The organism is Cytobacillus kochii, from assembly GCF_044790165.1.
Taxonomy (GTDB): domain Bacteria; phylum Bacillota; class Bacilli; order Bacillales; family Cytobacillaceae; genus Cytobacillus; species Cytobacillus kochii.
This window is the reverse complement of the sequence record NZ_CP085254.1, coordinates 57,672-171,751: the sequence shown is the minus strand read 5'-3', so window position 1 is coordinate 171,751 and position 114,080 is coordinate 57,672. Positions and strand designations below refer to the sequence as shown.

Sequence of the window (114,080 nt, the reverse complement as noted above, 5' to 3'; positions counted from 1 at the left end):
TTTTGGCTCAAATGGTTCAATATGGTTTCTTTGGCTTTTTTGACCTGATTTCTAGATATACACAAATGATAAGATATCTCTCGGAATGACATGCCATCTAGGATACAATCATAAATGACTTTATCGCGTTCATCTTCCAATAATTCGGCAGCAAACTCAATAACATATACTTTCTCTCTAAGTCGCTCTAGCCTGTTATATAAACGTTCTTCACGTAAATCCATGTTATTTAACTCCGCTTGGCTTTTTCCAGAGCTTCCTTTTGGCAAAGTTGCCTCTATCCCATATTGAGCAACACCCCAACTTTTCATAGGTGTAGAATATCCAAATAGTACTTTTTCAAGGCGCTCCACTTCTTTTTTCATCCAATGATAATCTTTTAACAACGATTCGATTCTTTTAATGCTGGCAGCTTCTTTCATACAGGAACCCCCTATGTTAAAATATAATTGGGTGCCGGGGATTCCTGGTCATGTCTCTGCATTGCAGGGACTTTTAATTTGCAAAAGGGAGAAGTTTTTTTCTTCCTTCTTTAGCTGCTAGCGAAGCATCTTCTACAGTTCTGTGATAACCGAAATAATAAACCTTCCCTCTATATTTGACAGTAGCTCTCCATTTTTTCTTATCTTTATCCCAAGTGACGCCTCTAGCACCAGATGTGTTATTTTTTTGAACCCTTGTATTTTGGTTGTTTTCGGACAAGGTTACTATTCTCAAATTATTTCTTTTATTGTTTAAAGTGTTCCTGTCTACGTGGTCCACAAATCTATCTGTTGGTGCGTCCATAATATATCTATGCATGCCGATCAAAGCAGGTTTCCCCTCTTTGTTTTTTGTGTTGCCCATCACATAATAGGATTCTGTCTTTTTGTTGTAATTTACAAACCAACTACCTGGGAAACTATCTACTTTTTCCAGATCAGAAGTATCAATAAATGTGTTGAACACATCACCGTTTCTACGTTTTATGAAGATGACGGTAGTCTCGCCAAGTGTCTCATATCTATTCTTCATTTAATCAACCCCTCTATATGAGCTATTTTCTTCTTTTGTTAAATTATTTATTTTTCATGCATACTTTTATTAATTATGGATAAATTATTATTGGGTAAGGAATTAAAAATCTTCCGCAGTGCCTACTTAGGTATATTTTCTTACCCACTTCCATAATATGGTCACACGATTAGAGAGAGCTTGGATGGGCTCTTTCTTTTCATAGTAAACTATCTCTATCTTTTGTTTACTTGAAACCTTTTTATAAGTAAATCGTAACTATTTATTAAGAGGTGATAAAAAATGAATCCATTAGACAAAAAATGTACTCAATGTGGAGGAACATCATTTGCCCAAGGAAGTGACTACATAAATATCCGACCATTAGATAAAAAGTTTACAATTGGTTCTGAAAAAATTTATACTTTCTGCTTAGATTGTGGAGAAGTGCTATCTATTAAAATTTCGAATCCAAACAAATTAAATTTTCAGCGCCTTTAATGGTGCTTTTTTATTCAACTCCTCCTACCTTTTGTTTCTTAATCATCATCTTCAACTAGAATTTTTGCTGCTTCCCATTCTGCGCCACATGATGAACAAACCCTATCGCCTTCCACTGTAGTTGGAAAAAATCCACCATCACAATATCGACATTCCCAATGCATCCTCTTTCCCTCCTAATCAACTAATTATCCTTCGTATAAATTCTTCTTATTTAGAAAAGATAAATTTAGAAGGAGGTGTAACTTTATGTTAAAAAATGATTCTGTATTAGGACTTGGTGTATTAGCTGTCCTTCTAACAACAATATATACTGCAATATTAGCTTCCCAATTAACGGCTACAAAAAACAAAGTTGATTACCTGTACTATAAAGGCAAATTAAGTAATACAGAATAAACACTAATTAGTTGTTCTAAAAGCCTTCTTTATACAAAAGTAGGCTTTCTATATTGTCCTACTCCTTTCAATTGCTAAACTGATCTACCTTTTGTTTACAAAAAAACCATTTGATATTAGGATTGTTATTGTTAAATATTTCTTGGTGGTGTTACATATGGAATTTTTTAAACTTTTATCATTCTCAATGCTAGGTGCACTAACTGGATCATTACTTTATTACATTTTTTCTGGTAATAACTTTGACTGGAAATCTTTAGTTGCCATTCTTATAGGTGTATTAGTAGGTAATTTTCTCGCCTATAAAACTAAAAAGAAAGACAATAATTAATTAACGTTTCTATCATTTTGTTTCGTAATCTTCTCAGAATTTTCATTAAGTGTTGGGGTGAGTCATAGACTTAATCTTTGTTAATCTCATTAAACCTAGGCGAAAATCTAACCAATCATCATGAGGATTATGGTTATTAAAGTAGTCTGTAACATCTATTTCGTAATTTTCACCCTTAATTGTTATAACTGCATACAACTTTCCCTCATTGTGAAATAACTTGAATTCCTCATCCAAAACTATCATCCTTCCCTACTGCACACTTTTATCGACTGCGAAACTCCCTGCTTATCGTGTTTCTTTTCTGTGTCCACACGCTTCTTTGTAACTCCAGTAACCCGGACACTCCTCAGTGTTAGGTTTCATTTTAATTTCAGCTAAACTTTCTGAAACGCATTGCAGCGCTGCTTCACTGGCATAATATTTATCTTTAAAATTTGGATTCCAAAGATTCCAATAACATTCTTTGCAATTACAGGTTAAGTCTTGACCTTCTTGAATATCTTCCATCTTTGCAAATAGTTCATCAAACTCAGATAGTGGTTTAATCATCATTTGCATCCTTCCTAATCAACTTATTTATCAAGCTATGCATTAAATATTGTGTTTTTCGCAAGTATCAATTTCCCAATATTCGTATGGACTGTATCCATAATTATCTGTCTTCCATGCTTCCAAAACACTGTCACAGTCAGCGTTGTTTGGTCTGTTCACGTCATCTTTAACGGTTACGACAATAGGGTCTTCACCTTCAATTAACACAAAAAATGTTCTATCCATAATAACTCTCCTTCTTTCGTTTTTTAGGTCAAATATGAAAGACCTTGCTTATTTTATTTCTCCTGTACCTTTGCATATTGGGCATTTAACTGTTTCTCCTTTGGAAATTGAAACAATTATAGAACCTTGCCCTAAGCATTCTTCACAATAGGTTTTCATCTTTCTTCCTCCTTAATAAACGTTTTTACTCTTTTGTTTCATGCTTATTGATAATTTCTTACTGATTTACAAATGATAATAAAATCAATAACCATAAAGGGTGTATATTTTGAAGAAACTTTCTTGTCTTTATATTTCAGCGTTGCTGATATTTTCATTAGTACAAGTTGAAGCAAAAGCTGAGACAAATACCGAAATCATTCCGCAAGATCAACCACCATCTATCATGGAGTTAGCATTCTTAAGAAGTCTTGGAGAAACCATCATCAAGGCTATGGATGAAAAGGGTGATCAACAACTCTATACCTCTGCGCGAATTGAAAGGATATCTAGGAACATCGAGAATGACTCATTCGATATTGAATTAAGAGTGGTTGGTTATGAAGGACCAATAAACCCTCCCTATAAACTAATACGGATTACCCTTCGAATACCTGGAGAAAGCAACTCTAACTACGAAATAAAGGCATATTCAAGCAAATTCATTTCAGTCAAAGAATTTTATAAACTAAGCAAAAATACAGGCTATTAGTGATTAAACTAACTAAACTTAATAATTCTTGTGTATCAGATTTCTTGAATCTTTTTACAACTCTTTACGTAAATAAAGTAAATACATTAATAATTGAGGTGCTTCTATGTCTAATCAAGAATGTAAATCCTGTGGCGGAACTGACTTTACCAAAGGAAAGCTAGATGGATATGCAAAGTTAAAAGCCACAAACAGTATCTTTGGAATTAAATCGTCTAATTTGGTTTTTACTTTTTGTAAAAAATGTGGTGAAGTTTTATCAACTAAGGTTGAGTCTCCACACCTTTTCACAGATTGAGCAAATAAAGCTCAATCTTTTTTTATGAAACATAATACAAAATCAGTAATCTAACCCTCTCACCTCATAAGCGCCGGCACTGGGGAAAATAACCCCATGCCGTTTACTATATGGATTTTCATTTCTAATCTGCTGCTTCGATACGCCTTCCTCGTAGATGACAACAACCTGGAGCTTTTCTCGATCAAGGCTAACTGCATTCGTTTCTACGATTCTTCTAGCCATTAACTTACCTCCACGAATCCCCTATCTCGGTCATATTTTAGTAATTTAATAGAATCCATGTATTGACGCTCGAAGAGTTTTCTTTTTATTGAAAATTCTTTGGTGATTGTTCCTTTTATATCAATGATCTCGATTGTTCCGTCTAATTTTTCTACTTCAAAATCCGCAACATATTCAATCTTTCTGTAGGTCTTTCCGTTCTTCTTAAAGCCCTCTTGGAGAAGGTATCTCGGTTGCATCTTAAACCCTTTAATCTGTTTAGCTTGCAGCAACCATTTTAATTGGCCGTAATACATTGCTTCTGCTTTACTATCAAACTTATGTCCATCGACAACTTGCTTATGGTTGCCGTACTTGTTGTATTTTCTTGCTCCCATCAATAACCCTCGCTTTGTCTCTCGTGGTTAATGACATCTTTCACATAGAATGCTTCTTCGATTTGTTCAAAGGAGAAGCCAATCATTTCACCAAGACCGATATATTCAGAGAGTAGTTCGATAAAGGTAATTGAACTCTTCGTCTTATCCAACTTAGATACGAGAGCGAAGATGTATCTGAACTGGGTTGCTATCGGCCGCTTCTTATCTGCTCCGGACAACAAGTAAATCATGTCAAAATCCTCAAAGAATATTTCGTGACCGATATCCAGAATGAAATGAAGTCCGTCAGCATATTCGATTAACGCGTCTTGTAGGTTGTTCTCTTTGTGTGCCCAAAACTTGAATGCTTCCGGAAGTTCATTAGCACATTCCCCTAGCTCCACTTGAAGAGCCAGAATAAGTTCTCCAAAACGGTCATTACCTTTATAATCAATTCTGTTTCTAAATGCCTTTTGCGCCTCGTACATTGCGATTAAATCTAACATTAACCTTCCACCCTTCTTAATTTAGCCATCCAAACTGACGAATAATTATGTCCAGCAAATACATGACGATTGTAGCTATCACGATCAAATGTCTTACCTTGTTTTGAGAACTCAGTTAGAGGAAAAATGATTTCGCATCCTCTTTTCACATGGTCCTGAATTGCCTTTTCAGCTTCATATTTCCTTGCACGTCGAATGATTATATCTTGCATAGGTTTCCTCCTATTAATCTCATTAAGAGCTTCTAAGGCTAATTCTGTGTGTCGTGATATGTAATATAGCTGCCCTAGAGTCGCTTTTCTAAAATCCAAGGGTAAGTCCCCCATTTCTTTTGAAGACCATATCCTCTTTTGCTAAATGGATGAGAGCTAATAACACTTCGTCTGGATCTCTATTAAAACTACTAGCAATCAACCTAACGTCTTTTCCAACTTTCCACTGACGAGCGACTTCTTCTAGCTCCAACTCATCCCATAAAAAATCCAAATCCTCTAAAACAATGATTCTTTTTTGTCTTTGTTTTGTTGCGTTTTTAAGAACCATTACTCTCACCTGCTTCAAAATACTTCTCACCGATTGCCTTGCGAATCCGCTCCAAGGTTTTCGGTCCTATACCTGGCGTTTTTTCTAACTCAAGAAATTTTTCGCGGAAAAATGATGTTGTCTTAGCAATACCTTTCAGTTCTCCCATATCCTCACCTAACGCAAAGCCCTCAGTTCTGCCTTGTTCATAAGCTTTCTGAATAACGGGGTTACGTTTCTTCATGACGACATGTACTTCTCTGCATAGCATTTTCTACATGGTCCATCGATAAAGTATCCGTTAGGTTTCTTACACTCTGGACAAACCTTAGCCATGGTATGCCATTGATATCCGCACTTTGTATCATCACATTCCATTAACACTAATTTTCCTGCCGGAGCTAGTAGGTATCCTTGTGTGCTACATTGCGGACATTTTAAAACTGGTTTAATATTTTGAATGGTCATTTCATATTCCTCCTTAGAACCAAGCATTAATGCTGGTCTCTGAATCTATTTCTCTGAATGAAGCAAGTACATATTCATATTTCAAATCCTCATAATCTAGTTCATCTAATGGAAGCCCTTCTTGACTGACTGTGACGTTTAATGCTCTAAGCTTTCCAAGAATAAAATCACGTTTTAACTTCTTTTGCATTACAGCAGCTTTATAAAGGTTTCCCATTCCTTCAACTCCCCGAATTTTTTCGTAACTCCATTAAGCGCTCAAATTCGCTCATCTGTTCACCGTCATTGACTGGTGGTTGATCACTAGGCTGTGGTTTAGTTTGTTGCTCATTCTCTTCAAACCAATCTGGCAGCATTTCTGTACGTATAACGCCTTTGCCTTTACGAGCGAAAGGTTTCACTTTAGAGTTATTAAATTTCTCTCGCTCATAAGCTCGTACTCTATCGATATCCATTAGGTTGTTGCTATGCCATTCTTTAAGGAGAAACTCCACAAAGTTAAAGTAACGTTTGTTTTTGTTGTCAGCTAATTTAATAGCTGCATTTACTATTTCTTGATTACCTTTAAAATCATCAACCCACTGATAAAGAGAGTTCATCTGAATTGGTGATAATCTGCAAAGAAGATACTCGAACAATTGGACCGGATTTTCTGGCGCTGTAGTAGTGGTAGTTTTTTCTTTAACATTATTATCTTTATTAACATTCTTATTATTGTTCTCACTGCGTTCCATCCCTGTTCCAAGTGCGTTCTCACTGCGTTCCAAGTTACTGTTTTTATAATGCTCAAATCCTTGGTATTGCTCGTAATTAATTACTGTAAATAGTGTTCCAAGTTCGGTCTCTTCGATTTTCAATCGATTTTCTTTAACTAACGAATCAACCTTCCTTTTTATGACTGACAGAGAGTATTGTTTAACACTTCTATTTTCTACATACTCAAGATCATCCCTGAGATTTCGATACGACCTTAAGAATTGACCTCTCTTCAGATGCATTCCAGCAACCGTTGTTCCTTCTTTAGAAAAAACTGCATTTCCGTATATATAGAAGAAGATTCTAAATTTAGGTATATCGTTCCAAATAGGGTTTTCAAAAATCTCTCTGCTTGTCTGGAATGCACCTTTCATTTATTTTCCTCCTATTACCTATTAATCTCACAAACCGCAAATCGCTTAGTGATTCGTTTTACGGTATAATCCGGGTACTTTCGCATATAATTTAGTACAAGCATTTTCAACTGTTCTTTGTCCTGTGCCTGCTCGAAAATCCAAGCAGGCAGGACTACATTTGTTTGGTTATTCATCGATGATTATGTCATCCTTTTGATCATCGTTTCCTTCATCAATTGTGTAATCAGTAATGTCGATTACATCGCTCATATCCTCTGAAAATTCATTCTTAATAGTAGAATCTGCCTCAACAGACTTTTGTAATTCGATTGATTTAGGAGCGTATTTAAGGACTTCCTTTAATACTGTCTTTTTAGCCATAGCTTCATAGTTTGTTTTCCATGGACTGGTCCAACCTTTTTGTACTGCTTGACTGAACTTTTGGGCATGTCTATCGATGCGTTCCCTCGTCCAATAGACAAAGTCATATCCTCCGTTTTGAAGATGATAAACTGCGTAATATCCAATCGGATCTCCTTCTGGTATAGTTGCCGGTTTGTGGATTAAATCTTTTGTTAAGCCATACTGGAACTCAAATTCATCGTTTGAATATACTTCATGAGCATATATAGCTTTATACTGTCCGCTTCTTACAGCTAGATCGATTAAACCTTTATAACCAAGTTGAAATTGAACCTGTTTACCGTAAGGGATAAGGTATGCTTGCCCTAACCCTGTATTTGGCTCGACTCCTAATTGCGCCGACTGCATGATTGCGGCCAAGAAGGAAGTTTGATCACAATCAAGTAATTTTGGTGTTGTTCTCACTGCTGTTAAGGCAATTCGAGCAATCCTATCTGCATTCATGTGTTTTGGTAAAGCTCTTTGAATTTCTGGACCCATTCTTTTTAAAAGTGCGTTTAAGGTATTTTCAGGAGATACCTGTTTTTGTACGCTCGTATTAGATTTTTTAGCTAATTGATTTTTAACATCTGCATTCGTAGCCACTTGTAACCCTCCTTATTTAATAGAAAATCTTCTAGAGATAGATTGCTTAGTGAACTTGTTATAAAGCTCAGGGTATTCTTTGGAGAAACGCTTGCTATCAAAACGATTAGAAGTGACAGTTTTCCAAGTAATCAACTTATCCCTTGCAACAGCTTTCTCATGCTCCCCCATTACCGACTTAATCTTGTTCTCGTATTCTTTTTTCTGTGTTTCTAGTTGTTTAATTTCAATATTTACTTGCTCTAATGCATCTACAAATGTGTTGGTATCAGGTGATAAAGATATCTCGCTTTCTGGTACTGACTCAGGATATAAATCTTTGAGTAGATCCACTGATGCATCTGAACCATCAAATTCTGGTGGTATCTCTTTTAATACATGGTCATTCCAAAAAGTTGATTCTATATCAATCAAGTATTCAATTAATTCCTCGTCTCTCTCGACTTTCTTATAGATAAACTTATTTCCACCAATAAGGACTGCTATATACCAATTTTTATATCCTGTGACAGCCATATAATGTTGGCACTGTAACAAGTAAGATGCAGGAATCTCTTCATCCTTCCATTGATCTCTCAAATATTCGGAAGCAGTCTTACATTCAAGACCAGTCTTTTCTCCAACGACTAAGCGATCTACATTCGCTAACATAAACGGATGTTTTGGATGTTTTAGAATCGCATTGCGCTTCCTTACTTTCAAGCCAGTTCTTTTAGAAAACTCTTGAGCGACTATTTCCTCAAGCATGTTACCCCAATATGCAGCTTCGCTTGTTGTATCTTCTTCAGGCGACTGCCCCAGCTTATCTAAGTAAACTCCAACTGGAGACTTCCACTTATTTAATCCAGCAATAGAAGCAGCATCAGAGCCACCTATTCCATTTCTACGGGCTTGAAGCCATTTCTCATGTGACATATCAGTAGTCAGCGTTAACACTTGAGCTTGCATTTGATATCCTCCCTTTACCGTTATCAAAGCTTTGTGCTAAAATAACTTTAAATATTGTTGATTTATCGGCTCCTGTTGCTGCAGGAGTCTTTTTTTATGCACTTTTAAACTCAAAGCCAAGCACCTCGCATAAATACCGTTGAAGATTACCCTCCAAGATAATCTCGCCGTCATATTCAACTATTTCATCACCTTCGAGAATTTCCTCTCCAAAGTAGTCAATCCCGGCATGTTCTGGCTGTGCAATCAAATTCGGATAGCCTGTCCTTCGTAACTGCGTAACCTCAGGATGCTCCATCAATCAACCCTCCTTTAGATTTGTGAATTTGACACACCAGTCAATTTTCACGCCATCCTCTTGGAGTCTCTTAATCAATGCTTCAAGCGTGATTTTCTTACTCAAATGGCTCACTCCTTTCTGTTCGATTTTAAAGATCATGGCGCTTTATTCGCACCGTGCAGAGCCAAAGTAAGGGGATGGGGTGTGATTGGTAGATAATACTTTGACCCTGCACGGTGGGAACAAAAGTTCTTGTTCCCTCACCGTATGAATGGTATAATTAAGTTGGTTATTTCATATGAGTCGTTGAGTAGTGAGCCTGGCCGTTCACTGCTCTTTTTTGTTTTTACTATTTAAATCTCCAAACATAACTCCTAAGAAAAATGAGATAAACGTAAACATGATTGTAAGAATCACCATATCCATCTACTAAAACCTCCTACTAACATCGTTAATATTTGTGTTAACGAAGCGATATCTACACCGCATAACATAGCTGCTAATGCTTCAGGTGCATTCGTCACTTGCCCCCATCTAACTGCATCAGATAATTTCAATTCCATTTTGTTGTTTTCTACTTTTGATATTGTTGTTCTTGGCATTAGCATTTTTTCAGCCATTTCCTCTTGCGAATAGCCTTTGATAACCCTCAATTTCTTAAGAAAAGAACCATAATGCATCTTCTATCCTCCTTCTGTTCCAAGTTAGAACAATTTGTTCGGTTTTCTAGTTGTCATGTTCCGATTTATGTACTGCTAGATTTCTAGTTTTCGAATAAAATATATTTATGAAGAACACATCCGGTTTTCGCCTGGCAGCTTCACCGGATGGTTTCTGATTCAAGAAACTTTTCGAGGCGGTATGTAGCGATGAATGGTTGGCCCCATTCATCGTTTACTACCACTAACTAACTTAAGCTGTTTATCTACTTGGATATCCATTACTGGATAAATCTTTTTTGCTTTTAGAATGTTGTAGATAAAGAGCCTTCCTTTTTGTGTCCATTGCGTATTCATGACTACTTTTGTCGTTCCATCACTTCTCAGCACATCAGTGGTTTTGGATTTCGTATATCCTTCTGACTTGTACTTGGTGTATAAAATCCACTGGCCATTGATCTTGTACTGGATACCTGATTCATGAAGAATCTTATTGAACTTCTGAGCTGACATTCCGTAATCAGCAGCAATTTGAGTGATCGTGACGGAATCTGTAGACGAAAGAATTTGATCTAAGTAAGTAATTTTGGGTTCGTACTCCGCTACACGTTGACCTAACATAAGATTCTCTGCATGTAGTTGCTCTCTCTCCTCTTCTTTTTCGATGAGCATAAGGAGTGCTTCTTTATATGTTGATGGGAGTTTGAAAGGTTGTTTAAGTTGCTGTTCCATCTTTTCAAATTGAATTACGTAGGTTGCTGTGAACAATACTCCTTTTTCACCAGTCATTTTATTGGCTACCATGTCGCAACCTTTTCGTGTAAGTAAATAGCAATCATAGGTTTTGTTGTTTCCGTTAGTTTTGTATGTGCTTGGGATGAAGAAATGCTGAGAATCCAATTCTGGATTTTCATCTAGGATTCTTTTGTAGACCTGGATATCTCTCATAAGGTGTGCGTGACTCTTACCAGTCATATCAGCGACTTCACGACTATCGACTAATAACTGACCGTTTTGATTGATAATTTGCAAATTGTTCATTTACATGGCCTCCTTGGAATAATAGTTTGTGTTTTGTTTAACCCAATTAGAATTTTCCTCTATCCATTTATAGACTTGGTCTCTTGGAAACCTAGCTTTTATTTGAGTAGATCGTGGAAACTCAGGGTTAGCAGTCATTTTTAAAACTGTAGGATATTTAATTTGAAACATTTCTTGTAAATCACTTAATGTCAAAAGCTCAGGTCTTGAAAATTGCTTTCTTCCGTCAGCTACACCCTGCTCGTATGCTTTGCGAAAAAAGGTTTCTAAATGTAAGTTGAGTAGTTTATCTTCGATTTCCCGAAGAGTGTGCGACATGATATCCCTCCCATCTTTTCAATTAATGTTTCTAAATTGCTTGTTTCGAATTATTTGCCATTTTGGTAATTTTAACATCAAAAAAAAGATTATCTACATTTTCATTGAATATGCTTGCTACTTTCGCCAAAGTTTCAGCCGGGAATTTACCTCTTCCAGTTTCTAAATAATAATAACCATTGACACTTTCATATCCTAATAGTTTGGCCATTTCACTTAAAGAAAGATTTGCTTTTTTCCTTAATGATTTAATCTTTTCTAAATCGACTTTTTTAATTACCTTTTCCACCATATGTCACCTCCGTATTTGCCAATTTGGTAACTTTAATTGTATTTTATATTACCATTTTGGAAATGTCAATTATATTTTTACCTTTTTGGCAAAATTATTTTTTACCATTTTGGTAAATGGTAGAATAATGCTATAAAACAATAGAAGGAAGAAGACGATGAATATATTAGGTAGTCGTATAAAATATTTAAGAAATAAAAATAACTATTCACAAAAAAGAGTAGCTGATGCATTAGGAATTTCTAATGTGCAACTTTCTAGATATGAATCAGGGGATAGAAAACCAGATCCTGAAATGATAAAATCTTTTGCTGAGTTTTTTGACGTAACCACAGATTTTCTCCTTGGTCATGAAACAGAAAGTAACGAGCTAGAATATTACAAGAATAAAATCGTTAAAGAATTTCCTGATGTCGACTTGATGTTTAAGGATATGGAATCATTAACAGTTGAAGATATGAAAGAAGTGTATGAATATATAAAATTTAAACTAAGTCAAAAAGATAATGTTTAAAAAGGGGTATTATATTGAAAAAAACGATATTCATTTTGTTATTATCTATATTACTAACAGGTTGTTCGTCAAATGAATCAACAAATAATATATCCGATTCAGATGAAGAAAATACACATACAGAGAAACATACTGAAATACTTGAATCTGGAGTAATGTATTATATGACACTAATCATTTCGAAGTATTCATCGGTTGACACTTTAGCAACCACTAAAGAGGAAGAGCAGAAAATATTAAACGAAGCATTAACTGATGTTAATATAGCAGTGAATGAAATGCAACATGAATACGACTCTGAAATACCTGCAATTAAAGAATTAAATGAATTAGCCGATGCAGTAATATATGCAATCAATGATCTATTAGAAGGTAATTACAATACTAAACTAGAGAATAGCGAAAAAGTAGGCAATTATATTGGGGAAATCTCGCGTAATTACCTTGATGGAGAGTTACCATCTGTCATAAAATCTATGACTGGTCTTGAAAATGCTAATTAAAAATTAAAGGTGTACATATATTTGTGCACCCTATATTTTGCCTAAAAAGAGAACATACATTCCTATAATGGAGGTCATTATTTGTATTCACACCTTGAAGATTTCATTTATGAACTATACACATCTATTGGAGTGGAGAAACCAGAAGATTTAGATATGAATAAAATTGCAAAAAATATAGGGATTAAACTTGTTTATAAAATGAGACCTTTTAGATTAAATAATGAAATAGTTTTAGTTAGAGGAACAAAACAAGAAGAGTGGATGTTATTCGGACATGAGGTAACACATTATATAAGGCATTGTGGAAATCAATTGAATATGCACCCCTTATTTAGAGATTTGCAAGAATTTCAAGCAAATCACTTCGCTTATCACTTTTGCGTACCAACCTTTATGCTAGAGGAAATAAAGAATGTAACGGCTAATGAAATTATGAATAAATTTAATGTGGACTTTGATTTCGCTTTAAGGAGATTAGAAATGTTTCAAAATAAATTATATTTCCAGAGTGGTTACTATATTAAAAAAAGAAATAAAGTAGCTGTAGCAACAAAATAAAGATATGGAAAGGGTGATTATTATGGCCTCCTACCAAAAATATAAAACTAAGCAAGGCGATAAGTGGATGTTCAAATTAATTATTGGAATTGATCCAGGGACCGGAAAAAAAGTAATGACTACACGCAGAGGATTCAAGACAAAAAAAGAAGCCCAAGCAGCTTACATGAAACTTAAGCAGGAAATTGATTCTGGCCTTCTCTCTAAGCAAGCTCTATTGTTTGAAGATATATTTAAGGAATGGTGGGATATTCACTCAAAAACAATAAAGCCGAGCACGAAATACAGCAAATTATCTAAGTTTGATAAGCATATACTACCAAGATTCGGAAAGCTAAAAATAAAAGAAATTACAAAAGGATATTGTCAAAAAGTAATAAATGAAATAGCTGATGAAATAAATTCTGTAAATGATATCAGGATTCAGGCAAATTTAGTTTTTAAATATGCTGTTAAAATGGACTATATTCTAAAAAACCCAATGGAGTATGTAACAATCCCTAAGAAAGAAGAAACGTTTTTAGCTGCTAAAGAAGAAAGGAATTACTGGACAAAAAATGAGGTCAAGGAATTCTTAAAATTAGCAAAAAAGCATATGTCTATGCAATACTTTATGATGTTCTATTTGCTAATATATACGGGCATGAGGAAAGGTGAGCTGGTCGCTCTGACATGGGATGATATAGACCTTAAAGAACAAACAATAAATATTAATAAAACTATGTTCTTTGAAAAAGGGAAAGAAATTGTACAAACAGCTAAAAAGTACGCATCAAACAGAGCGATTGACATAGATAGCCATACAACAAAGCTATTAACAAGTTGGAAGGTTAAGCAGAAAGAATTGTTGCTTGCGGACGGAATCAACAAGAAGCCTTCACATATTCTCTTAAGAGGCGATTTACGACCTATAAGGTTAGCGTATCCGAATGAACTATTAAATAACTTCATAACGATCTATGACCTACATAGTATTACTATTCATGGATTGAGACACACACATGCCTCAATGTTATTTGAAGCTGGCGCAAGCATTAAAGAAGTACAAGCTAGGTTGGGCCATAAAGACATTCAAACAACAATGAATGTATATACTCATGTCTCAAAAACAATGTCTCAAAAAACCGCTGAAAACTTCCTTAAATTTATGGAATTAGAATAAATTAGGTCAAAATTAGGTCAAAAGCTATTTTTCTCATCAAAAAAGACCCTTGAACAAAACTGTTCGAGGGTCTTGAAACGTTGGTATATTAACGTTTTGAGAACTGAGGTGCACGACGAGCGCCTTTAAGACCGTATTTTTTACGTTCTTTCATACGAGCGTCACGTGTTAATAGTCCAGCGCGTTTTAGTGTTGGACGGTATTCTGGATCAGCTAGAAGTAACGCACGAGCGATACCGTGGCGGATTGCGCCAGCTTGACCAGTGTATCCACCACCTTTAACATTTACAAGAATGTCGTAGCTTCCTACTGTTTCAGTAGCTACTAGTGGTTGTTTAACAACTTCACGTAAAGCTGCAAACGGGATATATTCATTGATTTCACGACCATTGATAACGATTTTACCGTCGCCAGGGACTAAACGTACGCGAGCTACTGAGCTCTTACGGCGACCAGTACCAGTATATTGAACCTGTGCCAAGTTAATAACCTCCCCTAATTAATTATCCACGAAGTTCGTAAACTTCTGGTTGTTGTGCTTGGTGCGCATGTTCGCTACCAGCGTAAACATGTAATTTTTTAAACATTTGACGACCAAGAGAGTTCTTTGGAAGCATGCCTTTAATAGCAAGCTCTAACATGCTCTCAGGGTAGTTTGTACGCATTTCATTAGCAGTTCTAGTTTTTAAACCACCAGGGTGCATGCTGTGGCGGTAGTAAATTTTATCAGTAAGCTTCTTACCAGTTAATTCGATCTTAGAAGCGTTCAAGATAATTACATGATCACCAGTATCCACATGTGGTGTATAAGTTGGTTTATGTTTACCACGTAGAATTGATGCTACTTCACTAGCAAGACGTCCAAGAGTTTTGCCTTCAGCATCAACTACGTACCATTTACGTTCGATATTGTTTGCATTCGCCATAAACGTTGTACGCATCGGTTTTCCCTCCTAAATTAAATCCATTATAATCATTTTGGTTTCATATATTCTTACACAATAAGATTCCGGGGCTTATCGTGGTTTTAATAATAATACCATATGCTATAATATAACTTTACCAGCTGATTGTCAAGTCGATGTTACACCTGGATTAGTTGTTTTAAGAATTTTTTCTCGCAAATCCAGCAAATGACGCTCTTTACTTATCATTAGCAATATTTTCATCGTAATAGACTTGCCATAAGTACAGGCCATGACCAGGTGCCGTTTTCCCAGCAAAGATACGGTTTTTCTTCGCTAAAATCTTCTCTATTTCATGTGGCTCTCGCTCGCCCTTACCAACCTCAAGTAAGGTCCCCATTAAGATGCGAATCATATTATAAAGAAACCCGTTACCAACAAAACGGAACAGTAGCTCATCATCATGTTCCTCAATATAAACCCCATAGATGTTCCGCACGCGATCTTCCACTTCAGATCTTGCTGAACAAAAGCTTGTAAAGTCATGTTCTCCTAATAAATACTGGATGGCTTCGCGCATACGTTCCACATCTATTGGAAAGGAATACTGATAAGCATAATGCCGCAAAAAAGGGTTGCTTTTCTTCGTGCGTATTAATCGGTAGCGATACTCCTTACCTATGGCATGATATCGCGCATGGAAGTCCTCTGCTACATAGGCCGCTTCCTCTACTACAACATCATTCGGCAGAATAGAATTCAATGCAGCTGGCCAACGCTCCTCAGGCAACTGCAAAGGACTATCGAAGTGAATTACTTGACCCACCGCATGAACACCAGCGTCCGTGCGGCCAGAAGCAACAACTTTCACTTCACTGCCCTTATGCAGCTTCGTAAGTGCTGTTTCTAGCTCCCTTTGGACAGTCCGTTTATTCGGTTGTACTTGATAGCCCGCAAAGCCTGTGCCATCGTAAGCGATAATACATTTGATTCTCATGATTTGCCCTCTTTATGTTCTAAATATAATTAACAATATCGTTAAAGCCAAAAGCAATAACAACATCAATGTATCAATTACGCTCCACACAAGCTTACGATACCTTGTCCGTCCATCGCCTCCACGATAACCACGTGCCTCCATTGCTGTGGCAAGCTCCTCTGCTCGTTTAAATGAACTCACAAACAGCGGAATCAGTAGTGGAATAATCGCCATCACACGGTCTTTTACAGGGCCTGAGGAGAACTCCACGCCTCTTGCTGATTGTGCCTTCATAATTTTATCTGTTTCCTCCATGAGCGTCGGAATAAACCTTAAGGCGATAGACATCATTAGGGCGAGCTCATGCACCGGAAACTTCAACTTCTTAAGTGGGCCTAACAAACTCTCTAAACCGTCTGTAATCGCAATAGGGGCTGTTGTTAACGTTAGGATCGATGTGATTAAGATTAATAGGAAAAAGCGTAAAGAGATAAAAATCCCTTGTCTCAGGCCTTCTTCGTAAACTTTAAACCATCCTAATTCAAAAATAATCGGTCCTTCTCTTGTTAAAAAGATATGCATCAAGAACGTAAAAATAATCAAAATGAAGACGAGTTTTAAGCCACCAAATACAAAGCGCATCGGCACTTTCGACATCGCTAGCATTAATAAGGTATAGACAACAAGGGCACCATACGTAATCGCATTATTAGCGATGAAAACAACACATACGAATAAAAGAACGATAATGAGTTTGGAGCGCGGGTCCATTCGGTGAATCACTGAATCAGCTGGAACATAGCGTCCAAAAATCATTTTTTCCATCATTAGGCTTCACCTCTCTTTAAAAAGCGAGGCATTTCTTGACTGATTTCCTCTATTGTTAAGCATGTTTTAGCAAACTTATAGCCGAATGTTTTCTCTAGCTTTTGCTGGAACTTCACAACCTCTGGTACGTCTAAGCCCATTTTTATCAATTGCTCTGGGTCAGAGAAAATATCGAGTGGTGTACCCACTTTATAGACTTCACCTTTATGCATAATAGCAATCTTATCTGCATAGCGTGAGGCATCCTCCATACTATGCGTTACAAGAATCGTAGATAAATTCCGCTCTTTATGAAGCTGATAAAACATATCCATAATTTCTTTGCGCCCACGAGGATCTAGGCCAGCTGTTGGTTCATCAAGCACAATGACATCAGGATGCATCGCTAATACACCAGCAATGGCTACTCGGCGCATTTGTCCACCAGAAAGGTCGAACGGTGATTTTTGTAAAATCGACTCATCTAAGCCCACTTGTTTAATTGCTTCATGTGCTCGCCTTTTTGCTTCTCCTTCATTCACACCGAAATTCATCGGACCAAAACAAATATCTTTCTCTACAGTTTCCTCAAATAGTTGATGCTCAGGAAATTGAAACACAATCGCTACTTTTTGGCGTATCGCTTTTAAGCCTTTCTGTTTCTTTTCAGAAGTAATCGTTCTCTCACCAATAACAACTTCGCCCGCTGTAGGTTTCAGTAATGCATTTAAATGTTGTAGGACGGTCGATTTCCCAGAACCAGTATGTCCTATTAAAGCGAGAAATGTGCCTGATGGAATATCTATAGACACATCTTGAATCGCTAATCTTTCAAACGGCGTATTGACCTGATAGCGATATTCTACATTTTTAAGTGAGATGTCCATAATTCTTCCACCAATTCTTCTTCAGATAAATGATGCTTAGATACTGGGATATTTAAGCCTTTTAACATTTTGCTCATTTTCACAGGGAATGGAATATCGAGTCCTAACGATATCAACTCTTCATCTAATTGAAAAATATCTTCCGGACTACCTTCCCGATAATGCTGTCCTTTATTCATCACAATCATGCGATCAGCCTTTGCTGCTTCTTCTAAATCATGCGTGATGGAAATAACAGTCATTTCTTGCGATGCTTTTAACTGTCTAATCGTCTCTAACACCTCTTCACGACCACGCGGGTCTAACATAGAGGTCGCTTCGTCCAAGACAATGATATTCGGCCTAAGCGCTAGAACCCCTGCAATGGCCACACGCTGCTTTTGGCCACCTGATAAATGGTGCGGCTCTTGATCAAGAAACTGTTCCATTTTCACACTCTCCAGCGCGTTATGGACACGCTTAATCATTTCCTCTCTCTCGATGCCGTGATTTTCTAAACCAAAAGCCACATCATCCTGTACAGTCGTACCAACAAACTGGTTATCGGGATTTTGAAAAACCATCCCAATTTTATCTCGTATGTCCCAAACCGTTTCTTCTGATAGCAGCAAACCATCTACCGTAATACTGCCTTCCTTTGGGAAATTTAAGCCATTTAAAAGCTTAGCCATCGTTGACTTGCCTGATCCATTATGACCAACAATCGCCAACCATTCCCCTTCATATATATCAAACGTCACATCTTTCAACGCATAATCCGCATTCTCATCATATTTAAAAGAAAGATTCCTTATCTGCACGAGGGAATTCTTCATACTCATCTACTCCTCTCAACTCTACTAAAAACAAACCTAAAAATCTAACGTCTAAATTTTATTAGAAAACTGGGCGATTGGCAAGCCTTTAAGGCGACGACAGGGGACCTAGTTGCTCTTATACTTCGTTCTTTCTTTTGACAGGCATCATAGAGCTATTTTTCTTCTCTGCTTGTCAAAAGGTAATCACTCTGAAGTGATTGAAACCTGAGCAATTGGCAAGCCCGTTAAGACGATGACAAAGTCTTAGTTGCTCTTATACTTCACTCTTTCTTCTGACTCACTTCATCGCTATTCTTCAATGCTATCAATAGGTCACGACTCTGAAGTGATAGAAAACCAATTCTTAATCGTACTAATATCACTGGCTTGCATTCAGAATGGTTCATGCGTTTAATGATTCTTTATGCACAAGTCTTGCTTCTTTACTAGTTTTAGCGCAATTCCAATGTTTACACGTAATTCCTTGATTTTCTTTGCCACCTTTTGCGCGTTTCCACCCTTTACGCGCAATTCCTTGGTTTTCTTTACTACCTTTTGCGTGATTCCATCATTTACGCGCAATTCTTTTGTTTTCTTTACTACCTTTTGCGCGTTTCCACCTTTTGCGCGCAGTTCTTTGTCTTTCTTTACTACTTTTTGCGTGATTCCACCCTTTACGCGCAATTCCTTAGCTTTCTTTCCTACTTTTTGCGCGCTTTCACCCTTTACCCGCAATTCTTTAGTTTTCTTTACTACCTTTTGCGCGTTTCCACCTTTTACGCGCAATTCTTTGTCTTTTTTTCCTACTTTTTGCGTGATTCCACCCTTTACACGCAATACTTTGCCTTTCTTTCCTACCTTTTACGCGCTTTCAACCTTTGCATGCAGTTCTTCACTATACCCCATATCTTTTACGCGTTTTCACGTATAAAAGTAATTCTTCTTTTTTCCCTTACCTGTATGACGCACCGACCATACATACCCACGTACTCTGCCACTAATTATGCTATTGAATAAGGAGTTACAAAAATTCTATTAACTAAAACTTAGGGGCAAAACAAACAATTCTCTTTATATAATAAAAAAGCCGCCACTATTGATGGCGAGCTACTATGTATATGGAGTTCTATCCTATCTGCAACTATCTCCATAACAAAGGCTCGATAATAATTGCCTTGGCAATGGTTGTTTTTAAAAAAGCCTGCATCCTCATCCTAGTAATACAGGCATTCCTGTATGGACGAGTAAAGAAAATGGATGAAGATGCAAAGAGCTAGACGTAACACCTCAATATTACGGATGTCCATCGTAACACTCAAAATGGTTTTGCTCATTGGCTTTAGGGGTATCCCTATTTAAAGAAAGAGGGCATTGAATAAGTTCCAATGAAACCATTCAGGCGCCCTCAATCTGCACATGAATCCCAAAGGTTAGGTTATCCTAATCTAAGAAGATACGTTTATTATACTAATTCGATGATTACCATTGGTGCTGCGTCGCCACGACGAGGACCGATTTTCATAATACGAGTGTAACCACCTTGACGCTCTTCATAACGAGGAGCAATATCACTGAACAATTTTTGAACAGCATCTTGGTTTTTCTCAGCATCAGCTACTTCATGACGAACATATGCAGCTGCTTGGCGACGAGCGTGAAGATCTCCACGTTTACCAAGAGTGATCAATTTTTCAACTACTGAACGAAGTTCTTTAGCACGAGCTTCAGTTGTTTCAATACGCTCATTGATGATTAAATCTGTTGATAAGTCACGTAGCATCGCTTTACGTTGAGCGCTAGTGCGTCCTAACTTTCTGTATCCCATGAAAGTTTCCCTCCTTTGTTGAAGTCATTAAAGGCTAGATTTCAAAAGACAATCAGTCGTCTTTACGCAAACCTAATCCAAGCTCTTCTAGTTTATGTTTTACTTCCTCTAGAGACTTCCTACCTAAGTTACGTACTTTCATCATATCTTCTTCAGTTTTATTAGCTAACTCCTGAACAGTGTTAATGCCTGCACGTTTTAAGCAGTTGTATGAACGAACAGATAAATCTAGTTCTTCAATTGTCATTTCAAGGACTTTTTCTTTTTGGTCTTCTTCTTTTTCAACCATAATTTCAGCATTTTGAGCTTCATCAGTTAAACCAACAAAGATATTCAAATGCTCAGTTAAGATCTTCGCTCCAAGTGCAACTGCATCTTGAGGGCCAGTACTTCCGTCAGTCCAAACATCAAAAGTCAATTTATCAAAATTACTCAATTGACCAACACGAGTATTCTCAACTTGATATTGTACGCGTGAAACTGGCGTATAAATAGAATCAATAGGAATTACACCGATTGGTTGATCTTCTTTTTTGTTTTGAACAGCTGGTGTATAACCACGACCACGTTTAGCAGTTAGACGCATATGCAAATGACCATTTGAACCAAGAGTAGCAATATGAAGATCCGGATTAAGAATCTCTACATCACTATCATGTGTTACATCTGCAGCAGTAACTACACCTTCGCTTTGAACGTCAATTTCTAATGTTTTTTCTTCATCAGAATAGATTTTCAATGCGAGCTTTTTAATGTTTAAAATGATAGATGTTACATCTTCTACGACGCCTTCAATTGTTGAGAACTCATGAAGTACCCCATCAATTTGGATCGAAGTGACAGCGGCACCTGGGAGTGAGGATAATAGGATACGACGTAAGGAGTTACCCAAAGTTGTTCCATATCCACGCTCAAGTGGTTCTACGACGAACTTACCATACTTAGCATCATCGCTGATCTCAACCGTTTCGATTTTTGGTTTTTCTATTTCGATCATCAAAATACACCCTCCTTCAAAACGTCGAAACCCCGGTTTATTAACCGAAATTCCCCCATGTATACGTTCCCGTTTTGTGCACAACAACTGGAATAATAAATACTGTATAATTCATTTACTTTGTATCATATCCCATTATAGACAGGGATTCAAAAGTTTATACAGATTAATTATACACGGCGGCGTTTTGGTGGACGACATCCGTTATGTGGTACTGGAGTAACGTCTCTGATAGCAGTAACTTCTAGACCAGCAGCTTGTAATGCACGAATAGCAGCTTCACGACCTGCACCAGGTCCTTTAACTGTTACTTCTAAAGTTTTCATACCATGTTCCATAGATGCTTTCGCAGCTGTTTCAGCAGCCATTTGCGCAGCGAAAGGAGTCGATTTACGAGAACCTCTGAATCCTAGCGCACCAGCACTTGACCAAGAAAGAGCATTACCATGAGAATCAGTGATAGTTACGATTGTATTATTGAATGTTGAACGAATATGTGCAATTCCGCTTTCAATATTCTTTTTGACACGACGTTTACGTGTATTAGTTTTACGAGCCATTTTAAGAACCCTCCTTTACCGATTATTTCTTTTTGTTCGCTACAGTCTTACGAGGACCTTTACGTGTACGAGCATTGTTTTTAGTATTTTGTCCGCGAACAGGTAAGCCACGACGGTGACGAAGACCGCGGTAGGATCCGATTTCCATTAGACGTTTGATGTTAAGTGATACTTCACGACGAAGGTCACCTTCAACTTTTAATGAATCGATTTGCTCACGAATTTTGTTTAATTCATCTTCAGTAAGATCGCGTACACGAGTATTCTCGTTTACACCAGCTTCTGCTAGAACTTTTTGAGCAGTTGTTTTACCAATACCATAGATATAAGTTAATGAGATTACTACACGTTTTTCACGTGGTACATCTACACCTGCAATACGTGCCACTATATGCGCACCTCCTTCAATTTAGCCTTGTTTTTGTTTATGTTTAGGGTTTTCACAGATAACCATTACTTTACCTTTTCTGCGGATGACTTTGCACTTTTCGCAGATCGGTTTAACTGATGGTCTTACTTTCATTATCCTAACCTCCTTAGTAGTACGGAGTGCAATGATTATTTAAAACGATAAGTGATTCTTCCGCGAGTTAAGTCATAAGGAGAAAGCTCAACTGTTACTTTATCCCCTGGTAAAATACGAATGAAGTGCATGCGAATTTTACCGGAAACATGAGCTAAAACTGTATGACCGTTTTCTAATTCTACCTTAAACATTGCATTTGGCAAAGTGTCTATGACTGTGCCTTCTACTTCAATTACATCATCTTTCGCCACTAAACAAGTCTCCCTTCCATAAAATCATATACGAAATACATCAAATGCTTTCCCAAGCATGTAGATATTCTTTGCTAAAAGGTTCGCAGAATAACACATTCGGACATTCCGATACATAATCTCATAGGTCGCGTAATCAATGCAAGCTTTATGAGCTAATAATCATCTTACTCAAAACAAATGATTTTAAACATATACACAACAACCTTCTGATTATAACATAAAAAGAGTTTGACGTCTCCTTATAGTAAAAAGAAAAATGAGTTAGAAACGGAGTATTTTAGAAAAGCCTACTGTTATTTTACAGTAAGTATTTCATAACCAGTTTCAGTAATGGCTATTGTATGTTCGAAATGGGCACAACGCTTACCATCGACTGTTACGACTGTCCATTGATCGGATAGCGTTGATACATATCTACTACCGATATTTACCATCGGTTCGATAGCTAATACCATACCTGGTTTTAATAGAGGCCCTTTATTCGGGGGACCAAAATGTGGAATCTGTGGTTCCTCATGTAAGTCTTGCCCTACCCCATGTCCGACATATTCTCGTACAATGGAAAAGCCTTTGCTTTCCGCATATGTTTGGATTGCATGAGAGATGTTCGATAAGCGTACACCTGGCTTTGCTTGTTTTAAGCCTTCATATAATGACTGCTCAGTAACTTCAAGCAATGCTTTTGATTGTTCATCAATTGCCCCTACTGCGTAGGTCCAGGCAGAATCACCGTGATAACCGTTATATTTTGCACCTATATCAATACTGATGATATCACCATCGTTTAAGCTGTTATCATCAGGAATCCCGTGAACTAGCTTTTCGTTCACAGATGTACATATACTACCTGGAAAACCGTTATAACCTTTAAAAGATGGGACGGCCCCACATTTGAGAATAAAAGCCTCAGCAAGACGATCTAATTCTCTTGTCGTTATTCCCGGAGTGATATGCTTTTGTAATTCCTCATGTGTTAAAGCGACAATTCTACCAGCTTCTCGCATAATATCGATTTCACGTTGAGTTTTGCTTATGATCATTATTGTAAGCCTCTTAAAAGACTATCTAGATCAGTAAATACTTTACCAATTTCTTGTTGACCGTTAATGTTACGTAAATAGCCTTTATTTTCATAGAAATCAAGCAAAGGTTTTGTTTGCTTAATGTTTACGTCAAGTCTATTTTTAACAGTTGCTTCATTATCATCTTCACGTTGATATAATTCTCCACCACAGCGGTCACATTCGCCCTCTTTAGTTGGAGGATTAAATACAAGATGATATGTTGCCCCACAAGATTTACATATTCTGCGGCCAGTTAGCCTTTCCATCAAAATCTCTTGATCTACATCAATGTTAATAACGTAATCAATTTTTCTTGATAGATCAGAAAGAATATTTTCTAAAGCATCCGCTTGAGCAACGGTTCTAGGGAAACCATCTAAAAGAAAACCTTTTTCGCAATCGGGTTTACCAAGACGTTCTCTAACAATACCAATTGTTACTTCGTCTGGCACAAGTTCACCTTTATCCATAAAAGACTTTGCTTCTAAACCTAGAGCAGTTTCTTCTTTGATCGCTGCACGGAACATGTCTCCAGTAGAGATATGCGGAATACCGTACTTTTCAACAATTCTTTCTGCTTGTGTACCTTTACCGGCACCAGGGAGCCCCATTAATACAAGATTCAAGTGAATTCCCCCCTATTCTATTAGGTTTGAGGGAACAATCGTCCCCTTAAACCTTTCTATTTGATAAAACCTTTATAATGACGTTTAACTAGCTGAGACTCTAACTGTTTGTAAGTATCAAGAGCAACACCAATCACGATTAGTAAGCTCGTTCCACCGATTTGAGCAGTTTCTGGTAGCCCTGCAACATTAATGAAGAACATTGGAATGATTGCAATCGCTGTTAAGAAAAGAGCACCAACAAAAGTTAAACGATATAAGACTTTAGTTAAATATTCCTGCGTGTTTTTACCAGGACGGATGCCCGGTACATAACCACCTTGATTCTTCAAGTTCTCAGAGACTTTCTCTGGGTTTACTTGAATGAATGCATAGAAATATGTGAAAGCAATTATTAATGCAGCATAGATGACCATACCGATTGGCTCAGTATAATCAAATATCTTCTGGATCCAACTCGTTACACTATTCGATTCAAAAAAGCCTGCAATCGTTCGTGGTGTAATGATAAATGAAATCGCAAAGATAACAGGGATAACACCTGCAGCATTTACTTTTAAAGGTAAATGAGTGTTTTGAACACCTACTGGCGTCTTACCTGCTGATGCACGTTTTGCATATTGTACTGGAATTTTTCTTAATGCCTGTTGGATAAAGATTGTTCCAACTACAATAGCAATAACCGCAAGCACGATAAGTACAAGGGTTACGATACGTAGGAATAATTGATCTCCAGCACCTTCAATTTGCTGCGCATAAATTTGGTTAGCGATGGAAGGAATACCGGCAACGATTCCAGCGAAGATAATAATAGAAATACCATTACCAACACCTTTTTCCGTAATTTGCTCCCCTAACCACATTAAAAAAGCAGTTCCTGCAGTTAATACTGTAGCAATTAATAAATAAGAGCCAATACCCGTATTTTCAATTAACATGCCACCAGCAAGATTATTAAACCCGTAAGACATACCAAGAGCTTGGATAAAACCAAGCACGATAGTAAAGTATCGTGTAAACTGAGCTAGTTTACGACGACCCGCCTCACCTTGCTTAGCCCATTCCGTAAATTTCGGCACAACGTCCATTTGTAGTAACTGAACAATGATTGATGCTGTAATATACGGCATGATTCCCATCGCAAGAATTGAGAAGTTTAATAACGCACCGCCACCAAATACATTCAAGACACCAAATACACTCATTTGATCCTGTGATTGTAAAATTTGTGCATTCACCCCTGGAACGGGGATAAATGTGCCGATGCGAAATACAATTAACATTAATAGGGTGAAAATAATCTTTCTTCTTATGTCACCCACGCGCATAAAATTGGAGATTGTCTGAAGCATTAGATCACCTCGGCTTTACCGCCGGCAGCTTCGATTGCTTCTTTAGCCGCAGCAGAGAATTTATGAGCTTTAACTGTAAGCTTTTTCTCTACGTTGCCTTTAGCAAGAACTTTAATTCCTGCTTTTTCGTTACTTACAACACCCGTTTCAATAAGAAGCTCTGGAGTAACTTCCGCTCCATCTTCAAAACGATTAAGTGCGTCAAGATTAACTACCGCATATTCTTTACGGTTAATGTTAGTGAATCCGCGTTTTGGTAAGCGTCTGAATAAAGGTGTTTGACCACCTTCGAATCCAGGACGTACGCCGCCGCCAGAACGAGCATTTTGACCTTTATGTCCCTTACCAGCAGTTTTACCGTTACCTGAACCAATACCGCGACCTTTGCGTTTACGTTCTTGACGTGAACCTTCTGCAGGTTTTAATTCATGAAGTTTCATGTTGGCACCTCCTTATTTTGTAGAAGATCGAAAATTATTTTTCAGTTACCGTTACAAGATGAGCAACTTTTTTAATCATACCACGGATGGCAGGATTGTCTTGGTGCTCAACTGTTTGGTGCATTTTGCGTAATCCAAGAGCTGTGACTGTTTGGCGTTGGTCCTCAGGGCGACCAATCACACTGCGAGTGAGGGTAACTTCTAGTTTATTCGCCATTTGATTTCCCTCCTTATCCTAACAGTTCTTCTACTGATAAACCACGTAACTTAGCTACGTCTTCAGCACGTTTTAATTGTTGTAAACCATCTAGTGTTGCGCGAACCATGTTAATTGGTGTGTTTGTACCCAATGATTTAGAAAGGATATCGCCTACACCCGCTAACTCTAGTACCGCACGAACTGGTCCACCAGCGATAACTCCTGTACCTTCATATGCAGGTTTTAGAAGAATTTCGCCAGCTCCGAAGTGACCGATTACTTCGTGAGGAATTGTAGTTCCAACCATAGGAACTTCAATTAAGTTTTTCTTCGCATCTTCAATTGCTTTGCGAATAGCTTCTGGTACCTCTTGAGCTTTACCTGTACCAAAGCCAACGTTACCGTTTTTATCTCCAACTACTACAAGAGCAGAGAATCTGAAACGACGTCCACCTTTAACAACCTTAGCTACACGGTTTACCGTAACTACGCGCTCTTCAAGTTCAAGTTTGTTTGGATCAATACGACGCATTCTATATGTCCCTCCTTTGTCTATTAAAATTCTAACCCGTTTTCGCGAGCAGCATCTGCTAACGCTTTAACACGACCATGATATAAGTATCCTCCACGGTCAAATACGATTGATTTCAATCCTTTTGCTTCCGCACGTTTAGCGATTAATTCGCCGACTTTAACAGCCGCATCAACGTTGCCTGTAGCTTCAATACTAGCTTCTTTGTCTTGTGTAGACGCGCTAGCAAGAGTTACTCCGTTCACATCGTCAATTAATTGTGCATAAATGTGTTTATTTGAGCGATACACATTTAGACGAGGACGAGCCGCAGTGCCAGAAAGTTTAGATCTTACGCGAGCGTGTCTTTTCTTACGCACTGCATTTTTATCAGCCTTCGTAATCATTTCGGTCACTCCTTTCGTTTAGCTATGCAGCATTACTTACCTGTTTTACCTTCTTTACGACGAACATATTCTCCTTCATACCTAATACCTTTTCCTTTGTAAGGTTCTGGAGGACGAACGTCACGAATGTTAGCCGCTAAAGCGCCTACACGTTCTTTACTTGCACCTTTTACTACTACTTTCGTATTAGCTGGTACTTCGATTTCGATACCTTCTTCAGGTTCGATTTCAACTGGGTGAGAGTATCCAACGTTCAATACAAGCTTTTTACCTTGTTTTTGGGCACGGTAACCGACACCGATAAGTTCTAAGCCTTTTTCGAAGCCTTTAGATACACCTTCAACCATGTTAGCGATCAATGCACGAGTTGTACCATGAAGCGCACGGTGCTCTTTTTGATCAGAAGGACGCACGATGTTGATTACGTTCTCTTCGATGTTAATTGCGATATCTTTATTAAAAGTGTGAGAAAGCTCACCTTTAGGACCCTTTACGATAACGTGATGATTTTCATCAAGCGTTACTGTTACTCCACTAGGGATTTCAATTGGTTTTTTACCTATACGGGACATTTATTGCACCTCCATTCTTTCTGAAACTATATTACCAAACGTACGCTAGTACTTCTCCGCCTACTTGTTTCGCGCGAGCTTCTTTGTCTGTAAGAACGCCTTGAGAAGTAGAAACGAGTGCGATACCAAGACCGTTAAGAACGCGTGGTACCTCATCAGCTTTAGCATAAACACGAAGACCAGGTTTACTGATACGTTTTAAGCCTGTGATTACACGTTCATTCTTTGCACCGTATTTTAAGAAAATGCGGATAATGCCTTGCTTGTTATCTTCGATAAACTCTACATCACGTACGAAGCCTTCACGCTTAAGGATTTCAGCAACTTCTTTTTTAATATTAGAAGCAGGAACTTCTAATTTTTCGTGACGAACCATGTTCGCATTACGGATGCGAGTTAGCAAATCTGCAATTGGATCTGTCATGACCATTGTTTTTACCTCCTTCCCTAACTTTGGGTTTACCAGCTAGCTTTTTTAACGCCAGGAATTTGTCCTTTATATGCTAATTCACGGAAACAAATACGGCAAAGCTTAAATTTACGGTATACAGAATGTGGACGTCCACAACGTTCGCAACGTGTATATTCTTGTACCTTGTATTTAGGCGTGCGTTTTTGTTTCGCAATCATTGACTTTTTAGCCACGTTTTCGCCTCCCTCTAATTAACGATTACTTTTGGAATGGCATTCCAAATTGTGTTAAAAGTTCACGAGCTTCTTCATCAGTATTGGCAGTTGTTACGATAACGATATCCATACCACGAACTTTGCTTACTTTATCGTAATCGATCTCAGGGAAGATCAATTGCTCTTTAACACCAAGTGTGTAGTTTCCGCGTCCATCGAAAGACTTTTTAGAAATACCACGGAAGTCACGTACACGTGGAAGAGAAACAGATACTAATTTATCGAAGAATTCGTACATGCGTTCTCCACGTAAAGTAACTTTCGCTCCGATTGGCATACCTTCACGTAAACGGAAGCCAGCGATTGATTTTTTCGCGCGAGTGATAACAGGTTTTTGACCTGCAATTTGTGTTAATTCCTCAACAGCATTATCTAATGCTTTAGAGTTTTGCACAGCATCACCCACACCCATGTTGATAACGATTTTTTCAAGTTTTGGTACTTGCATTACTGATTTATAGTTAAACTTGCTCACAAGAGCAGGAGTAATTTCTTTTACATGTTTTTCTTTTAGGCGGTTCATCGATTGTACCTCCCTTCTTCATTGATCTATTTATCTAAAGATTCACCTGATTTTTTTGCTACACGCACTTTTTTCCCATCAACCGTTTGATAGCCTACGCGAGTTGGTTCACCAGATTTTGGGTCAACCGGCATAACGTTTGATACATGAATAGGTGCTTCTTGGCTAAGGATTCCACCTTGAGGATTCAAGTTAGATGGTTTAGCGTGTTTCTTTACGATATTAACACCTTCTACAAGAACGCGTTCTTGTTTTGGGTAAGCAGCAAGAATAACGCCTGATTTGCCTTTATCCTTACCAGAGATGACCATTACTTTATCACCTTTTTTTACATGCATCTGTGTGCACCTCCTTAAAGGCATTTTGTTTAATTTTTATAGTACTTCTGGAGCTAATGATACGATTTTCATGAAGTTGTTCTCGCGTAGTTCACGAGCAACTGGTCCAAAGATACGTGTACCACGAGGACCTTTATCGTCACGAATAATTACACATGCGTTTTCATCAAAACGGATGTATGTGCCATCTTTACGACGAACGCCGCTCTTTGTACGAACGACAACAGCTTTAACAACATCACCTTTTTTAACAACGCCACCTGGTGTTGCTTGTTTCACTGTGCAAACAATTACATCACCGATGTTAGCAGTTTTACGGCCTGAACCACCTAAAACTTTAATTGTAAGTACTTCACGAGCACCAGAGTTATCAGCAACTTTTAAACGTGATTCTTGTTGAATCATCTGTGTAACCTCCCTTCGGGATCAAACATATTTCCGAACAATTAGATAATAACTGCTTTCTCAACAACTTCAACTAGACGGAAGCGTTTAGTCGCAGATAATGGGCGAGTTTCCATGATACGAACGATATCGCCGATTTTTGCTTCGTTTTGCTCATCATGAGCTTTAAACTTTTTAGAGTACTTTACGCGTTTGCCGTATAATGGATGCTTTTTGTATGTTTCGACTAAAACAGTAACAGTTTTATCCATTTTGTCTGAAACAACGCGTCCAGAGTATACTTTGCGTTGGTTACGTTCACTCATTGTGCGAACCTCCTCTCAATATCACTTGCTAAAACCAATTTCTCTTTCACGGATAACAGTTTTCATACGAGCAATTGCTTTACGCACTTCACGGATGCGAGCTGTGTTTTCCAGTTGTCCAGTCGCCAATTGAAAGCGTAGATTAAAAAGCTCTTCTTTTAATGATTTAACTTTTTGTTCTATTTCGGCAGTGGTAAGGTCACGAATTTCATTAGCTTTCATTTGATTCACCACCAATTTCTTCTCGTTTTACAAACTTACATTTAACTGGAAGTTTGTGTGCTGCAAGACGTAGAGCTTCACGAGCGATCTCTTCAGATACACCTGCAATTTCGAACATTACTTTACCAGGCTTAACAACTGCAACCCATCCTTCAGGAGCACCCTTACCAGAACCCATTCGGACTTCAAGAGGCTTAGCAGTGTATGGCTTATGCGGGAATATTTTAATCCAAACTTTACCGCCACGTTTCATGTAACGAGTCATTGCAATACGGGCAGATTCGATTTGACGGTTAGTGATCCAAGAAGCATCTTGAGCTTGTAGACCATATTCACCGAATGTTACTTCAGTACCACCTTTTGCTTGACCGCGCATTTTTCCACGGTGTACACGACGATATTTTACGCGTTTTGGCAATAGCATATTATTTGCCTCCTTCCCCATTATTCTTCTTTGTAGGAAGCACCTCTCCACGATAGATCCATACTTTTACGCCTAACTTACCGTAAGTCGTATCTGCTTCTGCTGTAGCATAATCAATGTCAGCACGAAGAGTATGAAGTGGTACAGTTCCTTCGCTATAAGATTCAGAACGAGCGATATCAGCACCGCCAAGACGTCCAGATACCATTGTTTTGATACCTTTAGCTCCTGCGCGCATAGCACGTTGAATAGTTTGTTTTTGAGCACGACGGAATGATACACGGTTTTCCAATTGACGAGCAATGTTTTCCGCTACTAATTTCGCGTCGATGTCAGCTTTTTTGATTTCAAGAATATTGATGTGAACACGTTTGCCAGTAAGTGCGTTAAGTGCTTTACGCAACGCCTCTACCTCAGTACCACCTTTACCGATAACCATTCCTGGTTTTGCAGTATGGACTGTGATATTTAAGCGATTAGCTGCACGTTCGATTTCTACTTTAGAAACAGATGCATCGCTTAAGCGTTTTGTGATGTACTCACGAACTTTCAGGTCTTCGTGTAAAAGATCAGCGTAGTCTTTACCTGCGTACCATTTTGACTCCCAATCACGGATGACACCGATACGCAAACCGACTGGATTTACTTTTTGACCCACAGATTATCCCTCCTTCTTTTCTGATACAACGATTGTGATGTGACTTGTGCGTTTGTTAATTGCGCTAGCACGACCTTGTGCGCGTGGACGGAAACGTTTTAAAGTTGGTCCTTCGTCAACAAATGCTTGCTCAACTACTAAATTATTAACATCCATTTCGTAGTTGTGCTCTGCGTTAGCTAGTGCAGATTTTAATACTTTTTCTACGATTGGAGAAGCAGCTTTTGGAGTTAAATTTAAAATCGCTACCGCTTCACCTACTTGCTTACCTCGAATTAAATCTACGACTAAACGAGCTTTACGAGGAGCAATACGAACTGTTCTTGCAACAGCTTTAGCTTGCATTATAATGCCCTCCTCTCATTAACGTCTTGTTTTCTTATCATCATTACCATGGCCTTTGTATGCACGTGTTGGAGCAAATTCTCCAAGCTTGTGGCCTACCATATCTTCAGTAACATAAACAGGCACATGTTTGCGACCATCATACACTGCGATAGTGTGTCCGATGAATTGTGGGAAGATCGTAGAACGGCGAGACCAAGTCTTCACTACTTGCTTGCCATCAGTTTCATTTAACTTTTCGATCTTTGTCATTAAATGTTCGTCAACAAAAGGTCCTTTTTTTAAGCTGCGACCCATGATTGAACCTCCCTTCGTGATTGTTCTACGGCCCGTCTTTGGAACCGTAGTTCAATCCCGTTATTTTTTACGACGACGTACGATAAATTTATCAGATTGATTGTTTTTCTTACGTGTTTTGTATCCAAGAGTTGGTTTACCCCAAGGAGACATAGGTGATTTACGACCGATAGGAGCTTTACCTTCACCACCACCGTGTGGGTGATCGTTAGGGTTCATAACAGATCCACGTACAGTTGGGCGTTTACCTAACCAACGAGAACGACCGGCTTTACCGATGTTAATCAATTCGTGTTGTTCGTTACCAACTTGACCTACAGTAGCGCGGCAAGTAGCAAGAATCATACGAACTTCACCAGAGTTTAAGCGTACTAATACGTATTTACCTTCTTTACCAAGTACTTGTGCACTTGTTCCAGCAGAACGTACTAACTGTCCACCTTTACCAGGTTTAAGTTCGATGTTGTGGATTACAGTACCCACAGGAATGTTTGTAAGTGGTAATGCATTACCTACTTTGATATCTGCTTCAGGACCAGACATTACTTCTGCGCCTACTTTAAGAGTCTTAGGAGCTAGGATGTAACGCTTTTCTCCATCTACATAATTAATTAGTGCAATGTTAGCTGAGCGGTTTGGATCATACTCGACTGTAGCAACGCGACCTGGTATTCCATCTTTGTCACGTTTAAAGTCGATGATACGATATTGACGTTTATGACCGCCGCCTTGATGACGAACTGTCAACTTACCTTGGTTGTTACGGCCACCTTTGCGCTTTACTGGAGCAAGCAAAGATTTTTCTGGTTTGTCTGTAGTGATTTCTGCGAAATCAGATACCGTCATGCCGCGACGACCATTAGAGGTAGGTTTGTATTTTTTAATCGCCATTTCATTTCCCTCCTCTTCTTGTTAGAAATTAAGCTTCAAAGATTTCGATTTCTTTGCTGTCAGCAGTTAGTTTAACAATCGCTTTACGGCGTTTGTTTGTATAACCACCGAATTTACCCATGCGCTTGAATTTACCTTTGTAGTTCATGATGTTCACTTTTTCAACTTTTACATCAAAGATTTCTTGAACAGCATCTTTAACTTGAGTTTTATTAGCTCTTACATCAACTTCAAAAGTATATTTTTTGTCAGCCATGATGTCAGTAGAACGTTCAGTGATAACGGGGCGCTTAATGATATCGCGTGCATCCATTATGCAAGCACCTCCTCTACTTTTTCGACCGCTTGCTTCGTCATGATCAATTTATCATGATTTAAAACGTCTAATACGCTGATTCCGTTAGCAGTAACAACTGTTACTCCAGGGATGTTACGAGCAGATAATGCTACGTTTTCATCGATGTCTGCAGTTACGATTAATGCTTTAGAATCTACAGAAAGACCTTTAAGTACACCTTTAAAGTCTTTTGTTTTTGGAGCTTCGAAAGATAGAGTTTCTAATACTAGAATGTTCTCTTCCGCAACTTTAGTAGATAACGCTGATTTGATAGCTAAGCGACGAACTTTTTTAGGTAATTTGTAGCTATAGCTGCGTGGTACAGGACCAAATACAGTACCGCCTCCGCGCCATTGTGGTGAACGAATTGAACCTTGACGAGCACGACCTGTGCCTTTTTGACGCCATGGTTTACGTCCTCCGCCAGCTACTTCAGAACGAATTTTAGTTTTATGAGTTCCTTGACGTAGAGAAGCTCTTTGCATAATAACAGCTTCAAACATCACGTGGTTGTTTGGCTCGATACCAAAGATTGAGTCGTTCAGCTCAATATCGCCAACTTGTGAACCACTTTGGTTTAATAATGCAACTTTAGGCATTCTTACTTCCTCCTTTCCGGGTTATTACTTTGCTTTAACCGCACTTACTAGTTTTAGAAGCGCTTTTTTAGAGCCAGGTACATTACCTTTTACTAATAGAAGATTGCGTTCTGCATCTACTTTTACGATTTCAAGGTTTTGTACTGTGATTTGTTCTCCGCCCATGCGACCAGGTAATAATTTACCTTTGAATACGCGGTTTGGAGCAACAGGACCCATTGAACCTGGGCGACGGTGGTAACGTGAACCGTGTGCCATTGGTCCGCGAGATTGTCCGTGGCGTTTAATTGCACCTTGGAAACCTTTACCTTTTGAAATTCCTGTTACATCAATTTTTTCACCTTCAGCGAAAATATCAACTTTGACTTCCTGACCAACTTCATACTCAGCTAAGTCAGCTCCGCGTAATTCGCGAACGAAGCGCTTAGGAGTAGTATCAGCTTTAGCAGCGTGTCCTTTTTCCGGTTTGTTTGAAAGCTTTTCGCGTTTATCTTCAAAACCGATTTGGATTGCTTCGTATCCATCAGTATCAACTGATTTCTTTTGAAGAACAACGTTTGGAGTAGCTTCAACCACTGTTACCGGGATAAGATCACCGTTTTCAGCAAATACTTGAGTCATACCAATCTTTCTTCCTAAGATTCCTTTGGTCATTTCAGTCACACCTCCTAGATTGTTTTAATGTATTAATTAAAGTTTAATTTCGATATCAACACCAGATGGTAAGTCTAAACGCATTAATGAATCGACTGTTTGTGGTGTTGGATTAATGATGTCGATTAAACGTTTGTGTGTACGCATTTCGAATTGCTCACGAGAATCTTTATATTTATGCACCGCACGAAGAATTGTGTAAACTGACTTTTCAGTTGGCAATGGGATTGGACCAGATACAGCCGCACCAGAGCGTTTTGCAGTTTCAACGATTTTTTCAGCAGATTGATCAAGAATTCTGTGATCATAAGCTTTTAAACGAATACGAATTTTTTGTTTTGCCATTATTTTCCCTCCTTTTCGCCTATTTTCATATAGACATTCTCCGTGAAAATTTCCCACACACTCGCCATGGCAAAGCGGCCGGGTGTGTCAGCAACCTTTCACTTCATCGCAGTCAAAGACCAACATTGTCTATTATACAGAAAAGACATAACAAATGCAACTATTGATTGCGTTTCTCTCTGTTCTGCACACTTTTAACATTATAACTGCTGTGAATAGTGTTTTCAAGTATATCTTCCTCTTTACATCATTTTCTAAAAAAACGCTTATACAATTATTTATTTTTAAATTTTCTAACTTTTTATTTGACAAACATAGGCTCATTCATGTAAATTTTACTCAATAAAATATTTTTTATTTCTTATCATGAGAGGTTGAGGGATAGGCCCGATGACACCTCAGCAACCATCAATAGTGAACGCTATTGAAAAGGTGCTAATTCCTACAAGCTATACGCTTGAAAGATGAGAAGATGACTATGATGATAATAGGCCTTCTTCTTGAGGGCCTTTTTTATTTTCTCTTTGGCTTCTCATCCATTGAATTCAACAAAATAATGAATTGAAGGAGTGAGACCTTTGAACTTCCTTGAAAAAATGAAGAACCAAGTATTAATTGCTGACGGTGCGATAGGAACACTTCTTTATTCTTATGGTACAGATACATGTTTTGAAGAATTGAACCTCTCAGCACCGGAACAAATTCAGCACATTCATCAAGCTTATCTCGGGGCAGGTGCGGATTTAATTCAAACAAACTCCTATGCTGCGAATTATTTAAAATTGAAACGGTATGGCCTAGAGGATTCAGTCAAAGAGATTAATAGTGCGGCTGTAAAACTGGCACGATCTAGTATTCAACATCATCAGGCATATGTGCTCGGCACAATTGGAGGTGTACGAGGATTAAATCCCCTCTCTATTCCTCTAGATGAAATTAAACGTAACTTTCGTGAACAGCTATACTGCTTATTGTTAGAAGGCGTAGATGGGCTCCTTCTTGAAACATATTATGATTTAGAAGAACTAGAAACGGTTCTCTCTATTGCCCGAAAAGAAACGGATATACCTATTATTGCACAAGTGTCTTTACAAGAAGTCGCTATTTTACAAAATGGGACGTTAATTAATGACGCCTTAAAAAGATTAGAAGCTAAAAGGGCAGATGTTGTCGGGGTAAACTGCCGTTTAGGTCCACATCATATGTTAGAGACACTCTCCTCCGTTGAATTACCTCAGCACGCGTTTTTATCTGCATATCCTAACGCGAGTCTACCTGCCTATATCGATGGTACGATTCAATATAAGGAAGGCGAAGACTATTTTAGAAAATCAGCGAAGTCCTTCCTTAAGCAAGGTGTTCGGCTGCTTGGTGGTTGCTGCGGAACGACACCGGGCCATATTAAAGCATTTGCAGACGAAGTTAGGCATGCTGTACCTATTCTTGAAAAACAAGTAACAAATAAAAGGAAACCTAAAATAGAGAGAATTACAATCGAACGCACCAATACGCCGTTAGAGACACTTGTACAAGAAAAACGCACCATCATCGTCGAACTAGACCCACCTAAGAAGCTATCAACTGCTAAATTTTTTGAAGGTGCCAGAGCCTTAAAAGATGCTGGTGTTGATGCAATTACACTCGCAGATAACTCTCTTGCCACACCACGAATCGCAAATGAAGCCCTAGCACATATCATCCACAAGGATACAAACGTTCGACCACTTGTCCACCTCTCCTGTAGAGATCGAAACTTAATCGGCATACAATCACATCTCATGGGTCTTCATACATTAGGGTTGCATGATATTTTAGCCATAACTGGGGATCCGGCAAGAGTTGGCAATTTCCCAGGCGCTTCATCTGTATTTGATTTATCTTCCTTTGAATTAATAGAAATGATTAAACAATTTAATGAAGGAATTTCCCCTTCAGGTTCTGAACTTGGTGAAAATGCCGTCTTTTCTGTCGGGGCAGCATTTAATCCTCATGTCAAATCATTAGATAAAGCTGTTGCCCGACTTGAAAGGAAAATAAAAGCAGGCGCTGATTATTTCGTGTCACAGCCAGTGTTTTCAATAACACAACTATTAGAGATTCATGAGGCAACAAAGCATCTTTCCTCACCTATTTTCATCGGAATGATGCCACTGATTAGCAGCAAAAATGCAGAGTATCTTCATAACGAAGTGCCTGGCATCAAGATTACTCAAACGACCCGCGACAGAATGGCAAAAGCCGTTAACCCTATTCTTGCTGAGAAAGAAGGCTTATTAATTACAAAAGAGTTGATCGATGCAGCCTTAGAACTCTTTCAAGGCATCTACCTTGTTACCCCTTTCCTTAGATATCAACTCACAACCGAACTGACCAATCATATTAGAAGAAAAGATCAACAGAAGAAGGAGCATCATTATGTCAAAAGTAGCCATCACTAAACAAATGAAAGAAAAGATTTTAATCATGGATGGGGCAATGGGCACCATGCTACAAGAAGCCCACCTAACAGCAGATGACTTTGGTGGTGAGGATCTAGAAGGTTGTAATGAATACCTCACACTTACGCGACCTGAATTGATCCAATCCATTCATGAAGCTTATCTTTCGGCAGGGGCAGATATAATTGAAACAAATACATTCGGAGCGACGCGTATCGTTTTAGAAGAATATAATATTGGGCATTTAAGTGAATTGTTAAACCGCAGAGCGGCTGAAATTGCTATAAAAGCAGCGCATAAATACGACAAGCCTAATCATCCGCGATATGTAGCAGGATCTATGGGACCAACTACTAAGACATTAAGCGTCACCGGTGGAACAACTTTTAAACAATTAGTCCTGGATTATCGTACACAAGCCATAGGACTCATTGACGGTGGTGTAGATTTATTATTAATAGAAACAAGCCAAGATCTCCTTAATGTAAAAGCTGCTTTCCTAGGGATTAAAGAAGCCTTTCATCATACAAAGAAAGAACTCCCTATTATGATATCAGGGACAATAGAGCCGATGGGCACCACTTTGGCAGGGCAAAACATCGAAGCATTTTACATTTCAATAGAGCACATGAAACCAATAGCTGTTGGGCTCAACTGCGCAACTGGACCGGAATTTATGCAAGAGCATATTCGCTCTCTAGCACAACTCTCTTCAACTGGTGTTAGCTGTTATCCTAATGCAGGCTTACCAGATGAAGACGGCTGTTATCACGAAACAGCAGAATCTCTATCTACAAAGCTTTTGGATTTTGCCACACAGGGCTGGGTGAATATCGTCGGTGGTTGTTGCGGTACCACACCAGCGCATATCACAGCAATCAGTCAAGCATTAGCCCATGTACCGTCCCGTCCCATTACTAAAAAGAGACAGCATAAACTATCAGGTATTGAACCCCTTACCTATGATGAATCTATTAGACCGATCATGGTTGGTGAGCGGACAAATGTCATTGGCTCAAAAAAATTCAAACGGTTGATTAATGAAGGAAAGTATGAGGAAGCATCGGAAATTGCTAGAGCCCAAGTTAAAAAAGGAGCAAGCGTCATTGATATATGTCTTGCTGATCCTGATCGTAATGAAATAGAAGATATGGACCATTTTTTAGCTGAAGTAACGAAAAAAATCAAAGTTCCCCTAGTCATTGATTCAACTGATGATGAAGTAATCGCCAAAGCTCTTACCTACTCTCAAGGCAAAGCTATAATCAATTCGATTAACTTAGAAGATGGTGAGGACCGATTCGCCTTTGCTGCAAAGCTTATCCATCAGTACGGAGCAGCCATTGTTGTCGGTACCATTGATGAGGAAGGCATGGCCATCACAGCTGAAAACAAGCTAGCTATAGCTAAACGGGCCTATCACATCCTCGTTGAGCAGTATCAAGTACCTCCAGAGGATATTATCTTCGACCCCCTGGTTTTTCCTGTCGGCACTGGTGATGAACAATATATTGGTTCTGCTAAAGAAACTGTACTTGGTATTAAACTTATTAAAGAAGCTCTACCGGAGGCGAAAACGATTTTAGGCATTAGTAATGTGTCCTTTGGTCTTCCGAGTGTGGGGAGAGAAATTTTAAATTCCGTCTTCCTCTTTCATTGCACGAAAGCCGGGCTAGACTACGCAATCGTCAATACAGAAAAGCTAGAGCGTTTCCCAAGCATCCCTAAAAATGAAGTCGAATTAGCAGAGAAGCTTCTCTTTCAAACCAGCGATAGCATTTTAGCTGATTTTACTGACTTTTATCGTGATAAGAAGAAGGAAAAAAGGATAGAAACCCATTTACTATCATTAGAAGAACGTTTATCAAGCTATATAATAGAAGGAACAAAAGAAGGCCTTCTCCCAGATTTAGAAAGAGCATTAGCGAAATACCCAAATCCATTAGATATTATCAACGGACCATTAATGAATGGTATGGCAGAAGTAGGTAGATTGTTTAATGATAATCAATTAATTGTTGCAGAAGTCTTACAAAGTGCAGAAGTAATGAAAGCATCAGTCGCCTTTTTAGAACCTTATATGGAAAATGATAAACAAACATCTACAAGTAAGGGGAAAGTTTTACTCGCAACCGTCAAAGGTGATGTCCATGATATCGGCAAGAATCTTGTGGATATTATTCTCTCTAACAATGGGTTTGAAACCATTGATCTTGGAATTAAAGTCTCTTCTGCTGATCTTATCGCAGCGATTAGAGAGGAAAAACCCAACATCATTGGACTCTCTGGCTTACTCGTAAAGTCAGCACAACAAATGGCATTAACAGCAAAGGACTTACAGGATGCCCATATACAAACCCCCATTATGGTGGGGGGAGCTGCCTTATCTCGCAAATTTACGAATAATAAAATCGCCCCTAACTACCAAGGACTCGTCTTATATGCAAAAGATGCAATGACCGGTCTGAGTTTAGCAAATGAAATCCGAGAACCAAGTCGCTATAGTGAATTATTTCAAGCACAAATCTCGAGAGCAGCAAAAACTAACAAAGAAGAAACCCAATTGATAAAAAAATATTCCGAACCATCCGTTGGCGTGAAAACCGTTCAAGAAGCTCCTATTTTTCAACCGCAAGATTTAAAGAGACATTTAATTACAAATCTCTCTTTTCACCATATTGAACCATATATTAACCGTAAAATGCTGCTATATCATCTTGGGGTTAAAAATCAAAAAAGGGAGCTCACTAATGAAAAACTGGATAAGGTGAATAACCTATTAGACTCACTGATCCATGAAATAATTAAAAATAACTGGATACAACCAAAGGCTACTTACCAATTCTTCAAAGCAAAGGCCAATGGAAATGATGTCATAATAATGAATAAAGACGAACTTCCTATTGAAGAGTTTGCATTCCCTAGACAAGAAAAAGGAAAAAACCTTTGTCTTGCTGATTATCTAAGAGAAAAGCAAACAGACTACGTATGTTTTTTTGCTGTAACAGCTGGAAAGGGAATACGAAAGGCAGCTACACAATTAAAAGAGGAAGGCAGATTTCTAGAAAGTCACGCATTGCAAGCAATTGCGTTAGAAACAGCTGAAGGTCTGGCTGAGTATATTCATAGACAGATTAGGGATAAATGGGGATTTCCAGATCACCCAACAATGACGATGGATGAGCGTTTTGCGGCTAAATATCAAGGACAACGATTTTCGTTCGGTTACCCAGCCTGTCCAAATTTAGAAGATCAAGCAAAGTTATTTCGTCTTATACAACCAGAGGATATTGATATCGAATTAACAGAAGGTTATATGATGGAACCTGAAGCTTCTGTTACGGCTATGGTGTTTTCACATCCCGAAGCAAGATACTTTAATGTACACTCTTCTTCATGATTGATGTAAAAAAGCATAAAGAAAAAGCAGCCGGCGTCCCGACTGCTTTTTCTATGAAAGGCGTCCCCTTCAAATATCGTAAATCAAAATTTATTACTCAACGATTGTAGCAACTACGCCAGCGCCTACAGTACGTCCACCCTCACGGATAGAGAATTTAGTACCTTCTTCGATAGCGATTGGAGAGATAAGTTCAACGTTCATTTCGATGTTATCTCCAGGCATAACCATTTCTACACCTTCAGGAAGGTTACAAATACCAGTTACATCAGTTGTACGGAAGTAGAACTGAGGACGGTAGTTTGTGAAGAATGGAGTGTGACGTCCACCTTCTTCTTTAGATAAAACGTAAACTTCAGCTTTGAATTTTACGTGTGGAGTAATTGAAGCTGGTTTAGCTAATACTTGACCACGTTGGATATCTTCACGTGCAACACCACGAAGAAGAGCACCAATGTTATCTCCTGCTTCAGCATAATCAAGAAGCTTACGGAACATTTCAACACCTGTTACAGTAGTTGATTTTGGTTCTTCAGCAAGACCGATGATTTCAATAGTATCACCGACTTTAACTTGTCCACGCTCAACACGACCTGTAGCAACAGTACCACGACCAGTGATTGAGAATACATCCTCAACTGGCATCATGAATGGTTTTTCAGTGTCACGAGTTGGAGTTGGGATATACTCATCAACTGCAGCCATTAATTCAATGATTTTTTCTTCCCACGCAGCATCTCCTTCAAGAGCTTTAAGCGCAGAACCTTTGATTACAGGAATATCGTCACCAGGGAATTCATATTCAGAAAGAAGGTCACGAACTTCCATTTCTACTAATTCAAGTAATTCTTCGTCGTCTACCATGTCACATTTGTTCATGAATACAACAAGGTAAGGTACACCTACTTGACGAGAAAGAAGGATGTGCTCACGAGTTTGTGGCATTGGGCCATCAGCAGCAGATACTACTAGGATACCGCCGTCCATTTGTGCAGCACCAGTGATCATGTTTTTAACATAGTCAGCGTGACCTGGGCAGTCAACGTGTGCATAGTGACGGTTTTCAGTTTCGTACTCAACGTGTGCAGTAGAGATTGTGATACCACGCTCTCTTTCTTCTGGAGCAGCATCGATTTGGTCATATCCACGAGCTTCACCGCCGCCTGCTTTCGCAAGTACAGTTGTGATTGCTGCTGTTAATGTAGTTTTACCATGGTCAACGTGTCCGATAGTTCCGATGTTAACATGGGGTTTTGAACGGTCAAATTTTTCTTTAGCCATTAGGAAAATCCTCCTTTAAATTTAAATAAATTAAGTATTTGATTGACATTGGTCGGTGGCTACCTTCCAATGTCAGGTTACTTACAATGATAGTTATACTTGATTAAAAAGGTAAAATCAATTATTCACCTTTATTTTTTTTGATGATTTCTTCAGAAATTGATTTTGGAACTTCTTCATAATGATCAAAGTGCATTGAGAATGTACCGCGACCTTGCGTATTAGAACGCAATGAAGTAGCATAACCAAACATTTCAGAAAGTGGAACCATAGCACGAACTACTTGTGCGTTACCGCGTGCTTCCATACCTTCAACACGTCCACGACGAGAAGTAACATCACCCATGATGTCTCCCATATACTCTTCCGGAATAACTACTTCAACTTTCATTACCGGTTCAAGGATAACTGGGTTACATTTTGATGCAGCGTTTTTCAGTGCCATAGAAGCGGCAATTTTAAACGCCATTTCAGATGAGTCAACATCATGGTATGATCCATCAAATAATCTAGCTTTAATATCAACCATTGGATAGCCGGCTAATACACCACGCTCCATAGCATCTTCAAGACCAGATTGTACTGCAGGGATATATTCACGTGGAACAACACCACCAACGATGCCGTTTACGAATTCAAATCCTGCACCTTCTTCATTTGGAGAGAACTCAATCCAAACGTGACCAAATTGACCACGACCACCGGATTGACGCGCGAATTTACCTTCGATGTTTGCAGATGCACGGAAAGTTTCACGATAAGCAACTTGTGGTGCACCAACATTTGCTTCTACTTTAAATTCACGTTTCATACGGTCTACAAGGATATCAAGGTGAAGCTCACCCATACCAGCGATGATTACTTGACCAGTTTCTTGGTCAGTATGCGCACGGAATGTTGGATCTTCTTCTTGAAGTTTTTGAAGTGCTGTAGTCATCTTATCTTGGTCTGCTTTAGACTTCGGTTCGATAGAAAGAGAGATAACTGGCTCTGGGAACTCCATAGATTCAAGAATTACAAGACTCTTTTCATCACATAGTGTATCTCCAGTAGAAGTATCTTTCAAACCAACAGCAGCAGCAATATCTCCTGCATAAACTGTAGAGATCTCTTCACGAGAGTTTGCATGCATTTGTAGGATACGACCTACACGTTCACGTTTATCTTTCGTAGAGTTCTTAACATAAGAACCTGAATCTAACGTACCAGAGTAAACGCGGAAGAAAGTTAATTTACCAACATAAGGGTCAGTCATAACTTTAAATGCTAATGCAGAGAAAGGCTCTTCATCACTTGATGGACGAGTAACTTCTTCTTCTGTCTCTGGATTGATACCTTTAATGGCATGTACATCCAATGGAGATGGAAGATAGTCGATTACTGCATCAAGCATTTTTTGAACACCTTTGTTTTTGAATGCAGATCCACAAATAACTGGATAGAATTCAACGTTTACTGTACCTTGACGGATTGCAGCTTTAATCTCTTCATTAGAGATTTCTTCTCCACCAAGATATTTCTCCATTAATTCTTCATCAAGTTCTGCAAGAGCTTCGATTAATTTTTCACGATACTCTTGAGCTTGATCCATGTATTCTTCAGGAATTTCACGTGTTTCGATGTCAGTACCAAGATCGTTACCGTAGAAAGTAGCTTTCATTTCGATAAGGTCAATGATACCTTTGAATTCGTCTTCAGCACCAATTGGTAATTGGATAGCTGCTGCATTTGCTTGCAGACGATCATGAAGTGTACCTAAAGAGTACAAGAAGTCTGCACCAATTTTATCCATTTTGTTTACGAATACCACACGTGGTACGCCGTAAGTTGTCGCTTGACGCCATACAGTCTCAGTCTGTGGTTCAACACCAGATTGAGCATCTAGTACAGCAACTGCTCCATCAAGTACACGCAATGAACGTTCAACTTCAACTGTGAAGTCTACGTGTCCTGGCGTGTCAATGATATTAACACGGTGGCCTTTCCATTGAGCTGTAGTAGCGGCAGAAGTGATTGTAATACCACGTTCTTGCTCTTGCTCCATCCAGTCCATTTGTGAAGCACCTTCATGTGTTTCACCAATTTTATGGATACGACCAGTGTAATAAAGAACACGCTCAGTTGTTGTTGTTTTACCAGCATCAATATGAGCCATGATACCAATATTACGCGTATTATCTAAGGAGAACTCTCTTGCCATTGTGTCTTTCTCCTTCCTAGTATGGGAATTGTTTTTATAATATAAAAATGAATCTTACCAGCGATAGTGAGCAAATGCTTTGTTTGCTTCAGCCATTTTATGAGTGTCTTCACGTTTCTTCACTGATGCACCAGTGTTGTTAGCTGCATCAAGAATTTCGTTTGCAAGACGCTCTTCCATTGTTTTCTCACCGCGAAGGCGAGCGTAGTTTACTAACCAACGAAGACCAAGAGTTGTACGGCGATCAGGGCGCACCTCAACTGGTACTTGGTAGTTAGCTCCACCTACACGGCGTGCTCTTACTTCAAGTACAGGCATGATGTTTTTAAGCGCTTGATCGAATACTTCCATTGGCTCTTTGCCAGTACGCTCACTAATGATATCAAATGAATTATATAGAATTGCTTGAGATTTACCTCTCTTACCATCTACCATCATTTTATTGATTAGACGGCTAACAAGCTTTGAGTTGTAAATCGGATCAGGCAATACGTCTCTTTTTGCTACAGGACCTTTACGTGGCATGTAATTTTTCCTCCTTTCAAGAAAGGGTTATTTTTATTTGTGAATTATTTCTTAGCTGCTTTAGGACGTTTAGCACCGTATTTAGAACGACCTTGCATACGGTTGTTAACACCAGCAGTATCAAGTGCACCACGAACGATATGGTAACGTACACCCGGTAAGTCTTTTACACGACCGCCACGGATAAGTACCACACTGTGCTCTTGTAGGTTATGACCAATACCAGGAATATAAGCATTTACTTCGATTCCGTTAGTTAAACGTACACGTGCATATTTACGCAACGCTGAGTTTGGTTTTTTTGGAGTCATTGTACCAACACGAGTACATACACCGCGTTTTTGTGGTGAAGATATGTTCGTTTGTACTTTTTTGAAGCTGTTATAACCTTTGTTCAACGCAGGAGAAGTTGATTTCTCTTCCTTTGTTTTACGAGGCTTGCGTACTAATTGATTAATAGTAGGCATGTATTTTTCCTCCCTTCATCTTTTCATGTAAGCCCACACATCCAGGTGGTTCATTTAAAGGCAAAAACAAAGTCCTTGCAGATTTCTATCTACAAAAACAGTTTTTAAATAGTTAATGCAACAGCTGCAGCACCTACATCTATCCCACATGCTTTACCAAGCTTTTTCATCGAATCAACATATGTGATTGGAACGTTATGATCTTTAGCAGCTTCTTCTATCATAGATTTGACTTGAAAATTTGTATCGCTAGCGATGACTACTTCAGATACAATTCCAGATTTAAGAGCTTTCACTGTTTGTTTAGTTCCTACTATAATTTCTTTCGCCTGCAATACTTTTTCATAAGACATAAATTCATCCTCCAAAGTATCCAGTAATAGGAGCACCTTTGCTATATTACCACCATTTGAAAATGATGTCAACAATCATTCATATTTTTTTAATATAGAAGGTCGGTGCCATTCTTAAAAAGAACGACACCCTTACTTCTATCATTATTCTACCGTGATTGTTTCTTCAACTGTCTCTTTTGTATAAGGCTCTGCTTGACGATAACGTTGCATACCTGTACCAGCTGGAACAAGTTTACCAATGATAACATTTTCTTTCAAGCCGAGTAACTCATCACGTTTTCCTTTAATCGCTGCATCTGTAAGAACTCTAGTTGTTTCTTGGAATGAGGCAGCGGATAAGAAGGAATCAGTTTCAAGAGATGCTTTTGTAATACCAAGTAATACCGGACGTCCAGTAGCTGGCATTTTACCTTCCATCAGTGCTTTTCTATTCGCATCAGTAAATTGATGGATATCAAGCAATGTGCCTGGAAGTACATCTGTCTCAGCTGCATCGATAACACGTACTTTACGAAGCATTTGACGTACCATTACTTCGACGTGTTTATCACCGATTTCAACCCCTTGCATACGATAAACTTTTTGTACTTCACGTAGCAAGTATTCTTGAACTGCTGTAACATCTCTCACTTTAATTAACTCTTTCGGATCGATAGAACCTTCTGTTAGCTCTTGACCGCGTTCCACTTCATCATTAATTGCTACTTTTAACCGCGCAGTATAAGGTGCAGTATAAGTGCGTGATTCAACTTCACCTTGAATAACGATTTCATGTTGACGATCGCGACCTTCATTAATGCCAACCACTATACCTTTGATTTCTGAAATAACCGCTTGACCTTTAGGGTTACGTGCTTCAAAAATCTCTTGGATACGTGGAAGACCTTGTGTAATATCGTCTCCTGCAACCCCACCTGTATGGAATGTACGCATCGTTAACTGTGTACCTGGTTCACCAATTGATTGTGCGGCAATAATACCAACTGCTTCACCGACTTCAACTTCTTGACCAGTAGCCAAGTTACGTCCGTAACATTTTTTACATACACCATGGCGAGTATTACATGTGAACGCAGAGCGAATCCATGCTTCTTCAACGCCTGCAGCGATGATTTCTGCAGATAAATCTTCAGTAATCAATTCATTTTCACGTGCAATGATTTCATTTGTTTCCGGATGTCTAATCGCTTTTCTTACATGACGACCGATTAAACGTTCCTCTAGGCTTTCAATCACTTCTGTTCCTTCCTTCAAGGAAGAAATCAATAAGCCACGATCTGTACCACAATCATCTTCACGTACAATTACGTCCTGTGCAACATCAACAAGACGGCGAGTAAGGTAACCAGAGTCAGCTGTTTTAAGGGCTGTATCAGCAAGACCTTTACGCGCACCGTGAGTAGAGATAAAGTACTCTAATACAGTTAATCCTTCACGGAAACTTGATTTAATCGGTAATTCAATAATACGACCAGCCGGGTTGGCCATAAGACCACGCATACCAGCTAACTGTGTAAAGTTAGATGCGTTACCACGGGCACCTGAATCACTCATCATGAAGATTGGGTTGGATTTATCCAATGATTTCATTAGTTTCGATTGGATATTATCTTTCGCTGCACTCCAGATAGAGATAACTCTGTCATAACGTTCCTCTTCAGTGATAAGACCACGTCTAAATTGTTTTAATACATTATCAACTTTATTTTGAGCTTCATGAAGAATTTCTTCTTTTTCACCTAATACAACGATGTCTGACACACCAACGGTAATACCAGCCTTAGTTGAATATTTGAAACCTAAATTCTTCATACGGTCTAGCATTTTTGATGTTTCAGTAATCTTGAAGCGTTTAAATACTTCAGCAATGATATTTCCAAGAATTTTCTTCTTAAACGGATCGACAATTGGCATTGTACGAATCGCTTCAGGAATATCAGTAGCTTTATCAATAAAGTATTTCTTCGGTGTTTCAATTTCAAGATTTTCTTTTGTTGGTTCGTTAATATACGGGAATGTTTTCGGTAAAATTTCATTGAACACCAATTTACCAACTGTTGTCATTAATAGTTGTTTGTTTTGTTCTTCAGTGAATGTTTCATTTTTTAACGAACCAGCATGGACAGCTACTCTTGTGTGCAAGTGAACATATCCGTTTTGGTAAGCAAGTAACGCCTCGCTTGTGTCGTTAAAGACCATTCCTTCACCAACAGCATTTTCTCTTTCTAAGGTTAAGTAATAGTTACCTAACACCATATCTTGAGAAGGCGTAACAACTGGTTTACCATCCTTAGGATTCAGGATGTTTTGTGCTGCCAACATAAGCAATCTAGCTTCAGCTTGCGCTTCTGCTGATAAAGGTACGTGAACCGCCATTTGGTCACCATCAAAGTCAGCATTATATGCTGTACAAACAAGTGGATGCAAACGAATGGCACGTCCTTCAACCAACGTAGGTTCAAATGCTTGAATCCCTAATCTATGAAGTGTAGGGGCACGGTTTAATAATACCGGATGCTCCTTAATGACACTCTCAAGTACATCCCAAACTTCAGGGTGAACTTTTTCGATTTTACGTTTAGCTGATTTAATGTTATGTGCTAGGCCCTTTTCAACTAACTCTTTCATGACAAACGGTTTAAATAACTCCAATGCCATTTCTTTAGGGAGTCCACATTGATACATTTTCAAGTTTGGACCAACGACAATAACAGAACGTCCAGAGTAGTCAACACGCTTACCGAGCAAGTTTTGACGGAAACGTCCTTGTTTACCTTTTAACATATGAGATAGTGATTTAAGTGGTCTATTACCAGGACCAGTAACAGGACGTCCACGACGACCGTTATCAATTAAAGCGTCAACAGCTTCTTGAAGCATACGCTTTTCATTTTGAACGATGATGCTTGGAGCACCAAGATCTAATAAACGCTTCAAACGGTTATTACGGTTAATTACACGACGATAAAGATCATTCAAATCTGATGTAGCAAAACGACCACCGTCTAGTTGAACCATTGGACGAAGCTCTGGAGGAATAACTGGCAGCACATCAAGAATCATCCAGCTCGGTTCATTTCCTGAACCACGGAATGCTTCAAGCACTTCTAATCGTTTAATTGCACGTGTACGGCGTTGCCCTTGTGCAGTTTTTAATTCTTCTTTTAACGTATCTACTTCTTTATCAAGGTCAATATCTGAAAGTAACTTTCTAATTGACTCCGCACCCATAGACGCTTGGAACTTATTACCGTATTTTTCACGGTAAGCACGGTATTCTTTTTCAGAGAGTAATTGTTTTTTCTCTAATGCTGTATCTCCGGATTCGGTTACAACATAAGATGCAAAATAAATTACTTCTTCCAAAGCACGAGGAGACATATCAAGAACAAGACCCATACGGCTTGGAATACCTTTAAAGTACCAAATATGTGATACTGGCGCTGCTAGCTCAATGTGCCCCATTCTTTCACGACGAACTTTAGCACGTGTAACTTCAACACCACAACGATCACAAACAACACCTTTATAACGAACGCGTTTGTATTTACCACAATGACATTCCCAATCCTTTGTTGGACCGAAAATACGTTCACAAAACAAACCATCTTTTTCAGGTTTTAATGTACGATAATTGATTGTTTCAGGTTTCTTTACTTCACCATGAGACCATGAGCGGATTTTATCTGGTGAAGCGAGACCTATTTTCATATACTCGAAATTATTAACATCTAGCAAGGGGCCTACCTCCCTTTCGATCTACAGGTTTTTCCCATTAACTTATCAATAAGTTTGGGTCCCAGTCATCTATTCCACTTAGCTCGAATGGAGGGCAGTGATCGCCCTCCTTGTTCAAATTTATTCTTTTGTTGCTACTGTTTCTGCTTCTTCTGTTTCTTGCGTATCTGGAGCGATTGTTAAGGATTCAGCCTGTTGCATATCCTCTTCATCATCCGTATCACGCATTTCTATCTCTTTTTCATCGCCTGAAAGGATTTTTACATCCATACCTAAGCTTTGAAGTTCTTTAATTAATACTTTGAATGATTCAGGGACACCAGGTTCCGGTACGTTTTCACCCTTAACGATGGATTCATATGTTTTCACACGTCCAACGACATCATCCGATTTAACTGTTAAGATCTCTTGAAGTGTATAAGCAGCACCATAGGCTTCAAGTGCCCAAACCTCCATCTCACCAAAACGCTGTCCACCGAATTGTGCTTTACCACCAAGCGGTTGTTGCGTAACAAGTGAGTAAGGTCCAGTAGAACGAGCGTGAAGTTTATCATCAACCATGTGTGCTAGTTTGATCATATACATGACACCAACAGATACACGGTTATCAAATGGCTCTCCTGAACGTCCATCATAAAGAACTGTTTTCGCATCACGAGCCATACCAGCTTCTTCGATTGTTTCCCAAACATCTTCCTCGTTTGCACCATCAAATACTGGTGAAGCCACATGAATACCTAGTGATCTTGCCGCCATTCCAAGGTGTAGTTCAAGAACCTGACCAATGTTCATACGAGAAGGTACCCCTAATGGGTTCAACATGATATCAACCGGTGTGCCATCTGGTAAATACGGCATATCTTCTTCCGGTAAAATACGAGAGATAACCCCTTTATTACCATGTCGACCGGCCATTTTGTCCCCTTCAGAAATCTTACGCTTCTGAACAATATAAACACGTACAAGTTGGTTTACACCTGGAGGTAGTTCATCGCCATCTTCACGATTGAAGACTTTGACATCTAGTACGATACCGCCTCCACCATGTGGTACACGCAAGGATGTATCACGTACTTCACGTGCTTTTTCACCGAAGATAGCATGAAGTAGTCTTTCCTCTGCAGTTAGTTCTGTTACACCTTTAGGCGTTACTTTACCAACTAACAAGTCCCCATCTTTCACTTCAGCACCTGTGCGAATAATACCGCGCTCATCTAAATTACGTAGGGCATCTTCCCCTACATTCGGGATGTCACGAGTAATTTCTTCAGGTCCAAGCTTCGTATCACGAGACTCTGACTCATACTCTTCAATATGAATCGAAGTGTATACATCATCTTTTACAAGGCGCTCACTCATGATGATCGCATCCTCGTAGTTATAACCGTCCCATGTCATGAAAGCAACGAGAACATTACGTCCAAGCGCAAGTTCACCAAGTTCCATTGATGGTCCGTCAGCAAGGATTTCACCTTTCGTTACACGGTTACCAACCGCAACAATTGGTCTTTGGTTGTAACAAGTACCTTGGTTGGAACGAATGAACTTAAGCATTCTATATTTATCAAGATCGCCTTTTACTTCTTGGCCATCTACTTCTTTCACACGTCTTACCCAAACTTCTTTCGCTTCAACATGCTCAACAATACCTTCGTGCTTACAAATCACCGCAGCACCAGAATCTTTACCAGAAACATATTCCATTCCTGTTCCAACGCGTGGTGCTTCAGGCTGCATAAGAGGCACAGCTTGTCGTTGCATGTTGGCACCCATTAAGGCACGGTTAGAGTCATCATTCTCTAAGAACGGGATACATGCAGTCGCAGCAGATACAACCTGCTTAGGTGATACATCCATGTAATCAACACGGTCACGTTTAACAACAGTATTTTCCCCTCTAAAACGAGCAACAACTTCCTCGTCAACAAATGAACCATCTTCACCTAGTCTTGCATTCGCTTGGGCTACAACATAATTATCTTCCTCATCAGCTGTTAAGTAATCGATTCTTGAAGATACTGTACCTGTTTCGTGATCAATACGACGATAAGGTGTTTCAATAAATCCGAAACGATTCACTTTCGCAAAGGATGATAAAGAGTTAATTAATCCGATATTCGGTCCCTCTGGCGTTTCAATTGGACACATACGACCATAGTGGGAATAGTGAACGTCACGCACTTCAAAACCTGCACGCTCACGTGTTAATCCACCAGGTCCTAAGGCTGATAGACGTCGCTTATGTGTTAACTCAGCTAATGGATTTGTTTGGTCCATGAACTGAGACAATTGAGAGCTACCAAAGAATTCTTTAATAGATGCAATAACAGGACGAATATTGATTAATTGTTGTGGTGTAATTGTGTTCGTGTCTTGAATGGACATTCTCTCACGAACTACACGCTCCATTCTTGATAAACCGATACGGAATTGGTTTTGCAATAGCTCACCAACAGAACGTAATCTTCTATTACCAAGGTGGTCAATATCATCTGTATCGCCGACACCATGCAATAAATCAAAGAAATAGCTAATAGAAGCAATAATATCAGCCGGTGAAATATTCTTCACAGCTTCTTCTACATACGCATTACCGATTACATTAATGACTTTCTCGCCATCTTCATTCGGTGCATAAATTTTAATCGATTGGACATCGACTTCTTGATCTATAACGCCGCCGACAAGGTCCACTTTCTTAAAGCCAACATTCTTCTCAAGATAAGGAAGAATTCGATCAAGTGTTCTACGATCAAGTACAACACCTTTTTCAGCAATGATTTCCCCTGTTTCAGGATCAACCAAATTCTCAGCTAATCTTTGGCCAAATAATCTATTTTTTATATGAAGCTTTTTATTAATCTTGTAACGTCCAACATTTGCTAAATCATAGCGTTTTGGATCAAAGAATCTTGATACAAGTAAGCTTTTTGCATTCTCAACAGTCGGTGGTTCACCAGGACGAAGACGCTCATAGATTTCGAGCAATGCTTTGTCCGTACCTTCTGTGTTATCTTTTTCAAGCGTATTACGGATATATTCATTGTCACCAATTAATTCGATGATTTCTTGATCAGATCCGAACCCTAGTGCACGCAAAAGAACCGTAACGGGTAGTTTCCTCGTACGATCTATTCTAACGTATACGACATCTTTGGCATCAGTTTCATACTCAAGCCAAGCGCCGCGGTTCGGGATAACAGTGGCAGTAAAGCCTTTTTTCCCGTTTTTATCGAGTTTTCCGCTAAAGTATACGCTCGGAGAACGCACCAATTGCGAAACAATGACACGTTCTGCGCCATTAATTACAAATGTTCCTGTTTCTGTCATAAGCGGGAAGTCACCCATAAAGACATCCTGATCTTTGACTTCGCCTGTTTCTTTGTTCACAAGACGCACTTTCACACGCAAAGGTGCAGAATATGTAACATCTCGTTCCTTCGATTCCTCAACCGAATATTTTGGATCGCCAAGGCTGTAATCAATAAATTCAAGCGATAAATTACCAGTAAAGTCTTCAATCGGAGAAATGTCGTGAAACATCTCTCTTAAACCCTCATCAAGAAACCATTGATAAGAAGAGGTTTGGATTTCGATTAGATTTGGTAATTCTAAAACTTCACTGATTCGTGCGTAACTTCTACGTTGGCGGTGTCGTCCATACTGAACTAGTTGACCTGTCAACTGATTCACCCCTCAAATCAAGCGTTATTATTTGAAAAGCAACCTGTGAATCTCACATGTAAATAATAGAATCTATCTTTTTACCTGTGGATTCCAGCCCACAAGTGAGATAAACTCTTTACATGAGAAATATTATCCAGGTAGCTTGACATATCTTAAACTCGAGTCACATTTCGCTCTATTTTTGCCAAAACTAGAGCGTCGGAAGCCCCAAAACACGAGTTTCCTCCGTAAACATAAACTCAATCAGACAAAAAGAAAAAGGGTTTTTCAAGCAAAAACCACAATTCCATCATTAGACTATTCTTTTCATTACTTCCCACATCTGGATAAATTTATACAATAACGCATAAATTTTTATCCCTATTGGTAGTATATTATGTTGGCATTTTACAATACTAACATAGCGAAAATGTCAAGTCAATCTTTTTTTGCTCTTAATATAAAATAGCCTTTTTTCTTCACAACTGTATCTACTTCAGCAAATAATTCCGAGAGCTTTTCAATAGCAGATGGTGCACCTTGCTTCTTTTGAATGACTACCCATAGTTCTCCACCAGGCAATAAACATTCAAAACTCTCTTCAAAAATACTATGAACAGTTTGTTTCCCAGCTCTTATTGGTGGATTCGTTAAAATAGCTGCAAATTGTTGGTCTTTAACAACTGCCAACTTGTCACTTTCTTTTACAGTGATATTGTTGATACCATTTAGCTCGCCGTTCGTTTGTGCCAGCTCAAGCGCTCTTTCGTTCACGTCGAGCATGACGACTTGACGATCTTGCATAATCGACGCCATTGATAAACCAATTGGGCCGTACCCACAACCAACATCTAATACATCACCAGATATTTCAGGAGGGATAAACGTCTCTATTAATAACCTTGATCCAAAGTCAACTTCACTTTTTGAAAATACACCATGATCGGTTTTAAATTGAAATGTTTTGTCTCTTAGTTTGTAACTCCAAACACGTGGATTACTTTCGACATTAGGCGTTTTAGAATAATAATGGTCTGACATAGTGGTCACCTCCAGATATTAGAGCTGCATGTGCGAGGATTTTTTTGGTAGAGGGTAAAATTAAGCAAACGCTTCGTTAGTTGCTGTAACGTTCTCCTTAAATTCACTTACCTAAACAGTCCACATAACTGATATTAAAAAAGCCCGCTCATACAAGCGGGCTTTTAAACAAACTATATTACTTAACTTCTACGCCAGCTCCAACTTCTTCAAGTTTAGCTTTGATTTCTTCAGCTTCTTCTTTAGAAGCGCCTTCTTTAATAGCTTTAGGAGTGTTATCAACAACTTCTTTCGCTTCTTTAAGGCCAAGACCTGTGATTTCACGAACAACTTTGATAACTTTAATTTTTTGATCGCCAGCAGAATTAAGAATTACGTCAAATTCTGTTTTCTCAGCAGCAGCGTCTCCACCAGCAGCGCCACCAGCAACAGCTACAGGAGCTGCAGCAGTTACTCCGAATTCTTCTTCAATTGCTTTTACTAGATCGTTAAGTTCTAAAACAGTCATACTTTTAACTGCTTCAATGATTTGTTCTTTAGTCATGATATAATTTCCTCCTTAATTTTTGTTAGATTATATTGGTTAAAACCGATAATTAAGCGCCTTGTTCTTCTTTTTGATCTGCAACAGCTTTTGTTGCAAGAGCAAGGTTGCGAACTGGAGCTTGAAGTACGCTGAGTAGCATAGAAAGTAAACCTTCGCGAGATGGAAGTTCAGCAAGAGCTTTCACTTCTTCTTGTGAAGCGATATTACCTTCAATTACACCCGCTTTAATTTCAAGAGCTTCATGCTTTTTAGCAAACTCGTTTAAAATTTTCGCTGGTGCGACAACATCCTCTGTACTGAATGCAATTGCATTAGGACCAGTAAGATGTTCGTTTAAGCCTGCAAGTTCAGCAGCTTCTGCTGCACGACGACTCATAGAGTTTTTGTAAACTTTGAATTCAACATTCGCTTCACGTAGTTGTTTACGAAGTTCTGTTACTTCTGCAACAGTTAATCCGCGGTAATCAACAACAACTGCTGTTTGAGCTGATTTGAATTTGTCTGCAATTTCTTCTACGATTTGTTTCTTTTGTTCGATAATGCTGCTCATCTTTACACCTCCTATTGAATTATGCATTCATACCGTTCAATCAGATAGGTGAGGCTCACCATCTCATTAAAAAACCTCCATATCAAAGGTAGACATGGAGGAAGTATACAATAGCTCGTTCAAGCAATTAAAATCTATCGTATTACCTCGGCAGGTTATTAAGCCCCAATCGGCTCCTGCTGTCTACGGTATAAATGATTAAGTTATGATAATAACAAGATTCATTCTACAGAATGGACTTTGCTATGTCAACTTTATTTAAAAACCAAATAATGGTTAATTATTTTGTTGCCGCTGTAGAAGGGTCGATTTTCACACCAGGTCCCATAGTAGTAGTTACAGAAACATTTTTCATGTAAGTACCTTTTGCTGCAGCAGGTTTTGCTTTCATCATTGTATCGAAGATTGTGTTGAAGTTTTCAACAAGCTTGTCATCTTCAAATGATACTTTTCCGATAGGCACGTGAATGTTACCAGCTTTTTCTACACGGTATTCAACTTTACCTGCTTTGATTTCATTAACAGCTTTTTCTACATCAAATGTAACTGTACCTGTTTTAGGGTTTGGCATTAAACCTTTTGGTCCAAGTACACGACCAAGTTTACCAACTTCACCCATCATGTCTGGAGTAGCAACGATTACGTCAAACTCAAACCAACCTTGGTTGATTTTGTTGATGAATTCTGCATCTCCAACATAGTCTGCACCCGCAGCTTCTGCTTCTTTCGCTTTTTCACCTTTTGCAAATACAAGCACGCGTTGAGTTTTACCAGTACCGTTCGGAAGCACGACAGCTCCACGAATTTGTTGGTCAGCTTTCTTAGGATCTACACCTAAACGAAAAGCTACTTCAACTGTTGCATCAAATTTAGCAAAGTTTGTTTTCTTCGCAAGAGCAATTGCTTCTGCAACTGGGTAAGCTTTTGTGCTATCTACAAGTTTAGCAGCTTCTACATACTTCTTACCTTTTTTAGCCATTTTAATTTCCTCCTTGAATGTGGTTTTAGCGGAATAACCTCCCACCGACGAAAAGCACGTTTGCCTCTCATCTCAAAAACGTCGGCCCCTCGAGAATTTCTCAAGGTCCGAACATTATAAAGGTTGCGAGTGAAACTAATTCAGCATCGCAACCTTTTTAGAAACAATCATCATACATACATAGCAAATAGTATTAGTCTTCGATGACAATACCCATGCTGCGTGCAGTACCTTCAACCATACGCATAGCAGCTTCTACACTAGCAGCGTTTAGATCAGGCATTTTTGTTTCAGCAATCTCGCGTACCTTGTCACGCTTGACTGTTGCTACTTTATTACGGTTTGGTTCACCAGAACCAGACTCAATACCAGCCGCTTTCTTAAGCAATACAGCAGCAGGTGGAGTTTTCGTAATAAATGTAAATGAACGGTCCTCAAATACCGTGATTTCAACAGGAATAATTAGACCAGCTTGTTCAGCTGTGCGTGCATTAAATTCCTTACAGAATCCCATGATATTAACACCGGCTTGACCTAGTGCAGGACCAACTGGTGGTGCTGGATTTGCTTTACCTGCAGGAATTTGCAATTTAACAAGTTTGATTACTTTTTTAGCCACGAGACACACCTCCTTAAAGTCCGTGATGTGGTAATAGGGGTTTTCCCCCTCCCACTCAACTGTTAATTCTTTATATTAACATAAAGAATAATGTCCAATGTCCGGTCTCGTCTTCTGAGACATACTGACCTATGAAATATTATCATTTTTCAAAGACGATTTCAAGTTCTTTTCAAAAATATAGGAGAGCTCATAAGCGAAAGACAATGGCTAGATACGGCGAAATCATACAAAAATCAACTTTCTCTAGTTAAATATAAGGGAGAAAGACCGTTAAATTTTTTCGATTTGCGAAAAATCTAATTCAACTGGCGTATCTCTTCCAAACATATTTACAAGCACCTTGATTTTCGCTTTATCTTTATCGATTTCTTCAATAGATCCAGTAAAGTTAGCAAATGGACCTTCGTTTACTTGAACCGTTTCCCCAACTTCGAAGTTTACATCCATTCGTTTTTCTTCAACACCCATACGTTTGAGAATGACCTGCACTTCTTCAGGCAACAACGGAGTCGGTTTGGAGCCAGAACCCGCTGAACCAACAAATCCCGTTACACCAGGTGTGTTACGCACTACATACCAAGAGTCATCTGTCATAACAATCTCCACCAACACATAACCTGGGAACACCTTCCGTTTTACAACTTTCTTCTTACCATTCTTAATATCTGTTTCTTCTTCTTCAGGGACAACCACTCTAAAAATTTTATCCTGCATGCCCATCGATTCCACACGTTTTTCAAGGTTTGCTTTTACTTTATTCTCATACCCTGAGTACGTATGTACTACATACCAATTCTTTTCCATATCAAAGGGGACTTAACGTCCTTCCCTCCCTGCAATCTATTTTTATTTTTGAAAGACTGACATCTCTTGTTTGTCTAAAGTGACGGATTACGAAACCAATCGAATCCTAAGCAAATGGACTAGGCCTTTCTTGACCAAATGAAAAAACCCGTTACCGGGCTCCTGCAAATGTTCCTGTGTTATCATCCATTATACCATGGAAGCTCAGGGGTTATTCAAGAATTAAACGAATCAATTCAGAAATACCTAAATCAACAACAGTAAAGAATAACGTAAAGAATAAAACAACGACAATAACTGTGATCGTATATTTCGTTAGCTCTTTCTTTGTAGGCCAGCTAACCTTTTTCATCTCACGTCCAACTTCACGGAAAAACTTCACGATGCGTCCCATTTCTTAACCCCCAACTTTAAAGAGATATATCCTTTAACAAAAAAGCGTTGATTAAGAATACATCCCCCTGAATGCCATTCTATTACTTTTTTGTCTCTTCTTTACTCTATTATTTTGTTTCGCGATGAACTGTATGTGCACTGCATTTACTGCAAAATTTCTTTAATTCCAATCTCTCATTACCTTTGTTACTATTGGTAGTGTAATTTCTTGTCCCACAATCGGCACAAGCTAGTATCACTTTTTTCGGCATTTTTCACACCTCTTCGACATTTATGCCATTAAAACTCTACCATGGCCAATAATCCATGTCAATAACAGCAAAAATAGGAAAACCTCCACTGTTATCAATCGAAAATGGTTCTCATATGCCCATAAATAATATATTAACATATAGTAGTTATAAAGAGAATTCTCTTATTTCTAAATATCTCTCTAGTTTTCTCTTCACTCTTTGCAAAGCATTATCAATTGACTTCACATGTCGATTCAATTCTTCTGATATTTCTTGATATGATTGCCCATCTAAATAAAGGGCAAGCACCTTTCTTTCCAAATCGCTCAAAAGTTCAGACATTTTTACTTCGATGTGGTCAAACTCTTCCTGATTAATAATTAACTCTTCTGGGTTCATCACTTTCGCTCCAGAAATGACATCCATTAACGTACGATCTGACTCCTCATCATAAATAGGCTTATCAAGCGATACATAAGAATTCAACGGGATATGCTTCTGTCTTGTTGCTGTTTTAATTGCAGTGATAATTTGTCTTGTGATACATAATTCTGCAAATGCTTTGAAGGAAGACAACTTGTCCTCCCTAAAATCTCGAATGGCCTTATAAAGACCAATCATTCCCTCCTGCACAATATCTTCCTTGTCGGCACCAATGAGGAAATAAGACCTCGCCTTTGCACGCACGAAGTTTCGATACTTATGGATCAAATAATCTAGCGCTTCACTTTCACCTTTATGCACTAATTCAATTACTTCTTCATCTTCGAGTTGCACGTATAAAGAATGCTTTTCAGCTTTTGTCCTGAAGTCGATACTCATCCTGATCCCTCCGACCGTACAAGCATGGTTAGAAATATTATACAGTAGGGTATTTTCCAGCGTCAACCAATCATTTAACGTTCTCTGCGCCATTTTTCGAAAATTTCAACGATTTCATCACTTAATGGGATTTTAGACACTGGCTTATTTTCCTGGCTTTTCTTTACTTTTTTGTTAATTTGTTTTTCAATATGATTCATTTCATTGTGTAATTCTCGGGCTGACTTTCTTAACGCACCTTGAGCAAAGATGACTCTCTGCTCTGTAAAATCTGAAGTAGCTACATAGATTTGTGTTTTGATATTATTTAACGCAATCGCTAGCTTTTCAATACGTTCATCTGCGGTTTCGTTTGTACGTGTAAAAATAACTTCAACATTATAATTCTTAAATTTTCTTTCTGTCCCTTTTACGTAATGGGCATCAAAGACAACTATGACTCGGTAACCGGAATACCCTTGATATTCAGCCATCTTTTCTACCAGCAGGTCCCTGGCTGCTTCTAAATCCTTATTTTTAAGAAGTTGAAGCTCTGGCCAGGCACCGATGATATTGTATCCGTCAACAAGAAGGATATTCATCATTATCGCTCAATCGGAGAGCGTTTGCGGTAGACTTCATACATCAACAAAGCAGCAGCGACTGAAGCATTTAAAGATGTTACTTTTCCAGCCATTGGTAAGCTGATAAGAAAATCACATTTATCTCTAATCAGTCTTCCCATTCCTTTCCCTTCACTACCAATGACTAATCCGATGGGCATCACTCCATCCAATTGGCGATAATCCTGTTTACCGCTAGCATCTGTACCCGCAATCCAAACGCCTCGTTCTTTTAATTCATCAATCGTTCTTGCTAAGTTCGTAACACGAGCAACAGGAATATGTTCAATCGCTCCCGTTGAAGCTTTAGCCACTGTTGCTGTTAAACCAACCGCACGCCTTTTTGGAATAATAATCCCATGCGCACCTACAGCATCAGCAGTTCTCATAATCGAGCCTAGATTATGAGGATCTTCAATCTCATCCAATAGAAGAAAGAAGGGAGCTTGTCCACTGTTTTCTGCCTTTTTAAATAGGTCATCTAACTCGGCATATTGATAGGCAGCTACTTGAGCAACCACACCTTGATGATTCCCTAGCTCCATTTGATCCAATTTCTTTTTCGGTACAAATTGAACCAGCACACCCGCTTCCTTCGCCATTCCAACCACTTGCTGCATTTGCCCTTTTTGAGAGCCTTCCGCAACCATAATTTTATTCATATCACGCTCTGACTTAAGTGCCTCGATTACAGCGTTTTTACCAATAATGAAATCATGACTCATTTCTTGCTCTCCTCCTTCCTATCCTCAGTCCACTTAAATGCTTTTACTACTAACTCTTCTAACCGCTCTACTCGTTTAGATAAATATAAGAAACCTATCAATGCTTCGAACGCAGTACTATAACGATAAGTTTGTACATCGGTGTTTTTCGGAATGGTGCCAGATTTAGCATTTCTCCCCCGTCTTACTACCGCCTCTTCTTCTTCTGATAAAACGCCCTCGTCCAAAAATGCATGAATCACTTTTGATTGTGCTTTAGCAGATACATATTTCGTTGCTGCCTTATGCAACTGATGTGGCCTTATATTACCTTTTTGTAATAGGTCCTGACGTACGTATTGTTCATAAACAGCATCGCCCATATAAGCAAGGGCGAGACTGTTTAATTGTTTAGGATTAAGATTTTCTTCGTATGAAAGCATCTCTCTTATCCTCTTTTCCATCTTGTTCCTTGAGCTGTATCCTCAAGAATAATATTCATTTCTTTTAATTGATCACGAATTTGATCAGCTAATTGGAAATTGCGATCTTTTCTTGCTTGAATCCGATCGGCTATCAATTGATCCACTTCCTCATCTAGCAGTTCTGGCTCATCCTCTAACGATAGTCCAAGTACATCGAAGAAATCCTCGAATTGAGTCATAAATGCATCAATTACAGCAGTGGATGTATTCTTTTCCATCAAATAATAATTCGCTTGTTTTGATAATTCAAATACAATAGAGATGGCATTCGCCGTGTTAAAATCATCATCCATATCTGTGATGAATTGCTTTTGTAAATCACCAATTTTCTCTAACCATTCTTGGTTATTTTCTGTTAACTCACTACTCGCCTCTTTACGATGTTTTAAATTCTCATACGATGCTTTAATACGCTCATAACCCGCTTTTGTATTTTCCAGCAATTCTTCATTATAGTTAATTTGATTACGATAATGCACTGCTAACATGAAGAACCTTAACACTTGCGGATTGTGCTTCTTAATAATATCGTGTACCAAGACGAAATTACCGAGTGATTTAGACATTTTCTCGTTATCAATATTAATATAGCCATTATGCATCCAGTAACGAGCGAAAGTTTTACCTGTCACTGCCTCTGACTGTGCAATTTCATTCTCATGGTGAGGAAATGATAAATCTTGTCCTCCCGCATGAATATCAATCGTGTCACCTAGATATTTACGAGCCATAGCGGAGCACTCAATATGCCACCCTGGGCGACCCGCCCCCCAAGGACTATCCCATTTAATTTCACCTTCCTTCGCCGCTTTCCAAAGGACGAAATCAAGTGCGTCTTTCTTCTTCTCACCAACAGCAATACGATTGCCTAACTTTAACTCATCAATCGATTGATGAGAAAGCTTGCCATACTCTTCAAACTTTCGTGTATGGTAGTACACATCTCCTTCTGATTCATAGGCAAAACCTTTATCAATCAGCGCTTGGATAAAATCAATAATCGTATCCATATTTTCTGTTACTCTCGGGTGTGTGTCTGCTTTTTTGCAGCCTAATGCCGATACATCTTCAAAATACGCTTCAATAAATCTCTCCGCAATTTCCGGCACCTCTTCACCTAGTTCTTTGGCCGTGCGGATTAATTTATCATCGACATCTGTGAAATTTGACACAAAATTCACATCATATCCGCGATACTCCAAATATCTCCTCACTGTATCGAACACAATTGCAGGGCGAGCATTTCCTATATGAATATAATTGTATACAGTAGGTCCACAAACATACATCTTTACTTTACCCTCTTCTAACGGGATAAACGGCTCTTTTTTTCTTGTTAACGTATTATATAATTGAATCGCCATTATGAGTGGCTCCTTTCAGCTTTCAGTTGTTCAAACTCTTTTTTCACGTGCTCTAACTCATTTTCTAGCTCTTTAAAGCGATCAGAAATGGGATCTGGTAAGTCTGTATGATTTAAATCTTTCGTTACTTTGACGCCATCTTGGATTTTTACCTTACCAGGTATACCAACAACCGTTGAATTAGGTGGCACTTCATGTAAAACAACTGAGCCGGCACCTATTTTTGAGTTTTCCCCAATTGTAATGGATCCAAGCACTTTTGCCCCTGTAGCAATAAGAGCATTATCCTTAATCGTTGGATGTCTTTTGCCTTTTTCTTTCCCTGTTCCCCCAAGTGTTACACCTTGATAGACAGTGACATTATCTCCAATCTCGCATGTCTCGCCAATAACAACACCCATCCCGTGATCAATAAAAAATCGACGGCCTATTTTCGCCCCAGGGTGAATTTCTATCCCAGTAAAAAAACGACTAATTTGCGAAACCAACCTTGCAAGGAAGAAAAATTTATTTTTATAAAGACTGTGTGCAATACGATGATTCCAAATCGCATGTAATCCTGAGTAGGTTAACACTACTTCAAAAACACTTCTTGCGGCAGGATCCTGTTCAAACACAACATCTATATCTTCCTTCATTCTTTTAAACATGCTCTCTCTCCCTCCAGTCTTTAAATAGCATTTTTCTCGTATAATAAAAACAACAAAAGTAACAGTGATTACATTCTCTCTTTTGGTGGGTCCTTATCACCAGAAAACAAATAACATATCTATAAATAAAAAACGCCCCTGTCTAAAATAGACAGAGACGTTTACACGCGGTTCCACTCTGTTTAAGCTTTCATATAATAAAAGCTCCAACTCTGCCTCGTTAACGGGAAGGTAACCGCCTATTTCTACTATAAAGGTTCGAAACAGGACTCAGAGGGGCACTTCAGAGAATGAGAGGTTTAAACCACTTTCAGCCGATGATGGTTCTCTCTAATAAACAGTCATTACTCTTACTTTTCCTCTTCAATGATTTAGCATCTATAATGATTTTCTAAATATTTATACGTTAATATTCTATACTATATTATATTTTTACCGATATGTTAACCTAAAATACGCTGTAGGCGAATTTTTACAGTTTCCCTACCTAATAACTCCATTGCTTTCGGTAGGTCTGGACCATGTGTCTGCCCCGTTGTTGCTGAGCGAATCGGCATAAATAATTTTTTCCCTTTATGTCCTGTCGCTTTCTGTACTGACTTCATTGCCGCCTTTATTTGATCAGCTTCAAATACCTCAAGCGCCTCTACTTCATGTAAGAAAGCAGTCAACACTTCCGGTACTTGCTCTTCAGCTAAAACTTCGCTTGCTTCTGATTCAACTTCGATATCCTGAACAAAGAATAATTCACTTAGTTCAATGACTTGCGCACCATAACTCATTTTCTCTTGCAGCAACACAACTAATTTCTTTAACCATTGTAACTCATCCTCAGAAGGATTATCTCCTACTTTGCCTGCTTTTTTAAAATGAGGTAACGTTAAAGCAAGTAACTGGTCACCATCTAACTTTTTCATGTACTGCGCATTAATATGAGCAAGCTTCTGCATATCGAATAAAGCCGGTGACTTAGATAATCTTGACTCATCAAAGATTTCAATTAGCTCATCTTTGGAGAATAATTCTTCCTCTCCACTCGGAGACCAACCAAGTAAAGCGATAAAGTTAAACAAAGCTTCAGGCAAGTAACCTAGCTCTTCGTATTGTTCAATGAATTGAATGATTGACTCATCACGTTTACTTAATTTTTTACGACTTTCATTCACTATTAGCGTCATGTGACCAAATACAGGTACTTGGAAGCCAAGCGCCTCATAAATCATAATTTGTTTGGGTGTATTTGAAATATGATCATCTCCACGTAATACATGAGAGATTTTCATTAAATAATCATCTATGGCTACAGCAAAATTATATGTCGGTGTCCCGTCTTTTTTAACAATTACATGATCACCTATGCCATCTGACTCAAATGACACTTCTCCTTTAACCATATCATTGAATGCATATACTTTTCCTTGTGGGACAAGAAAACGAATACTCGGTTTTCTTCCTTCAGCTTCGTGTTGTTGGCGATCATCGTCTGATAAATGTCTGCACTTTCCAGAGTAAATCGGCGTTTCACCTTTAGCCATTTGCGCCTCACGTTCAGCTTCTAACTCTTCTTCTGTACAATAACACTTATAAGCTTGTCCACTATCAAGTAACTGTTGATAATACTTTTTGTAAATTTCGTTTCTTTCTGATTGACGGTACGGGCCGTATCCACCATCTTTATCAATACTTTCATCCCAGTCTAAACCAAGCCATTGTAAGTATTTTAATTGACTCTCTTCTCCGCCCTCAATATTACGTTTTTTATCTGTATCTTCTATACGAATGATGAATTTACCATTTTTACTACGAGCAAATAAATAATTAAACAAAGCTGTACGCGCATTACCAATATGCAAATGTCCCGTTGGACTTGGTGCATAGCGTACACGAATATCACTTGACATGATGATCCTCCTTCAAAATCGGTTCTATTTCGAAAAACCGCTGATTGCTATATAAGCCACCTGACGATCCATCTTTTTATCAAAAATTGAATATGAATAGCACCCTTTATTTTATCATCCTACTGTAAGTTGTCAAAGTCCGTAAATAACCGACTAGGCACTTTTCTTCAACAACACTACCACTTGAGCAGCAATTCCTTCGCCTCTACCTGTAAATCCTAGTTTTTCCGTTGTCGTGGCTTTCACGTTAATGTTCTCTACTTCTGATTCTAACAATTCCGCTATTCTTTCTCTTATAGCAGGAATATAAGGAGCCATTTTTGGCTTTTGAGCAATAATAGTACAATCTGCGTTCACAAGCTCATAACCCTTTTCTTTTACCAATTGCCAAACATGTTGCATCAGTTTAGCTGAATCCGCATCTTTAAAATCTGGGTCTGTATCAGGGAAGTGCTTACCAATATCACCTTCACCAATTGCACCTAAACAGGCATCTGACACTGTATGTAATAAAACATCCGCATCTGAATGTCCAAGTAATCCTAATTCATATGGAATCGTAACCCCACCCATAATCAGTGGTCGCCCTTCAACTAATTGATGTACATCAAATCCTTGACCAATGCGAAACATATTATCTTCTCCTTTAGATAAAGTCATCTCTTTTATTTAAAATCGCCTCAGCAAAATATAGGTCCTCAGGCGTTGTTAGTTTAATATTATCGTAATTCCCTTGTACAAAAGCAATCTTATTATGTACCCTCTCCACCAAGCTTGCATCATCAGTCCCTACAAATTGGTCCTTTTGCGCTTTCTCATATGCCGCTTGTAAAATACTAAGCTTAAAAGCTTGAGGGGTTTGCACAGACCAAAGACTCGTTCGATCAATTGTTCCCTCGACTAATCCATCACGTCCCTTTTTTATCGTATCTTTCACTGGAACGGCTAAAATGGCGCCATCATTGGACTGAGCTTGAGATACAAGTTGATCGATATGCTCTTGTTCAACAAAAGGACGAGCGGCATCATGCACTAACACAATCCCTTCACCTGTTAACGCACGAATCACATGACTAATGCTATGCTGCCTTTCCTGTCCACCACCGATATACGCCTTCACCTTATCAATCCCATGCTTAGCGATTAACGCACGTATCTCCTTTTCCTCTGCAGGATTAATAGCTAAATAAATCCCTTCACACGCAGAGTCTCGTTGGAAAACGCGCAATGTATGTATAAAAATAGGTACCCCTCTTAGTTCTAGCAACAGTTTATTTTTTGAAGCACCCATTCTCTTCCCTTGCCCCGCTGCAGGGATGACGACTCTATACCCCATATTTTCTTTTAACTCCCTTAATCAGCATAAAAAGCGGAAGAAAAGAGCCAGTTTACGGCCCCCTCTTCTGCTTCTTCTATACTATAATTATAATGCTTTTTCTAAAAGTTTTGGTTTAGCAAAAATCATTCTACCCGCAGATGTTTGCAATACACTTGTCACTACTACATCAATATGCTTGCCAATATAATTTCTACCTTCTTCTACGACAATCATTGTGCCATCGTCTAAATAGGCAATCCCTTGATTTTGTTCTTTTCCGTCCTTAATGACCTGAACTTTCATTTCTTCTCCCGGAAGCACAACCGGCTTCACAGCATTCGCCAGATCATTAATATTTAGAACTGCGACTTTCTGTAGCTCGCATACCTTATTCAGGTTAAAATCATTGGTTACAACCACACCGTTAGTTAATTTCGCTAATTTGACTAGCTTACTATCCACTTCTTGTATTTCTTCAAAATTACCTTCGTAAATTTCTACCTTTATAGATAGCTCACTTTGAATACGATTGAGAATGTCTAAACCGCGGCGGCCACGATTTCTTTTTAACACATCAGATGAATCGGCAATATGCTGTAATTCTTCTAACACAAAACGAGGAATAACGATTGTTCCTTCTAAAAATCCTGTTTGACAAATATCAGCTACTCGACCATCGATAATAACACTTGTATCTAATATTTTTAGCTTATTCACATCAGATTGACTATCTTCTTCTTCAGTTAACTTTTTCTTTTTGTTTGTAAAAAGATTGAGTAATTCATCTCGTTTTTTAAATCCAACTTGAAAACCTAAATATCCAAATAACAGTGTTAAGACGATAGGAGCAACAGTATTTAATACCGGTATCTCGAGTGTCGACAATCCATAACCAAGTAAAAACGCGACAACAAGACCAAACACCAGTCCAACACTACCAAATATAATATCGGTAATTGGCACCTTTACAATCGATTCTTCTGTCCATTTAATGAAATTGACAACATGGTCAACCGCCCAAAATGTTAAAAGATAGAAAATAATAGCTCCTAAAATGGCGGAAACATAAGGATTATTTAATAATGGAATGTCATCTAAACTAATTAGAAATAGTAATTCTGGTATCACAAAAATTCCTAATGTGATCCCAAATATAAGGAAACAGACTTGTACAATTCTCTTTAACATTCCCTCACCTCCTTTTATTCATTATTAACAAATTCCAAAAATAAAAAACGCACAATATTGGAAAATTTTATATTATAAACAAAAAATTATTGCAGTAAACTAAATAAAAGGATAGATTAAACGGTTATGAATACTCTTAGACTAGCACCGTAAGTAAGGGAATGTCAAATGATAAACTACCTATTCTATCATAAGGTGAATAGTAGTTCAATGGTATTTATAAATGTCGGTCGGAAAAAAATTGGTCTTGTATAAGCTTGAGGCCTTCATCAATCTTCCTAGCCCGTACCTCTCCTATACCTTCTACCTCATCTAATTCTTCAATAGAAGCTGCCGCTATATACCTCAGTTCCTCAAAGCGATCAACGAGGTTATCAATAATAATAGGTGGTAATCGCGGCACCTTATGCAGCACACGAATCCCTCTAGGATGAATGACTTCTTCGGTATGAATATAGCCATGAAAGCCTAGCAATTTCATGATAACTGAGTCTTCTAAAGTCTCACCTTTTGATAACTCTTGAAGCTTTTGAAGCGCTTCCTTTGCCCTAATATCACGGTCATTAGCATAATCCATAATAACGAATTCTGATTCTCTTTCCATTTCAATCAATAACTCATTCATTTGTAAACGAATGAGACGTCCTTCTGTCCCTAACTCGCTTAAATAAGTTAGTAACTCATTTTTAATTCTTAACAGCATTTCTATATTATGCATAACATTTAACACATCATTATAGGTCACCTGTTCTTCAAATTCGAGAATACCTAAATTAGATATACTTTGCTCAAGAACAACTTTATATTTCTCTAATGTTGTGACTGCCACATTAGCCTTTGTTAATATAACGCCAATATCCTTTAGTGAATAACGAGAAGCCCCTTTATATAAAGTAATGACATTACGGCGTTGTGAAACAGCAATAACAAGCGCACCTGTTTGTTTCGCCACCCGCTCTGCTGTCCGATGTCGCATCCCTGTCTCAGAGGAAGGAATACTCGAATCTGGTGCGAGTTGGGCGTTGGCAATAAGAATTTTATTTCCTTCTTGATTGAGAATAATCGCCCCATCCATCTTAGCTAGCTCATATAAATAGTTTGGCGAAAAAGGGCAATTAATTTGGAAGCCCCCATCCACTAAACTGGCAATCTGCTCCTTAGAACAAAGAACAATTAATCCACCCGTGTTTGCTCTTAATACATTATCTATACCTGCACGTAGGGGTGTCCCTGGTGCTAAAAATTTCAATAATTCGCTGATTGTAATTTCACTTTGTTTCTTTGAATCCATATGCTTACCCTCCTAATGCAGCTTCAAGTGCTTCACTAACCGAGTGAACGCCAATCAATTGAACATTTTTAGGACCTGTCCAGCCGCTCAAATTATTCGCTGGTAAAATAATTCTCTCAAATCCTAGTTTCGCAGCCTCCTGGACTCGCTGTTCAATTCTTGAAACTCTTCTTATTTCTCCAGTAAGGCCCACCTCACCGATAATGCAATCTGTTGCTCTTGTTGGCTTATCTCGAAAGCTTGATGCGATACTGACTGCAACCGCCAAATCAATTGCTGGCTCATCTAGTTTTACCCCTCCAGCAACCTTCAAATACGCATCTTGATTTTGTAACAACATACCGACCCGTTTCTCCAATACCGCCATTAATAGCGGCACACGGTTATGATCAATCCCTGTTGCCATTCTTCTTGGATTACCAAAACTCGTAGGGGATATTAATGCTTGTATTTCTACAAGAACGGGCCGAGTTCCTTCCATTGAAGCCACAACAGTTGAACCCGCTGCTCCTTGTGATCGTTCTTCTAAAAAAATCTCTGAAGGGTTTGCCACTTCTTCTAAACCTAATTCTTTCATTTCAAAAATACCCATTTCATTCGTAGAACCAAATCGGTTTTTGACTGCTCTTAAAATTCGATACGTGTGATGCCTTTCCCCTTCAAAATAAAGCACCGTATCCACCATATGTTCAAGCAACCTAGGGCCGGCGATCGACCCTTCTTTCGTTACATGTCCAACAATAAAGATCGCAATCCCTTTCGTTTTCCCGATTCTCATAAGCTCAGCCGTACACTCTCTTACCTGCGAAACACTACCAGGAGCCGAGGTCACTTCCGGGTGATAAATAGTTTGAATGGAGTCAATGATAACAAACTCCGGCTTCACCTCATCAATCGTTTGACTAATCTCTTCTAAACTTGTCTCTGCATAAACAAGTAGATGTTCTGATGAAATATTTAATCTGTCAGCTCGTAGCTTCGTTTGTCTTATCGACTCTTCTCCAGAAATATAAAGTACAGAATGCTGTTTATTAGATAATTGGGAAGAAACTTGCAACAGTAGTGTTGATTTTCCAATCCCAGGATCTCCACCTATTAAAACGAGAGATCCTCTGACAACCCCACCACCAAGGACTCGATTTAACTCCTTCATTTCCGTATAAATACGTGGCTCATTGACTGTTTCAATTTTTGGAATCGGAGTCGCTTTTGCTCTAATCGTTGTCTCTTGTGTATGTGCAAACGCCCCTCTTCTAGAGTTAGCAGGTTTCTCAATTTCTTCCGTCATTTTATTCCATACACCACATCCGGGACACTTCCCCATCCACTTTGCCGATTCATAACCACATTCTTGACATATGAATTTTGATTTTCTTTTCGCCAATCTTCATTCTCCTTCTCTTTCGTACAACACATTTATATTTCTTACTATATCAATGGAATCGTTTGTATTCAAAGGTTAACATATAATTGGAAGAAAATTTGTTGTTATCAAAAAAGGTACACACTATTGATTAGCGTGTACCTTCTCTCTAACATCTAATTATTTTTGTGCTGTGCCAGTTGGTTCGGCTGTTTTTACGACAAATTCGCCATCCTCAACATCGATTACTACCTCTTGACCAGTAAGCACTTTTCCTCTTAATAATTCCTCAGATAAGCGATCTTCAATATGCTTTTGGATCGCTCTTCTAAGCGGCCGTGCACCATATTCTGGATCGTAGCCTTCTTCTGATATTTTTACCTTAGCAGATTCAGATAGGGATAATGTAATATCCTGTTCTTTTAAACGGTTCGTTAAGGCATCGGACATGAGTGTAACAATCTCTTGCAGATGCTTTCTTTCTAATGCATGGAAGACAATAATCTCATCGATACGGTTTAAGAATTCAGGTCTGAAGGCCTTTTTCAATTCCTCCATAACCTTGCCTTTCATATCTTTGTAATCATGTTCATCATCTTGAATATTGAATCCTACATATTTATTACGCTTAAGTGCTTCTGCACCAACATTTGACGTCATGATGAGCACCGTGTTTCGGAAATCGACTGTACGTCCTTTAGAATCTGTTAACCGTCCATCTTCCAATACTTGCAGAAGAATGTTAAATACATCCGGATGGGCTTTCTCAATTTCATCTAATAAGACAACTGAATACGGTTTTCTACGTACTTTCTCAGTTAATTGGCCTCCTTCTTCAAATCCAACATAACCTGGAGGTGAACCAACTAATCTAGATGTGGAATGTTTCTCCATATACTCAGACATATCGATGCGAATCATCGCTTCCTCATCACCGAACATCGCTTCAGCTAAGGCCCGAGCAAGTTCTGTCTTACCCACACCTGTTGGACCTAGGAAAACGAAAGAACCAATTGGTCTCTTCGGATCTTTAAGACCCGCTCTTGCCCGTCTAACTGCTTTAGAGATCGCCTTTACTGCTTCCTCTTGGCCAATTACGCGAGAATGTAAGATTTCTTCTAAATTCAATAGTTTTTCGGTCTCAGTTTGTGCCAATTTCGTAACTGGAATTCCTGTCCAGTTAGAAACGACATTGGCAATATCCTCTACAGTCACTTCAGTATTTTCTTTCCCTTGCTTTTCTTTCCACGTTTTCTTAGTTTCTTCTAACTTTTCTCTTAATCTTTGTTCATTGTCTCTTAAAGATGCTGCTTTCTCAAACTCTTGACTTTGAACAGCTGCATCCTTTTCTTTTCTTACATCTTCTAATTTAACTTCTAACTCCTTGAGATTCGGAGGCGTTGTATAAGAACGTAGGCGAACTTTTGAACCTGCTTCATCAATTAAATCAATTGCTTTATCTGGTAAGAAACGATCAGAGATATAACGATCTGATAATTTAACTGCCGCATCGATGGCTTGATCCGTAATTGTCACCCGGTGATGGGCTTCATAACGGTCACGTAGTCCTTTTAAAATTTGTACGGACTCATCTGCAGTCGGCTCATCAACCGTAATTGGTTGGAACCTACGCTCAAGCGCTGCATCCTTCTCAATATATTTGCGATACTCATCTAGCGTCGTCGCTCCAATACATTGTAGCTCTCCACGCGCAAGTGATGGCTTTAAAATATTTGATGCATCAATCGCACCTTCTGCTCCACCAGCACCAATTAATGTATGCAATTCATCGATGAACAAAATAATGTTGCCCGCCTGACGAATTTCGTCCATCACTTTCTTCAAGCGATCCTCAAATTCTCCTCGGTATTTTGTACCTGCAACTACCGTACCCATATCTAAAGTCATTACACGTTTATCACGTAGCGTTTCCGGCACTTCATTATTTATGATCTGTTGTGCAAGGCCTTCTGCTATCGCAGTTTTACCCACACCAGGTTCTCCAATTAATACTGGGTTATTTTTTGTTCTTCTGCTTAATACTTCAATTACACGTTGAATCTCTTTACTACGGCCAATAACTGGATCTAAGCTTCCTTCACGTGCAATGGCAGTTAGATCTCTTGCTAAACCATCTAATGTTGGTGTATTTGCATTGGCTGAAGAGCTGCCTTGATGCCCGTTAGACTCGCTACTACCAAGTAATTGTAGTACTTGCTGTCTTGCCTTATTTAAACTTACGCCAAGGTTATTAAGGACTCTTGCAGCTACACCCTCACCTTCTCTAATTAAACCAAGTAAAATGTGCTCAGTTCCCACATAGGAATGGCCCAATTTTCTTGCTTCATCCATTGATAGTTCAATTACTTTTTTTGCTCTTGGTGTATAATGCGGTGTTTGGGAGGCCTCTTGCCCTCTACCTATTAGATTTTCAACTTCCGTTTGAATTTTTTCTGAACCCAGACCTAAGGCATAAAGTGCTTTAGCGGCAATTCCTTCACCTTCACTTACTAACCCTAGAAGTATATGCTCAGTCCCAATATTGTTATGTCCTAAGCGAATGGCTTCTTCCTGTGCTAATGCTAATACTTTTTGTGCTCTCTCAGTAAAACGTCCAAACATCATCTATCATCATCCTCCCAACTCTTGATCTTCCATTTTTAATCTTTCTCGAATAAGAGAAGCTCTACGAATATCCCGTTCAAACGGTCGTAATGGGCCTCCAGCATATTGCTGTAAAAATCCTGGTTGTGTTAAAACCATTAATTCATTTAATATATTTTTTGATATGCCTTGTATATAGTCCATGTCTATTCCAAGGCGAACATCCGATAAACATCTAGCCGCTTCTTTTGATTCAATGATTCGGCTATTAGATAAAATACCATAGGATCTGAAGACTCTATCTTCTAATTGTATGTTAGAGGTTTTCGCTAATGCTTCTCTTGCTGACCTTTCCTGCGAAATTAATTGCTCCACAACACTTTTTAAATCCTCAGCAATATCTTCTTCTGATTTCCCTAATGTGATTTGGTTAGAAACTTGAAAGATATTACCTAATGCTTCGCTACCTTCTCCATAAATTCCTCTAACAACTAATCCAAGTTGGTTAATTGCTGGAATGATTCTATTCATTTGATGAGTTAATACTAATCCTGGTAAATGCATCATGACAGATGCTCTGAGACCTGTGCCCACATTTGTTGGGCAACTAGTTAAATACCCTACCTGTTCATCATATGCATAATCAATCTCAGTTTCTAACCAATCATCAATTTGGTTTGCAACTTCTAATGCTTCTGATAATTGGAAGCCTGGAAATAAACACTGTATACGTATATGATCTTCTTCATTCAACATAATGCTAACCTCTTCATTTTCAGTAAGTAGGCAGGCACCATGACTAGCGTTTTCTGCTAAATGAGGACTAATCAAATGTTTTTCCATCAGCACCCTTTTTTGCAATGGTTGTAAATCATCCATTTGCAATAACGAAAAGTCACCATAAGTATCAAAAGTCGATTTTTCCATTCTTGCTTTAATGATATCTATCACACGTTTAGCTTCATCATGAGAAAAGATGGTTGGAAAATTAACCTGTTTAATATTGCGAGCTAAACGAATTCTAGAACTAAGTACGATATCAGAATCAGGACCTTCTGCACTCATCCAAGAGCTGACAGCCTGATTGATAAACCTTTCTAAAGACAAGTTCATTCCCCTCCCTCTAGATGGTTTTTCATTTCTTTTTCCAATTCACGTATTGCATCTCTTGTCTCTGCTGCTTTCTCAAACTCCTCTTTAGTTATAAGTTCTTTCAAGTTTATTTTTAAATCCTCAATTTGCTTTTTTAAATGGATATCTCCACCCATTCTTGTAGGGATTTTTCCGTTATGATTCCAATTACCACTATGAAGCCTTTTAATAATTGGCTTTAACTGTCCTCGGAAAGAATCATAACAGTGGGCACATCCGAATTTCCCGACTTTAACAAATTGAGGAAAGGTCATCGAGCATTGCTCACACTGTACTACCTGCGTTTGTTTATTTAACTGAGCTTGGTTATTTGCATAACTTGTATCTATATTAAATAATCCGCTCAATAGATTATTAATAGAAAACCCAGATCCATTATTTAACATAAACATATCCCCATGTTCTTGGGCACATTTTTCACATAAATGGAACTCAGCCTTTTCGCCATTCATAATTTTTGTAAAATGTAGAGTCGCAGGTCTCTGATTACATTCTTGGCATATCATCTGTTTCACCCCTCCATACTTTACAACCTACTTATATTTCAATGTATTTAGCATCGCAACAAGCATCCTTGCTCTTAACTCATCCCTATAGGGTAACTCTAAGTAAAGAACTGAACGATCAATGACACTTAACATAATCTTCGCTTCTCGAGTAGTAATAATCTCTTCTTCAACTAATCTGTTTATAATATTTTCAGCACTATTTTGTGAAATACGATCACGTACAATCCTAATCAATTGATTAATTAAATCAACATAATCATATGCTTGCACTTTGGTAATTCTTATATAACCACCACCGCCACGTTTGCTTTCGACAGCATAGCCTTTTTCAACTGTAAACCGAGTATTTATGACGTAATTTATTTGAGATGGGACACATTGAAATTTATCAGCGATCTCGCTCCGCTTAATTTCAACAATTTCCCTTTCGCTAAGTTCCAAGACTTCTTTAAGATATTTTTCAATAATATCTGATATATTTTTCACCCGGCCTCCCCCTATCTGACTTTGACTATATTTGACATAAATTATACATGATTTGTGTGAAATGTTGCAACGAAGTAGTATTATTAATTTTCCCCTTTTTTTCTAAATCTCAAACGTATGAAATATAGGTTCGTTCATTAAATTTATATTATGTTTAGATTGTATAGATGTTATTTGTCCATTTAAATAAACGAATTCATTATAACACGACAAAAAAGAGCACATACAAATGATGTGCTCTTTTATCTTGCCCGGCAACGTCCTACTCTCACAAGGGGACAGCCCCTAACTACCATCGGCGCTGAGAAGCTTAACTTCCGTGTTCGGTATGGGAACGGGTGTGACCTTCTCGCTATCGCCACCGGACTATGAAATTGTAAGGGAATCGTTCCCTCAAAACTAGATAATGCTGAAGAAGATATTTATTGAGTAATCGCCTGTTTGGTTAAGTCCTCGATCGATTAGTATTAGTCAGCTACATGTGTCGCCACACTTCCACCTCTAACCTATCAACCTGATCATCTTTCAGGGATCTTACTAGCTTGCGCTATGGGAAATCTCATCTCGAGGGGGGCTTCATGCTTAGATGCTTTCAGCACTTATCCCTTCCGCACATAGCTACCCAGCGATGCCTTTGGCAAGACAACTGGTACACCAGCGGTGCGTCCATCCCGGTCCTCTCGTACTAAGGACAGCTCCTCTCAAATTTCCTGCGCCCACGACGGATAGGGACCGAACTGTCTCACGACGTTCTGAACCCAGCTCGCGTACCGCTTTAATGGGCGAACAGCCCAACCCTTGGGACCGACTACAGCCCCAGGATGCGATGAGCCGACATCGAGGTGCCAAACCTCCCCGTCGATGTGGACTCTTGGGGGAGATAAGCCTGTTATCCCCGGGGTAGCTTTTATCCGTTGAGCGATGGCCCTTCCATGCGGAACCACCGGATCACTAAGCCCGACTTTCGTCCCTGCTCGACTTGTAGGTCTCGCAGTCAAGCTCCCTTGTGCCTTTACACTCTACGAATGATTTCCAACCATTCTGAGGGAACCTTTGGGCGCCTCCGTTACTCTTTAGGAGGCGACCGCCCCAGTCAAACTGCCCACCTGACACTGTCTCCCATCCCGATAAGGGATGTGGGTTAGAATTTCAATACAGCCAGGGTAGTATCCCACCGACGCCTCCACCGAAGCTAGCGCTCCGGCTTCTAAGGCTCCTACCTATCCTGTACAAGCTGTACCAAAATTCAATATCAGGCTACAGTAAAGCTCCACGGGGTCTTTCCGTCCTGTCGCGGGTAACCTGCATCTTCACAGGTACTATAATTTCACCGAGTCTCTCGTTGAGACAGTGCCCAGATCGTTACGCCTTTCGTGCGGGTCGGAACTTACCCGACAAGGAATTTCGCTACCTTAGGACCGTTATAGTTACGGCCGCCGTTTACTGGGGCTTCGATTCAAAGCTTCGCGTGAGCTAACCTCTCCTCTTAACCTTCCAGCACCGGGCAGGCGTCAGCCCCTATACTTCGCCTTGCGGCTTCGCAGAGACCTGTGTTTTTGCTAAACAGTCGCCTGGGCCTATTCACTGCGGCTCATCAAGGCTTTAACACCCTAATGAGCACCCCTTCTCCCGAAGTTACGGGGTCATTTTGCCGAGTTCCTTAACGAGAGTTCTCTCGCTCACCTTAGGATTCTCTCCTCGCCTACCTGTGTCGGTTTGCGGTACGGGCACCTTATTCCTCGCTAGAGGCTTTTCTTGGCAGTGTGGAATCAAGAACTTCGGTACTAAATTTCCCTCGCTATCACAGCTCAAGGTATATGACCATGGGATTTGCCTCATGGTCCCTCTAACTGCTTAGACGCACATCCAATCGTGCGCTTACCCTATCCTCCTGCGTCCCCCCATCACTCAAACAGAATACGGTGGTACAGGAATATCAACCTGTTGTCCATCGCCTACGCTTTTCAGCCTCGGCTTAGGTCCCGACTAACCCTGAGCGGACGAGCCTTCCTCAGGAAACCTTAGGCATTCGGTGGATGGGATTCTCACCCATCTTTCGCTACTCATACCGGCATTCTCACTTCTAAGCGCTCCACCAGTCCTTACGGTCTAGCTTCAACGCCCTTAGAACGCTCTCCTACCACTGAACATCAACGATGTTCAATCCACAGCTTCGGTGATACGTTTAGCCCCGGTACATTTTCGGCGCGGAGTCACTCGACCAGTGAGCTATTACGCACTCTTTAAATGGTGGCTGCTTCTAAGCCAACATCCTGGTTGTCTAAGCAACTCCACATCCTTTTCCACTTAACGTATACTTTGGGACCTTAGCTGGTGGTCTGGGCTGTTTCCCTCTTGACTACGGATCTTATCACTCGCAGTCTGACTCCCATGGATAAATCTTTGGCATTCGGAGTTTGTCTGAATTCGGTAACCCGATGAGGGCCCCTAGTCCAAACAGTGCTCTACCTCCAAGATTCTTACGCATGAGGCTAGCCCTAAAGCTATTTCGGAGAGAACCAGCTATCTCCAAGTTCGATTGGAATTTCTCCGCTACCCACACCTCATCCCCGCACTTTTCAACGTACGTGGGTTCGGGCCTCCATCCAGTGTTACCTGGACTTCACCCTGGACATGGGTAGATCACCTGGTTTCGGGTCTACGACCACATACTCATTCGCCCTATTCAGACTCGCTTTCGCTACGGCTCCGTCTGTCCAACTTAACCTCGCATGTAATCGTAACTCGCCGGTTCATTCTACAAAAGGCACGCTATCACCCATTAACGGGCTCTAACTACTTGTAGGCACACGGTTTCAGGATCTCTTTCACTCCCCTTCCGGGGTGCTTTTCACCTTTCCCTCACGGTACTGGTTCACTATCGGTCACTAGGGAGTATTTAGCCTTGGGAGATGGTCCTCCCTGCTTCCGACGGGATTTCTCGTGTCCCGCCGTACTCAGGATCCACTCTGGAGGGAACGAAGTTTCAACTACAGGGCTTTTACCTCCTATGGCGGGCCTTTCCAGACCTCTTCGTCTATCTCGTTCCTTTGTAACTCCGTATAGAATGTCCTACAACCCCAAGAGGCAAGCCTCTTGGTTTGGGCTAATCCCGTTTCGCTCGCCGCTACTCAGGGAATCGCGTTTGCTTTCTCTTCCTCCGGGTACTTAGATGTTTCAGTTCCCCGGGTCTGCCTTCCATACCCTATGTATTCAGGTATGGATCCTATCCCATAACGGATAGGGGGTTTCCCCATTCGGAAATCTCCGGATCAAAGCTTACTTACAGCTCCCCGAAGCATATCGGTGTTAGTCCCGTCCTTCATCGGCTCCTAGTGCCAAGGCATTCACCGTGCGCCCTTATTAACTTAACCATATGTTTGGGTTGCTTTCGCTTCCCTCACGGTTGTGTTTTTAAAAAAAGTTTAGTATCTCTACTCTATTACTATTATATAGAGAGAAAATAACTAAGGTGGCGATTACTCGGTAATCTTCTTCATTTACATTATCTAGTTTTCAAAGAACGATTGAATCGAGAGATTATACTCTCAAAACTGAACGAACAGTCTAACATCAAGTTAATTCCGTATATTCCTTAGAAAGGAGGTGATCCAGCCGCACCTTCCGATACGGCTACCTTGTTACGACTTCACCCCAATCATCTGTCCCACCTTAGGCGGCTGGCTCCAAAAGGTTACCCCACCGACTTCGGGTGTTACAAACTCTCGTGGTGTGACGGGCGGTGTGTACAAGGCCCGGGAACGTATTCACCGCGGCATGCTGATCCGCGATTACTAGCGATTCCGGCTTCATGTAGGCGAGTTGCAGCCTACAATCCGAACTGAGAATGGTTTTATGGGATTGGCTAAACCTCGCGGTCTTGCAGCCCTTTGTACCATCCATTGTAGCACGTGTGTAGCCCAGGTCATAAGGGGCATGATGATTTGACGTCATCCCCACCTTCCTCCGGTTTGTCACCGGCAGTCACCTTAGAGTGCCCAACTGAATGCTGGCAACTAAGATCAAGGGTTGCGCTCGTTGCGGGACTTAACCCAACATCTCACGACACGAGCTGACGACAACCATGCACCACCTGTCACTCTGTCCCCCGAAGGGGAAAGTCCTATCTCTAGGATTGTCAGAGGATGTCAAGACCTGGTAAGGTTCTTCGCGTTGCTTCGAATTAAACCACATGCTCCACCGCTTGTGCGGGCCCCCGTCAATTCCTTTGAGTTTCAACCTTGCGGTCGTACTCCCCAGGCGGAGTGCTTAATGCGTTTGCTGCAGCACTAAAGGGCGGAAACCCTCTAACACTTAGCACTCATCGTTTACGGCGTGGACTACCAGGGTATCTAATCCTGTTTGCTCCCCACGCTTTCGCGCCTCAGCGTCAGTTACAGACCAGAAAGTCGCCTTCGCCACTGGTGTTCCTCCAAATCTCTACGCATTTCACCGCTACACTTGGAATTCCACTTTCCTCTTCTGCACTCAAGTTCCCCAGTTTCCAATGACCCTCCACGGTTGAGCCGTGGGCTTTCACATCAGACTTAAGGAACCGCCTGCGCGCGCTTTACGCCCAATAATTCCGGACAACGCTTGCCACCTACGTATTACCGCGGCTGCTGGCACGTAGTTAGCCGTGGCTTTCTGGTTAGGTACCGTCAAGGTACCGGCAGTTACTCCGGTACTTGTTCTTCCCTAACAACAGAGTTTTACGATCCGAAAACCTTCATCACTCACGCGGCGTTGCTCCGTCAGACTTTCGTCCATTGCGGAAGATTCCCTACTGCTGCCTCCCGTAGGAGTCTGGGCCGTGTCTCAGTCCCAGTGTGGCCGATCACCCTCTCAGGTCGGCTACGCATCGTCGCCTTGGTGAGCCGTTACCTCACCAACTAGCTAATGCGCCGCGGGCCCATCTGTAAGTGATAGCAGAACCATCTTTCAATCTAATTATATGTATAAATAGATATTATCCGGTATTAGCCCCGGTTTCCCGGAGTTATCCCAGTCTTACAGGCAGGTTGCCCACGTGTTACTCACCCGTCCGCCGCTAATCTTTGGGAGCAAGCTCCCTCAGATTCGCTCGACTTGCATGTATTAGGCACGCCGCCAGCGTTCGTCCTGAGCCAGGATCAAACTCTCCAATAAAGTGTTTGATTAGCTCGTTTGCACCTATGGTGCTTTGTTGCTGATAAATCAGCTTTTTTAGAATTACGCTTGACGTTTTATGTTCGTTCAGTTTTCAAAGAACAATCTCGTTCGCCTCAGAAGCGACTTTATAATCTTACCATTCCACCAACATCATGTCAACTACTTTTTAAAAATAATTTTTGATGATTAGTTGAGTAAACTTGCTCTCTCTTGGGAACAAAAACTACTATATCACGATTAAAAAGTGTTTGCAATATAATTTTTAAAGTTTTTATCAAGAAACTTCTTTTTTTAAAAACAAACTTCAAATGTGCAATTTCAACTTCCCAACTAATCTTTTAATAGTTTTTTCTATTGTACTATTACTTTAATTTCTCTTTTATCTTCTATGTAGAATCCTTACAGGAAAATATACCTTTGTACTTTTACTCGTCACATAATCTACATTCAAGTAGAAACGCAAACAACAAATTGCACTTAGACCTTTCTGTTTTTGCTCTTAACACCGCTCCGTCAAAAACCACCTATATTCTAGAACGAACGACGGCCAGCCCTACGTATAGTGAAAAAAGACTTGAATCTTAATTGTTTGGTAATGGATGTAATACTGATGCACCCACTTTTTCCTCACTCTCCTTCTCTAACAATTCAATTTGAAAAGCAAGAAACACAATTAATAAACCCATGGCGATTAGCAAACAGTCAAAATGAAGTAGTAAAGGTTAAAGTAACATAACTACAAAATTAGAAACGAATTCAGGATTGCTTCTAATAAATTATCAAGTTTTACTAATCATAGTACACCGTTTCATTTATTTAAATACAATTAAAGCCAGCTGAAGTTTACTTTTGTGAACTTCAACTGGCTTTTTCATCCATTAATATTTATTTCTGACGCATATGCGGGAACAATAACACATCTCTAATAGAAGCTGCGTTTGTTAGTAACATAACTAAACGGTCTACACCAATACCTAGTCCACCAGTTGGTGGCATTCCGTATTCTAACGCTTCAATAAAGTCGTTATCCATCATATGTGCTTCATCGTTTCCTTGCTCACGCTCTTTTAACTGCGCTTCAAAGCGTTCTTTTTGATCAATTGGATCATTAAGTTCTGTGAATGCATTAGCGTGTTCTCTAGCGACGATAAATAACTCAAAACGGTCAGTAAAACGTGGATCGTTTTCATTCTTTTTCGCAAGTGGAGAGATTTCTACCGGGTGTCCGAAAATAAAGGTAGGTTGAATTAACTTCTCTTCTACTTTTTGTTCAAAGAATTCATTGACGATGTGACCATATTGCATATGCTCGGTAATTTCCACACCATGCTCTTTTGCAAGCGCACGTGCTTCATCAACTGATGTTTCCTTCCAGAAGTCTACACCAGTATATTCTTTAACCGCATCTACCATATGAAGTCTTTTCCACTCTGGTTTCAGATTAATTTCATATTCACCATACTGAACAGTCGTTGAACCTAGAACTTCTTTTGAAATATGTGCAATAAGGTTCTCTGTCAAGCTCATAATATCACGATAATCAGCATAAGCCTCATATAGTTCAATCATCGTAAACTCAGGATTATGTCTTGTAGACACTCCCTCATTACGGAATACACGGCCGATCTCATACACTTTCTCCATCCCACCAACAATCAGGCGTTTTAAGTGTAGTTCAATGGCAATACGCATATATAATTCCATATCCAACGCATTATGATGAGTAATAAAAGGTTTTGCTGAAGCCCCACCAGCAATAGCATGCATCATTGGTGTTTCTACTTCAAGATAACCTTGATCATCTAGATAACGTCTCATAGATTGTATAATACGGCTACGAGTAATGAAGGTATGTTTACTTTCTTCACTCATAATCAAATCTAGGTAACGCTGGCGATATCTTTGCTCCACGTCTTTTAAACCATGGAATTTATCGGGTAAAGGACGTAGGGCTTTTGTTAATAATTCAAATTGTTTTGCTTTAACAGAAAGTTCCCCTACTTTTGTTTTGAAAAGAACACCCGAAACACCGACAATATCACCTAAATCAGCAGATGTAAAAACTTCATATGCTTCTTCACCAACAGCATCCTTACGAACGTATAATTGGATTTGTCCAGATAAATCTTGAATATGAGCAAAACCCGCTTTACCTTTACCGCGTTTTGTCATAATTCTACCTGCAATGGTTACAGGGATTTCTTTTTCCTCTAATTCTTCTTTTTCAAATTGAGAGTATTCCTCAACCAATTGCTGTGATTGATGTGTGCGATCAAATCTTTTTCCGAAAGGATCTACGCCTTGTTCACGAAGACTGTTCATCTTTTCACGTCTAACCACTAATTGGTCATTTAATTCTTCATGATTTTGACTCACAGATACCATCTCCATCTTAAATCTTTTATGTAGACGCCTAAGGGCGGTTTACGAAGATTTAGTATTTTATATCTCTATTATTGTACACAATACAACAACGACAGACATCTATTAAGTAAAGAAATAGAATAAAAACTGCCAGCAAGTGACTGGCAGTCGTTCATTGTTTCACAGAAATATTATAGTTAAATATAAAAATGATGTCAAACCCGCTATTAAACGCTAATTGCCACTAGTTGTAGTTAATTAGACTGCTTTTGAAGCTTGTCTTTCTTTTTCTTCCATTTCCACTACTAACTCAGAAAGGACGTTTACAACATCTTCTCTAGTATTACATTCATTGATAGCCGCACGAGCTTTTGCATTTCCTTTGATTCCTTTTAAATACCAAGCCGCATGTTTACGCATTTCCCGCACAGCAATATGTTCATTTTTCAATTCAATCAATCGATCCATATGCAATGTACAGACATCCATTTTCTCACGAACGGACGGTTCTCCCATTAGCTCTCCGGTTTCTAGATATTTGACAGTCCGATAAATCATCCACGGGTTCCCTAAAGCTGCACGTCCAATCATTACCCCATCGACACCTGTTTCATCTAACATTCTTTGGGCATCTTGGGGAGTCTGTACATCTCCATTACCGATTAACGGGATTTGAATGTTTTGTTTTACTTCTCGAATGATGTCCCAGTTAGCTGTACCTTCATACATTTGCACTCTCGTACGACCGTGCAACGAGACCGCTTTACCTCCAGCACGTTCTACTGCTTGGGCGTTTTTCACGGCATATATATGGTCTTCATCCCAACCCATACGCATTTTGACTGTTACAGGCTTTTCTACCTCCGACACAACCGCTGAAACCATTTCGTAGATTTTATTTGGATCTAAAAGCCATTTGGCACCCGCATCACATTTGGTGATTTTCGGCACAGGGCATCCCATATTAATATCGATAATATCTGCATTAGTATTTTGGTCAACAAATTTCGCTGCCTCAACCAAAGTTTCCTTTTCCCCGCCGAAAATTTGTAGACTTAACGGCTTTTCACGCTCATCTATATACAGCATATTCATTGTTCTTTCATTTTTTAAAATAATGCCCTTATCGCTGACCATTTCGGCACATACAAGTCCTGCTCCGAATTCTTTTACTGTTAATCGGAATGCAGAGTTACACACACCAGCCATCGGTGCAAGGACCACTCGGTTCTTGATGTTAACATCACCAATTTGAAACATATCCGAGAGACCTCCTTCTATTTATGGATTTCCTGCTCTTCAGGTGGAGCTAAATCCTCCATTGTCACATGTAGTAATGTTGTAATTTTTTCTAGTAACTGTTCCGTAGGCATACGATTACCTCTTTCAATCTCACCAATGATAGAAACTGATATACCTAACTTTTTCGCAAAACCTTCTTGGGTGTATCCTTTGAGCTTTCGAAAAGCGCGAATACGTCTCCCCCATTTTTCCGCTTCCATATCCGAACTCCTTTTTTGTCTGGGATCGCCTCTAATTTCTCATGTAAAGGCTGTTCCTCATCCGGTAAGCAAATGGTTGGTTGAATCTCTAGAAGTGGAATGAGCACGAAAGCTCTCTCATGCATACGTGGGTGTGGAACGATTAACGTCTCTGTCTCAATATTTTCTTGATTATACAGTAAAATGTCAAGGTCTATATTTCTTGGCCCCCAACGAATAACCCTTTTTCTACCAAGATCTTGCTCAACTCTTAATAAAGCTTTTAATAGTTGCGAAGAAGATAATGTCGTACTAACTTGTATAACCATGTTCAAAAATTGAGCTTGGTCTTCAAACCCAACAGGGTCCGTCTCATATATGGAGGAATAATTTACTATTTCTATATCTTCACTCTTTGCTAGCTCGCTAATTGCTTCATATAAGTTTACGTCTCGATCTGGCATGTTTGAACCCAAGCCGATAAAAGCTATATTTGTCACTATTTCCTACTCCTTGTCATTTCTATTGCTACAGAATCATAATGACCCGGAATAGGGGGATCCGGCTTCACTACTTTTACAGTTATTTGAGATATTTGTTTAAAGGTGGCTAATGCTTCTGAGGCAATTTTCTCTGTTAGTGCCTCTACTAACTTGAATGGTTTTCCCTCTACTATTGTCTTACACAACTCATATAGATCTGCATAATTTATCGTGTGATTTAAGTCATCACTTTTCCCCGCTTCACTTAAATCTAACTCAATTGTTAAATCCACATAAAAACGTTGCCCTAGGCGATTCTCTTCAGTATATACCCCGTGATATCCATAAAACGCCATGCGATTTAAATAGATTTTATCCAAGATTAACATCCTTCCCAATAAGCGCATCCATCATTTTAGCCATACGGCTCATTTCCTTTACATCATGTACACGCATAATCTGACAGCCCTTTTGAATACCATAGCAGACTGTCGCTCCTGTCCCTTCCATTCTTTCATCAACAGGTAGGTTCAGCACATTGGCAATCATTCGTTTCTTTGATGTACCTAACAATACTGGATAACCAAATGCCACAAGCTGATCAAGATGACGCATCATTTCTATGTTATCTTCATGGCTTTTCGCAAATCCTATACCTGGATCTAAGATGATATTGTCATCCCTAACCCCCGCTGCCTTAGCAATTGCGATACTTTCATATAAGTCATTCATACAATCTCTAAAGAATGAATCATAGTTTTCATTATCTCTATTATGCATTAAGATAATGGGGACATCTTTTTCAGCGGCTAATGATGCCATTTCTTTATCTCTCTTCGCACCCCATATATCATTAATAATGTGTGCACCTGCTTCTAGGGCGTGCTTCGCCACTTCCGCTTTATAAGTATCAATAGAAAGAGGAATTTGAACTTCCTTTACAATCGCTTCTATAGCGGGAACAACTCGTGCAATTTCTTCCTCAACAGAAATCTCTTCATATCCTGGCCTCGTAGATTCGCCACCAATATCGATAATATCTGCTCCAGCCTCCACTAATTCCTTCGCTCTCTCTACCACACCCTCAAATTGGTTATATTTACCACCATCAGAAAAAGAATCAGGCGTGATATTAAGTATGCCCATAATTAATGTCTTCCTACTATAGTCTAAGGTATAAGAACCACACTGTAATACACTATTTGCCATGCTATTCCTCCTAAAATGAATCTCTACTCCATAAATTCTCTCTTTGTTGTTTATATACCCCCTGCAACAAGGTTACTATCGCTCCATTTAGACCAGGGAGCTTTCGACCTTCCATTGTTTTAAGCGGAACAATTTCCTGAATAGAGTTGGTAATAAACACCTCATCTGCATCAACGATTTCAGCACGGTGGTACACACCTTCTTCAATCTCCAACCTTAACTTTTTAGCTATCTTTATAATAAATTGCCTCGTAATACCGTTTAAAATACCTGTATCAATCGCTGGTGTGTATAATACATTTCCTTTAGTCCAAAAAACATTAGAAGAAATGCCTTCAGCCAAAAAACCATCCTTTGTTAAAAAAATTCCCTCTAACGTATCATCTGCACCTAATTCCTGTTTGGCTAAAATATTGTTTAAAAAGTGGTGTGATTTTAAACGCTCAGCCCCTTCTGGTGTATTTCTTCTAATAGAAAGGATTTTTCCGTTTTTTTCAACCGGTAGGGGGGCTTCAGGTAATTCATTGGCAAAAATAATAACGGTAGGTTCTACATAATGGTCAGCCCTTAAACCTACTTCGCCTATTCCCGCAGAAATATTTACTCTTATTCTAGCATTTCTTAACTGATTCATTTCTAATAAGTCAGCTAAACGAGATTGTAACTCTTCTCGCCCATTAAATGGACTACGAATACAAACAGCATCTAACCCTTGTTTCAACCGCGCTAAATGGTCATCCAATAAAAACGGGTGTCCATTGTATATACGAAAGGTCTCAAATAAGCCTAAACCATATAAATACCCATGATCAAATGGAGAAATACTCGCTTCTTCTTTTCGCACAAGCTTGCCATTGACACTAATATACAACGTGTTTGCCCCCTTGTTGAATGAGGCCATGCTGATTGAGGAAGTTTAGGAGCAAATCTTTTCCTGCTGAAGTCATAATGGATTCAGGGTGAAATTGCACGCCTTCTATTGGTAACAGTCGATGTTTAATACCCATAATTTCACCTTCCTCCGTCCACGAAGAGACTTCGAAGCAATCTGGAAGGGTCTCTCTCTCCACAATTAAAGAATGATAGCGTGTAGCTAAAAACGGCACTTCAATTCCCCTATAGATTGTTTGTTGGTTATGAAAAACAGGTGAAGTTTTCCCATGCATCAATCTATCTGCTCGGACCACCTTGCCTCCAAATACTTGTGCAATTGATTGATGCCCTAAACATACACCGAAGATAGGGAGTTTCCCAGCAAAAGCTTCTATCGCCGCTAAGCTAATACCCGCTTCATCCGGACTACAGGGTCCTGGTGAAATCATTAAGCACGAGGGGGAAAGTGCTTCAATATCAGCGATTGTGATTTCATCATTACGCTTAATTAACACATCTGCACCTAATTCCCCTAAATATTGCACCAAATTAAACGTAAAAGAATCAAAGTTATCAATCATTAATATCACTTTTTCCAATCCCCCTTCTCTTCAGCTAACTCTTTTGCACGCCATAGCGCCTTGGCCTTCTTTAACGATTCTTTATATTCTAAATGAGCTTCAGAATCAATAACGATTCCCGCTCCTGCTTGTACATATGCCACTCCCTCTTTGACTAGCATTGTTCGAATCATAATATTCAACTCTAAATCGCCATTAAAGCCGATCCAACCAAGTGACCCTGTATAGATACCTCTTCTTACTGGTTCTAATTCATCAATTATTTCCATCGTTCTAATTTTCGGTGCACCTGTAATTGTGCCGCCTGGAAATGAAGCATCGATTAAATCGTACCCATCTCTACCGTTAGCTATTTGCCCCCTTACATTCGACACAATATGCATGACGTGGGAGTATTTTTCAATCACCATAAACTCATTGACCTCAACCGTTCCATATTGGCACACACGTCCTAAGTCATTCCGTTCTAAATCAACAAGCATGACATGCTCAGCCCGTTCCTTTTCATTTTCAATCAATTCATTGGCTAATTTAAGATCCTCTCTTTCATCCTTACCACGTGAACGAGTACCCGCAATTGGCCTTGTACTCACTTCATCGCCTTTTTTCTTTACTAGTAATTCTGGCGACCCACTGACAAGCTGGTAATCAGGGGTGTTTAAATAACCCATATAAGGAGATGGATTCAGTTCACGTAAGTGACTATACACTTCGATGGGAGGAACGTTCAACTTTTGACTTCCTCTTACAGAAAGATTGACTTGGAACACATCACCACTCGCAATATATGATTGTACCTTTTCCACTGCTCGAACAAACGTTTCTTCACTGATGGAAACGTCTTTTAAAGTAGGTTCCTTTTCTCCAGCTAATTGTACCTCTCCTTGTTCTACTTCCTCAGTCCATCGATTCACCCATGCTGTTTCCCTCGAGGTGACATCGTCTTCTTTATCATGGGCAAATATCAACCATAATTCTTCTGTATTATGATCAAAAACGAACCATTCCTCAAACAAGAAGAAGTGCGTATCTGGCATTTCCAAATCATCTTCAGTCATGTCTGGTAGGTTTTCAATATAACGACCGTAATCATAACTTACAAATCCCAATACACCTCCATGAAAATCTGGTAAACTCCCTAAAGGCTCTTCGATTTCATATTGCTTTAACCACTTTTTCATTTCATGTAATGGGTTGCCATGTGCCACTTGCACCCCTTCACTTGATTTTATGTATAACTTATTATCTTTCCCTGTAAACTCAACGACTGGACAAAAGCCAGCCATACTATAACGGCCACTTCTACCGCTCTCTAATAAAATATGTATATCATAGTCCTTAGCTATCTTTTTGTATAATGGAAAAAACCATTCCTTCGAATAGCTTAACTTTTTTGTATGTATCATCTTTTTCATTGAATCTCACCTCATACTCATCATACCGAATTGCTTACAAATTACTAGTCATTTTCTCATTGTAATAATTGTTAATCAAAAATGAAGGCCAGTCACCAAGTACGATGGTGCCAGCCTTCATTTTTGAATAAAAAAACAGCAGTGCTCATCACTGCCGTTCTCTTGATCGTTTTAATCAAATTGATAAAGTGGTGTACTTAAGTAACGCTCTCCATTACTTGGAATAATCGCCAATACTTTTTTGCCTTCTCCAAGCTCTTTGGCTACCTTTAAAGCCGCGTGAATAGCTGCACCTGAAGAGATACCACCTAGAATCCCTTCCTCTTTAGCCGCTCGACGGGCTTGAGCAAACGCATCTTCATTGGCAACAGCGATAATTTCATCATATACCTTCGTATCTAATATCTCAGGTACAAATCCTGCGCCAATACCTTGAATCTTATGCGGTCCTGGCTTTCCACCTGAAAGAACAGGAGAATCAGCAGGCTCAACTGCATAAATCTTAATATCCTTGTATTGTTCCTTCAGTACTTGACCAGCACCTGTAATCGTGCCACCTGTACCAATACCAGCAATAAATGCATCTAATTGATCGCCCATTTGCTCAACAATCTCTTTTCCTGTTGTCTCGCGATGTACTTCAGGATTTGATAAGTTTTCGAATTGTTGTGGCATGAAGTATCCATGCTCTTTCGCTAATTCTTGCGATTTTCTTATTGCACCACCCATTCCATCTGGTCCCGGCGTTAACACTAATTCTGCTCCATATGCACGAAGAAGATTTCTTCTCTCCATACTCATGGTCTCAGGCATCACTAAAATCGTTTGATATCCTTTTGCTGCAGCAACCATAGCAAGGCCAATACCGGTATTCCCACTAGTTGGTTCAATAATTGTATCGCCTTCTTTTAAATCACCACTTTTTTCAGCAGCTTCTATCATTGCATTAGCAATACGATCTTTTACACTGCTTCCAGGATTCATATACTCCAACTTTAAATAAATATCCGCACTTCCATCTTCTACAATACGATTAAGCTTCACTATTGGTGTTTGTCCAATGAGTTCAGTAATTGAATTTGCAATACGTACCATCTTCTCCACTCCTTATTCCGAGTATTATTATTGGTTTTATTTAAATTTATCAATCACACAACCAATTGTCAACGAATATGCAGGCATAAAGCCCTTTAATTATTAGAAAATTTAAAACTTTATACCCGAACGATTCATGTTAGCTTATGCTATATGATACCTATAAATAACAAAAAACTACATAGCCCCATCATAAAAAGTTTCGATATCCACTTCATCCTTAAAAGGTTCAGTAGAAACAGGAAGATCCATTTGCTCTAAAGCCATTTGTCTCCGTATTTGTGATTTAACATCCTTAAAGGAATAGGTTTCTCCCTCAACAAACTCTTGTAACAGAACTATAGCATACCCCTCAGCGGTTTTTACTGGGTCAGACCATTCTCCGGCTTTTAAATCTTGCGCCGCTTTAATGATGGTTTCATAATTTTCGTCATCAACTGTCACATAACCAAGGTCGCCACCCTGGGCAGCTGTTAAAGTATCTGTTGATTTTTCCAACGCCATAGCTGTAAAGCTTGAGCCATTGTCTAATTCTTTCACTGTTTGTTCCGCTTCTTCTTTAGTTGCCAGTACAATTTGTGATAGATGATATGTATCCTTAATTTCATATTGAGCTTGGTTATCTTCGAAGTATTGTTGCAGCTTTTCCTCAGAAATACTTACTTCTTTTGTTAAAAGCTCCTCAAGCATTAAACTATCTTTAATTTGCTTTCTCCATTGGTCTTCATTGATTGATAAAGCAGCGGCAGACGTGCCATACGCTGATTTTAACATTTTGATTTCACGGTCAATCTCTTCTTTATCTATTTCAACATCGTATTTATCTCCAGCAGCCTCGATGACCTTCCCATCAATCATTTCGTCTAACACTTCTTTCCCGTAGCGACCCTCCATTTCATTTAACCAATCTTGCCTTGTAATTTCATCTTTTCCAATCTGTGCCACAACTTCAGATTGACTCGGTTCGCTCTTCCCAAGAAAATAAGCAACGCTCATAAAGTTAATCACAATGAGTATTAGTATGATTAACCATAAATGTTGTCTTTTCAAAGCTCCTCCCCCTACTACTTTGCATATATTTCTGTATAAAAAAAGGCTTAGGTGCACCTTCTATTCCCTATTGTTCTTAAGAATCAAGATACGCCCAAGCTCTCACATTTATTTTGCTTCTTGTTTAAATGCTTCAAGTTCTTCTTTATTATAGTGATAAGCTTCATTGCAGAAATGACATTGTGCCTCTGCACTACCTTCTTTCTCTATCATATCTGCAATTTCCTCTTTTCCTAAACTAATAATCGCATTCCCAAACCGTTCTTTTGAACAGGTACAAGTAAAACTAACATCCATCTTTTCTAAGAAATTCACTTGATCTTTACCAAGAACACTTTGTAAGATTTCTTCTGGTGTTAGCCCCTTTTCAATCATTGTTGAAACAGGTTCAATATGTGATAGCCTCTCTTCAATGGCTGCGATTGTTTCTTCATCGGTTCCAGGCATTAACTGGATAATAATACCACCTGCAGCTAATATACTATTGTCATCATTGACTAATACACCCACACCAACTGATGAAGGTGTTTGTTCAGATGTGACAAAGTAATACGTAAAATCTTCCCCAAGCTCACCTGATACAATCGGTACTTGCCCAGAAAAGTTTTCTCTCATTCCAATATCCTTTACCACTGTCAAAGTACCTTCTGTTCCAACCCCACGACGGACATCAAGTTTGCCCTGTGCATTGGATTCAAAATGCACTTGGGGATGAGTCACATAACCACGCACTTCCCCTTTGGCATTACTATCAACTAGAAGTGGACCAAGTGGGCCATTACCTTCGATTTTAATAGTGATTTTGTCTTCTCCCTTTACCATCGCCCCCATCATTACACCAGCGGACATTGCTCTCCCGAGTGCTGCTGAAGCAACTGGCCATGTATGATGCCTTCTTTGCGCTTCTCCTACTGTTTCTGTTGAACGAACGGCAAATGCCCTCACTTGTCCTTCATAAGCTAAAGCTTTTACTAAATAATCACTCATTTTAATACTCCTTCCATGACGAATACAGACGTTATTTCTACTTTTTTATCGTGTCCATATTTCGTTTATAAATAAGCTGTAAACCTTTTAAGGTTAAAAATGGATCAATAATATCTATAACCTTTGATTCCTTTGCAATCAATGAGGCCAACCCACCTGTACCTATAACAAGCGGTTCCTCTTTTGCTTGTAACTTCATTCTACTTACAATTCCCTCTACTTGACCAACATAGCCAAAGAGAATGCCTGATTGCATAGCTGAGACGGTATTCTTTCCAATAATCCCATCAGGCCTGACAATTTCTATTCGCGGTAATTTCGCTGCTCTAGAGTATAGCGCTTCAGTAGAGATACCAATACCAGGTGCAATCGCACCACCCATATACTGTTTATGCTCATTAATATAACAATACGTAGTTGCTGTGCCAAAATCAACAATTACGAGCGGCCCGCCATATTCATGAATACCTGCCACCGCATTAACAATTCTGTCGGCTCCCACTTCTTTTGGATTATCATACTTAATATTCAAACCTGTTTTGACCCCTGGACCCACAACTAATGGTTTGATATGAAAGTATTTTTCGCACATTCGCTCCAAAGCAAACATAATCGGAGGAACAACGGAGGAAATAATAATACCATCTATATCAGCAAAAGATAATTGCTCATGCTCAAACAACGATTTCACAATCATTGCATATTCGTCCTCTGTCTTATGACGATCAGTCTCTATTCGCCAATGATACTTTAACTCATCTCGTTGATAAACACCCATCATCATATTTGAATTCCCTACATCAAAAACAAAGATCAAGCATCCTCACCACACTAAACATAAAATAATTACACTTTAATACTGAGAACATCATATCACACCTCTGTTCAGATTATCCAAATTATAAAACTGCAACCCTATTGTCTAAACACTGAATGATCAATGGCTTTTCGAATCAATGAAGATTCATCATTTCTATTTAATAGGACAACTTACTAAATAATTTCCTTTAATGCATATCTCTAATCAATGATAGCTGTCCTCTTGCTTCATTAAAATAAATAAAATCGGTCAAGTTATGTAGTTCTTGCTCCGTTAATAATTAACCATAGGTGTTTGTATAATTGTATAAACCTGACCCCGTATAACAACTTTTGTTCTGCTACCTTTGATAAGTTTCCTCTTGTTACACTTTTCAAATCCATTTTGCTTCTACGCTACCTTTGATGAATTTCCTCTTGTTGCACGTGCAAATCCATTTTGCTCCACTACCTTTGATAAGTTTCCTCTTATTGCACGAAGAAATTTTCTGTTATACGGTTCAACCCCCACATTATAGACAGAAAAAAGAAAAAGCCCCTCAATAGTGAGGCGCTTTTTCTTTATTGATTAAGATTTACGATCTTCATCAATTGCTGGAGGCTCTTCTTCTTCAGCAGGGGATTGTTTTTCCCTTGTTTCAGTGATTTCACCTTCATTATCTTTACGATCGTCATCTTTTCGAATATTTACTTTAATATTTGAATCTTCTATTGTTTCACTTGTTTTAGAAGCTGGGCGTTCAGGTAGTGTACCATGATCAGATAGATGTTTAATTTGCTCCGCATCTAGCGTTTCCACTTCTAAAAGTGTTTTTGCAATGATATCTAGTTTGTCACGGTTCTCTGTAAGGATTTGCTTACAGCGTTGGTAACATTCTTTAATCATGCTTTGAATTTCTAGATCAATCTCATATGCAATCGCATCTGAGTAATTACGCTCGTTATTGAAATCTCTACCTAAGAATACTTGACCACCTTGTGATTGACCAAATTGTAGAGGTCCAAGTTTGTCACTCATACCAAATTCAGTTACCATTCGGCGTGCAATACCTGTTGCACGTTGGAAGTCATTATGGGCACCAGTAGAAACCTCACCAAACACGATTTCCTCTGCTACACGTCCTCCAAGTAAACCAACAATCTTATCAAGTAATTCTGGCTTCGTTTGGAAGTAACGATCTTCTCTCGGCAGCATAACAGCATATCCGCCTGCTTGCCCACGAGGTACAATTGTTACTTTATGAACCATATCAGCTTCATCTAAGATTAAGCCGATTACAGTATGACCTGCCTCATGGAAAGCCACAATATTTCTTTCTTTTTCAGATATAACACGACTCTTCTTAGAAGGCCCTGCAATTACACGGTCAGTCGCTTCATCCACATCGGTCATATCCACCTTCTTCTTATTCTGACGAGCGGCAACAAGTGCTGCTTCATTCAATAAGTTTTCAAGGTCTGCACCAGAGAAGCCTGGTGTACGTTGAGCAATCGTTTTTAAGTTTACCGATTCATCTAACGGTTTATTTTTTGCATGAACTTTTAATACCGCTTCACGACCTGTTACATCCGGACGATCAACTGTAATTTGACGGTCAAAACGACCTGGACGTAATAACGCAGGGTCAAGGATATCTGGACGGTTTGTTGCAGCAATGATAATAATTCCTTCATTTGCACCGAAGCCATCCATTTCTACAAGCAATTGGTTAAGTGTTTGTTCACGTTCATCATGCCCACCACCGACACCGGCGCCACGCTGACGACCAACCGCATCAATCTCATCAATAAATATAATACATGGTGCGTTTTTCTTCGCATTCTCGAATAAGTCACGTACACGAGAAGCACCAACACCGACAAACATCTCAACAAAGTCAGAACCACTAATAGAGAAGAAAGGTACGCCTGCTTCTCCAGCAGCTGCTCTCGCTAATAACGTTTTACCAGTACCTGGAGGTCCCACTAATAGAACACCTTTAGGAATTCTCGCACCAAGTTCTGAGAATTTTCGTGGGTCTTTCAAGAATTCAACAACTTCCACTAATTCTTGCTTCTCTTCGTCCGCACCTGCTACATCTTTAAAACGGACCTTCTTTTTGCTTTCATCATATAACTTTGCCTTACTTTTACCGAAGTTCATTACACGGCCACCGCCGCCTTGAGCTTGGTTCAATAAGAAGAAGAATAAAATGAAAATGATGATGAATGGAATCATCGTTGTAAAGAACGTTACCCAGCCATTTGCTTCTTCTGCTGGTAGGATCTCTAATTTGGAATCACTTGCTAACTCTTCCACTCGGTCTATCACGGAGTCGCTATTAGCAATATATGTGATAAAATATTTACCTTCTTCATAGCCTTCTAATTGACCACGTACTTCATAAACGCCCCTTACAGGCTGTAAACTAAGGCTTTCAACTTGACCAGACTCTAAATTCTCAACAAATTGGTCATAAGTCATTGCCTCTGTCGGTTCGTTATTGCCATTAAAGAAACTGACAACCCCTATAATGACTAAAAATATTAATAAATAAAAGATGGTGTTACGGAAAATCCGATTCATCCCTTACCTCCTCCCACGGTAAACAAACTACATAGTATCGTATCATACAAAATTGTGCATATACAAGGAATTACACTTGGTCAGACTGGGTTTTGTAAAGTATTTCACACATCGCTTTTCACTTAATTATTATTGCTATACACCTCAGGTTTTAAGATACCAATATATGGTAAGTTTCGGTATTTCTCAGCATAATCTAATCCATATCCTACGACAAACTCATCTGGTACATTAAATCCTACGATATCCGCTTTAATTGCTGCTTTTCTACCAGTTGGTTTATCAAGCAGAGTAACAATTTTTATCGATTTCGCTTTACGATAACGGAATAACTCTACTAAATAGCTCAATGTTAATCCACTATCAATGATATCTTCTATGATGAGGACATCACGTCCCTCAACAGAAGTATCAAGATCTTTCAAAATCTTTACCTCTCCTGAAGAGACCATGGAATTCCCATAACTGGATACATCCATGAAATCCATTTCAAGATGGGTATCAATTCGTTTAATTAGATCGCTCATAAATGGCATTGCGCCTTTTAAGACACCTATTACAAGAGGAAAACGTCCATCATACTCCTCTGTTAATAAGCCGCCTAACTCTCTCACTTTTTGCTGAAGCTCTTCTTCAGTAATTAAGATTTTTTCAATTTCGTTTCGCATCTTATTCCTGCGCCCCCTAGAAGATCATTGCTTTATGTATTTCAGAAAAATATAGCTTGTATCAGGTGAATATTCAGCTGCTTGATCAGACTTTTTTAATCCTGGTAGCCATATAATGTTACCACTTGCATCCGTAACAACTGGCCATAAATCCCGTTTTTGCCGCGGGATTTTCTGATCGATAAAGATATCCTTTAACTTTTTGCTACCATTTATTCCTTTTAACTTCATCCTATCTCCATTTTTCCTTGTACGAATCGTTAATGGTAAGGCAATATCCGCTTTAACCAAAAAATAATCCATTTGTTGATATTCCTGTAATGGGTGATCGACATAATGCATGCTGATCTCGCCTACTTCAGGAATAACAAAGTTTCCTGGCTCTTGTATTTGAAATAAATACGGCTGTACGGTTGTTTTTTTACTAGTGGAGAAGAAACAACAATCATATGAACGTACAACGGTTAAACCATTTGGGAAATGTAAGGTTCCAGACGGATGAGGATGAGTAATTAAGGAAAAAACATTTTCAATATGTGTAGCGGATAAAGAAGATGGCCTTTCCTGATATAGATAATTTAATATTAGTTGAATCACTCTTCTTTGTAAAGGTTTTGCGACATCTGTAAATCTGTCAATATAAAGAAGAATTTCACTAGCACTTTTCCTCTCTGTTACACTATTCAATTGTGCTTCTGCTAATTCCTGCATAAATACCTCATCTTCGCTCAAATCCTCACTAAGGCGTTGGAAATGGTGATGCACTTGAGGATTTTCCCTTTTTAAAAAAGGCAAGATATTTTTCCTAAAACGATTTCTGCTATAGATTTCTTTTACATTGCTAGGATCTATTCTAGGTTCTAAATGATGAGTCTCTACATAGGAATCAATTTCTTTTCGACTTAAGCAAAGGAACGGACGTATAATTGCCCCTCTACTAAAAGGTCGTATAACTGGCATACCCGCTCTAGCAAGACCACTACTCCCTCTTGTCATTCTCATTAACATTGTTTCAATTTGATCATCACCATGATGACCTAATGCAATGTAATCAAGCGCTTCTCTTTGCATCACTTGCTCAAAGAAACGATAGCGACAGTCCCTTGCAGCAATTTGCGAGCTTTTCCCCGTTTCCTTCATATGTGCAGAAACATCAATTCGTTGCATATGAAAAGGAATGCCTGACTTCTGACAATAGCGTTCTACAAACTTAGCGTCTTCAAAAGATTCTTCGCCCCTAAACATATGATCCACATGGATTACTACTAATTGAAAACACTCTTGTTTACTTAATTGCTGCATAAAGTGAAGTAAGCTTAATGAGTCTGGCCCTCCTGAGACAGCAATTCCCACACGCTTATTTTCCAATTCAATGCCCTTTTGTGATAAAAATGCTTTTACCTTTGCATAAAACATAACATTCTTCCCTTATGTTAAACTATTACTTCTACTAAAAGGATATCACTTTTTTAATGTTTATTTCCAAAGAAACGATTATTTCTACCTAAACCCTCTCACACCATTTGACTATATAAATAGAAAAAGTAAATACAACCAATAAACAAGATTAAAACGAACGCTCCAGTTTTTCCATTGGGCTTTCCTTTAGTCTTTTGGGATGGTTGCCTAGATGGTGGGGACACACCAGTTCCTTTTGGACGAGTTTGCTTATATGAACAGGCAAGCAAGGCTTGTCTCATATCTTCAGCAGTTTTAAACCTGCCTTGAAGTGCTGGTATGACAACTCCTTCATAAGTTTTTAAGATTTTATGTTTCTTTACCCTATCCATTAATTGTTCTAAACCCCTTCCGTCTTTAGAGAAACGGCTTGGATAGGCACAGTGAATAAAAACCATAGCTGTTGAGAATAAATCATAAGTAGGTTCAGCTTTTCTACTACCAAGCCCCCAATATCCTCGGTCGTAAAACTCTGTAAACTCCTTAATGGCTCTACCTTTTAATGTTGTTCCTCCTACATCTATACACCGAATACGCGGAGCTCTTCCTGTGACAATCAGATTCTCTGGTTTTAAATCTCCAAATACCCATCCCGCTTTGTGCAGCTCCTCTAGATCAGAAAGTAATTGTAGCATGAGCACAGGTATCCACGCCTCTCCTTTCTGTTTAATAAAAGAGTGGAGATCAGGACCATGGATATATTCCATCACATAAAAAGAATACATAGTGGATGAGGAAAATTGCCAATCATCAACATCAAGCAAAGAAGGTCCTAGGGTAGACCCTTGGACCTTCGTAAAGGATTTTAGCACATTCACTTCAGAAGTTACTGTATACCCATTTTCACTTATTTTTAAAGCAACGAGTTGCCCAAGGTATGTGGCGAGATAAACTACACCATTAGCCCCTGCACCTAGTTCTTTTTCGATACGGTATTGCTTGTGATGCCATTTCCCGTTAATAATCGCACCTTTTTGTAGATTAAATTGACTCTTCATAGTACTCATCGTCATTTCTAGAAATTAAATTGCGTAATGATCGTTTCTTCTCAAAATAGGTAATCGCCTCTCTTAAAGCTGGTCCAGTGGGTGTAATACCACCTGTTGAGAGTTTAGCGAACACAGAAGTTAACGATTCGAGCTTAGGTGTCCAATCTAGCAATTTTTCGACATCATTCTTTTTCCCGGGAAATACAAACAGAGAAAATTTATTTTTTCCCGTTCGTGCATTTAAGCTTAAAGATAGATCAAATAAGGCTTCTTTGACTGTAGGTAGCTTATGTTTCATACTTGCACTCGTATCGACAAGAATCAACACTTCCATTTCAACCGTTTCCCCTAGCTCATCCACGACCTCCATTACCTCGCCTCTTTGTTCTGGAGGCAAATCCTCAATCGTTTGTTTATTTCCTAAGATTTGCGTGAGTTCACGATTGACTACTCCTTGTAATGTTTGTGTCATCGCCTGCCTTGTTACCATCTGGACGGTATGCGATAGCTGTCTAGCATATACGACTTGACTTACCCCACCCCCGGAAAGGGCAATACTCTCAATTTCCTGCATTCCCTTCTCGTCAATAACGTCATTCTCCATTACACCTATCACATTTACGGAAACTCCCTGCTCTTTTGCTAGAGCCGACATGGCTATAGGGTCTTCTCCAACATTTGAACACCCGTCTGTAATAAGTAAAATTTGTTTTAGGGTACCTGTTTTCATCTTTTTCCCCTCCTAATCTGATAGAAGTTACTTAGTGATTACTAACCATTTTCAACGGATTAGAAAGGAAATATACATAAAAATGTCATCTATTGGAGATTCTATTCTATTTAACATTAATTCGCTTGTTTATGGAACGGTATACTCGACCATTTCGGGATATTGTGCTTTACTTTTGCCACCATCACCGTCATATCATCATCAATACGTCCCGCTCTTGATCGAATCACCTCTTCCATAATTAAATCTGCCACTTCTTGTGGGTCGTTCGTTTTTAACTCAGTTATTTTCCTCTTCATCCAAAGATCAAAATTCTCCACATGTTTCGGCCCTTCAAATACACCATCGCTCATCATAATTAATAAATCCTCTGCTTTTAATTGCTTACTAACAACATCGACATCGAATTCTTCAATCATGCCTATAGGTAAATTACTTGCTTGCACTTTCATCACTTGGCTCCCTCTTTTAATAAAACTCGGTGTGGATCCTATTTTTAAAAATTTAGCATCAGCATTTTGTAAATCAATCATCGCCAAATCTAATGTGGAGAAAATTTCATCTGTTGTCCTTAATGACAGAACAGAATTGACCGATTTTATGGCCACTTGCTCTTCTATACCTGATTGCAATATTTTCTGTAGTAATTCTAACGTTTCTTTGCTTTCTATATGTGCTCGTTCTCCATTTCCCATCCCATCACTAATGGCAATTGCATACTTACCGCTACCTAATTCAATTGTTGAATAACTATCTCCTGATACTAAGCCACCGTCCTTAGCCGCATGTGCCACTGCCGTATCAATGACATATGCCTTTGCTGAACGAAAAGTAACATGGCAATAATCATTGGCATAACTCGCACATTCCTCAGATTTAACTAAGATTGTTTCTCCTAATATATCTGAAAGCATTGGTGCAATTAATTTCTCACATTCCCCGTGCCCATTGCAGTATGGGATCGTCATCTCTATATCAACATCGCCTTGCTCCAAGCTATAAATTTCTACCTGTTCTACCTCTACCCCAAATTCTTGGATGGCCTCTAATATCAGTTCTTCCTGTTTATGATGATTCTCTCTCTCTCTTTGAATTTCTTTAGCAAAATCCCCCATCACTGCAGACACACCTAATAATTGATCTGCCACAAGCTTCCTACTTTCTTGTACTTGTTTTTTCAACCGTTGATTTGCTTTATAAAAAGTAAGCTCCTGTTGAATCACTTCTGTTGTTTTCTTCGACCGTGTACAGTGTTTTTCCCACTCCCTTTCTAGTCGTGAAGAAATTTGTCCGTCTTTTTCATCTAAATCGTGCATAATGTTTTTCATATAATCATATGTTGTATCAAAGTTCCTAGCCCAGCAGTGATCCTTTTTAAAGCAAGTTTGGCATGTCTTCTCTGTGACATTACTTAGGAAATAATCCAATTCTCGATCTGTCTCATCATTTTCCACCACAGGAGCTTGATGTTGCATGGCAAAGCTTTGCGATAACGCTTGAAAAACATTAGAAAACTGAGAAACTCTGTGCGCAGTTACATCCCGCATTTTTCTCATGTACTGCTGTTGCTCTGCGGCATATTCTGCTGTCCCAGGGATATGTTTCGCTAGCTTTGAAGTAAAACTTTGAGGCGTTAATAGAAATAGAAATATTGCTACTCCCGTTTCGTATAAACCAATTAATAAGTTTGACTGATTGTCACCATACATTCCCATGAGTAAGGTAGCAATGAGCAAACCAAATGCCACACCTATTTTCTTCCCTTCTTTTAATAACCCACCTAGCAAACCAGAGAATGCTAATAAACTCATATGGAAAAAACTTGAAATATTAGCCAAGCTAAATATTAGCCCTGTCACGACACCAACCGTTGAGCCAACCGTGGCACCAGCGACAAATGAAAACACAAGCACCAAATAACGAGACATCACATGTTCGACTGATAGGTCATATACGGTCCATCCGATTGTTCCTGTCATTACTGAGGCTAGCATAATAATGAGGCAGACGATTTCCTCTGTTTTTAATGATTGCCTCCTCCGATTAAAAAATAGTAACGGCAGGCTCTGTAGGAATATTAAACATAGGATAAATCCTAAACTAGCCTCTACACCAGCCATCATGAAATCGTACATCGCCACATGTCCCGTTAAGATATAAGATTGGATAATCGAACTGACTAATAATGTCACAGCCACATATATAGGCATTACTTTTAATTCATTGGTAACCCACTTTTTACTTATCCGAAAAACAAACAGAAAAAAGAAAGATGTTAAAAACGTGGTCACACCATGAGTAAATGATAAAGTCGAAGCTCCTCCAATCAATCCAATTAAAGCAAGCGGTGCTTTATCCTTTCTTACTAAATACATCGCAGCAAAAAAGGGCAGAGTGAATGGTGTCAACTGGGACAATATAAGGGCTCGTCCAAGTAAAAAACCAATAATTAAAAACAAGTACCCCTTCTTAATAAAGAAAGTTTCTAAGCCCGTCTGTATTTTCCCACCTATTTTTGAGAGCTCCATCTTGGGACGACGAAGATCCACTTCCCCTATCGGTTCTGCAATTGTTCGTTCGAGTTTTTCCATCATTCCCACTCCCTATTTGTTTCTTTTTTGCTATTATAAAGGGCTATGTCTTAAAAGTTTGTCAAAATAATGGACAAGTACCTCTTTTTCGTTCGACTGATTTCTTTATAAAGTGCAAAAAGAGTACAAAAGCAGCATCAATTAAAGGATTGGAATTGGACCATACGTTCTCCTGTTGTCTAAAAAAACTAGACATCACATGCTTCCAAAAAATGACGAAACCCCATCAACTATTCCGACAAAAATTTTCCGGGGGAAATAATATTGACAGACTTGTAGAATCTTTGTATTATATATCTTGTGCTTTTAAAAGAAAGTAACTTCAAATGGCGGTGTAGCTCAGCTGGCTAGAGCGTACGGTTCATACCCGTGAGGTCGGGGGTTCGATCCCCTCCGCCGCTACCATTTTTTATAGTGGCCCGTTGGTCAAGCGGTTAAGACACCGCCCTTTCACGGCGGTAACACGGGTTCGAATCCCGTACGGGTCATCACTTATATTAGCTATAAAACAAACCTGGGCAGCTTCAACTGTTCAGGTTTGTTTTATACTCATTTTTAATGATAATAACAGCAGCCCTAGCATGTGTTTTTTTTGTTTGATTTTTGATTTGTTTTCGCCTAATCTAATCGAACTTTTCTCTCTGAACTATTTTCTGACACGTTACTTGTCTAATCCAAATAAACTTTTCTCTCTTGCCTAATTTCTGGTGTGTTTCTCGTCTAATCCAATCAAACTTTTCTCTCTGACCTAATTTCTGGTGCATTTCTCGTCTAATCCAATCAAACTTTTCTCTCTGACCTAATTTCTGGTGCGTTTCTCGTCTAATCCTATCAAACTTTTCTCTCTGACCTAATTTCTGATCCGTTTCTCTCCTAATCCAATCAAACTTTACCCTCTGCCCTTATTTCTGACCCGTTTCTCGCCTAATCCTATCAAACTTTCCTCTACCACCTGATTTCTGATCCGTTTCTCGCCTAATCCTATCAAACTTTCCTCTACCACCTGATTTCTGATCCGTTTCTTGCCTAATCCAATCAAACTTTACCCTCTGACCTAATTTCTGACCCGTTTCTCGTCTAATCCATTCAGTCAATCTTCTGCACCCTATCCCCCACATACGCACAATTCCTTATACGCAAAGTTTCTTATACCTACCTAAGTCACCACACTTAATCGTTATAACTTACAATCATTGCCATTCGTCACAATAGTTGCGGAAGAATAATAAAAAAAGCAATCCCAATAAGGATTGCTTTTGCAGGAATCGTCGTGATCCCCTTGCTCGTATATATTAATTCAGCAGCAAGTTAACCTCGTTTAGCTCCTCTGCCACCACGTTTTGATTCTGTATTTCTCTTAAGAGAAGATAAACGGTCTTCACTGTCTTTCAAAAAGCGAGCCATTTTAGATTCGAATGTCTCCTTTGAAGGACGGTGATTATCGTTTGTTCTACCTTGACGTGGGCGCCCAGAATAGCCTCTCGACTCTCTTCTTTCAGGCCTTTCCGTTCTCTCAGGACGATCAACAGCTTTCTTAATTGATAAACCAATTTTACCGTCTTTCTCCACATTAATAACTTTCACTTCAACAGTATCGCCTACTTTGAGGTGATCATTAATGTCCTTCACATAATTGTCTGCAACTTCACTAATATGCACAAGGCCTGTTGATCCTTCCGGCAGCTCTACAAACGCTCCGAAATTAGTGATGCCTGTAACCTTTCCTTGTAACTTGCTGCCTACTTCGATTGACATAAAAAGATATTTCCTCCTTAAAGATATAAAGTAAACCCAAATGTATTCATACTTATACTATATTATACCGAAAGATAAAAATAGGTGTCAACTTCTCATTGAGCTGACTCATTTTCTTTTTTTTCCTTTTCATCTGTTTCATCCGGCATTTTGAAGATGATTTCACCTTGTTCAGAAAGATAATAATCCCTTCTAGCAAGTTTCTCTAAATACTCTTCATCATGTAACCTAACAATCTCTTCATTCAAGGCCTTTTCTGACTGTTCTAGTTCTTTCAATTGATGAGCAAGTTTTACCTTTTCTTCTTTCTTTTCACCTAGGGCAGCAGATTGGGATACGATAGTCGTAATCATAAATACTGAAACCACAGCAACAAATACAAAAAAGACAGTCAGTCTACGATAGAGAAGCTTCTTTCTCCGTTGAGAACTGATTTTATTGGCTTCCTGTTGTTTGATATAGCTTGAATGGATCTTGGCTACATTTTTATTCTTGTTGGTACTCATACAACTATCTCTCCCTTCTAAGTTATTCTTTCTTCTTCCACTTTTCCGCCAGTTTTTTAACATATTCTTTCCCTTTTTGGAAATATCCTTTTAATTTATCATAGAACTTATCGACTGATTTTTTAAAAGGGTCTGGTAATATACGAATAAGAAGTCGAAATATCCATCTTACTGGTGATAATAGTACTTTTAAGATGAACATTAGCACATTACTTGTCCATTTTATCAGTAGTAGAAGAAGTTTGCCCACTAATACCAATAGCCCTATTAAGGTAGTGAAAAAAAACTGAACAGGTCGAATAATTAATAGACGAATGACCTTCACAATAAAATAATAAATAGAAATAATCGTAGAAATAACTATCTCTAATAGCTTTAGGTAAATATTCTTCATTAACGCTTGATAGGCTGCAAAACCGCAAAGTAAAGCTAAAAAGATGTAGAATCTTAACTCTCCTTCATTGACAAGGAACAAAATATAAAAAATAGCTAGTCCTTGTAATAGCCAAAAAAGGATGTCATTTATAAAGACAACCCAACTCTTTCTTAGTGGCCGTTTGAGAAAGCGCTGATACGTATCTAAGCTCGCTCCAAAAAGGGAACCCATCCCAATCATAGAGAGCATCGTCAAAAATTGGACCGATAACGTCATCGGAATAACTTGCTAAAGAGCCCTTTAGCTTTTTCTCCATGTTGATCATCTAAATAAACAAGGTCGAAAATTTTCCCTTTTATGGAGACAATTCCTTTGTCCACATCTAAATTCTTCATTTGTAGATTTTGCCCTTTAATAGCTAAAAAACCCATGACAGTTTCTAATAAAAACTCTTCATTATCAAAGCTTTCTACCTGCTTCACTCCCGTAATATCTAGCAGCCTTCTGCCACGCATGATCACATCATGATCAGGAGCAGTTTGTTTACTCGAGTTCTCATGGTATTGGCTCATCTTTATCCCTCACAATCCATAGTACAATCCTTTAATACATATGTATGAAGATTGCTCAGGGATTAGAACAAGCGCTATTTATTTATTCTTGATTCATTCTTTCTTCACTCACTATCGTGTACATTTCCGCTGCATCATCTTTTCTTGTTGTTTCCTGTATTTTATCTATTCGCACCTTTGTCACTTTCTGCCCAAATCGAATCGATAATTCATCACCAACTTTTACATTGGTACTTGCCTTCGCTTCTAATCCATTAATAGCAATACGCCCTTGGTCAGAGACTTCCTTTGCCAATGTACGTCTTTTTATTAATCGAGATACCTTTAGAAATTTATCTAAGCGCATACTTTCACTCCCCTTTACCCTAAAAAGTTCATTTAGTAACCTTTTTTCTTCGCTTCTTCCCAAAAACGATCCATTTCCTCCAGGCTCGCCTCTTCTAGATTCTTATCTAGTTTTTTCTCTATATATGAAAACCGATTCGTAAATTTCGTATTGGTTCGATGTAATGCTTCTTCTGGGTTGATTTGATAATACCGAGCAATATTGATAAATGCAAATAATATATCACCAAATTCTATTATGCGATTGTCATTATTATTCTCGGCTTCCAATTGAAATTCTTTAATTTCTTCAAACACCTTATCCCACATTGGTTGGATGTTTTCCCAATCGAAACCGACCTTTGCAGCACGTTTTTGTAACTCTTCTGCACGCAACATGGCTGGATATGATTTTGGAACACCATCCAATAGTGACGATGTTTTTTCGCCTTTTTCTTGTTTTTTCATTTCATCCCAGTTACGTAACGCTTCATTTACATCTTCTGCTGCTCTCTCTCGAAACACATGCGGATGTCTAAAAACCATTTTTTTAGAAAGACCTTCTATTACATCATGAATAGAGAAGTACCCTTCATCTTCTCCTATCTGGGCATGAAGCATAACTTGTAACAACACATCCCCTAGCTCTTCAATTATATGATCAATATCATCTTCTTCAATCGCTTCGATTAATTCATACGCTTCCTCGATTAAATATTTCTTCAAAGATTGATGTGTTTGTTTCTTATCCCACGGACATCCATTTGGACCTCTTAAGGTAGCAATGATTTCTTTCAGTTTAGGGAACGTTGGGTAAAGAATCTCTTCATTCATAACGGGAGGGACATATACAGATGTTAAATTAGTTAAAGCTAAATCATGATCTAGTTCATAAAGCGGAACTTCCTTAATCACTTCTTCACTGCTTCCGGCCGCTGTTACAATCTTTACTAAATAATCATCCGGTAAATATTCCATTAACGTCAACTTTACTTCAGATGCAATAAATGCATCATACACTTGTCCGATAATCATATGTTGTGTAAGAACAAGTTCACTTCCCTTTAAGTCCGTACCATCTAATAGTGTAAAACCTTCAACTGGATCAACCCTTAACGCTTGGAACATGCTATCTAGAAAACTTTGGCCACCCTTAAAGTCTAAATTAACTCCATACTCATCAGCCCTTTCAATGAGTAATTGTACCGTTTTTTCTGCTACAAGCGGGTGACCCGGCACAGCATAAACAATGTTTTCTACTTTTCCTTTTTCTAACAAAAGGGTGCTTATTTCTTCGTACACCTCTGCAAATTGATCATGTGATTCATAGATTGTGTCAAAGGATTCAAATAGCACTCCTTCGGCGGTTAAGGCTGATACCACAGGGTGTTCTTTTGTTCTTAAATAGACTTTATTAACACTGGTTAATAGCTTATATACTCCTAGTGGCAGTTGATTAAGATCTCCTGCCCCAAGGCCAATAACTGTTACCTTCATTATAAATAATTCTCCTTTATTTTACTTTTTGTGTCGGTTTGTTTTTATCTTCTTTTCATAAAATGGAGAAGCTTTTCTCCAAAAGGTAACTGACGTAGCTCTGCTTCTGTAAATATGTTGCTGCGAATCGTAAGAAATAAATAAAGAATCGCACCAAGAGCGGCGCCGGTTAACGATTGAAAGGTAGCAAGTACTCGTCCACTCATGAATGAAAGTGCAGTAACAGAGAGATACAAATTTAAAAAAATCGTCATCAGAATAGCAGAACTAAGAATTGTCAATAACACACGTACTGAAACAAGTGTGACACTTTGGTTCCATTTTAACCGAAACAGCAAAGCAATTACCATCAACGCTAACGCAATGTATGTGGCGTACACAGCCCCATATATTCCATAATGCGGTACCAATGAGGTATTCAGAAAGTACTTAATGCCCACTCCGATTAAAATCGTCCACGCTGGAAAAAAGCTATTTCCTAGGCCTTGGTGTACGGCTGCCAAAGTAATCACAAGAGAGCTTAGTAAAATAACAATAGACATTAGACCTAGAACGGCTGAACCTTTATCATTTTCGAATAGCATGACATTTGTTTGTCTCACTATCGCCCAAAGCCCCACTGAAGCGCCAACGCCAAATAGAAGGCTCACTCTTATGACCAATTGGATTTTTTCATTGAGTAGATGAGGTTGCTTTATTTTTACGTATGTAAGAATTGGTACGAGCGATAAACTCATCGAAGTGGCAACAATAGAACCTAATTGAATAAGTGGCTGGCCTCTGTCATATACACCCTTTAATGTCTTTGCTTCAATCTCAGAAAAACCCGATGTCGTCAATAATGCATAAAGATTGAGGGCATCTGCTAACTGGATAAAAATGAGTAATAAACTACTCACACAAATAGCAAAGCTTTGGACAATAATCTCTTTAGACAGTTGTAAATACGAGCTAACACCCCTGTGCTTCTGCCTTATTCTTGGTGCACTTTTCATTTCTTTTATAAAATAGAATAGCAAGATTGCAAAAGCTGCCAAAGAGGCTAAAATGACACCATAGTAAACTCCACCGCTAACAGAATAAATGGAAGCACCCATTTTAGTTAGTATATAAGCATAAAGCAAGATAAACAGCACTCGTATAAGTTGTTCACTCACTTGGGAAACAGCTGTTGGCATCATATTTCCTTTTCCTTGAAAAAAACCTCTTAACACTGATACAAGTGGTAATATTAAAAAACTAATAGCAACAATGCGCAAGGAATCAGCCAATTGAGGATCGTTCATATAGTAAGCTAAGGCATCGGCACTAAAATACATCGTTAAGCAACATAAAACAGCAATCATTGATAACAATAATCCGGCAACTTTTAATAATCGCCGTCCACCTTCCTCACCATTCCTCGTTCTTTGCTCAATATATAGTTTTGAAATCACAACAGGAAAACCTGTTGTGGCTAATACAAGAAAGATCCCATAAAAAGGGTACACTTGTTGATAAATATAAAACCCGATATCTCCTACTATGTTTTGGAAAGGAATGCGATAAACCGCGCTCAACAATTTGACAATGATTCCTGCCGCAGTCAAAATAACCGCACCTTTCATTATACTCGTAGAAGTTTGATTGGTATCCAGAAGATATCTCCCCCTATAAGCACGACGATACCGCTTAACTATGAACTTCGAAATGTATTATAGCATATTCATTTATTGATAATTGTCTCTCGCTCCTTGCCTGAGGGAGGCATTTGTAGTTTTTCGGTAAAAGGATGCTTAGCTATGATTTCTCCTTATGTTTAAGTAAATCCTACTTGAAACTATCAATTTTTGAAGCGATTATTCGATATTAGCTCTGGCCTAATTATGATTTCTTCACGCTTGGGTTTCTTTGATTTACATCTCCCATCTTTTCCAGACAAATTCCCTTGAGTGATTCTTACCGAAAATTTCATTGAGATGCTGGTTTTTAGACTCGTTACCATCTTAATCGGTCTTTTCAGAACGCGGCACTTTTTTACCCGATTAAGCATTTCCTGTCGACTTCAGTTAAGGGGCTGATTCGTTTCTAATGGCATCTTACGCCAGATCATTTTCATCTAACTTTAGCAGCATTCAGCTCCCGAAAGTCAATGTCTACACAAAAATAAAGCGAACAATCATCATTAAGAATATGATTGTTCGCACTAGATGACGCTAGAAAAGTTCCAGCTCATATTACCTATATACTATGATTCCATTTGTCTCGCTAAAAATCCAGCTGCGGTTTCGACGGATTTTTGTTCAACTGCACCAATGGTGTCATCTTTCGCAATGATTACGACTGCGCCAATTGGATCGCCATTGGCTACTATGGGTCCTATTGTGTAAGATGCGACGGATTCTGTATGATTATCTACAATTGAAATTTCGCTTGATTGGGTCACAAGAACAGAGCTACGATCCTCCATTGTCTTCTCTACTAGATCACTAATACTCTTATTTAAGTAATCCTTCTTAGAGCCTCCTGCAACAGCGATATATGTATCTCTATCGCAAATTAAGACCGGATTTCCTAAGCTATCATATAATGCTTCTGCATATTCTTTTGCGAAGTCACTAAGCTCAGAGATAGGTGAGTATTTCTTTAAAATTACCTCTCCATCGCGGTCTACAAAAATCTCAAGTGGATCTCCTTCACGGATTCTTAAAGTTCTCCGGATTTCTTTAGGAATGACGACACGACCCAAATCATCAATACGACGAACAATACCTGTTGCTTTCATTCAACGTTGCCTCACTTTCATCTGATGATTAAATTACTGAAAAGAAAAAGCCGCTTAACTCTAACCGATCCATGGCCATTAGGACGATACAACGAGAATTCTTCCCATTTATTCCTTCGCTAATGATAAATATTTCCCTTTACAGATGATTTTCGGTTAAATCTAACTTAAACTACAGCTTTTACTTTTCAAAATAGCTATGATTCATAAGGAAGATATCATGAATGCATCGCCATGTTTGAACTTAGTATCTTTCATAAGGAAAGTTATATACACGTCCAACTATTTTTTCTTTTAGGTGTGATTCATTCCAGAAAGGGATAAACATTCCATTTATGTGCTCTATCCTTGAAATACCCTTGTCCTTTCTCAATCAAACATTGCAATTCTTACAATGAAATTACCAATATTTTTCAACAGTTACTTGGCTGTTTTTTCAGGAACCTTCTTTGTATCTTGTAATCCCTTCATAAAGGTAAACGCATTTTCTAACCATTCTTTCGTGGCAATTCCTTTTATATGGAGAACTGCTTTCAGTTTTTTTCCATCCATACCAAGCCCAATCATGCGACCAAATTGATTGCTGAGCTTGAATACTTTTTGCCCATCAGCTTCCACACTACCTTGCTCAGATAATAGGACAAGTACTTCATCTTTTGATTGCTTCACTAGTTCGACTCCAGCCACTTCTCCATATACTTTCATTTCAGCAATTTTAAATAAATACGCGACTTCTTCCGGATAATCACCAAAGCGGTCAACCATCTCATCTTTCAATTCATCAATATCCTCTAGGCTCGTAATCCCACGGAAGCGTTTATACATTTCAATTTTCTGATGTCCATCAGAAATAAATGCATCTGGAATATAAGCATCAATTTCTAAATCAATTTCCATTGGCTCTTTTCTCGGCTCACCGCCCATGGATTCTTTCCTCTCTTCAATTGCTTCTTTTAGCATTTGTGAATATAGATCAAACCCAACAGAATCAATAAAGCCATGTTGCTCCGCTCCAAGTAAATTACCTGCACCTCGAATCGTTAAATCACGCATGGCAATTTTAAATCCAGAGCCAAGCTCCGTAAATTCTTTAATCGCCTGCAAACGTTTCTCTGCCACTTCTGTAAGGACTTTATCTTTACGATAGGTAAAGTACGCATAAGCCACACGGTTAGACCTACCTACCCTTCCTCGCAATTGATACAACTGAGATAAGCCCATGCGATCAGCATCATGAACAATTAATGTATTTACATTTGGTATATCTACACCAGTCTCAATTATCGTTGTACTTACTAAGACATCATATTCACCGTCATAGAAACCAAGCATGACGCTCTCTAATTCATTCTCCGTCATCTGACCATGTGCATAAGCGACCCTTGCATCAGGAACAATCATAGAGATTTCCTCTGCTTTACGCTCAATATCCTCCACGCGATTATACAGGAAATAGACCTGACCACCACGTGCTAATTCTCGCTCGATTGCTTCCCTCACCAATACACCGTTATATTCCATCACATATGTTTGTACTGGAAAACGATTTTCAGGTGGTGTCTCAATAACGGATAAATCCCGAACGCCCAGCATGGACATATGCAATGTACGCGGAATTGGTGTCGCTGTTAATGTTAAAACATCGACATTTGTTTTTAATTTCTTGATTTTCTCTTTATGAGTAACACCAAACCTTTGTTCTTCGTCTATAATCAACAAACCGAGATCTCGATAAGTCAAATCTTTAGAAAGGATACGGTGTGTACCAACGACAACATCAACCGTCCCCGCTTTTAATCCTTTAATCGTTTCAGTTTGTTGTTTCTTCGTACGGAATCGACTCAACATACCGATTTTTACAGGATAGTCTTGGAACCGCTCAAGCATCGTTTCATAATGCTGTTGTGCAAGGATCGTTGTTGGCACAAGAAAAGCAACTTGTTTACCATCTGCCACTGCTTTGAAGATCGCTCGTATTGCCACTTCTGTTTTTCCATAACCCACGTCTCCACAAAGCAAACGGTCCATTGGTCTTTCTCTTTCCATATCTTTTTTAATCTCATTAATGGAACGAATTTGATCTTCTGTTTCTTGATATGGGAAAGCAGATTCAAACTCTCGCTGCATATCACTATCAGGGTTAAAAGCGTATCCTTTCGATGCTTCTCTTTCGGCATATAATTTAATAAGGTCATCGGCGATATCTTCAACAGAGGATTGGACTTTTTTCTTTACCTTCTTCCAATCGTTACCGCCAAGTTTATAAATCTTCGGTTCTTTTGATTCAGACCCTACATATTTTTGTACAAGGTCAATTTGTTCAACAGGAACATAAAGTTGATCACTACCTTGATAACGAATATTCAAATAATCTTTATGGACACCATTAATCTCTAAAGTTTCAATCCCTAAATACTTACCAATACCATGGTTGACATGAACAACGTAATCACCAATCTTTAATTCCGAATAGCTCTTAATTCTTTCTGCATTGGAAAGTTTTTGTCTCCTCTGTTTCTTTCTTGTTTTATGATTAAATAGCTCTTCTTCTGTAATCACGGCAATCCGTTGATTATTTAGCTCAAAACCTGTTTGAATGGCCCCTTCTAAAATCTGAATTCTTCCTTGTGCAAGGAGAGAGTCCTGCTTGATGATAGCGGATTCAATATCATAATCCTCTAACACATTTTGCAATTTGTGAACCCGCTCTTCATCTACAGCAAGAAAAACAATAGCATAATTTCCTTTTTTCCAGCGATCAACCTCTGTTTTAAGCACATGCATTTGACCATGAAAATTTTGCATCGGCTTACAGGAGATATTAATAATATTTTGCGGATTTGTATTCGGTACATGTCGTAAAAATAAAGACATATAAACAATCGGATTTTTCTTACTATACATTAATTCTTTTAAAGAATGGGAAGTCACAACGTCGTGAATAATTTGTCCTTCTTCAAGTAGGTTCGTGTACCATTCTGCTTCTTCTTTATCAAGGGAATCATTCATTTCTTGTACGCGACTGACTTCGTCTACAAAAATCAATCCGTTCGCAGGAAGATAGTCTATTAAACTACTGCCTCCCTCATAAGCAAGGGATAAATATTTATATAATTGCTCTGGTTTAGTACCAGTCTTTAATTGTTCTAATTCATAACCGATATTTTGTGTAAGGCTTTGTTTGGCTTGGTCATTTTTTAATTTTTTTAAGCTTTTACCCAATCCTGACTCTAAAGTATGAATAAGCCGCTCAAAATGTTCACCTTCCATTGGTGTTTCCGTAGCTGGCCCAATTAACACACGCTCAACCTTTGACTTTGAGCGCTGATCTTCTAAAGAAAAGAACCGGATAGAATCAACCTCTGTATCGAATAATTCAATTCTAATAGGGTCTGACTCTGTTAACGGATAAATATCAATAATACCACCACGAACACTAAATTCACCTGGAGAGGACACCATCTCCACTCGACTGTAGCCCATTTGAATAAACTGATTTAATTGTTGTTCGGTTAGCTCATCGCCAACTTTTAACGTCAACTGAAGTTTACTCCACAACTCTTTAGGTGGAAGGACCTTCTTTAACCCTGCCATAGGTACAATCATGACACCATCATTTGCTGACATCATATGGTTGAGTGTTTCAATTCTTTGCCCTTTTAATTCTGGGCTAGATATACTTAATTCGGCTGCAATTAACTCATTTGCAGGATACAAGAATACTTGCTCTTCTCCGAGAAGTTGTGTTAAATCCTCATATAATTTTTGCGCTTGCAATAAATTGTGGGTTGTCACAAGTAAGGGACGTTTAGACTGTTCATATACTGCCGCCAGAAAAAGCGTTCTAGCTGAACCCGTTAAACCTGCCACCATTTGTTCATTTAACCCTTCATCTATACCTGATAATACAGACAAGACCTCATCCTGTTGTGAAAATACTTTTTTAAGCCCTAACATGCAGTAATCCTCCTATTACAAAAAGCAACATCTCTCCCTCAACCTGAGAAAGCTACTACTCCCCTATTTGCTCTTCTTTTTAAATACATTTTTAAAGCACTTTAAGCTCCCTAAACCTCGTATAGGTTAGGAAGCCAAATTTTTCTTACTTACATGTTTATACTCACAAAGCATATAAATCATGCGTGTTTTTTCAAACAATGGTTGTTAACTTTATATATTATTCGATTTTTATAAGAAAAGTCCCTCTATTATCGTACTAAACTTTTTTCCTATCTATCGAAAAGAGTATAAAGAAACAGAAAAATGCTTTGGAAAGTACTCCAAAGCTTTAATGAATTAGAAAGTCTTGCTGATAGTAGTCGGGATTACGCTCTAGTGATTCATGGCAATCCTCACAAATCGCCTTCACGTAAACGTTTCCCGAATTATCATACTGGATCATTTCATGTCTTTCTTCTTCATTTAATTTATGAAAGCCTAATTGCTCTGCTTGAACCGTTTGTTTATCGACAGTCCCTAAAGATACCCCGCAATGGCGGCATGAGTAATGAATAGCCAACAATAACACTTCCCTTTATCCATCAATTGTCATTATTATTGACGGTTTGTTGGAAGGATATGCACAAATCATTATATCATGATTGATTATATACATTCATGACTTGAAGGAAAGGTACATTTAACCATTCTTGACACGCATCAGTACATTTATTAATGACAGCTTTCATTTCGTTCATTTCTTCTTCAGTAAACTTACCAAGTACATAATCCGGGACTTTCATTCCTTGAGGCGGACGATCTATCCCCACTCGGATGCGGTTGAATTCTTGCGTACCGATATGAGCAATCGTTGATTTAATCCCGTTATGTCCACCAGCACTTCCTTTTTGTCGCAAGCGAATCTTTCCAACCGGTAAATCTAAATC

General features: G+C 38.9%; 131 protein-coding genes, 2 tRNA genes, 3 rRNA genes, 1 pseudogene, 1 riboswitch and 2 other annotated features (2 of these 140 cut by a window edge). Of the genes and pseudogenes, 13 read left to right on the top strand and 124 right to left on the bottom strand.

The features are described from left to right. Positions 1-422, bottom strand: partial view of a sigma-70 family RNA polymerase sigma factor gene (locus tag LG276_RS00975; RefSeq protein ID WP_095371164.1) — the 5' portion only. It extends 46 nt beyond the left edge of the window; only the first 422 of its 468 coding nucleotides appear in the window; it begins with the start codon at positions 420-422; its stop codon lies off the left edge, out of view. Positions 423-495: 73 nt separating this feature from the next. Beyond that, positions 496-1,014 (bottom strand): hypothetical protein, encoded by a 519-nt coding sequence (locus LG276_RS00970; protein ID WP_322910554.1) that lies wholly within the window; start codon positions 1,012-1,014, stop codon positions 496-498. Between the two features lie 282 nt (positions 1,015-1,296). Here LG276_RS00970 and LG276_RS00965 point away from each other — a divergent pair, with 282 nt between their 5' ends. Further along, complete coding sequence (locus LG276_RS00965; RefSeq protein ID WP_404293169.1) at positions 1,297-1,494, top strand: hypothetical protein; 198 nt, start codon at positions 1,297-1,299, stop codon at positions 1,492-1,494. 38 nt (positions 1,495-1,532) lie between these two features. Here the strand turns inward: LG276_RS00965 and LG276_RS00960 are convergent, their stop codons facing one another. Continuing rightward, a complete protein-coding gene (locus tag LG276_RS00960) occupies positions 1,533-1,658 on the bottom strand; it encodes a hypothetical protein (protein ID WP_404293167.1) in 126 nt (41 codons plus the stop codon). Between the two features lie 85 nt (positions 1,659-1,743). Between LG276_RS00960 and LG276_RS00955 the strand changes: the two genes are divergently transcribed. Together LG276_RS00955 and LG276_RS00950 are read left to right on the top strand one after the other, a co-directional pair. Then, positions 1,744-1,893, top strand: coding sequence for a hypothetical protein (locus tag LG276_RS00955; RefSeq protein WP_251163169.1), 150 nt, complete (start codon positions 1,744-1,746; stop codon positions 1,891-1,893). A 157-nt stretch (positions 1,894-2,050) separates the two neighbouring features. Next, on the top strand, positions 2,051-2,224 hold the full coding sequence (locus LG276_RS00950) for a hypothetical protein (RefSeq protein WP_404293165.1): 174 nt from the start codon (positions 2,051-2,053) through the stop codon (positions 2,222-2,224). A 45-nt stretch (positions 2,225-2,269) separates the two neighbouring features. On the opposite strand, the gene LG276_RS00945 is transcribed toward LG276_RS00950, so the two are convergent. Genes LG276_RS00945 through LG276_RS00935 form a run of 3 tightly spaced genes read right to left on the bottom strand, consistent with a single transcriptional unit; the run spans position 2,270 to position 3,004 of the window. Next, positions 2,270-2,461 carry a hypothetical protein gene (locus tag LG276_RS00945; protein WP_404293163.1) on the bottom strand — a complete coding sequence of 64 codons (192 nt, stop codon included), beginning with the start codon at positions 2,459-2,461 and terminating at the stop codon, positions 2,270-2,272. A gap of 51 nt (positions 2,462-2,512) precedes the next feature. Continuing rightward, complete coding sequence (locus tag LG276_RS00940) at positions 2,513-2,779, bottom strand: hypothetical protein (RefSeq protein WP_404293161.1); 267 nt, start codon at positions 2,777-2,779, stop codon at positions 2,513-2,515. A gap of 39 nt (positions 2,780-2,818) precedes the next feature. Next, entirely contained in the window at positions 2,819-3,004 is a 186-nt protein-coding gene (locus LG276_RS00935; RefSeq protein ID WP_404293159.1) for a hypothetical protein, read from the bottom strand. Positions 3,005-3,272: 268 nt separating this feature from the next. On the opposite strand from LG276_RS00935, the gene LG276_RS00930 reads away from it, so the two are divergent. Both LG276_RS00930 and LG276_RS00925 read left to right on the top strand, forming a co-directional pair. Continuing rightward, a complete protein-coding gene (locus LG276_RS00930) occupies positions 3,273-3,695 on the top strand; it encodes a hypothetical protein (RefSeq protein ID WP_404293157.1) in 423 nt (140 codons plus the stop codon). 106 nt (positions 3,696-3,801) lie between these two features. Continuing rightward, positions 3,802-3,993, top strand: coding sequence for a hypothetical protein (locus LG276_RS00925; RefSeq protein ID WP_404293155.1), 192 nt, complete (start codon positions 3,802-3,804; stop codon positions 3,991-3,993). A gap of 42 nt (positions 3,994-4,035) precedes the next feature. Here LG276_RS00925 and LG276_RS00920 read toward each other — a convergent pair whose 3' ends face one another. The 16 genes and pseudogenes from LG276_RS00920 to LG276_RS00845 all read right to left on the bottom strand — a co-directional run bounded on the left by LG276_RS00920 (position 4,036) and on the right by LG276_RS00845 (position 11,728). Continuing rightward, positions 4,036-4,218, bottom strand: coding sequence for a hypothetical protein (locus tag LG276_RS00920; RefSeq protein WP_404293153.1), 183 nt, complete (start codon positions 4,216-4,218; stop codon positions 4,036-4,038). Positions 4,219-4,223: 5 nt separating this feature from the next. Then, a pseudogene (locus tag LG276_RS00915) lies at positions 4,224-4,595 on the bottom strand (DUF1064 domain-containing protein); the annotation flags it as partial. Further along, positions 4,595-5,083, bottom strand: coding sequence for a dUTP diphosphatase (locus LG276_RS00910; RefSeq protein WP_404293151.1), 489 nt, complete (start codon positions 5,081-5,083; stop codon positions 4,595-4,597). The pseudogene LG276_RS00915 and the gene LG276_RS00910, both read right to left, overlap by 1 nt. Further along, positions 5,083-5,295, bottom strand: coding sequence for a hypothetical protein (locus tag LG276_RS00905; protein ID WP_328199942.1), 213 nt, complete (start codon positions 5,293-5,295; stop codon positions 5,083-5,085). Before LG276_RS00905 ends, LG276_RS00910 begins: the two co-directional genes overlap by 1 nt. 88 nt (positions 5,296-5,383) lie before the next feature. Then, the gene (locus LG276_RS00900; RefSeq protein WP_322910562.1) at positions 5,384-5,626 is read right to left on the bottom strand and encodes a hypothetical protein; all 243 of its coding nucleotides are present in this window, start codon (positions 5,624-5,626) and stop codon (positions 5,384-5,386) included. Beyond that, complete coding sequence (locus LG276_RS00895) at positions 5,616-5,849, bottom strand: hypothetical protein (RefSeq protein ID WP_404293148.1); 234 nt, start codon at positions 5,847-5,849, stop codon at positions 5,616-5,618. Before LG276_RS00895 ends, LG276_RS00900 begins: the two co-directional genes overlap by 11 nt. 237 nt (positions 5,850-6,086) lie before the next feature. Beyond that, the gene (locus tag LG276_RS00890; protein WP_404293146.1) at positions 6,087-6,290 is read right to left on the bottom strand and encodes a hypothetical protein; all 204 of its coding nucleotides are present in this window, start codon (positions 6,288-6,290) and stop codon (positions 6,087-6,089) included. Between the two features lie 4 nt (positions 6,291-6,294). Further along, on the bottom strand, positions 6,295-7,203 hold the full coding sequence (locus LG276_RS00885) for a DnaD domain protein (protein WP_404293144.1): 909 nt from the start codon (positions 7,201-7,203) through the stop codon (positions 6,295-6,297). A gap of 14 nt (positions 7,204-7,217) precedes the next feature. Beyond that, entirely contained in the window at positions 7,218-7,379 is a 162-nt protein-coding gene (locus LG276_RS00880) for a hypothetical protein (protein WP_251166495.1), read from the bottom strand. Beyond that, positions 7,372-8,193: a recombinase RecT gene (locus LG276_RS00875; protein ID WP_404293142.1), complete on the bottom strand. Its 822-nt coding sequence runs from the start codon at positions 8,191-8,193 to the stop codon at positions 7,372-7,374. The genes LG276_RS00880 and LG276_RS00875 overlap by 8 nt, the downstream gene beginning before the upstream one ends. Positions 8,194-8,205: 12 nt before the next feature. Next, entirely contained in the window at positions 8,206-9,141 is a 936-nt protein-coding gene (locus tag LG276_RS00870; RefSeq protein ID WP_404293140.1) for a YqaJ viral recombinase family protein, read from the bottom strand. A gap of 94 nt (positions 9,142-9,235) precedes the next feature. Beyond that, positions 9,236-9,439 (bottom strand): YqaI family protein, encoded by a 204-nt coding sequence (locus LG276_RS00865; protein ID WP_404293138.1) that lies wholly within the window; start codon positions 9,437-9,439, stop codon positions 9,236-9,238. Between the two features lie 395 nt (positions 9,440-9,834). Continuing rightward, positions 9,835-10,101 (bottom strand): helix-turn-helix domain-containing protein, encoded by a 267-nt coding sequence (locus LG276_RS00860; protein ID WP_404293136.1) that lies wholly within the window; start codon positions 10,099-10,101, stop codon positions 9,835-9,837. A 207-nt stretch (positions 10,102-10,308) separates the two neighbouring features. Further along, the gene (locus LG276_RS00855) at positions 10,309-11,121 is read right to left on the bottom strand and encodes a phage antirepressor KilAC domain-containing protein (RefSeq protein WP_095371185.1); all 813 of its coding nucleotides are present in this window, start codon (positions 11,119-11,121) and stop codon (positions 10,309-10,311) included. Next, a complete protein-coding gene (locus tag LG276_RS00850; RefSeq protein WP_404293134.1) occupies positions 11,122-11,439 on the bottom strand; it encodes a helix-turn-helix transcriptional regulator in 318 nt (105 codons plus the stop codon). Between the two features lie 31 nt (positions 11,440-11,470). After that, positions 11,471-11,728, bottom strand: coding sequence for a helix-turn-helix transcriptional regulator (locus LG276_RS00845; RefSeq protein ID WP_340977192.1), 258 nt, complete (start codon positions 11,726-11,728; stop codon positions 11,471-11,473). 160 nt (positions 11,729-11,888) lie between these two features. Here LG276_RS00845 and LG276_RS00840 point away from each other — a divergent pair, with 160 nt between their 5' ends. The 4 genes from LG276_RS00840 (at position 11,889) to LG276_RS00825 (ending at position 14,471) form a co-directional block, all read left to right on the top strand. Then, positions 11,889-12,245: a helix-turn-helix transcriptional regulator gene (locus tag LG276_RS00840; RefSeq protein ID WP_340977190.1), complete on the top strand. Its 357-nt coding sequence runs from the start codon at positions 11,889-11,891 to the stop codon at positions 12,243-12,245. Between the two features lie 164 nt (positions 12,246-12,409). Further along, positions 12,410-12,748 carry a hypothetical protein gene (locus LG276_RS00835; protein WP_404293131.1) on the top strand — a complete coding sequence of 113 codons (339 nt, stop codon included), beginning with the start codon at positions 12,410-12,412 and terminating at the stop codon, positions 12,746-12,748. A gap of 81 nt (positions 12,749-12,829) precedes the next feature. Next, positions 12,830-13,309, top strand: a complete 480-nt coding sequence (locus LG276_RS00830) for an ImmA/IrrE family metallo-endopeptidase (protein ID WP_404293129.1) — start codon at positions 12,830-12,832, stop codon at positions 13,307-13,309. Positions 13,310-13,331: 22 nt separating this feature from the next. After that, positions 13,332-14,471 carry a tyrosine-type recombinase/integrase gene (locus tag LG276_RS00825; RefSeq protein ID WP_404293127.1) on the top strand — a complete coding sequence of 380 codons (1,140 nt, stop codon included), beginning with the start codon at positions 13,332-13,334 and terminating at the stop codon, positions 14,469-14,471. Positions 14,472-14,559: 88 nt separating this feature from the next. On the opposite strand, the gene rpsI is transcribed toward LG276_RS00825, so the two are convergent. From rpsI to rpsJ, 37 genes are all read right to left on the bottom strand, one after another. Continuing rightward, on the bottom strand, positions 14,560-14,952 hold the full coding sequence (gene rpsI / locus LG276_RS00820) for a 30S ribosomal protein S9 (RefSeq protein WP_095371191.1): 393 nt from the start codon (positions 14,950-14,952) through the stop codon (positions 14,560-14,562). Between the two features lie 22 nt (positions 14,953-14,974). Then, on the bottom strand, positions 14,975-15,412 hold the full coding sequence (gene rplM, locus LG276_RS00815; protein WP_095371192.1) for a 50S ribosomal protein L13: 438 nt from the start codon (positions 15,410-15,412) through the stop codon (positions 14,975-14,977). A gap of 202 nt (positions 15,413-15,614) precedes the next feature. Then, a complete protein-coding gene (gene truA / locus LG276_RS00810) occupies positions 15,615-16,376 on the bottom strand; it encodes a tRNA pseudouridine(38-40) synthase TruA (RefSeq protein ID WP_251163221.1) in 762 nt (253 codons plus the stop codon). A gap of 9 nt (positions 16,377-16,385) precedes the next feature. Further along, positions 16,386-17,183: an energy-coupling factor transporter transmembrane protein EcfT gene (locus tag LG276_RS00805; protein ID WP_251163147.1), complete on the bottom strand. Its 798-nt coding sequence runs from the start codon at positions 17,181-17,183 to the stop codon at positions 16,386-16,388. Next, positions 17,183-18,049: an energy-coupling factor ABC transporter ATP-binding protein gene (locus LG276_RS00800; protein WP_224938679.1), complete on the bottom strand. Its 867-nt coding sequence runs from the start codon at positions 18,047-18,049 to the stop codon at positions 17,183-17,185. Before LG276_RS00800 ends, LG276_RS00805 begins: the two co-directional genes overlap by 1 nt. After that, the gene (locus tag LG276_RS00795) at positions 18,025-18,864 is read right to left on the bottom strand and encodes an energy-coupling factor ABC transporter ATP-binding protein (protein ID WP_251163146.1); all 840 of its coding nucleotides are present in this window, start codon (positions 18,862-18,864) and stop codon (positions 18,025-18,027) included. The genes LG276_RS00800 and LG276_RS00795 overlap by 25 nt, the downstream gene beginning before the upstream one ends. Before the next feature lie 393 nt (positions 18,865-19,257). Further along, positions 19,258-19,683, bottom strand: a complete 426-nt coding sequence (locus LG276_RS00790; protein WP_251163145.1) for a hypothetical protein — start codon at positions 19,681-19,683, stop codon at positions 19,258-19,260. A 625-nt stretch (positions 19,684-20,308) separates the two neighbouring features. Beyond that, complete coding sequence (gene rplQ, locus LG276_RS00785) at positions 20,309-20,671, bottom strand: 50S ribosomal protein L17 (protein WP_095371198.1); 363 nt, start codon at positions 20,669-20,671, stop codon at positions 20,309-20,311. 52 nt (positions 20,672-20,723) lie between these two features. Beyond that, positions 20,724-21,668 (bottom strand): DNA-directed RNA polymerase subunit alpha, encoded by a 945-nt coding sequence (locus LG276_RS00780; protein WP_095371199.1) that lies wholly within the window; start codon positions 21,666-21,668, stop codon positions 20,724-20,726. A gap of 170 nt (positions 21,669-21,838) precedes the next feature. Further along, the gene (gene rpsK / locus LG276_RS00775; protein WP_095371200.1) at positions 21,839-22,228 is read right to left on the bottom strand and encodes a 30S ribosomal protein S11; all 390 of its coding nucleotides are present in this window, start codon (positions 22,226-22,228) and stop codon (positions 21,839-21,841) included. A 22-nt stretch (positions 22,229-22,250) separates the two neighbouring features. Then, positions 22,251-22,616, bottom strand: coding sequence for a 30S ribosomal protein S13 (gene rpsM, locus LG276_RS00770; RefSeq protein ID WP_095371201.1), 366 nt, complete (start codon positions 22,614-22,616; stop codon positions 22,251-22,253). Positions 22,617-22,637: 21 nt separating this feature from the next. Continuing rightward, positions 22,638-22,751: a 50S ribosomal protein L36 gene (rpmJ, locus tag LG276_RS00765; protein WP_003156543.1), complete on the bottom strand. Its 114-nt coding sequence runs from the start codon at positions 22,749-22,751 to the stop codon at positions 22,638-22,640. Positions 22,752-22,786: 35 nt separating this feature from the next. Next, on the bottom strand, positions 22,787-23,005 hold the full coding sequence (gene infA, locus LG276_RS00760) for a translation initiation factor IF-1 (protein WP_095371202.1): 219 nt from the start codon (positions 23,003-23,005) through the stop codon (positions 22,787-22,789). Positions 23,006-23,301: 296 nt separating this feature from the next. Further along, complete coding sequence (gene map / locus LG276_RS00755; protein ID WP_251163144.1) at positions 23,302-24,048, bottom strand: type I methionyl aminopeptidase; 747 nt, start codon at positions 24,046-24,048, stop codon at positions 23,302-23,304. Next, positions 24,048-24,698, bottom strand: a complete 651-nt coding sequence (locus LG276_RS00750; RefSeq protein WP_095371204.1) for an adenylate kinase — start codon at positions 24,696-24,698, stop codon at positions 24,048-24,050. Before LG276_RS00750 ends, map begins: the two co-directional genes overlap by 1 nt. Before the next feature lie 56 nt (positions 24,699-24,754). After that, positions 24,755-26,050, bottom strand: coding sequence for a preprotein translocase subunit SecY (gene secY / locus LG276_RS00745; protein WP_095371205.1), 1,296 nt, complete (start codon positions 26,048-26,050; stop codon positions 24,755-24,757). Beyond that, positions 26,050-26,490, bottom strand: coding sequence for a 50S ribosomal protein L15 (gene rplO, locus LG276_RS00740; protein ID WP_095371206.1), 441 nt, complete (start codon positions 26,488-26,490; stop codon positions 26,050-26,052). The genes secY and rplO overlap by 1 nt, the downstream gene beginning before the upstream one ends. Positions 26,491-26,524: 34 nt before the next feature. Continuing rightward, positions 26,525-26,707 (bottom strand): 50S ribosomal protein L30, encoded by a 183-nt coding sequence (rpmD, locus tag LG276_RS00735; RefSeq protein WP_224938675.1) that lies wholly within the window; start codon positions 26,705-26,707, stop codon positions 26,525-26,527. Between the two features lie 13 nt (positions 26,708-26,720). Beyond that, positions 26,721-27,221, bottom strand: coding sequence for a 30S ribosomal protein S5 (rpsE, locus tag LG276_RS00730; RefSeq protein ID WP_095371208.1), 501 nt, complete (start codon positions 27,219-27,221; stop codon positions 26,721-26,723). Positions 27,222-27,244: 23 nt separating this feature from the next. Further along, positions 27,245-27,607, bottom strand: coding sequence for a 50S ribosomal protein L18 (gene rplR / locus LG276_RS00725; protein ID WP_095371209.1), 363 nt, complete (start codon positions 27,605-27,607; stop codon positions 27,245-27,247). 32 nt (positions 27,608-27,639) lie between these two features. Continuing rightward, positions 27,640-28,179: a 50S ribosomal protein L6 gene (gene rplF / locus LG276_RS00720; RefSeq protein WP_095371210.1), complete on the bottom strand. Its 540-nt coding sequence runs from the start codon at positions 28,177-28,179 to the stop codon at positions 27,640-27,642. A 31-nt stretch (positions 28,180-28,210) separates the two neighbouring features. Next, the gene (gene rpsH, locus LG276_RS00715; protein WP_095371211.1) at positions 28,211-28,609 is read right to left on the bottom strand and encodes a 30S ribosomal protein S8; all 399 of its coding nucleotides are present in this window, start codon (positions 28,607-28,609) and stop codon (positions 28,211-28,213) included. A gap of 29 nt (positions 28,610-28,638) precedes the next feature. Continuing rightward, positions 28,639-28,824 carry a 30S ribosomal protein S14 gene (gene rpsN / locus LG276_RS00710; RefSeq protein WP_009499044.1) on the bottom strand — a complete coding sequence of 62 codons (186 nt, stop codon included), beginning with the start codon at positions 28,822-28,824 and terminating at the stop codon, positions 28,639-28,641. 25 nt (positions 28,825-28,849) lie between these two features. Then, a complete protein-coding gene (rplE, locus tag LG276_RS00705; RefSeq protein ID WP_224938674.1) occupies positions 28,850-29,389 on the bottom strand; it encodes a 50S ribosomal protein L5 in 540 nt (179 codons plus the stop codon). Positions 29,390-29,415: 26 nt separating this feature from the next. Then, positions 29,416-29,727, bottom strand: coding sequence for a 50S ribosomal protein L24 (gene rplX / locus LG276_RS00700; protein WP_095371213.1), 312 nt, complete (start codon positions 29,725-29,727; stop codon positions 29,416-29,418). 36 nt (positions 29,728-29,763) lie between these two features. Next, positions 29,764-30,132 (bottom strand): 50S ribosomal protein L14, encoded by a 369-nt coding sequence (gene rplN / locus LG276_RS00695; protein ID WP_095371214.1) that lies wholly within the window; start codon positions 30,130-30,132, stop codon positions 29,764-29,766. Positions 30,133-30,173: 41 nt separating this feature from the next. After that, positions 30,174-30,437: a 30S ribosomal protein S17 gene (gene rpsQ / locus LG276_RS00690; protein WP_095371215.1), complete on the bottom strand. Its 264-nt coding sequence runs from the start codon at positions 30,435-30,437 to the stop codon at positions 30,174-30,176. Positions 30,438-30,458: 21 nt separating this feature from the next. Then, positions 30,459-30,659: a 50S ribosomal protein L29 gene (gene rpmC / locus LG276_RS00685; RefSeq protein WP_009336588.1), complete on the bottom strand. Its 201-nt coding sequence runs from the start codon at positions 30,657-30,659 to the stop codon at positions 30,459-30,461. Beyond that, positions 30,649-31,083, bottom strand: a complete 435-nt coding sequence (rplP, locus tag LG276_RS00680) for a 50S ribosomal protein L16 (RefSeq protein ID WP_095371216.1) — start codon at positions 31,081-31,083, stop codon at positions 30,649-30,651. The genes rpmC and rplP overlap by 11 nt, the downstream gene beginning before the upstream one ends. Before the next feature lies 1 nt (position 31,084). Continuing rightward, entirely contained in the window at positions 31,085-31,741 is a 657-nt protein-coding gene (gene rpsC, locus LG276_RS00675; protein WP_095371217.1) for a 30S ribosomal protein S3, read from the bottom strand. 3 nt (positions 31,742-31,744) lie between these two features. Beyond that, complete coding sequence (gene rplV, locus LG276_RS00670) at positions 31,745-32,086, bottom strand: 50S ribosomal protein L22 (RefSeq protein WP_095371218.1); 342 nt, start codon at positions 32,084-32,086, stop codon at positions 31,745-31,747. A gap of 18 nt (positions 32,087-32,104) precedes the next feature. Then, the gene (rpsS, locus tag LG276_RS00665; RefSeq protein ID WP_095371219.1) at positions 32,105-32,383 is read right to left on the bottom strand and encodes a 30S ribosomal protein S19; all 279 of its coding nucleotides are present in this window, start codon (positions 32,381-32,383) and stop codon (positions 32,105-32,107) included. 60 nt (positions 32,384-32,443) lie between these two features. Then, positions 32,444-33,274, bottom strand: a complete 831-nt coding sequence (rplB, locus tag LG276_RS00660; protein ID WP_095371220.1) for a 50S ribosomal protein L2 — start codon at positions 33,272-33,274, stop codon at positions 32,444-32,446. A 28-nt stretch (positions 33,275-33,302) separates the two neighbouring features. Continuing rightward, positions 33,303-33,587 (bottom strand): 50S ribosomal protein L23, encoded by a 285-nt coding sequence (gene rplW / locus LG276_RS00655; protein ID WP_095371221.1) that lies wholly within the window; start codon positions 33,585-33,587, stop codon positions 33,303-33,305. After that, positions 33,587-34,210: a 50S ribosomal protein L4 gene (rplD, locus tag LG276_RS00650; protein WP_224938673.1), complete on the bottom strand. Its 624-nt coding sequence runs from the start codon at positions 34,208-34,210 to the stop codon at positions 33,587-33,589. The genes rplW and rplD overlap by 1 nt, the downstream gene beginning before the upstream one ends. Before the next feature lie 24 nt (positions 34,211-34,234). Continuing rightward, positions 34,235-34,864, bottom strand: coding sequence for a 50S ribosomal protein L3 (gene rplC / locus LG276_RS00645; RefSeq protein WP_095371223.1), 630 nt, complete (start codon positions 34,862-34,864; stop codon positions 34,235-34,237). Positions 34,865-34,900: 36 nt separating this feature from the next. Next, positions 34,901-35,209 carry a 30S ribosomal protein S10 gene (rpsJ, locus tag LG276_RS00640; protein WP_003348621.1) on the bottom strand — a complete coding sequence of 103 codons (309 nt, stop codon included), beginning with the start codon at positions 35,207-35,209 and terminating at the stop codon, positions 34,901-34,903. Positions 35,210-35,567: 358 nt separating this feature from the next. Next, a riboswitch (SAM riboswitch) is annotated at positions 35,568-35,680 on the top strand. Between the two features lie 107 nt (positions 35,681-35,787). Between rpsJ and LG276_RS00635 the strand changes: the two genes are divergently transcribed. Both LG276_RS00635 and metH read left to right on the top strand, forming a co-directional pair. Further along, positions 35,788-37,647, top strand: a complete 1,860-nt coding sequence (locus LG276_RS00635; RefSeq protein ID WP_251163143.1) for a bifunctional homocysteine S-methyltransferase/methylenetetrahydrofolate reductase — start codon at positions 35,788-35,790, stop codon at positions 37,645-37,647. Continuing rightward, complete coding sequence (metH, locus tag LG276_RS00630; protein WP_404293123.1) at positions 37,625-41,047, top strand: methionine synthase; 3,423 nt, start codon at positions 37,625-37,627, stop codon at positions 41,045-41,047. Before LG276_RS00635 ends, metH begins: the two co-directional genes overlap by 23 nt. A 93-nt stretch (positions 41,048-41,140) precedes the next feature. On the opposite strand, the gene tuf is transcribed toward metH, so the two are convergent. From tuf to spoIIE, 53 genes are all read right to left on the bottom strand, one after another. Next, a complete protein-coding gene (gene tuf / locus LG276_RS00625; RefSeq protein WP_095371226.1) occupies positions 41,141-42,328 on the bottom strand; it encodes an elongation factor Tu in 1,188 nt (395 codons plus the stop codon). 121 nt (positions 42,329-42,449) lie between these two features. Continuing rightward, entirely contained in the window at positions 42,450-44,528 is a 2,079-nt protein-coding gene (gene fusA / locus LG276_RS00620) for an elongation factor G (RefSeq protein WP_224938670.1), read from the bottom strand. 54 nt (positions 44,529-44,582) lie between these two features. Continuing rightward, complete coding sequence (rpsG, locus tag LG276_RS00615; RefSeq protein WP_224938669.1) at positions 44,583-45,053, bottom strand: 30S ribosomal protein S7; 471 nt, start codon at positions 45,051-45,053, stop codon at positions 44,583-44,585. Positions 45,054-45,097: 44 nt separating this feature from the next. Then, complete coding sequence (rpsL, locus tag LG276_RS00610; protein ID WP_095371229.1) at positions 45,098-45,520, bottom strand: 30S ribosomal protein S12; 423 nt, start codon at positions 45,518-45,520, stop codon at positions 45,098-45,100. A 104-nt stretch (positions 45,521-45,624) separates the two neighbouring features. Further along, positions 45,625-45,873 carry a 50S ribosomal protein L7ae-like protein gene (locus LG276_RS00605; protein WP_095371230.1) on the bottom strand — a complete coding sequence of 83 codons (249 nt, stop codon included), beginning with the start codon at positions 45,871-45,873 and terminating at the stop codon, positions 45,625-45,627. A 144-nt stretch (positions 45,874-46,017) separates the two neighbouring features. Continuing rightward, positions 46,018-49,614 carry a DNA-directed RNA polymerase subunit beta' gene (gene rpoC, locus LG276_RS00600; RefSeq protein WP_224938668.1) on the bottom strand — a complete coding sequence of 1,199 codons (3,597 nt, stop codon included), beginning with the start codon at positions 49,612-49,614 and terminating at the stop codon, positions 46,018-46,020. 120 nt (positions 49,615-49,734) lie between these two features. Next, the gene (gene rpoB / locus LG276_RS00595; protein WP_224938667.1) at positions 49,735-53,298 is read right to left on the bottom strand and encodes a DNA-directed RNA polymerase subunit beta; all 3,564 of its coding nucleotides are present in this window, start codon (positions 53,296-53,298) and stop codon (positions 49,735-49,737) included. 420 nt (positions 53,299-53,718) lie between these two features. Next, positions 53,719-54,321, bottom strand: coding sequence for a class I SAM-dependent methyltransferase (locus tag LG276_RS00590; RefSeq protein WP_095371233.1), 603 nt, complete (start codon positions 54,319-54,321; stop codon positions 53,719-53,721). 178 nt (positions 54,322-54,499) lie between these two features. Next, on the bottom strand, positions 54,500-54,865 hold the full coding sequence (gene rplL, locus LG276_RS00585; RefSeq protein WP_095371234.1) for a 50S ribosomal protein L7/L12: 366 nt from the start codon (positions 54,863-54,865) through the stop codon (positions 54,500-54,502). A gap of 52 nt (positions 54,866-54,917) precedes the next feature. After that, on the bottom strand, positions 54,918-55,418 hold the full coding sequence (gene rplJ / locus LG276_RS00580) for a 50S ribosomal protein L10 (RefSeq protein WP_095371235.1): 501 nt from the start codon (positions 55,416-55,418) through the stop codon (positions 54,918-54,920). A gap of 59 nt (positions 55,419-55,477) precedes the next feature. Next, positions 55,478-55,625 (bottom strand) — a sequence feature (ribosomal protein L10 leader region). 73 nt (positions 55,626-55,698) lie between these two features. Further along, positions 55,699-56,397, bottom strand: a complete 699-nt coding sequence (gene rplA, locus LG276_RS00575; protein ID WP_095371236.1) for a 50S ribosomal protein L1 — start codon at positions 56,395-56,397, stop codon at positions 55,699-55,701. A gap of 193 nt (positions 56,398-56,590) precedes the next feature. Beyond that, positions 56,591-57,016 (bottom strand): 50S ribosomal protein L11, encoded by a 426-nt coding sequence (rplK, locus tag LG276_RS00570; RefSeq protein WP_009336545.1) that lies wholly within the window; start codon positions 57,014-57,016, stop codon positions 56,591-56,593. 273 nt (positions 57,017-57,289) lie between these two features. Next, positions 57,290-57,823 carry a transcription termination/antitermination protein NusG gene (gene nusG, locus LG276_RS00565; protein WP_095371237.1) on the bottom strand — a complete coding sequence of 178 codons (534 nt, stop codon included), beginning with the start codon at positions 57,821-57,823 and terminating at the stop codon, positions 57,290-57,292. A 211-nt stretch (positions 57,824-58,034) separates the two neighbouring features. Further along, positions 58,035-58,217 (bottom strand): preprotein translocase subunit SecE, encoded by a 183-nt coding sequence (secE, locus tag LG276_RS00560; RefSeq protein WP_095371238.1) that lies wholly within the window; start codon positions 58,215-58,217, stop codon positions 58,035-58,037. Positions 58,218-58,326: 109 nt separating this feature from the next. After that, positions 58,327-58,470, bottom strand: a complete 144-nt coding sequence (gene rpmG / locus LG276_RS00555) for a 50S ribosomal protein L33 (protein ID WP_191816903.1) — start codon at positions 58,468-58,470, stop codon at positions 58,327-58,329. A 147-nt stretch (positions 58,471-58,617) separates the two neighbouring features. Next, positions 58,618-59,274 carry an RNA polymerase sporulation sigma factor SigH gene (gene sigH, locus LG276_RS00550; RefSeq protein ID WP_404293120.1) on the bottom strand — a complete coding sequence of 219 codons (657 nt, stop codon included), beginning with the start codon at positions 59,272-59,274 and terminating at the stop codon, positions 58,618-58,620. A 74-nt stretch (positions 59,275-59,348) separates the two neighbouring features. Beyond that, on the bottom strand, positions 59,349-59,855 hold the full coding sequence (locus LG276_RS00545) for an NYN domain-containing protein (protein ID WP_095371241.1): 507 nt from the start codon (positions 59,853-59,855) through the stop codon (positions 59,349-59,351). A gap of 2 nt (positions 59,856-59,857) precedes the next feature. Next, positions 59,858-60,601, bottom strand: a complete 744-nt coding sequence (rlmB, locus tag LG276_RS00540) for a 23S rRNA (guanosine(2251)-2'-O)-methyltransferase RlmB (protein ID WP_095371242.1) — start codon at positions 60,599-60,601, stop codon at positions 59,858-59,860. Next, a complete protein-coding gene (locus LG276_RS00535) occupies positions 60,598-61,023 on the bottom strand; it encodes a Mini-ribonuclease 3 (protein ID WP_095373563.1) in 426 nt (141 codons plus the stop codon). The genes rlmB and LG276_RS00535 overlap by 4 nt, the downstream gene beginning before the upstream one ends. A gap of 5 nt (positions 61,024-61,028) precedes the next feature. Continuing rightward, complete coding sequence (gene cysS, locus LG276_RS00530; protein ID WP_224938662.1) at positions 61,029-62,429, bottom strand: cysteine--tRNA ligase; 1,401 nt, start codon at positions 62,427-62,429, stop codon at positions 61,029-61,031. Beyond that, positions 62,429-63,079: a serine O-acetyltransferase gene (gene cysE, locus LG276_RS00525; protein WP_224938661.1), complete on the bottom strand. Its 651-nt coding sequence runs from the start codon at positions 63,077-63,079 to the stop codon at positions 62,429-62,431. The genes cysS and cysE overlap by 1 nt, the downstream gene beginning before the upstream one ends. 150 nt (positions 63,080-63,229) lie before the next feature. Next, positions 63,230-63,455, bottom strand: a binding site (T-box leader). Positions 63,456-63,522: 67 nt separating this feature from the next. After that, the gene (gene gltX, locus LG276_RS00520; RefSeq protein ID WP_404293117.1) at positions 63,523-64,980 is read right to left on the bottom strand and encodes a glutamate--tRNA ligase; all 1,458 of its coding nucleotides are present in this window, start codon (positions 64,978-64,980) and stop codon (positions 63,523-63,525) included. 153 nt (positions 64,981-65,133) lie between these two features. Further along, the gene (gene ispF, locus LG276_RS00515; protein ID WP_095371246.1) at positions 65,134-65,613 is read right to left on the bottom strand and encodes a 2-C-methyl-D-erythritol 2,4-cyclodiphosphate synthase; all 480 of its coding nucleotides are present in this window, start codon (positions 65,611-65,613) and stop codon (positions 65,134-65,136) included. Positions 65,614-65,626: 13 nt separating this feature from the next. Beyond that, a complete protein-coding gene (gene ispD / locus LG276_RS00510; protein ID WP_224938659.1) occupies positions 65,627-66,316 on the bottom strand; it encodes a 2-C-methyl-D-erythritol 4-phosphate cytidylyltransferase in 690 nt (229 codons plus the stop codon). Positions 66,317-66,403: 87 nt separating this feature from the next. Beyond that, the gene (locus LG276_RS00505) at positions 66,404-67,486 is read right to left on the bottom strand and encodes a PIN/TRAM domain-containing protein (RefSeq protein WP_224938658.1); all 1,083 of its coding nucleotides are present in this window, start codon (positions 67,484-67,486) and stop codon (positions 66,404-66,406) included. Between the two features lie 217 nt (positions 67,487-67,703). Next, positions 67,704-68,777, bottom strand: coding sequence for a DNA integrity scanning diadenylate cyclase DisA (gene disA / locus LG276_RS00500; protein ID WP_095371249.1), 1,074 nt, complete (start codon positions 68,775-68,777; stop codon positions 67,704-67,706). Positions 68,778-68,781: 4 nt separating this feature from the next. After that, positions 68,782-70,161 carry a DNA repair protein RadA gene (gene radA, locus LG276_RS00495; protein WP_095371250.1) on the bottom strand — a complete coding sequence of 460 codons (1,380 nt, stop codon included), beginning with the start codon at positions 70,159-70,161 and terminating at the stop codon, positions 68,782-68,784. A 159-nt stretch (positions 70,162-70,320) separates the two neighbouring features. Continuing rightward, entirely contained in the window at positions 70,321-72,765 is a 2,445-nt protein-coding gene (gene clpC, locus LG276_RS00490; protein WP_224938657.1) for an ATP-dependent protease ATP-binding subunit ClpC, read from the bottom strand. A gap of 6 nt (positions 72,766-72,771) precedes the next feature. After that, positions 72,772-73,851, bottom strand: a complete 1,080-nt coding sequence (locus tag LG276_RS00485) for a protein arginine kinase (protein WP_224938656.1) — start codon at positions 73,849-73,851, stop codon at positions 72,772-72,774. Positions 73,852-73,853: 2 nt separating this feature from the next. After that, a complete protein-coding gene (locus LG276_RS00480; protein WP_404293115.1) occupies positions 73,854-74,402 on the bottom strand; it encodes a UvrB/UvrC motif-containing protein in 549 nt (182 codons plus the stop codon). 27 nt (positions 74,403-74,429) lie between these two features. After that, complete coding sequence (locus LG276_RS00475) at positions 74,430-74,891, bottom strand: CtsR family transcriptional regulator (RefSeq protein ID WP_095371254.1); 462 nt, start codon at positions 74,889-74,891, stop codon at positions 74,430-74,432. A 249-nt stretch (positions 74,892-75,140) separates the two neighbouring features. Next, positions 75,141-75,257, bottom strand: a 5S ribosomal RNA gene (gene rrf / locus LG276_RS00470). Between the two features lie 75 nt (positions 75,258-75,332). After that, positions 75,333-78,265 (bottom strand): 23S ribosomal RNA (locus LG276_RS00465). 225 nt (positions 78,266-78,490) lie between these two features. Beyond that, positions 78,491-80,039: ribosomal RNA gene (locus LG276_RS00460) — 16S ribosomal RNA — on the bottom strand. The 16S, 23S and 5S rRNA genes sit together here, the layout of an rRNA operon. Positions 80,040-80,927: 888 nt before the next feature. Beyond that, the gene (gene lysS / locus LG276_RS00455; RefSeq protein ID WP_404294349.1) at positions 80,928-82,427 is read right to left on the bottom strand and encodes a lysine--tRNA ligase; all 1,500 of its coding nucleotides are present in this window, start codon (positions 82,425-82,427) and stop codon (positions 80,928-80,930) included. Positions 82,428-82,664: 237 nt separating this feature from the next. After that, the gene (gene dusB, locus LG276_RS00450; RefSeq protein WP_224939145.1) at positions 82,665-83,666 is read right to left on the bottom strand and encodes a tRNA dihydrouridine synthase DusB; all 1,002 of its coding nucleotides are present in this window, start codon (positions 83,664-83,666) and stop codon (positions 82,665-82,667) included. 17 nt (positions 83,667-83,683) lie between these two features. Beyond that, positions 83,684-83,908: a helix-turn-helix domain-containing protein gene (locus tag LG276_RS00445; RefSeq protein ID WP_095371256.1), complete on the bottom strand. Its 225-nt coding sequence runs from the start codon at positions 83,906-83,908 to the stop codon at positions 83,684-83,686. Then, positions 83,824-84,387, bottom strand: coding sequence for a 2-amino-4-hydroxy-6-hydroxymethyldihydropteridine diphosphokinase (gene folK / locus LG276_RS00440; protein WP_224939144.1), 564 nt, complete (start codon positions 84,385-84,387; stop codon positions 83,824-83,826). The genes LG276_RS00445 and folK overlap by 85 nt, the downstream gene beginning before the upstream one ends. Beyond that, a complete protein-coding gene (gene folB / locus LG276_RS00435) occupies positions 84,387-84,725 on the bottom strand; it encodes a dihydroneopterin aldolase (RefSeq protein ID WP_404294346.1) in 339 nt (112 codons plus the stop codon). The genes folK and folB overlap by 1 nt, the downstream gene beginning before the upstream one ends. Positions 84,726-84,741: 16 nt before the next feature. After that, positions 84,742-85,578, bottom strand: coding sequence for a dihydropteroate synthase (gene folP, locus LG276_RS00430; RefSeq protein WP_404293113.1), 837 nt, complete (start codon positions 85,576-85,578; stop codon positions 84,742-84,744). A gap of 10 nt (positions 85,579-85,588) precedes the next feature. After that, positions 85,589-86,449 carry an aminodeoxychorismate lyase gene (pabC, locus tag LG276_RS00425; protein ID WP_224939141.1) on the bottom strand — a complete coding sequence of 287 codons (861 nt, stop codon included), beginning with the start codon at positions 86,447-86,449 and terminating at the stop codon, positions 85,589-85,591. Further along, positions 86,439-87,041 (bottom strand): aminodeoxychorismate/anthranilate synthase component II, encoded by a 603-nt coding sequence (gene pabA, locus LG276_RS00420; protein WP_224939148.1) that lies wholly within the window; start codon positions 87,039-87,041, stop codon positions 86,439-86,441. Before pabA ends, pabC begins: the two co-directional genes overlap by 11 nt. Next, positions 87,038-88,447 (bottom strand): anthranilate synthase component I family protein, encoded by a 1,410-nt coding sequence (locus tag LG276_RS00415; protein ID WP_404293111.1) that lies wholly within the window; start codon positions 88,445-88,447, stop codon positions 87,038-87,040. Before LG276_RS00415 ends, pabA begins: the two co-directional genes overlap by 4 nt. 171 nt (positions 88,448-88,618) lie before the next feature. Then, on the bottom strand, positions 88,619-89,542 hold the full coding sequence (gene cysK / locus LG276_RS00410; protein ID WP_341105083.1) for a cysteine synthase A: 924 nt from the start codon (positions 89,540-89,542) through the stop codon (positions 88,619-88,621). A gap of 177 nt (positions 89,543-89,719) precedes the next feature. Continuing rightward, entirely contained in the window at positions 89,720-90,592 is an 873-nt protein-coding gene (locus LG276_RS00405; protein WP_224939138.1) for a peptidyl-prolyl cis-trans isomerase, read from the bottom strand. A gap of 108 nt (positions 90,593-90,700) precedes the next feature. Continuing rightward, positions 90,701-91,579 carry an Hsp33 family molecular chaperone HslO gene (hslO, locus tag LG276_RS00400; protein WP_404293108.1) on the bottom strand — a complete coding sequence of 293 codons (879 nt, stop codon included), beginning with the start codon at positions 91,577-91,579 and terminating at the stop codon, positions 90,701-90,703. A 37-nt stretch (positions 91,580-91,616) separates the two neighbouring features. Beyond that, the gene (locus LG276_RS00395; RefSeq protein WP_095371266.1) at positions 91,617-92,396 is read right to left on the bottom strand and encodes a type III pantothenate kinase; all 780 of its coding nucleotides are present in this window, start codon (positions 92,394-92,396) and stop codon (positions 91,617-91,619) included. Positions 92,397-92,966: 570 nt separating this feature from the next. Further along, entirely contained in the window at positions 92,967-94,964 is a 1,998-nt protein-coding gene (gene ftsH, locus LG276_RS00390) for an ATP-dependent zinc metalloprotease FtsH (protein ID WP_095371267.1), read from the bottom strand. A gap of 122 nt (positions 94,965-95,086) precedes the next feature. Continuing rightward, the gene (gene hpt / locus LG276_RS00385) at positions 95,087-95,632 is read right to left on the bottom strand and encodes a hypoxanthine phosphoribosyltransferase (protein ID WP_095371268.1); all 546 of its coding nucleotides are present in this window, start codon (positions 95,630-95,632) and stop codon (positions 95,087-95,089) included. Between the two features lie 24 nt (positions 95,633-95,656). After that, positions 95,657-97,048, bottom strand: coding sequence for a tRNA lysidine(34) synthetase TilS (tilS, locus tag LG276_RS00380; protein ID WP_404293106.1), 1,392 nt, complete (start codon positions 97,046-97,048; stop codon positions 95,657-95,659). Positions 97,049-97,146: 98 nt separating this feature from the next. Beyond that, the gene (locus LG276_RS00375) at positions 97,147-98,088 is read right to left on the bottom strand and encodes a serine/threonine protein kinase (protein WP_404293104.1); all 942 of its coding nucleotides are present in this window, start codon (positions 98,086-98,088) and stop codon (positions 97,147-97,149) included. Then, positions 98,072-98,809, bottom strand: coding sequence for a VWA domain-containing protein (locus LG276_RS00370; RefSeq protein WP_095371271.1), 738 nt, complete (start codon positions 98,807-98,809; stop codon positions 98,072-98,074). The genes LG276_RS00375 and LG276_RS00370 overlap by 17 nt, the downstream gene beginning before the upstream one ends. A 116-nt stretch (positions 98,810-98,925) precedes the next feature. Then, a complete protein-coding gene (gene spoIIE, locus LG276_RS00365; protein WP_404293102.1) occupies positions 98,926-101,400 on the bottom strand; it encodes a stage II sporulation protein E in 2,475 nt (824 codons plus the stop codon). 328 nt (positions 101,401-101,728) lie between these two features. Here spoIIE and LG276_RS00360 point away from each other — a divergent pair. Both LG276_RS00360 and LG276_RS00355 read left to right on the top strand, forming a co-directional pair. Continuing rightward, positions 101,729-101,805 (top strand) — tRNA-Met (locus LG276_RS00360). 11 nt (positions 101,806-101,816) lie between these two features. Then, positions 101,817-101,888: transfer RNA gene (locus tag LG276_RS00355), tRNA-Glu, on the top strand. A gap of 414 nt (positions 101,889-102,302) precedes the next feature. On the opposite strand, the gene LG276_RS00350 is transcribed toward LG276_RS00355, so the two are convergent. The 12 genes from LG276_RS00350 to pth form a co-directional block, all read right to left on the bottom strand. Then, complete coding sequence (locus tag LG276_RS00350; RefSeq protein WP_404293100.1) at positions 102,303-102,494, bottom strand: hypothetical protein; 192 nt, start codon at positions 102,492-102,494, stop codon at positions 102,303-102,305. A gap of 214 nt (positions 102,495-102,708) precedes the next feature. Continuing rightward, positions 102,709-103,155, bottom strand: a complete 447-nt coding sequence (locus LG276_RS00345; protein WP_095371273.1) for a S1 domain-containing RNA-binding protein — start codon at positions 103,153-103,155, stop codon at positions 102,709-102,711. 95 nt (positions 103,156-103,250) lie between these two features. Next, positions 103,251-103,661, bottom strand: coding sequence for a septum formation initiator family protein (locus tag LG276_RS00340; protein WP_404293098.1), 411 nt, complete (start codon positions 103,659-103,661; stop codon positions 103,251-103,253). Between the two features lie 22 nt (positions 103,662-103,683). Next, positions 103,684-104,313, bottom strand: coding sequence for a spore cortex biosynthesis protein YabQ (yabQ, locus tag LG276_RS00335; protein ID WP_224939132.1), 630 nt, complete (start codon positions 104,311-104,313; stop codon positions 103,684-103,686). Further along, complete coding sequence (yabP, locus tag LG276_RS00330; RefSeq protein WP_095371276.1) at positions 104,310-104,609, bottom strand: sporulation protein YabP; 300 nt, start codon at positions 104,607-104,609, stop codon at positions 104,310-104,312. Before yabP ends, yabQ begins: the two co-directional genes overlap by 4 nt. An 82-nt stretch (positions 104,610-104,691) precedes the next feature. Further along, positions 104,692-104,955 (bottom strand): RNA-binding S4 domain-containing protein, encoded by a 264-nt coding sequence (locus tag LG276_RS00325; protein WP_224939131.1) that lies wholly within the window; start codon positions 104,953-104,955, stop codon positions 104,692-104,694. Between the two features lie 32 nt (positions 104,956-104,987). Next, the gene (gene mazG / locus LG276_RS00320) at positions 104,988-106,430 is read right to left on the bottom strand and encodes a nucleoside triphosphate pyrophosphohydrolase (protein ID WP_251163603.1); all 1,443 of its coding nucleotides are present in this window, start codon (positions 106,428-106,430) and stop codon (positions 104,988-104,990) included. 44 nt (positions 106,431-106,474) lie between these two features. Beyond that, complete coding sequence (locus LG276_RS00315) at positions 106,475-108,037, bottom strand: polysaccharide biosynthesis protein (protein WP_285840970.1); 1,563 nt, start codon at positions 108,035-108,037, stop codon at positions 106,475-106,477. A gap of 620 nt (positions 108,038-108,657) precedes the next feature. Next, positions 108,658-109,194 (bottom strand): stage V sporulation protein T, encoded by a 537-nt coding sequence (spoVT, locus tag LG276_RS00310; protein ID WP_095371279.1) that lies wholly within the window; start codon positions 109,192-109,194, stop codon positions 108,658-108,660. Positions 109,195-109,614: 420 nt separating this feature from the next. Next, positions 109,615-113,151: a transcription-repair coupling factor gene (gene mfd / locus LG276_RS00305; protein WP_224939128.1), complete on the bottom strand. Its 3,537-nt coding sequence runs from the start codon at positions 113,149-113,151 to the stop codon at positions 109,615-109,617. Positions 113,152-113,482: 331 nt separating this feature from the next. Next, positions 113,483-113,713, bottom strand: a complete 231-nt coding sequence (locus tag LG276_RS00300; RefSeq protein WP_095371280.1) for an anti-sigma-F factor Fin family protein — start codon at positions 113,711-113,713, stop codon at positions 113,483-113,485. A 76-nt stretch (positions 113,714-113,789) separates the two neighbouring features. Beyond that, positions 113,790-114,080, bottom strand: partial view of an aminoacyl-tRNA hydrolase gene (pth, locus tag LG276_RS00295; RefSeq protein ID WP_224939127.1) — the 3' portion only. The gene runs 273 nt beyond the window's last position; only the last 291 of its 564 coding nucleotides appear in the window; its start codon lies off the right edge, out of view; the stop codon is at positions 113,790-113,792.

What these genes read in the sequence shown, in the direction of transcription:
- LG276_RS00970 (WP_322910554.1), bottom strand. Translation starts at nt 1,014, where the DNA reads ATGAAGAATAGATATGAGACACTTGGCGAGACTACCGTCATCTTCATA.
- LG276_RS00965 (WP_404293169.1), top strand. Translation starts at nt 1,297, where the DNA reads ATGAATCCATTAGACAAAAAATGTACTCAATGTGGAGGAACATCATTT.
- LG276_RS00960 (WP_404293167.1), bottom strand. Translation starts at nt 1,658, where the DNA reads ATGCATTGGGAATGTCGATATTGTGATGGTGGATTTTTTCCAACTACA.
- LG276_RS00955 (WP_251163169.1), top strand. Translation starts at nt 1,744, where the DNA reads ATGTTAAAAAATGATTCTGTATTAGGACTTGGTGTATTAGCTGTCCTT.
- LG276_RS00950 (WP_404293165.1), top strand. Translation starts at nt 2,051, where the DNA reads ATGGAATTTTTTAAACTTTTATCATTCTCAATGCTAGGTGCACTAACT.
- LG276_RS00940 (WP_404293161.1), bottom strand. Translation starts at nt 2,779, where the DNA reads ATGATGATTAAACCACTATCTGAGTTTGATGAACTATTTGCAAAGATG.
- LG276_RS00935 (WP_404293159.1), bottom strand. Translation starts at nt 3,004, where the DNA reads ATGGATAGAACATTTTTTGTGTTAATTGAAGGTGAAGACCCTATTGTC.
- LG276_RS00925 (WP_404293155.1), top strand. Translation starts at nt 3,802, where the DNA reads ATGTCTAATCAAGAATGTAAATCCTGTGGCGGAACTGACTTTACCAAA.
- LG276_RS00920 (WP_404293153.1), bottom strand. Translation starts at nt 4,218, where the DNA reads ATGGCTAGAAGAATCGTAGAAACGAATGCAGTTAGCCTTGATCGAGAA.
- LG276_RS00910 (WP_404293151.1), bottom strand. Translation starts at nt 5,083, where the DNA reads ATGTTAGATTTAATCGCAATGTACGAGGCGCAAAAGGCATTTAGAAAC.
- LG276_RS00905 (WP_328199942.1), bottom strand. Translation starts at nt 5,295, where the DNA reads ATGCAAGATATAATCATTCGACGTGCAAGGAAATATGAAGCTGAAAAG.
- LG276_RS00900 (WP_322910562.1), bottom strand. Translation starts at nt 5,626, where the DNA reads ATGGTTCTTAAAAACGCAACAAAACAAAGACAAAAAAGAATCATTGTT.
- LG276_RS00895 (WP_404293148.1), bottom strand. Translation starts at nt 5,849, where the DNA reads ATGAAGAAACGTAACCCCGTTATTCAGAAAGCTTATGAACAAGGCAGA.
- LG276_RS00890 (WP_404293146.1), bottom strand. Translation starts at nt 6,290, where the DNA reads ATGGGAAACCTTTATAAAGCTGCTGTAATGCAAAAGAAGTTAAAACGT.
- LG276_RS00885 (WP_404293144.1), bottom strand. Translation starts at nt 7,203, where the DNA reads ATGAAAGGTGCATTCCAGACAAGCAGAGAGATTTTTGAAAACCCTATT.
- LG276_RS00880 (WP_251166495.1), bottom strand. Translation starts at nt 7,379, where the DNA reads ATGAATAACCAAACAAATGTAGTCCTGCCTGCTTGGATTTTCGAGCAG.
- LG276_RS00870 (WP_404293140.1), bottom strand. Translation starts at nt 9,141, where the DNA reads ATGCAAGCTCAAGTGTTAACGCTGACTACTGATATGTCACATGAGAAA.
- LG276_RS00865 (WP_404293138.1), bottom strand. Translation starts at nt 9,439, where the DNA reads ATGGAGCATCCTGAGGTTACGCAGTTACGAAGGACAGGCTATCCGAAT.
- LG276_RS00860 (WP_404293136.1), bottom strand. Translation starts at nt 10,101, where the DNA reads ATGCATTATGGTTCTTTTCTTAAGAAATTGAGGGTTATCAAAGGCTAT.
- LG276_RS00855 (WP_095371185.1), bottom strand. Translation starts at nt 11,121, where the DNA reads ATGAACAATTTGCAAATTATCAATCAAAACGGTCAGTTATTAGTCGAT.
- LG276_RS00850 (WP_404293134.1), bottom strand. Translation starts at nt 11,439, where the DNA reads ATGTCGCACACTCTTCGGGAAATCGAAGATAAACTACTCAACTTACAT.
- LG276_RS00840 (WP_340977190.1), top strand. Translation starts at nt 11,889, where the DNA reads ATGAATATATTAGGTAGTCGTATAAAATATTTAAGAAATAAAAATAAC.
- LG276_RS00835 (WP_404293131.1), top strand. Translation starts at nt 12,410, where the DNA reads ATGACACTAATCATTTCGAAGTATTCATCGGTTGACACTTTAGCAACC.
- LG276_RS00825 (WP_404293127.1), top strand. Translation starts at nt 13,332, where the DNA reads ATGGCCTCCTACCAAAAATATAAAACTAAGCAAGGCGATAAGTGGATG.
- rplM (WP_095371192.1), bottom strand. Translation starts at nt 15,412, where the DNA reads ATGCGTACAACGTTTATGGCGAATGCAAACAATATCGAACGTAAATGG.
- LG276_RS00805 (WP_251163147.1), bottom strand. Translation starts at nt 17,183, where the DNA reads ATGATGGAAAAAATGATTTTTGGACGCTATGTTCCAGCTGATTCAGTG.
- LG276_RS00800 (WP_224938679.1), bottom strand. Translation starts at nt 18,049, where the DNA reads ATGGACATCTCACTTAAAAATGTAGAATATCGCTATCAGGTCAATACG.
- LG276_RS00795 (WP_251163146.1), bottom strand. Translation starts at nt 18,864, where the DNA reads ATGAAGAATTCCCTCGTGCAGATAAGGAATCTTTCTTTTAAATATGAT.
- rplQ (WP_095371198.1), bottom strand. Translation starts at nt 20,671, where the DNA reads ATGGGATACAGAAAGTTAGGACGCACTAGCGCTCAACGTAAAGCGATG.
- LG276_RS00780 (WP_095371199.1), bottom strand. Translation starts at nt 21,668, where the DNA reads ATGATCGAAATAGAAAAACCAAAAATCGAAACGGTTGAGATCAGCGAT.
- rpsK (WP_095371200.1), bottom strand. Translation starts at nt 22,228, where the DNA reads ATGGCTCGTAAAACTAATACACGTAAACGTCGTGTCAAAAAGAATATT.
- rpmJ (WP_003156543.1), bottom strand. Translation starts at nt 22,751, where the DNA reads ATGAAAGTAAGACCATCAGTTAAACCGATCTGCGAAAAGTGCAAAGTC.
- map (WP_251163144.1), bottom strand. Translation starts at nt 24,048, where the DNA reads ATGATCATAAGCAAAACTCAACGTGAAATCGATATTATGCGAGAAGCT.
- secY (WP_095371205.1), bottom strand. Translation starts at nt 26,050, where the DNA reads ATGCTTCAGACAATCTCCAATTTTATGCGCGTGGGTGACATAAGAAGA.
- rplO (WP_095371206.1), bottom strand. Translation starts at nt 26,490, where the DNA reads ATGAAACTTCATGAATTAAAACCTGCAGAAGGTTCACGTCAAGAACGT.
- rpmD (WP_224938675.1), bottom strand. Translation starts at nt 26,707, where the DNA reads ATGGCGAATAAACTAGAAGTTACCCTCACTCGCAGTGTGATTGGTCGC.
- rpsE (WP_095371208.1), bottom strand. Translation starts at nt 27,221, where the DNA reads ATGCGTCGTATTGATCCAAACAAACTTGAACTTGAAGAGCGCGTAGTT.
- rplR (WP_095371209.1), bottom strand. Translation starts at nt 27,607, where the DNA reads ATGATTACGAAGGCTGATAAAAATGCAGTGCGTAAGAAAAGACACGCT.
- rplF (WP_095371210.1), bottom strand. Translation starts at nt 28,179, where the DNA reads ATGTCCCGTATAGGTAAAAAACCAATTGAAATCCCTAGTGGAGTAACA.
- rpsH (WP_095371211.1), bottom strand. Translation starts at nt 28,609, where the DNA reads ATGGTCATGACAGATCCAATTGCAGATTTGCTAACTCGCATCCGTAAT.
- rplE (WP_224938674.1), bottom strand. Translation starts at nt 29,389, where the DNA reads ATGAACCGCCTAAAAGAAAAACATGTAAAAGAAATTACTCCTGCTCTT.
- rplX (WP_095371213.1), bottom strand. Translation starts at nt 29,727, where the DNA reads ATGCATGTAAAAAAAGGTGATAAAGTAATGGTCATCTCTGGTAAGGAT.
- rplN (WP_095371214.1), bottom strand. Translation starts at nt 30,132, where the DNA reads ATGATTCAACAAGAATCACGTTTAAAAGTTGCTGATAACTCTGGTGCT.
- rpsQ (WP_095371215.1), bottom strand. Translation starts at nt 30,437, where the DNA reads ATGAGTGAACGTAACCAACGCAAAGTATACTCTGGACGCGTTGTTTCA.
- rpmC (WP_009336588.1), bottom strand. Translation starts at nt 30,659, where the DNA reads ATGAAAGCTAATGAAATTCGTGACCTTACCACTGCCGAAATAGAACAA.
- rplP (WP_095371216.1), bottom strand. Translation starts at nt 31,083, where the DNA reads ATGCTATTGCCAAAACGCGTAAAATATCGTCGTGTACACCGTGGAAAA.
- rplV (WP_095371218.1), bottom strand. Translation starts at nt 32,086, where the DNA reads ATGCAAGCTAAAGCTGTTGCAAGAACAGTTCGTATTGCTCCTCGTAAA.
- rpsS (WP_095371219.1), bottom strand. Translation starts at nt 32,383, where the DNA reads ATGGGTCGCAGCTTAAAAAAAGGACCTTTTGTTGACGAACATTTAATG.
- rplB (WP_095371220.1), bottom strand. Translation starts at nt 33,274, where the DNA reads ATGGCGATTAAAAAATACAAACCTACCTCTAATGGTCGTCGCGGCATG.
- rplW (WP_095371221.1), bottom strand. Translation starts at nt 33,587, where the DNA reads ATGGATGCACGCGATATCATTAAGCGCCCCGTTATCACTGAACGTTCT.
- rplD (WP_224938673.1), bottom strand. Translation starts at nt 34,210, where the DNA reads ATGCCTAAAGTTGCATTATTAAACCAAAGTGGTTCACAAGTTGGCGAT.
- rplC (WP_095371223.1), bottom strand. Translation starts at nt 34,864, where the DNA reads ATGACCAAAGGAATCTTAGGAAGAAAGATTGGTATGACTCAAGTATTT.
- rpsJ (WP_003348621.1), bottom strand. Translation starts at nt 35,209, where the DNA reads ATGGCAAAACAAAAAATTCGTATTCGTTTAAAAGCTTATGATCACAGA.
- metH (WP_404293123.1), top strand. Translation starts at nt 37,625, where the DNA reads ATGTCAAAAGTAGCCATCACTAAACAAATGAAAGAAAAGATTTTAATC.
- tuf (WP_095371226.1), bottom strand. Translation starts at nt 42,328, where the DNA reads ATGGCTAAAGAAAAATTTGACCGTTCAAAACCCCATGTTAACATCGGA.
- fusA (WP_224938670.1), bottom strand. Translation starts at nt 44,528, where the DNA reads ATGGCAAGAGAGTTCTCCTTAGATAATACGCGTAATATTGGTATCATG.
- rpsG (WP_224938669.1), bottom strand. Translation starts at nt 45,053, where the DNA reads ATGCCACGTAAAGGTCCTGTAGCAAAAAGAGACGTATTGCCTGATCCG.
- rpsL (WP_095371229.1), bottom strand. Translation starts at nt 45,520, where the DNA reads ATGCCTACTATTAATCAATTAGTACGCAAGCCTCGTAAAACAAAGGAA.
- LG276_RS00605 (WP_095371230.1), bottom strand. Translation starts at nt 45,873, where the DNA reads ATGTCTTATGAAAAAGTATTGCAGGCGAAAGAAATTATAGTAGGAACT.
- LG276_RS00590 (WP_095371233.1), bottom strand. Translation starts at nt 54,321, where the DNA reads ATGTCAGACCATTATTATTCTAAAACGCCTAATGTCGAAAGTAATCCA.
- rplL (WP_095371234.1), bottom strand. Translation starts at nt 54,865, where the DNA reads ATGACTAAAGAACAAATCATTGAAGCAGTTAAAAGTATGACTGTTTTA.
- rplJ (WP_095371235.1), bottom strand. Translation starts at nt 55,418, where the DNA reads ATGAGCAGCATTATCGAACAAAAGAAACAAATCGTAGAAGAAATTGCA.
- rplA (WP_095371236.1), bottom strand. Translation starts at nt 56,397, where the DNA reads ATGGCTAAAAAAGGTAAGAAGTATGTAGAAGCTGCTAAACTTGTAGAT.
- nusG (WP_095371237.1), bottom strand. Translation starts at nt 57,823, where the DNA reads ATGGAAAAGAATTGGTATGTAGTACATACGTACTCAGGGTATGAGAAT.
- secE (WP_095371238.1), bottom strand. Translation starts at nt 58,217, where the DNA reads ATGGGACGCATCGTGAAGTTTTTCCGTGAAGTTGGACGTGAGATGAAA.
- rpmG (WP_191816903.1), bottom strand. Translation starts at nt 58,470, where the DNA reads ATGCCGAAAAAAGTGATACTAGCTTGTGCCGATTGTGGGACAAGAAAT.
- sigH (WP_404293120.1), bottom strand. Translation starts at nt 59,274, where the DNA reads ATGAGTATCGACTTCAGGACAAAAGCTGAAAAGCATTCTTTATACGTG.
- LG276_RS00545 (WP_095371241.1), bottom strand. Translation starts at nt 59,855, where the DNA reads ATGAATATCCTTCTTGTTGACGGATACAATATCATCGGTGCCTGGCCA.
- rlmB (WP_095371242.1), bottom strand. Translation starts at nt 60,601, where the DNA reads ATGAGTCATGATTTCATTATTGGTAAAAACGCTGTAATCGAGGCACTT.
- LG276_RS00535 (WP_095373563.1), bottom strand. Translation starts at nt 61,023, where the DNA reads ATGCTTTCATACGAAGAAAATCTTAATCCTAAACAATTAAACAGTCTC.
- cysS (WP_224938662.1), bottom strand. Translation starts at nt 62,429, where the DNA reads ATGGCGATTCAATTATATAATACGTTAACAAGAAAAAAAGAGCCGTTT.
- cysE (WP_224938661.1), bottom strand. Translation starts at nt 63,079, where the DNA reads ATGTTTAAAAGAATGAAGGAAGATATAGATGTTGTGTTTGAACAGGAT.
- gltX (WP_404293117.1), bottom strand. Translation starts at nt 64,980, where the DNA reads ATGTCAAGTGATATTCGTGTACGCTATGCACCAAGTCCAACGGGACAT.
- ispF (WP_095371246.1), bottom strand. Translation starts at nt 65,613, where the DNA reads ATGTTTCGCATTGGTCAAGGATTTGATGTACATCAATTAGTTGAAGGG.
- ispD (WP_224938659.1), bottom strand. Translation starts at nt 66,316, where the DNA reads ATGGGGTATAGAGTCGTCATCCCTGCAGCGGGGCAAGGGAAGAGAATG.
- LG276_RS00505 (WP_224938658.1), bottom strand. Translation starts at nt 67,486, where the DNA reads ATGTTAAAGAGAATTGTACAAGTCTGTTTCCTTATATTTGGGATCACA.
- disA (WP_095371249.1), bottom strand. Translation starts at nt 68,777, where the DNA reads ATGGATTCAAAGAAACAAAGTGAAATTACAATCAGCGAATTATTGAAA.
- clpC (WP_224938657.1), bottom strand. Translation starts at nt 72,765, where the DNA reads ATGATGTTTGGACGTTTTACTGAGAGAGCACAAAAAGTATTAGCATTA.
- LG276_RS00480 (WP_404293115.1), bottom strand. Translation starts at nt 74,402, where the DNA reads ATGATATGCCAAGAATGTAATCAGAGACCTGCGACTCTACATTTTACA.
- lysS (WP_404294349.1), bottom strand. Translation starts at nt 82,427, where the DNA reads ATGGTATCTGTGAGTCAAAATCATGAAGAATTAAATGACCAATTAGTG.
- dusB (WP_224939145.1), bottom strand. Translation starts at nt 83,666, where the DNA reads ATGTTTCAAATTGGTGATGTTAACATCAAGAACCGAGTGGTCCTTGCA.
- LG276_RS00445 (WP_095371256.1), bottom strand. Translation starts at nt 83,908, where the DNA reads ATGGAAGCGGAAAAATGGGGGAGACGTATTCGCGCTTTTCGAAAGCTC.
- folB (WP_404294346.1), bottom strand. Translation starts at nt 84,725, where the DNA reads ATGGCGTTTTATGGATATCACGGGGTATATACTGAAGAGAATCGCCTA.
- folP (WP_404293113.1), bottom strand. Translation starts at nt 85,578, where the DNA reads ATGGCAAATAGTGTATTACAGTGTGGTTCTTATACCTTAGACTATAGT.
- LG276_RS00415 (WP_404293111.1), bottom strand. Translation starts at nt 88,447, where the DNA reads ATGAAAAAGATGATACATACAAAAAAGTTAAGCTATTCGAAGGAATGG.
- cysK (WP_341105083.1), bottom strand. Translation starts at nt 89,542, where the DNA reads ATGGTACGTATTGCAAATTCAATTACTGAACTCATTGGACAAACACCA.
- hslO (WP_404293108.1), bottom strand. Translation starts at nt 91,579, where the DNA reads ATGAGTGATTATTTAGTAAAAGCTTTAGCTTATGAAGGACAAGTGAGG.
- ftsH (WP_095371267.1), bottom strand. Translation starts at nt 94,964, where the DNA reads ATGAATCGGATTTTCCGTAACACCATCTTTTATTTATTAATATTTTTA.
- hpt (WP_095371268.1), bottom strand. Translation starts at nt 95,632, where the DNA reads ATGCGAAACGAAATTGAAAAAATCTTAATTACTGAAGAAGAGCTTCAG.
- tilS (WP_404293106.1), bottom strand. Translation starts at nt 97,048, where the DNA reads ATGTTTTATGCAAAGGTAAAAGCATTTTTATCACAAAAGGGCATTGAA.
- LG276_RS00375 (WP_404293104.1), bottom strand. Translation starts at nt 98,088, where the DNA reads ATGAAGAGTCAATTTAATCTACAAAAAGGTGCGATTATTAACGGGAAA.
- LG276_RS00370 (WP_095371271.1), bottom strand. Translation starts at nt 98,809, where the DNA reads ATGAAAACAGGTACCCTAAAACAAATTTTACTTATTACAGACGGGTGT.
- spoIIE (WP_404293102.1), bottom strand. Translation starts at nt 101,400, where the DNA reads ATGGAAAAACTCGAACGAACAATTGCAGAACCGATAGGGGAAGTGGAT.
- LG276_RS00345 (WP_095371273.1), bottom strand. Translation starts at nt 103,155, where the DNA reads ATGTCAATCGAAGTAGGCAGCAAGTTACAAGGAAAGGTTACAGGCATC.
- LG276_RS00340 (WP_404293098.1), bottom strand. Translation starts at nt 103,661, where the DNA reads ATGAGTACCAACAAGAATAAAAATGTAGCCAAGATCCATTCAAGCTAT.
- yabQ (WP_224939132.1), bottom strand. Translation starts at nt 104,313, where the DNA reads ATGACGTTATCGGTCCAATTTTTGACGATGCTCTCTATGATTGGGATG.
- yabP (WP_095371276.1), bottom strand. Translation starts at nt 104,609, where the DNA reads ATGAGCCAATACCATGAGAACTCGAGTAAACAAACTGCTCCTGATCAT.
- LG276_RS00325 (WP_224939131.1), bottom strand. Translation starts at nt 104,955, where the DNA reads ATGCGCTTAGATAAATTTCTAAAGGTATCTCGATTAATAAAAAGACGT.
- mazG (WP_251163603.1), bottom strand. Translation starts at nt 106,430, where the DNA reads ATGAAGGTAACAGTTATTGGCCTTGGGGCAGGAGATCTTAATCAACTG.
- LG276_RS00315 (WP_285840970.1), bottom strand. Translation starts at nt 108,037, where the DNA reads ATGAAAGGTGCGGTTATTTTGACTGCGGCAGGAATCATTGTCAAATTG.
- spoVT (WP_095371279.1), bottom strand. Translation starts at nt 109,194, where the DNA reads ATGAAAGCAACAGGTATTGTTCGTCGTATTGATGATTTGGGTCGTGTC.
- mfd (WP_224939128.1), bottom strand. Translation starts at nt 113,151, where the DNA reads ATGTTAGGGCTTAAAAAAGTATTTTCACAACAGGATGAGGTCTTGTCT.